The sequence below is a fragment of the Ruegeria sp. SAZD013 genome (assembly GCF_059612525.1).
This window is the reverse complement of sequence record NZ_JBXWQT010000020.1, coordinates 902,885-1,012,997: the sequence shown is the minus strand read 5'-3', so window position 1 is coordinate 1,012,997 and position 110,113 is coordinate 902,885. Positions and strand designations below refer to the sequence as shown.

General features: G+C 57.9%; 118 protein-coding genes, 1 tRNA gene, 1 pseudogene and 1 riboswitch (2 of these 121 cut by a window edge). Of the genes and pseudogenes, 57 read left to right on the top strand and 63 right to left on the bottom strand.

All coding sequences use genetic code 11. From position 1 onward, the window contains the following. Positions 1 to 2,854, bottom strand: the 5' portion of a protein-coding gene (locus AC2FLU_RS11290) for a monovalent cation/H+ antiporter subunit A (RefSeq protein ID WP_480473520.1). The gene continues 17 nt to the left of window position 1, outside the view; only the first 2,854 of its 2,871 coding nucleotides appear in the window; it begins with the start codon at positions 2,852 to 2,854; its stop codon lies off the left edge, out of view. Between the two features lie 222 nt (positions 2,855 to 3,076). Between AC2FLU_RS11290 and AC2FLU_RS11285 the strand changes: the two genes are divergently transcribed. Both AC2FLU_RS11285 and AC2FLU_RS11280 read left to right on the top strand, forming a co-directional pair. After that, positions 3,077 to 3,550: a rhodanese-like domain-containing protein gene (locus AC2FLU_RS11285; protein ID WP_496808641.1), complete on the top strand. Its 474-nt coding sequence runs from the start codon at positions 3,077 to 3,079 to the stop codon at positions 3,548 to 3,550. Continuing rightward, on the top strand, positions 3,547 to 4,371 hold the full coding sequence (locus tag AC2FLU_RS11280) for a CE1 family esterase (protein ID WP_496808642.1): 825 nt from the start codon (positions 3,547 to 3,549) through the stop codon (positions 4,369 to 4,371). Before AC2FLU_RS11285 ends, AC2FLU_RS11280 begins: the two co-directional genes overlap by 4 nt. On the opposite strand, the gene mdoH is transcribed toward AC2FLU_RS11280, so the two are convergent. From mdoH to cbiE, 13 genes are all read right to left on the bottom strand, one after another. Further along, positions 4,372 to 6,243, bottom strand: a complete 1,872-nt coding sequence (mdoH, locus tag AC2FLU_RS11275; RefSeq protein ID WP_496811986.1) for a glucans biosynthesis glucosyltransferase MdoH — start codon at positions 6,241 to 6,243, stop codon at positions 4,372 to 4,374. Beyond that, entirely contained in the window at positions 6,240 to 7,739 is a 1,500-nt protein-coding gene (locus tag AC2FLU_RS11270; protein WP_496808643.1) for an OpgD/OpgG family glucan biosynthesis protein, read from the bottom strand. Before AC2FLU_RS11270 ends, mdoH begins: the two co-directional genes overlap by 4 nt. Next, positions 7,736 to 8,953, bottom strand: a complete 1,218-nt coding sequence (locus tag AC2FLU_RS11265; protein WP_480517648.1) for an OpgC family protein — start codon at positions 8,951 to 8,953, stop codon at positions 7,736 to 7,738. The genes AC2FLU_RS11270 and AC2FLU_RS11265 overlap by 4 nt, the downstream gene beginning before the upstream one ends. 28 nt (positions 8,954 to 8,981) lie before the next feature. Then, entirely contained in the window at positions 8,982 to 10,352 is a 1,371-nt protein-coding gene (locus AC2FLU_RS11260; protein WP_480517646.1) for a tetratricopeptide repeat protein, read from the bottom strand. Between the two features lie 179 nt (positions 10,353 to 10,531). Then, positions 10,532 to 11,716 (bottom strand): CaiB/BaiF CoA transferase family protein, encoded by a 1,185-nt coding sequence (locus AC2FLU_RS11255; RefSeq protein ID WP_480517644.1) that lies wholly within the window; start codon positions 11,714 to 11,716, stop codon positions 10,532 to 10,534. Then, on the bottom strand, positions 11,703 to 13,322 hold the full coding sequence (locus AC2FLU_RS11250) for a thiamine pyrophosphate-binding protein (RefSeq protein ID WP_480603096.1): 1,620 nt from the start codon (positions 13,320 to 13,322) through the stop codon (positions 11,703 to 11,705). Before AC2FLU_RS11250 ends, AC2FLU_RS11255 begins: the two co-directional genes overlap by 14 nt. A gap of 79 nt (positions 13,323 to 13,401) precedes the next feature. Next, complete coding sequence (locus AC2FLU_RS11245; protein ID WP_480603098.1) at positions 13,402 to 13,860, bottom strand: DUF302 domain-containing protein; 459 nt, start codon at positions 13,858 to 13,860, stop codon at positions 13,402 to 13,404. A gap of 72 nt (positions 13,861 to 13,932) precedes the next feature. Then, positions 13,933 to 14,691 carry a precorrin-6A synthase (deacetylating) gene (gene cobF, locus AC2FLU_RS11240; protein WP_480517638.1) on the bottom strand — a complete coding sequence of 253 codons (759 nt, stop codon included), beginning with the start codon at positions 14,689 to 14,691 and terminating at the stop codon, positions 13,933 to 13,935. After that, positions 14,684 to 15,412: a uroporphyrinogen-III C-methyltransferase gene (gene cobA, locus AC2FLU_RS11235; RefSeq protein WP_267363673.1), complete on the bottom strand. Its 729-nt coding sequence runs from the start codon at positions 15,410 to 15,412 to the stop codon at positions 14,684 to 14,686. Before cobA ends, cobF begins: the two co-directional genes overlap by 8 nt. Beyond that, entirely contained in the window at positions 15,409 to 16,731 is a 1,323-nt protein-coding gene (locus AC2FLU_RS11230; RefSeq protein WP_496808644.1) for a cobyrinic acid a,c-diamide synthase CobB, read from the bottom strand. The genes cobA and AC2FLU_RS11230 overlap by 4 nt, the downstream gene beginning before the upstream one ends. Next, entirely contained in the window at positions 16,718 to 17,512 is a 795-nt protein-coding gene (gene cobM, locus AC2FLU_RS11225) for a precorrin-4 C(11)-methyltransferase (protein WP_480603102.1), read from the bottom strand. Before cobM ends, AC2FLU_RS11230 begins: the two co-directional genes overlap by 14 nt. Next, complete coding sequence (locus AC2FLU_RS11220; protein ID WP_480476793.1) at positions 17,509 to 17,877, bottom strand: cobalamin biosynthesis protein; 369 nt, start codon at positions 17,875 to 17,877, stop codon at positions 17,509 to 17,511. The genes cobM and AC2FLU_RS11220 overlap by 4 nt, the downstream gene beginning before the upstream one ends. Then, positions 17,874 to 19,073 carry a precorrin-6y C5,15-methyltransferase (decarboxylating) subunit CbiE gene (cbiE, locus tag AC2FLU_RS11215; RefSeq protein WP_496811978.1) on the bottom strand — a complete coding sequence of 400 codons (1,200 nt, stop codon included), beginning with the start codon at positions 19,071 to 19,073 and terminating at the stop codon, positions 17,874 to 17,876. The genes AC2FLU_RS11220 and cbiE overlap by 4 nt, the downstream gene beginning before the upstream one ends. On the opposite strand from cbiE, the gene AC2FLU_RS11210 reads away from it, so the two are divergent. After that, positions 19,072 to 19,803: a cobalt-precorrin-6A reductase gene (locus tag AC2FLU_RS11210; RefSeq protein WP_480625039.1), complete on the top strand. Its 732-nt coding sequence runs from the start codon at positions 19,072 to 19,074 to the stop codon at positions 19,801 to 19,803. The two genes, cbiE and AC2FLU_RS11210, sit on opposite strands and share 2 nt — an antisense overlap. Here the strand turns inward: AC2FLU_RS11210 and cobJ are convergent. The 7 genes from cobJ to AC2FLU_RS11175 are packed head-to-tail and all read right to left on the bottom strand — an operon-like array spanning position 19,794 to position 27,758. Next, positions 19,794 to 20,558: a precorrin-3B C(17)-methyltransferase gene (cobJ, locus tag AC2FLU_RS11205; RefSeq protein WP_496714830.1), complete on the bottom strand. Its 765-nt coding sequence runs from the start codon at positions 20,556 to 20,558 to the stop codon at positions 19,794 to 19,796. The two genes, AC2FLU_RS11210 and cobJ, sit on opposite strands and share 10 nt — an antisense overlap. Beyond that, positions 20,555 to 21,283 (bottom strand): precorrin-2 C(20)-methyltransferase, encoded by a 729-nt coding sequence (locus tag AC2FLU_RS11200; RefSeq protein WP_480473500.1) that lies wholly within the window; start codon positions 21,281 to 21,283, stop codon positions 20,555 to 20,557. The genes cobJ and AC2FLU_RS11200 overlap by 4 nt, the downstream gene beginning before the upstream one ends. Beyond that, a complete protein-coding gene (locus tag AC2FLU_RS11195) occupies positions 21,280 to 21,909 on the bottom strand; it encodes a precorrin-8X methylmutase (RefSeq protein WP_480473498.1) in 630 nt (209 codons plus the stop codon). The genes AC2FLU_RS11200 and AC2FLU_RS11195 overlap by 4 nt, the downstream gene beginning before the upstream one ends. After that, complete coding sequence (locus tag AC2FLU_RS11190) at positions 21,909 to 23,030, bottom strand: ferredoxin-like domain-containing protein (RefSeq protein WP_480473496.1); 1,122 nt, start codon at positions 23,028 to 23,030, stop codon at positions 21,909 to 21,911. Before AC2FLU_RS11190 ends, AC2FLU_RS11195 begins: the two co-directional genes overlap by 1 nt. Beyond that, positions 23,027 to 26,320 carry a cobaltochelatase subunit CobN gene (gene cobN / locus AC2FLU_RS11185; RefSeq protein WP_496808645.1) on the bottom strand — a complete coding sequence of 1,098 codons (3,294 nt, stop codon included), beginning with the start codon at positions 26,318 to 26,320 and terminating at the stop codon, positions 23,027 to 23,029. The genes AC2FLU_RS11190 and cobN overlap by 4 nt, the downstream gene beginning before the upstream one ends. Positions 26,321 to 26,323: 3 nt before the next feature. Then, positions 26,324 to 27,379 carry a cobalamin biosynthesis protein CobW gene (cobW, locus tag AC2FLU_RS11180; protein ID WP_496811977.1) on the bottom strand — a complete coding sequence of 352 codons (1,056 nt, stop codon included), beginning with the start codon at positions 27,377 to 27,379 and terminating at the stop codon, positions 26,324 to 26,326. Between the two features lie 4 nt (positions 27,380 to 27,383). Beyond that, positions 27,384 to 27,758 carry a DUF1636 family protein gene (locus AC2FLU_RS11175; protein WP_480504576.1) on the bottom strand — a complete coding sequence of 125 codons (375 nt, stop codon included), beginning with the start codon at positions 27,756 to 27,758 and terminating at the stop codon, positions 27,384 to 27,386. Between the two features lie 94 nt (positions 27,759 to 27,852). Beyond that, a riboswitch (cobalamin riboswitch) is annotated at positions 27,853 to 28,057 on the bottom strand. 102 nt (positions 28,058 to 28,159) lie between these two features. On the opposite strand from AC2FLU_RS11175, the gene AC2FLU_RS11170 reads away from it, so the two are divergent. From AC2FLU_RS11170 to AC2FLU_RS11155, 4 genes are all read left to right on the top strand, one after another. Beyond that, positions 28,160 to 29,155, top strand: coding sequence for an NAD(P)-dependent oxidoreductase (locus AC2FLU_RS11170; RefSeq protein ID WP_480517776.1), 996 nt, complete (start codon positions 28,160 to 28,162; stop codon positions 29,153 to 29,155). Positions 29,156 to 29,515: 360 nt separating this feature from the next. Further along, complete coding sequence (locus AC2FLU_RS11165; protein WP_157707899.1) at positions 29,516 to 30,382, top strand: hypothetical protein; 867 nt, start codon at positions 29,516 to 29,518, stop codon at positions 30,380 to 30,382. A 97-nt stretch (positions 30,383 to 30,479) separates the two neighbouring features. Next, positions 30,480 to 30,725 carry a helix-turn-helix domain-containing protein gene (locus AC2FLU_RS11160; RefSeq protein WP_025059995.1) on the top strand — a complete coding sequence of 82 codons (246 nt, stop codon included), beginning with the start codon at positions 30,480 to 30,482 and terminating at the stop codon, positions 30,723 to 30,725. After that, positions 30,725 to 32,017: a type II toxin-antitoxin system HipA family toxin gene (locus AC2FLU_RS11155; RefSeq protein ID WP_496743635.1), complete on the top strand. Its 1,293-nt coding sequence runs from the start codon at positions 30,725 to 30,727 to the stop codon at positions 32,015 to 32,017. Before AC2FLU_RS11160 ends, AC2FLU_RS11155 begins: the two co-directional genes overlap by 1 nt. 586 nt (positions 32,018 to 32,603) lie before the next feature. Here AC2FLU_RS11155 and AC2FLU_RS11150 read toward each other — a convergent pair. The 10 genes from AC2FLU_RS11150 to AC2FLU_RS11105 all read right to left on the bottom strand — a co-directional run bounded on the left by AC2FLU_RS11150 (position 32,604) and on the right by AC2FLU_RS11105 (position 41,307). Beyond that, on the bottom strand, positions 32,604 to 33,083 hold the full coding sequence (locus AC2FLU_RS11150) for a DUF411 domain-containing protein (RefSeq protein ID WP_157707897.1): 480 nt from the start codon (positions 33,081 to 33,083) through the stop codon (positions 32,604 to 32,606). A gap of 39 nt (positions 33,084 to 33,122) precedes the next feature. Beyond that, complete coding sequence (locus AC2FLU_RS11145; RefSeq protein ID WP_496808646.1) at positions 33,123 to 35,456, bottom strand: heavy metal translocating P-type ATPase; 2,334 nt, start codon at positions 35,454 to 35,456, stop codon at positions 33,123 to 33,125. Between the two features lie 64 nt (positions 35,457 to 35,520). Beyond that, positions 35,521 to 36,204: a TVP38/TMEM64 family protein gene (locus AC2FLU_RS11140; protein WP_496808647.1), complete on the bottom strand. Its 684-nt coding sequence runs from the start codon at positions 36,202 to 36,204 to the stop codon at positions 35,521 to 35,523. Between the two features lies 1 nt (position 36,205). Then, on the bottom strand, positions 36,206 to 36,592 hold the full coding sequence (locus AC2FLU_RS11135) for a DUF302 domain-containing protein (protein WP_496808648.1): 387 nt from the start codon (positions 36,590 to 36,592) through the stop codon (positions 36,206 to 36,208). 16 nt (positions 36,593 to 36,608) lie between these two features. Beyond that, entirely contained in the window at positions 36,609 to 36,734 is a 126-nt protein-coding gene (locus tag AC2FLU_RS11130) for a hypothetical protein (protein ID WP_268888901.1), read from the bottom strand. 395 nt (positions 36,735 to 37,129) lie between these two features. After that, the gene (gene nhaA / locus AC2FLU_RS11125; RefSeq protein ID WP_496808649.1) at positions 37,130 to 38,440 is read right to left on the bottom strand and encodes a Na+/H+ antiporter NhaA; all 1,311 of its coding nucleotides are present in this window, start codon (positions 38,438 to 38,440) and stop codon (positions 37,130 to 37,132) included. A gap of 287 nt (positions 38,441 to 38,727) precedes the next feature. Continuing rightward, positions 38,728 to 38,862 carry a hypothetical protein gene (locus tag AC2FLU_RS11120; protein ID WP_263720905.1) on the bottom strand — a complete coding sequence of 45 codons (135 nt, stop codon included), beginning with the start codon at positions 38,860 to 38,862 and terminating at the stop codon, positions 38,728 to 38,730. A 105-nt stretch (positions 38,863 to 38,967) separates the two neighbouring features. Next, positions 38,968 to 40,605 carry a chaperonin GroEL gene (groL, locus tag AC2FLU_RS11115; protein ID WP_496808650.1) on the bottom strand — a complete coding sequence of 546 codons (1,638 nt, stop codon included), beginning with the start codon at positions 40,603 to 40,605 and terminating at the stop codon, positions 38,968 to 38,970. Positions 40,606 to 40,649: 44 nt separating this feature from the next. Beyond that, on the bottom strand, positions 40,650 to 40,937 hold the full coding sequence (locus AC2FLU_RS11110; RefSeq protein WP_062563235.1) for a co-chaperone GroES: 288 nt from the start codon (positions 40,935 to 40,937) through the stop codon (positions 40,650 to 40,652). Positions 40,938 to 41,070: 133 nt separating this feature from the next. Next, on the bottom strand, positions 41,071 to 41,307 hold the full coding sequence (locus AC2FLU_RS11105) for a hypothetical protein (protein ID WP_157707891.1): 237 nt from the start codon (positions 41,305 to 41,307) through the stop codon (positions 41,071 to 41,073). Between the two features lie 150 nt (positions 41,308 to 41,457). On the opposite strand from AC2FLU_RS11105, the gene AC2FLU_RS11100 reads away from it, so the two are divergent. Continuing rightward, positions 41,458 to 42,192, top strand: coding sequence for a Crp/Fnr family transcriptional regulator (locus tag AC2FLU_RS11100; protein ID WP_496716883.1), 735 nt, complete (start codon positions 41,458 to 41,460; stop codon positions 42,190 to 42,192). Positions 42,193 to 42,248: 56 nt separating this feature from the next. On the opposite strand, the gene AC2FLU_RS11095 is transcribed toward AC2FLU_RS11100, so the two are convergent. From AC2FLU_RS11095 to AC2FLU_RS11085, 3 genes are all read right to left on the bottom strand, one after another. Further along, positions 42,249 to 42,437 (bottom strand): hypothetical protein, encoded by a 189-nt coding sequence (locus AC2FLU_RS11095; RefSeq protein WP_099275886.1) that lies wholly within the window; start codon positions 42,435 to 42,437, stop codon positions 42,249 to 42,251. A 214-nt stretch (positions 42,438 to 42,651) separates the two neighbouring features. Next, positions 42,652 to 43,065 carry a hypothetical protein gene (locus AC2FLU_RS11090; protein WP_235857928.1) on the bottom strand — a complete coding sequence of 138 codons (414 nt, stop codon included), beginning with the start codon at positions 43,063 to 43,065 and terminating at the stop codon, positions 42,652 to 42,654. Then, a complete protein-coding gene (locus AC2FLU_RS11085; RefSeq protein ID WP_496808651.1) occupies positions 43,062 to 43,487 on the bottom strand; it encodes a hypothetical protein in 426 nt (141 codons plus the stop codon). The genes AC2FLU_RS11090 and AC2FLU_RS11085 overlap by 4 nt, the downstream gene beginning before the upstream one ends. 274 nt (positions 43,488 to 43,761) lie before the next feature. Between AC2FLU_RS11085 and AC2FLU_RS11080 the strand changes: the two genes are divergently transcribed. The 8 genes from AC2FLU_RS11080 to AC2FLU_RS11045 all read left to right on the top strand — a co-directional run bounded on the left by AC2FLU_RS11080 (position 43,762) and on the right by AC2FLU_RS11045 (position 49,405). Further along, positions 43,762 to 44,076, top strand: coding sequence for a hypothetical protein (locus AC2FLU_RS11080; protein WP_246162179.1), 315 nt, complete (start codon positions 43,762 to 43,764; stop codon positions 44,074 to 44,076). Then, on the top strand, positions 44,073 to 44,417 hold the full coding sequence (locus AC2FLU_RS11075; RefSeq protein WP_496716885.1) for a hypothetical protein: 345 nt from the start codon (positions 44,073 to 44,075) through the stop codon (positions 44,415 to 44,417). The genes AC2FLU_RS11080 and AC2FLU_RS11075 overlap by 4 nt, the downstream gene beginning before the upstream one ends. A gap of 107 nt (positions 44,418 to 44,524) precedes the next feature. Next, entirely contained in the window at positions 44,525 to 45,592 is a 1,068-nt protein-coding gene (hflK, locus tag AC2FLU_RS11070; RefSeq protein WP_496808652.1) for an FtsH protease activity modulator HflK, read from the top strand. Next, positions 45,589 to 46,677, top strand: coding sequence for a protease modulator HflC (gene hflC, locus AC2FLU_RS11065; RefSeq protein ID WP_157707885.1), 1,089 nt, complete (start codon positions 45,589 to 45,591; stop codon positions 46,675 to 46,677). Before hflK ends, hflC begins: the two co-directional genes overlap by 4 nt. 219 nt (positions 46,678 to 46,896) lie before the next feature. Next, positions 46,897 to 47,376, top strand: a complete 480-nt coding sequence (locus AC2FLU_RS11060) for a hypothetical protein (RefSeq protein ID WP_496808653.1) — start codon at positions 46,897 to 46,899, stop codon at positions 47,374 to 47,376. A 367-nt stretch (positions 47,377 to 47,743) separates the two neighbouring features. Continuing rightward, positions 47,744 to 48,550, top strand: a complete 807-nt coding sequence (locus AC2FLU_RS11055; protein ID WP_217626486.1) for a transglutaminase-like domain-containing protein — start codon at positions 47,744 to 47,746, stop codon at positions 48,548 to 48,550. 128 nt (positions 48,551 to 48,678) lie between these two features. Then, positions 48,679 to 48,816, top strand: coding sequence for a hypothetical protein (locus AC2FLU_RS11050; RefSeq protein ID WP_198389299.1), 138 nt, complete (start codon positions 48,679 to 48,681; stop codon positions 48,814 to 48,816). Positions 48,817 to 48,892: 76 nt separating this feature from the next. Then, the gene (locus AC2FLU_RS11045; RefSeq protein WP_496808655.1) at positions 48,893 to 49,405 is read left to right on the top strand and encodes a hypothetical protein; all 513 of its coding nucleotides are present in this window, start codon (positions 48,893 to 48,895) and stop codon (positions 49,403 to 49,405) included. Between the two features lie 115 nt (positions 49,406 to 49,520). Here AC2FLU_RS11045 and AC2FLU_RS11040 read toward each other — a convergent pair whose 3' ends face one another. Continuing rightward, complete coding sequence (locus tag AC2FLU_RS11040) at positions 49,521 to 49,868, bottom strand: hypothetical protein (RefSeq protein ID WP_157707882.1); 348 nt, start codon at positions 49,866 to 49,868, stop codon at positions 49,521 to 49,523. A gap of 82 nt (positions 49,869 to 49,950) precedes the next feature. Next, the gene (locus tag AC2FLU_RS11035) at positions 49,951 to 50,268 is read right to left on the bottom strand and encodes an HPF/RaiA family ribosome-associated protein (protein WP_157707881.1); all 318 of its coding nucleotides are present in this window, start codon (positions 50,266 to 50,268) and stop codon (positions 49,951 to 49,953) included. A 673-nt stretch (positions 50,269 to 50,941) separates the two neighbouring features. Between AC2FLU_RS11035 and AC2FLU_RS11030 the strand changes: the two genes are divergently transcribed. After that, positions 50,942 to 51,274: a hypothetical protein gene (locus AC2FLU_RS11030; protein WP_496808656.1), complete on the top strand. Its 333-nt coding sequence runs from the start codon at positions 50,942 to 50,944 to the stop codon at positions 51,272 to 51,274. A 73-nt stretch (positions 51,275 to 51,347) separates the two neighbouring features. Then, the gene (locus AC2FLU_RS11025) at positions 51,348 to 51,734 is read left to right on the top strand and encodes a hypothetical protein (protein ID WP_496808657.1); all 387 of its coding nucleotides are present in this window, start codon (positions 51,348 to 51,350) and stop codon (positions 51,732 to 51,734) included. 74 nt (positions 51,735 to 51,808) lie between these two features. Here AC2FLU_RS11025 and AC2FLU_RS11020 read toward each other — a convergent pair whose 3' ends face one another. After that, positions 51,809 to 52,816 (bottom strand): nucleotidyl transferase AbiEii/AbiGii toxin family protein, encoded by a 1,008-nt coding sequence (locus AC2FLU_RS11020; protein WP_496808658.1) that lies wholly within the window; start codon positions 52,814 to 52,816, stop codon positions 51,809 to 51,811. A gap of 2 nt (positions 52,817 to 52,818) precedes the next feature. Continuing rightward, the gene (locus tag AC2FLU_RS11015) at positions 52,819 to 53,415 is read right to left on the bottom strand and encodes a DUF6088 family protein (RefSeq protein WP_260100805.1); all 597 of its coding nucleotides are present in this window, start codon (positions 53,413 to 53,415) and stop codon (positions 52,819 to 52,821) included. Positions 53,416 to 53,662: 247 nt separating this feature from the next. On the opposite strand from AC2FLU_RS11015, the gene AC2FLU_RS11010 reads away from it, so the two are divergent. From AC2FLU_RS11010 to AC2FLU_RS10995, 4 genes and pseudogenes are all read left to right on the top strand, one after another. After that, the gene (locus tag AC2FLU_RS11010) at positions 53,663 to 53,917 is read left to right on the top strand and encodes a helix-turn-helix domain-containing protein (RefSeq protein WP_496808659.1); all 255 of its coding nucleotides are present in this window, start codon (positions 53,663 to 53,665) and stop codon (positions 53,915 to 53,917) included. A gap of 299 nt (positions 53,918 to 54,216) precedes the next feature. After that, a complete protein-coding gene (locus AC2FLU_RS11005; protein ID WP_496808660.1) occupies positions 54,217 to 54,414 on the top strand; it encodes a hypothetical protein in 198 nt (65 codons plus the stop codon). 74 nt (positions 54,415 to 54,488) lie between these two features. After that, the gene (locus AC2FLU_RS11000) at positions 54,489 to 54,836 is read left to right on the top strand and encodes a hypothetical protein (RefSeq protein WP_496808661.1); all 348 of its coding nucleotides are present in this window, start codon (positions 54,489 to 54,491) and stop codon (positions 54,834 to 54,836) included. Positions 54,837 to 54,899: 63 nt separating this feature from the next. Beyond that, positions 54,900 to 55,154: pseudogene (locus AC2FLU_RS10995) on the top strand (BrxR family helix-turn-helix transcriptional regulator); the annotation flags it as partial. A 139-nt stretch (positions 55,155 to 55,293) separates the two neighbouring features. Here the strand turns inward: AC2FLU_RS10995 and AC2FLU_RS10990 are convergent. Then, positions 55,294 to 55,980 (bottom strand): FadR/GntR family transcriptional regulator, encoded by a 687-nt coding sequence (locus tag AC2FLU_RS10990; RefSeq protein ID WP_496747871.1) that lies wholly within the window; start codon positions 55,978 to 55,980, stop codon positions 55,294 to 55,296. Positions 55,981 to 56,181: 201 nt separating this feature from the next. Here AC2FLU_RS10990 and AC2FLU_RS10985 point away from each other — a divergent pair, with 201 nt between their 5' ends. From AC2FLU_RS10985 to AC2FLU_RS10935, 11 genes are all read left to right on the top strand, one after another. Further along, positions 56,182 to 57,549, top strand: coding sequence for an ABC transporter substrate-binding protein (locus tag AC2FLU_RS10985; RefSeq protein WP_496747868.1), 1,368 nt, complete (start codon positions 56,182 to 56,184; stop codon positions 57,547 to 57,549). An 86-nt stretch (positions 57,550 to 57,635) separates the two neighbouring features. Next, entirely contained in the window at positions 57,636 to 58,517 is an 882-nt protein-coding gene (locus AC2FLU_RS10980) for a carbohydrate ABC transporter permease (RefSeq protein WP_496747867.1), read from the top strand. Beyond that, entirely contained in the window at positions 58,514 to 59,371 is an 858-nt protein-coding gene (locus AC2FLU_RS10975) for a carbohydrate ABC transporter permease (RefSeq protein ID WP_496747866.1), read from the top strand. The genes AC2FLU_RS10980 and AC2FLU_RS10975 overlap by 4 nt, the downstream gene beginning before the upstream one ends. Before the next feature lie 4 nt (positions 59,372 to 59,375). Further along, the gene (locus AC2FLU_RS10970) at positions 59,376 to 60,419 is read left to right on the top strand and encodes an iron-containing alcohol dehydrogenase (protein ID WP_496747864.1); all 1,044 of its coding nucleotides are present in this window, start codon (positions 59,376 to 59,378) and stop codon (positions 60,417 to 60,419) included. Next, positions 60,416 to 60,931, top strand: a complete 516-nt coding sequence (locus AC2FLU_RS10965; protein ID WP_496747863.1) for a RidA family protein — start codon at positions 60,416 to 60,418, stop codon at positions 60,929 to 60,931. The genes AC2FLU_RS10970 and AC2FLU_RS10965 overlap by 4 nt, the downstream gene beginning before the upstream one ends. Continuing rightward, positions 60,928 to 61,977, top strand: a complete 1,050-nt coding sequence (locus AC2FLU_RS10960) for an ABC transporter ATP-binding protein (protein ID WP_496747861.1) — start codon at positions 60,928 to 60,930, stop codon at positions 61,975 to 61,977. Before AC2FLU_RS10965 ends, AC2FLU_RS10960 begins: the two co-directional genes overlap by 4 nt. Continuing rightward, positions 61,974 to 63,182: an aminotransferase class V-fold PLP-dependent enzyme gene (locus AC2FLU_RS10955; RefSeq protein ID WP_496747859.1), complete on the top strand. Its 1,209-nt coding sequence runs from the start codon at positions 61,974 to 61,976 to the stop codon at positions 63,180 to 63,182. Before AC2FLU_RS10960 ends, AC2FLU_RS10955 begins: the two co-directional genes overlap by 4 nt. Beyond that, complete coding sequence (locus AC2FLU_RS10950; protein ID WP_496811976.1) at positions 63,172 to 63,942, top strand: SDR family NAD(P)-dependent oxidoreductase; 771 nt, start codon at positions 63,172 to 63,174, stop codon at positions 63,940 to 63,942. Before AC2FLU_RS10955 ends, AC2FLU_RS10950 begins: the two co-directional genes overlap by 11 nt. Next, positions 63,942 to 64,817 (top strand): SMP-30/gluconolactonase/LRE family protein, encoded by an 876-nt coding sequence (locus AC2FLU_RS10945; protein WP_496747856.1) that lies wholly within the window; start codon positions 63,942 to 63,944, stop codon positions 64,815 to 64,817. Before AC2FLU_RS10950 ends, AC2FLU_RS10945 begins: the two co-directional genes overlap by 1 nt. Positions 64,818 to 65,371: 554 nt before the next feature. Next, positions 65,372 to 66,319 carry an iron-containing alcohol dehydrogenase gene (locus AC2FLU_RS10940; protein WP_496808664.1) on the top strand — a complete coding sequence of 316 codons (948 nt, stop codon included), beginning with the start codon at positions 65,372 to 65,374 and terminating at the stop codon, positions 66,317 to 66,319. Continuing rightward, complete coding sequence (locus AC2FLU_RS10935; RefSeq protein WP_496811975.1) at positions 66,267 to 67,280, top strand: sugar kinase; 1,014 nt, start codon at positions 66,267 to 66,269, stop codon at positions 67,278 to 67,280. The genes AC2FLU_RS10940 and AC2FLU_RS10935 overlap by 53 nt, the downstream gene beginning before the upstream one ends. 404 nt (positions 67,281 to 67,684) lie before the next feature. Here the strand turns inward: AC2FLU_RS10935 and AC2FLU_RS10930 are convergent, their stop codons facing one another. Beyond that, on the bottom strand, positions 67,685 to 68,938 hold the full coding sequence (locus AC2FLU_RS10930; RefSeq protein ID WP_496747853.1) for a M20 family metallo-hydrolase: 1,254 nt from the start codon (positions 68,936 to 68,938) through the stop codon (positions 67,685 to 67,687). Between the two features lie 88 nt (positions 68,939 to 69,026). Here AC2FLU_RS10930 and AC2FLU_RS10925 point away from each other — a divergent pair, with 88 nt between their 5' ends. Beyond that, positions 69,027 to 69,785, top strand: coding sequence for a FadR/GntR family transcriptional regulator (locus tag AC2FLU_RS10925; protein WP_496811974.1), 759 nt, complete (start codon positions 69,027 to 69,029; stop codon positions 69,783 to 69,785). Continuing rightward, positions 69,785 to 70,714: a glutaminase gene (locus AC2FLU_RS10920; RefSeq protein ID WP_496763391.1), complete on the top strand. Its 930-nt coding sequence runs from the start codon at positions 69,785 to 69,787 to the stop codon at positions 70,712 to 70,714. Before AC2FLU_RS10925 ends, AC2FLU_RS10920 begins: the two co-directional genes overlap by 1 nt. Here AC2FLU_RS10920 and AC2FLU_RS10915 read toward each other — a convergent pair. Continuing rightward, positions 70,684 to 71,373, bottom strand: a complete 690-nt coding sequence (locus AC2FLU_RS10915; RefSeq protein ID WP_496763385.1) for a DUF1028 domain-containing protein — start codon at positions 71,371 to 71,373, stop codon at positions 70,684 to 70,686. The two genes, AC2FLU_RS10920 and AC2FLU_RS10915, sit on opposite strands and share 31 nt — an antisense overlap. 104 nt (positions 71,374 to 71,477) lie before the next feature. On the opposite strand from AC2FLU_RS10915, the gene AC2FLU_RS10910 reads away from it, so the two are divergent. The 5 genes from AC2FLU_RS10910 (at position 71,478) to AC2FLU_RS10890 (ending at position 77,473) form a co-directional block, all read left to right on the top strand. Continuing rightward, a complete protein-coding gene (locus tag AC2FLU_RS10910) occupies positions 71,478 to 73,055 on the top strand; it encodes an ABC transporter substrate-binding protein (protein ID WP_496763387.1) in 1,578 nt (525 codons plus the stop codon). A 67-nt stretch (positions 73,056 to 73,122) separates the two neighbouring features. After that, positions 73,123 to 74,070, top strand: a complete 948-nt coding sequence (locus AC2FLU_RS10905; RefSeq protein ID WP_496747848.1) for an ABC transporter permease — start codon at positions 73,123 to 73,125, stop codon at positions 74,068 to 74,070. After that, positions 74,070 to 75,950 (top strand): dipeptide/oligopeptide/nickel ABC transporter permease/ATP-binding protein, encoded by a 1,881-nt coding sequence (locus tag AC2FLU_RS10900; RefSeq protein WP_496808796.1) that lies wholly within the window; start codon positions 74,070 to 74,072, stop codon positions 75,948 to 75,950. The genes AC2FLU_RS10905 and AC2FLU_RS10900 overlap by 1 nt, the downstream gene beginning before the upstream one ends. After that, on the top strand, positions 75,947 to 76,909 hold the full coding sequence (locus AC2FLU_RS10895) for an ABC transporter ATP-binding protein (protein WP_496747846.1): 963 nt from the start codon (positions 75,947 to 75,949) through the stop codon (positions 76,907 to 76,909). Before AC2FLU_RS10900 ends, AC2FLU_RS10895 begins: the two co-directional genes overlap by 4 nt. A gap of 249 nt (positions 76,910 to 77,158) precedes the next feature. Then, positions 77,159 to 77,473 carry a permease gene (locus AC2FLU_RS10890; protein ID WP_496747844.1) on the top strand — a complete coding sequence of 105 codons (315 nt, stop codon included), beginning with the start codon at positions 77,159 to 77,161 and terminating at the stop codon, positions 77,471 to 77,473. 1,074 nt (positions 77,474 to 78,547) lie between these two features. Here AC2FLU_RS10890 and AC2FLU_RS10885 read toward each other — a convergent pair. Further along, positions 78,548 to 79,171 (bottom strand): hypothetical protein, encoded by a 624-nt coding sequence (locus AC2FLU_RS10885; protein WP_496811973.1) that lies wholly within the window; start codon positions 79,169 to 79,171, stop codon positions 78,548 to 78,550. A gap of 180 nt (positions 79,172 to 79,351) precedes the next feature. After that, positions 79,352 to 80,035, bottom strand: coding sequence for an IS6 family transposase (locus AC2FLU_RS10880; protein WP_496808667.1), 684 nt, complete (start codon positions 80,033 to 80,035; stop codon positions 79,352 to 79,354). A 68-nt stretch (positions 80,036 to 80,103) separates the two neighbouring features. On the opposite strand from AC2FLU_RS10880, the gene AC2FLU_RS10875 reads away from it, so the two are divergent. After that, entirely contained in the window at positions 80,104 to 81,144 is a 1,041-nt protein-coding gene (locus AC2FLU_RS10875; RefSeq protein ID WP_496811972.1) for a site-specific integrase, read from the top strand. 68 nt (positions 81,145 to 81,212) lie between these two features. On the opposite strand, the gene AC2FLU_RS10870 is transcribed toward AC2FLU_RS10875, so the two are convergent. Beyond that, positions 81,213 to 81,286 (bottom strand) — tRNA-Cys (locus AC2FLU_RS10870). A 224-nt stretch (positions 81,287 to 81,510) separates the two neighbouring features. Between AC2FLU_RS10870 and AC2FLU_RS10865 the strand changes: the two genes are divergently transcribed. The 3 genes from AC2FLU_RS10865 (at position 81,511) to AC2FLU_RS10855 (ending at position 84,539) form a co-directional block, all read left to right on the top strand. After that, complete coding sequence (locus AC2FLU_RS10865; protein WP_480603117.1) at positions 81,511 to 82,164, top strand: protein-L-isoaspartate O-methyltransferase family protein; 654 nt, start codon at positions 81,511 to 81,513, stop codon at positions 82,162 to 82,164. 94 nt (positions 82,165 to 82,258) lie between these two features. Beyond that, a complete protein-coding gene (locus AC2FLU_RS10860) occupies positions 82,259 to 83,677 on the top strand; it encodes a TolC family outer membrane protein (RefSeq protein WP_480517616.1) in 1,419 nt (472 codons plus the stop codon). Positions 83,678 to 83,750: 73 nt separating this feature from the next. Continuing rightward, positions 83,751 to 84,539, top strand: a complete 789-nt coding sequence (locus AC2FLU_RS10855) for a hypothetical protein (protein ID WP_496808669.1) — start codon at positions 83,751 to 83,753, stop codon at positions 84,537 to 84,539. A 3-nt stretch (positions 84,540 to 84,542) separates the two neighbouring features. Here the strand turns inward: AC2FLU_RS10855 and AC2FLU_RS10850 are convergent, their stop codons facing one another. After that, positions 84,543 to 86,000 (bottom strand): cobyric acid synthase, encoded by a 1,458-nt coding sequence (locus AC2FLU_RS10850; RefSeq protein WP_496808670.1) that lies wholly within the window; start codon positions 85,998 to 86,000, stop codon positions 84,543 to 84,545. 162 nt (positions 86,001 to 86,162) lie between these two features. Continuing rightward, positions 86,163 to 86,483, bottom strand: coding sequence for a DUF6280 family protein (locus AC2FLU_RS10845; protein WP_037310273.1), 321 nt, complete (start codon positions 86,481 to 86,483; stop codon positions 86,163 to 86,165). Positions 86,484 to 86,702: 219 nt separating this feature from the next. Between AC2FLU_RS10845 and efp the strand changes: the two genes are divergently transcribed. Then, positions 86,703 to 87,266 (top strand): elongation factor P, encoded by a 564-nt coding sequence (gene efp, locus AC2FLU_RS10840; RefSeq protein WP_209503361.1) that lies wholly within the window; start codon positions 86,703 to 86,705, stop codon positions 87,264 to 87,266. Between the two features lie 53 nt (positions 87,267 to 87,319). Here the strand turns inward: efp and AC2FLU_RS10835 are convergent, their stop codons facing one another. Then, positions 87,320 to 88,261 carry an ABC transporter transmembrane domain-containing protein gene (locus AC2FLU_RS10835; RefSeq protein ID WP_496714842.1) on the bottom strand — a complete coding sequence of 314 codons (942 nt, stop codon included), beginning with the start codon at positions 88,259 to 88,261 and terminating at the stop codon, positions 87,320 to 87,322. 106 nt (positions 88,262 to 88,367) lie between these two features. Continuing rightward, positions 88,368 to 89,111, bottom strand: a complete 744-nt coding sequence (gene ygfZ / locus AC2FLU_RS10830) for a CAF17-like 4Fe-4S cluster assembly/insertion protein YgfZ (protein WP_496808671.1) — start codon at positions 89,109 to 89,111, stop codon at positions 88,368 to 88,370. Positions 89,112 to 89,184: 73 nt separating this feature from the next. On the opposite strand from ygfZ, the gene AC2FLU_RS10825 reads away from it, so the two are divergent. Together AC2FLU_RS10825 and AC2FLU_RS10820 are read left to right on the top strand one after the other, a co-directional pair. Then, positions 89,185 to 89,859: a TIGR04283 family arsenosugar biosynthesis glycosyltransferase gene (locus tag AC2FLU_RS10825; protein ID WP_480484216.1), complete on the top strand. Its 675-nt coding sequence runs from the start codon at positions 89,185 to 89,187 to the stop codon at positions 89,857 to 89,859. A gap of 1,003 nt (positions 89,860 to 90,862) precedes the next feature. Beyond that, positions 90,863 to 91,702 (top strand): EamA family transporter, encoded by an 840-nt coding sequence (locus tag AC2FLU_RS10820; RefSeq protein ID WP_480553837.1) that lies wholly within the window; start codon positions 90,863 to 90,865, stop codon positions 91,700 to 91,702. Between the two features lie 28 nt (positions 91,703 to 91,730). On the opposite strand, the gene AC2FLU_RS10815 is transcribed toward AC2FLU_RS10820, so the two are convergent. The 3 genes from AC2FLU_RS10815 to parE all read right to left on the bottom strand — a co-directional run bounded on the left by AC2FLU_RS10815 (position 91,731) and on the right by parE (position 95,670). Further along, positions 91,731 to 92,702: a UDP-glucuronic acid decarboxylase family protein gene (locus AC2FLU_RS10815; protein WP_480553836.1), complete on the bottom strand. Its 972-nt coding sequence runs from the start codon at positions 92,700 to 92,702 to the stop codon at positions 91,731 to 91,733. A 226-nt stretch (positions 92,703 to 92,928) separates the two neighbouring features. Beyond that, positions 92,929 to 93,600 carry an NYN domain-containing protein gene (locus AC2FLU_RS10810; protein WP_480625028.1) on the bottom strand — a complete coding sequence of 224 codons (672 nt, stop codon included), beginning with the start codon at positions 93,598 to 93,600 and terminating at the stop codon, positions 92,929 to 92,931. A 111-nt stretch (positions 93,601 to 93,711) separates the two neighbouring features. Next, positions 93,712 to 95,670, bottom strand: coding sequence for a DNA topoisomerase IV subunit B (parE, locus tag AC2FLU_RS10805; protein ID WP_480553834.1), 1,959 nt, complete (start codon positions 95,668 to 95,670; stop codon positions 93,712 to 93,714). 152 nt (positions 95,671 to 95,822) lie between these two features. Between parE and AC2FLU_RS10800 the strand changes: the two genes are divergently transcribed. Next, on the top strand, positions 95,823 to 96,431 hold the full coding sequence (locus tag AC2FLU_RS10800) for a carboxymuconolactone decarboxylase family protein (RefSeq protein WP_480517598.1): 609 nt from the start codon (positions 95,823 to 95,825) through the stop codon (positions 96,429 to 96,431). Between the two features lie 70 nt (positions 96,432 to 96,501). Here AC2FLU_RS10800 and AC2FLU_RS10795 read toward each other — a convergent pair whose 3' ends face one another. Next, positions 96,502 to 97,380: an alpha/beta fold hydrolase gene (locus AC2FLU_RS10795; protein WP_496808672.1), complete on the bottom strand. Its 879-nt coding sequence runs from the start codon at positions 97,378 to 97,380 to the stop codon at positions 96,502 to 96,504. 121 nt (positions 97,381 to 97,501) lie between these two features. Between AC2FLU_RS10795 and ppk2 the strand changes: the two genes are divergently transcribed. Continuing rightward, positions 97,502 to 98,425 carry a polyphosphate kinase 2 gene (gene ppk2, locus AC2FLU_RS10790; RefSeq protein ID WP_480473473.1) on the top strand — a complete coding sequence of 308 codons (924 nt, stop codon included), beginning with the start codon at positions 97,502 to 97,504 and terminating at the stop codon, positions 98,423 to 98,425. Between the two features lie 107 nt (positions 98,426 to 98,532). Continuing rightward, positions 98,533 to 99,903 (top strand): MATE family efflux transporter, encoded by a 1,371-nt coding sequence (locus AC2FLU_RS10785; protein ID WP_496808797.1) that lies wholly within the window; start codon positions 98,533 to 98,535, stop codon positions 99,901 to 99,903. On the opposite strand, the gene AC2FLU_RS10780 is transcribed toward AC2FLU_RS10785, so the two are convergent. Both AC2FLU_RS10780 and AC2FLU_RS10775 read right to left on the bottom strand, forming a co-directional pair. Then, on the bottom strand, positions 99,900 to 100,301 hold the full coding sequence (locus AC2FLU_RS10780; protein WP_480473472.1) for a hypothetical protein: 402 nt from the start codon (positions 100,299 to 100,301) through the stop codon (positions 99,900 to 99,902). The genes AC2FLU_RS10785 and AC2FLU_RS10780 overlap by 4 nt on opposite strands. A gap of 2 nt (positions 100,302 to 100,303) precedes the next feature. Next, positions 100,304 to 101,506, bottom strand: a complete 1,203-nt coding sequence (locus AC2FLU_RS10775; RefSeq protein WP_480473471.1) for a pyridoxal phosphate-dependent aminotransferase — start codon at positions 101,504 to 101,506, stop codon at positions 100,304 to 100,306. Positions 101,507 to 101,598: 92 nt separating this feature from the next. Between AC2FLU_RS10775 and AC2FLU_RS10770 the strand changes: the two genes are divergently transcribed. From AC2FLU_RS10770 to AC2FLU_RS10760, 3 genes are all read left to right on the top strand, one after another. Next, positions 101,599 to 101,991 carry a helix-turn-helix domain-containing protein gene (locus AC2FLU_RS10770; protein WP_480473470.1) on the top strand — a complete coding sequence of 131 codons (393 nt, stop codon included), beginning with the start codon at positions 101,599 to 101,601 and terminating at the stop codon, positions 101,989 to 101,991. 29 nt (positions 101,992 to 102,020) lie between these two features. Continuing rightward, positions 102,021 to 102,245 (top strand): succinate dehydrogenase assembly factor 2, encoded by a 225-nt coding sequence (locus AC2FLU_RS10765; protein WP_480476785.1) that lies wholly within the window; start codon positions 102,021 to 102,023, stop codon positions 102,243 to 102,245. 78 nt (positions 102,246 to 102,323) lie between these two features. After that, positions 102,324 to 102,821 carry a MarR family winged helix-turn-helix transcriptional regulator gene (locus tag AC2FLU_RS10760; RefSeq protein WP_480546524.1) on the top strand — a complete coding sequence of 166 codons (498 nt, stop codon included), beginning with the start codon at positions 102,324 to 102,326 and terminating at the stop codon, positions 102,819 to 102,821. Here the strand turns inward: AC2FLU_RS10760 and AC2FLU_RS10755 are convergent, their stop codons facing one another. From AC2FLU_RS10755 to AC2FLU_RS10745, 3 genes are read right to left on the bottom strand one after another with little or no spacing between them, the layout of a single operon-like run. Further along, positions 102,822 to 103,523 carry a DUF1194 domain-containing protein gene (locus tag AC2FLU_RS10755; protein ID WP_496811971.1) on the bottom strand — a complete coding sequence of 234 codons (702 nt, stop codon included), beginning with the start codon at positions 103,521 to 103,523 and terminating at the stop codon, positions 102,822 to 102,824. 8 nt (positions 103,524 to 103,531) lie between these two features. Then, positions 103,532 to 104,233 carry a DUF1194 domain-containing protein gene (locus AC2FLU_RS10750; protein ID WP_496808674.1) on the bottom strand — a complete coding sequence of 234 codons (702 nt, stop codon included), beginning with the start codon at positions 104,231 to 104,233 and terminating at the stop codon, positions 103,532 to 103,534. Beyond that, positions 104,230 to 104,658, bottom strand: coding sequence for a VOC family protein (locus AC2FLU_RS10745; protein ID WP_209503395.1), 429 nt, complete (start codon positions 104,656 to 104,658; stop codon positions 104,230 to 104,232). The genes AC2FLU_RS10750 and AC2FLU_RS10745 overlap by 4 nt, the downstream gene beginning before the upstream one ends. Before the next feature lie 176 nt (positions 104,659 to 104,834). Between AC2FLU_RS10745 and thyX the strand changes: the two genes are divergently transcribed. Continuing rightward, positions 104,835 to 105,743 carry an FAD-dependent thymidylate synthase gene (gene thyX / locus AC2FLU_RS10740; RefSeq protein ID WP_480517585.1) on the top strand — a complete coding sequence of 303 codons (909 nt, stop codon included), beginning with the start codon at positions 104,835 to 104,837 and terminating at the stop codon, positions 105,741 to 105,743. A 233-nt stretch (positions 105,744 to 105,976) separates the two neighbouring features. Further along, complete coding sequence (locus AC2FLU_RS10735) at positions 105,977 to 106,105, top strand: hypothetical protein (protein ID WP_480492915.1); 129 nt, start codon at positions 105,977 to 105,979, stop codon at positions 106,103 to 106,105. A gap of 84 nt (positions 106,106 to 106,189) precedes the next feature. On the opposite strand, the gene AC2FLU_RS10730 is transcribed toward AC2FLU_RS10735, so the two are convergent. Next, on the bottom strand, positions 106,190 to 106,396 hold the full coding sequence (locus AC2FLU_RS10730; protein ID WP_008758035.1) for a cold-shock protein: 207 nt from the start codon (positions 106,394 to 106,396) through the stop codon (positions 106,190 to 106,192). 215 nt (positions 106,397 to 106,611) lie between these two features. Between AC2FLU_RS10730 and AC2FLU_RS10725 the strand changes: the two genes are divergently transcribed. Together AC2FLU_RS10725 and AC2FLU_RS10720 are read left to right on the top strand one after the other, a co-directional pair. Then, on the top strand, positions 106,612 to 106,929 hold the full coding sequence (locus tag AC2FLU_RS10725; RefSeq protein WP_480473464.1) for an ArsC/Spx/MgsR family protein: 318 nt from the start codon (positions 106,612 to 106,614) through the stop codon (positions 106,927 to 106,929). Positions 106,930 to 106,970: 41 nt separating this feature from the next. Continuing rightward, positions 106,971 to 107,339, top strand: a complete 369-nt coding sequence (locus AC2FLU_RS10720; protein ID WP_480473463.1) for a hypothetical protein — start codon at positions 106,971 to 106,973, stop codon at positions 107,337 to 107,339. A 1-nt stretch (position 107,340) separates the two neighbouring features. Here AC2FLU_RS10720 and AC2FLU_RS10715 read toward each other — a convergent pair whose 3' ends face one another. From AC2FLU_RS10715 to thrS, 5 genes are all read right to left on the bottom strand, one after another. Then, a complete protein-coding gene (locus AC2FLU_RS10715) occupies positions 107,341 to 107,859 on the bottom strand; it encodes a DoxX family protein (protein WP_480473462.1) in 519 nt (172 codons plus the stop codon). Beyond that, on the bottom strand, positions 107,856 to 108,617 hold the full coding sequence (locus tag AC2FLU_RS10710) for an HvfC/BufC family peptide modification chaperone (RefSeq protein ID WP_480473461.1): 762 nt from the start codon (positions 108,615 to 108,617) through the stop codon (positions 107,856 to 107,858). Before AC2FLU_RS10710 ends, AC2FLU_RS10715 begins: the two co-directional genes overlap by 4 nt. Continuing rightward, the gene (gene bufB / locus AC2FLU_RS10705; RefSeq protein WP_480492916.1) at positions 108,614 to 109,471 is read right to left on the bottom strand and encodes an MNIO family bufferin maturase; all 858 of its coding nucleotides are present in this window, start codon (positions 109,469 to 109,471) and stop codon (positions 108,614 to 108,616) included. Before bufB ends, AC2FLU_RS10710 begins: the two co-directional genes overlap by 4 nt. Before the next feature lie 72 nt (positions 109,472 to 109,543). Next, on the bottom strand, positions 109,544 to 109,846 hold the full coding sequence (locus AC2FLU_RS10700) for a BufA1 family periplasmic bufferin-type metallophore (protein WP_267365389.1): 303 nt from the start codon (positions 109,844 to 109,846) through the stop codon (positions 109,544 to 109,546). Between the two features lie 221 nt (positions 109,847 to 110,067). Beyond that, a protein-coding gene (thrS, locus tag AC2FLU_RS10695; RefSeq protein WP_496811970.1) for a threonine--tRNA ligase crosses the window boundary here: on the bottom strand, positions 110,068 to 110,113 show its 3' end. 1,913 nt of this gene lie beyond the right edge of the window; 46 of the gene's 1,959 nt are visible here — the last part of the coding sequence; its start codon lies beyond the right edge, outside the window — the gene reads right to left on this strand; it ends in the stop codon at positions 110,068 to 110,070.

Genomic DNA, 110,113 nt, shown 5'->3' with positions numbered 1-110,113 from the left:
CTTGTTCTTGTTCCGGTGGAGAGTCCCGCAGAGGGTTGATATCCATCGGAAATTCCTGTGCCATTCCGGGTTGCCATGCAAAGCGGGACAGGCTGTCGAGCGCCAGCATTACCGCGCCCAGAACCGCAAGGAACACGCCCGTGTCAAACAGCATGGCGGTGGCCCATTCGAATTCCTCAAGTGGCGGCCAGTGGAGATAGCCGAAATCACTGGTCAAGAAGGGGCGTTCATTAAACCAGGCCCCCAGACCCGTGGCTGCGGCGATCAGGACGCCCCAGCCAATGGTGCCATGGTAATAAAACCGCTGCCGCTCAATCGCCCAGGTATAGCCGCTGGCCATGTATTGCATCAGATAGGCGATGGCGACGATCAGCCCGGCGATAAAACCGCCGCCTGGCTGGTTGTGCCCACGGAAGAAAATATAAGCCCCGACCATCAGCGCAATTGGCATCATCACGCGGGTCGCCACAACCATCATCAGCGGATGTGAATCACCGGATTGAGGCCAATGCGGTTTGCGATTCAGCAGGTAACTGCGGACATTGGTGCTTAGCACGGATTCCGTCAGCGCAAAGATAATCAGCGCGGCAATGCCCAGCACGATGATCTCGCCAAACGTATCAAAACCCCGGAAGTCGACCAGGATCACGTTGACAACATTGGTGCCGCCACCACCCTTATAGGAATTGGCCAGATGGAATTCTGAAATCGTTGGAAATGCAAAATCGCGCATCATCATCGCGTAGACCAGCGCGCCGGTGCCAAGACCGGCAACGACGGAAATCGCGGCATCCCGCCATCGCCGCGCCGCGCTGCTGTCCCACGGCGTCTCGGTCGGCAGGAAGTTCAGCGACAGCAGCAACAAGATCATCGTTACCACCTCGACCGAGATTTGCGTCAAGGCAAGGTCAGGAGCTGAAAGATAGTTGAACGCGATGGAAACGATCAGGCCCACGACACCGATCAAAACCAGCGACAACAGGCGGTTCCGGTGGAACCACATGATACCAAGCGTCGCGCCCACCAAACAGATCCAGCCGATGATCGGAATGATCTGCGCTGGCAGCGGAACGCGTGTTTCCACACCGATGGTGCCTGTCGAATAGGCGTAATAACCAAGGCCTACAGTGAAGGCGACGAAGATGACCGCATAGCGGCTGAGAACACCGTTATGCATTTCATCGGTTATCCAGCGGCTTAACCTGGTCAGCGCGTCGATGATTGCCTCAAAGATCACCTTGGCCTCGGGTCGGGGCAGGGCATTCCAGACCTGCTCGCCGCGTTTGTGCATTGCCAGCAGGAACAGGCCGCCCAACGTCGCAACAACCGACATGTAAAGTGCAGGCGTGAAGCCATGCCACAGTTTGAGCGAGTAATACGGCAGCTTCTCTCCGCCAATTACCGCGCTGGAAACCACGGCGATCAGGGGGCCAACGATTACTGCGGAATTCAGACCGATCAGGACGACCAGCACCACCAGCAATGCGGGTGCCAGCCACAGCCCGACAGGCGGGTCATGCGGATGGGCGGGATAATCGTCTCGCTGGGGTCCAAGGAAAACATGGCTGACGAATCGGAAAGAATAAGCGGCCGAAAACAGCGCTGCCAAAAGTGCCAGTCCCGGAACCAGATAATGTGAATGCAACCAGGTGGTATGGACGGTCTCTTCCAGCATCATCTCTTTCGACAAAAAGCCGTTCAGCGGCGGCAGACCCGCCATGGACAGGGCCGCGATGGTGCCGATGGTAAAGGTGATCGGCATCAGGTGGCGCAGACCGCCCAACCGTTTCAGGTTCCGCGTACCGGTCTCGTGATCCACGATCCCGGCGGTCATGAACAGGGCAGCCTTGAAGGTCGCATGGTTGATGATGTGGAAAATGGCGGCCACGGCGGCAATTTTGGTGCCAAAGCCCAGCAGCATGGTGATCAGGCCCAGATGGGATACGGTCGAAAAGGCCAGCAGCGCCTTTAGATCATCCTTGAACAGCGCGATGACCGCACCCAGCAGCATGGTGATCAGACCAGTCGTGGCCACGATGTAGAACCAGGCATCTGTTCCTGCCAGAACCGGCCACATCCGCGCCATCAGGAACAGACCGGCTTTCACCATGGTGGCCGAGTGCAAATAGGCGGAAACCGGTGTCGGTGCGGCCATCGCATGCGGCAGCCAGAAGTGAAACGGGAACTGTGCCGACTTGGTGAAAGCGCCCAACAGGATCAGGATCAACGCCGGCAGGTAGTAGGGGGACGCCTGAATCAGTTCCTTGCTCTGCAAAATGACACTCAGGTCATAGGACCCAACGATATTGCCGAGGATCAGCATCCCGGCGATCATCGCCAACCCACCCGAGCCGGTGACGGCCAAAGCCATGCGCGCGCCCTGTCGGCCATCGGGCAGATGTTTCCAATAGCCGATTAGCAGGAATGAGCTGAGCGATGTAAGTTCCCAGAAAACAATCAAAAGTAGGATATTGTCGGACAGGACAATACCAACCATCGCCCCCTGAAATAGCAGCAGGTAGGTATAGAACTGCCCCATCGGGTCTTCGCGCGACAGGTAAAACCGTGCGTAGAGAATGATGAGCAATCCAATGCCGAGGATCAGCAAGGCGAAAAGAAATCCCAGCCCGTCCAGCATGAAATTCGCGTTCAGGCCCAACCTCGGTATCCAGTCAAACCGGGCAGTCACGACGTCTCCGCGCATGACCGAAGGGATGTGGATCAGCAGCCCCATCAGGGCCAGAAATGTGGTCAACCCGGCTGCGGATGCGGCGGCATTTCGGCCCGCGCGGATCAGCAGTGCGGGAAATACAGCACCAAGGAAGGGAAGGGCCGCAATAAGGAATAGGGACAAGTGCGATACTCCGGTCTGGGCGGTCAGGGTGAGGTCAATTTTGTAAGGATATTTTGCCGACTGTCCAGAGATGGCAACTTTTTTGCCGGGCTCCAACGGATCACCAAGGCATTGGCGGCGCTGCGCATTAATGACGCGATCTTGATCTGCGAGCTGTGTTTCACCGCGCAACTTGCTGTGTGGTTGTGCTAGAACCAGCATCAGCGAACAGGAGGCTGAGGCGTGGCCGAAAAAACGAACCGATCCCGACGGTGGCTATTGATTGGTGGCGGTGCCGCGATTGCTGCCGGGTTTGCGATCAGGCAATACAGACTGATCCCTGAAGATCACAGCGGTGGCCGGATCAGTGTGGCCGACGCCCATGAGCAGGCCGCGGACGGGCGCGTTCTGCTGGTTGATATCCGCACACCGCGCGAGTGGCGCGCCTCGGGAATAGGCGAGGGCGCGGTACCGCTGGACATGCGCCGCGAGGATTTCGTCGACGTTCTGACACAAATGACAGGCGGTGATCAGGCTGCGCCCGTGGCGCTGATCTGCGCCCGAGGGGTGCGGTCCGCGCGCCTCAGCAATCGTTTGATTGAAGCCGGATTCACAAATATCATCGACGTATCCGAGGGTATGTTGGGCTCGGCGGCCGGGCCGGGATGGGTAAGGACCGGTTTACCGGTCCGTAAATACAGTGAGGATGCAGGATGATCAGGGAAATCAGCCTGGCAGCAGTATTTGCCTTCACCGCGCAGATGGCCTTGGCGGATTGTGCTGATCAGGGGGAAATTTGCGAAACCTCTTTGGGCGCGTATCATATCGAATTGCCCGATGCGGAAAACCCGCCATTGGTGGTGTTTCTGCACGGGTATGGCGGCAGTGGATCGGGCACGATGCGAAATCGCGGGATGGTCGAACCTCTGCTGGCGCGGGGGTATGCTGTGATGGCACCGGAAGGTTCGGAAAGGCCCAACCGGGGCGGCAGAAAAAGCTGGAACTTTATTCCTGGATTTGGCGAACGGGATGAAACCGCCTTTCTGTCCGAAGTGGTTCAGGACGCGGAAAACCGGTTTGGAATCAATGCGGACCGGGTCATGCTGGGCGGGTTTTCGGCTGGTGGCTTTATGGTCAACTATCTCGCCTGCAAGGCGCCCGAGACATTTTCGGCATATGTTCCGGTGTCCGGAGGATTCTGGCGGCCACACCCGGAAACCTGCAAGGGTCCGATCCGGATGTTTCATACCCATGGCTGGACGGACAACGTGGTACCGCTTGAGGGGCGCGTACTGGGCGGTGGCCGATTTCAGCAGGGCGATATCTATGCCGGGTTCGAAATCTGGCGCGAGGCAAATGGCTGCGTCGATCACAAACCAGCCGGCTTTAGCACAACGGGGAATTTCATGCGCCGCCGCTGGACCACCTGTGCCAAAGGCAGCGCGCTGGAGTTTGCCTTGTTCCCGGGCGGTCATACAGTTCCAGCCGGTTGGGCTGATATGGTCGTGGATTGGTACGAAGGGCTTCCCGGCAGCTGATCACTCTGCCGGGGTCATGTTGATCTTGCCTTCAACCAGTTGCTTCAGCTCGGCCCGGTAACGGCGGGCCGACCGGGTGATGGCAGGTTCGCGGAAATCCTCGCGCATTCCGACCATCCGGCGTGCGGCACCGGCCGAAACACCGCTGAGTGCCGATAGCGGAATGGCAAGTGCGAGACTGATGGCAATCGGAGCCAGCCAGATCGAGACCAGCCCGGACAGGATACCAACACTCAAGGCTATGCCACTGACGGTTTCCAATGCGTGACACAGGATCAGCGTGCGCAATCCGTAACTGCTACCGTCGCGTGCTTGCGGCGACCAGCCCCGCTGAATGCCAAGCGCTGTCCGGAAAACGGCGATCATCTGTTGCACCATCAGGATCGGTGCATACAGGATCGACAGAATGACCTCGGCCAGAAACGAGGTCAGGAACTTGAGGCCGCCTCCGAATTCGGAGTAGCGCACACCGCTTAGCGGCAAAGCCAGAACTCCCAGCACCTTGGGTGCCAGCAGCATTGCATACATCACGAGAATGATCAGAACGTGCCGGGTTTCCGACATTTCCGGCCATTGCGGGAACAGCGGATTATCGGGGCTGAAGTAATGCAGGACAGAGGCGTCTTTGCCCTGACCGATCAGTGCCCACATCAACAGCAGCGCAAACCACAGCGGTGACATCAGGTATCCTACGGCACCGTGGAACATGTGAAAACGCGAGACGGCCCGGAATCCAGTCGAGCCCAGAAGTTTCAGGTGTTGCAGGTTGCCCTGGCACCAACGCCGATCCCGCATCGCATGATCAATCAGTGTGGGGGGCGTTTCCTCGTAAGATCCCCGAATGCGCGGCAGGAACCGCACCGCCCATCCGGCACGGCGCAGCAATCCAGCCTCGACGAAATCATGGCTCATGATCAGCTTGTCCTGACCGTTGAACGCACGCAGCTTGGGCAGTCCGGCACTGGTGGCGAAAGCCTTGGTGCGGATTATGGCGTTGTGGCCCCAATAATTGCCCTCTTGCCCGCACCAGCGCGCCAACCCTTCGGCAAAGGCGATGCCATAGACCCCATTGGCGAATTGTTGCATCCGGGCAAATACCGATTGCGCGCCGATCAGTTGCGGATAGCTCTGGATCAGCCCGGCACCGGGATCACGCGCCAGCGCATCGGTTAGTCGATGTATGGCGCGACCGGTCATAAGGCTGTCCGCATCCAGAACCAGCATCGCGTCCCAGTCTGCGCCCCAACGACTGACCCAGTCGGCGATGTTACCCACCTTGCGGTCGGTGTTCTGCTCGCGGCGGCGGTAATACAACTCCAGCCCCGGGGCGAGCGTGGTGCGCAGGGCTTCGACGCTGGCTTGTTCCTGCGCCGCGATTTCAGGGTCGCGTGTGTCGGACAGGATGAACATGGCATAGTGATGCTGCCCTCCGCGTGCCTGCAAATCTTCAAGCATGGTGCGGGCGTTGCCCAGTACGTTCCATGGCACTTCGTTGTATACCGGTGTCAAAAGGGCCACGCGCAGGGGCTGTGCTGTGCGCTTGCGCTGCGGGCGATCCTGTCGCGACAGCGAAACCATACCCAGCAGAACGGTGCAGACCGTGAACGAAATCCAGAAGAAGTTGAACGAGATAAGCGCCAACAGGATGCCCTCGATCAGATTGATCCCCTGGGCGCTGAACCAGTCGCTCATGATCCACAGCAGGCCCAATGTCGCCACCATCGCCGGTGAAAACGCAAGCGCGCGCCAAAATCCAGTCGCGCCTGTGTCTGGGCCCGACGGGGCATCGGCATCGTGGAACCCCACGCTGAAATTCTGCGCGGGCATCGCCAGAGGTGCTTCAGGCGGCATGATATGCAGATCGCGGTTCATATGGTCCATCGGTAAAGCCACACCTCAGAGGCGGGCTGTTTGTCTTTCAGCAGTTGCGCGCGCAATTCGACATGATCGCGCCCATCAGGCTGGAACGAAAACGCCAGACGCAATCCACCCGTATCCGGGTTGCGTTGCAGAACACCGTCCGAGGTTTCGGCATGAGGGGAATCCACGAAGACACTGATCGCCTCGATATCATCGAACAAATCGCTGCCTTCGAAATCGATGACGGCCAAACGCCCCTCACCGAAGGTGTTTTCGCCCATGGCGGTGTTGGTCACCCGTAGCATCGGAGTGCGTTGAGGCTCCTCACCCCAGATCAGACGATAGGACAGGTCAACCCGACTGCCTGCCGCATAGGGTTCTGCCGGGCGCCAATAGGCGACGATGTTGTCGTAGATTTCCTGATCTGCCGGTATTTCGACCAAAGTAACGGTGCCTTTGCCCCAGTCATTCTGAGGCTCGACCCACAGGCCCGGGCGTTTGTGATAATTCGCCTCAAGGTCGGCATAGTCCGAAAACTCGCGCTTGCGCTGCATCAGCCCGAAGCCGCGTGGGTTCTCGTCAACGAAGGAAGATATTTGCAGGCGGGTCGGGTTGGCCAGCGGACGCCACAACACCTCGCCCGCGCCATTGCGGATCAACAGCCCGTCGCTGTCATGGACGGCAGGGCGGAAATCGTCAAACCGGCTGTGGTTGGTCTGGTCGAACAGGAACATCGAGGTGCCCGGCGCGATACCCACATGAGGCAGGTCTTCGCGGGGAAACAGCGTGGCCTCGACATCGATAACGCAATCTGCCCCCGCCGTGACATTGAAGCGATAGGCGCCAGTCACGCTGGGACTGTCCATCAACGCATGGACGACCATATTGCGATGGCCGGGTTTGGGGCGTTCCAGCCAGAAACGGATGAATTCAGGAAATTCCTCACCATCCGGTTCGCCTGTTTTCAGGGCCAGACCGCGTGCTGACAAACCGTAGACCTCGTCCAGACCGATAGCGCGGAAATAGCTGGCACCCTGCCAGACGCAGAATTCATCCGTCTTGCCGGGGCGGTGCATCTCGGTCCGAAGGCGCAGGCCTGAAAAGCCCAGAGTCTCGTCGATGGGCAATTGCGGCACATCTTCAGATTTCTCGAACATCCCCAGATCGAAAACGACCGGTGTGGTCATGCCATTTTCGACCGTTTCCACCTTGACGGTCCGGGGGAAATACAGGCCCGGTGTGAAGAAATCGACGTTGAATGGTGTTTCGGTCTCGTACCACAAAGCCCGGTCCAGTCGGAATCGGATCGAGCGATACTGTTCGTAAGTCAGATTCTGCCATTCCTGAGGAACCATTTCACGTTCCGCATAAGGGCGGTTGGCCAGGTCGCGGGCCAATTCGACCACGTGGTCGCGGTCAAAGGGGACTGCGCCCCCGGATGCATAGGCCGATGGGGCAAAGGCCAAGGCTGTCGTCGAGACGAGGAATGCGCGACGGGTTAAATTCATCTCTTCAATTTCCAGGGTTGAGACTTGAACCAAGATGCCAGATAAGCCACGCCAATGATCATGGCAAAGCCAATCATGTTGGCGACAAAGACGGTGGCAACATCCCGCCCAGTCTGATCAAGGGCAACGCCGATAAGTCGTGCTGCCGCCATGGAAAATACAAAGACTGCAAGGGATTGCTGACCGACTTTGGTGATGACTGTCAACAGGAACTGCCAGACGCGCGCGCCCATGCTGTGACCCGTCGCAATCAGGCGGTGACCATGTTCGCCTGCCGCAGCCCAACCCAGATAGGCCAATGACAGAAAATGGACATATCGCAGCGCGCCAAACTCGGTTTTGTCGCGCAATTCGTCAGTCAGTGGCCAGATCTTTCGGATCGCAGCGCCCAACTCAGGCGCAGCGGTATTGACCCAGAGGAAGACCTTCCAAGATCCAAACGGAGCTGACAGGATCAGGAACAAGGCAGCCGCCCAGACCAGAGATTTCGATACCGGTGGAGCGGGAATCCAGCCGCGCATCAAGGCAAATCCGGTGAAGAACAGCAATTGCCAGCCAAACGGGTTGAAAAACCATTGCCGATCCGACCACGGCTCGGCCGGAAGGGCCAGCGCGCCGGTCTGGGTGACACACCAGATCGCCACAGATGCAGCAGCCATCAGCCAGAAACTGATACGGTATAGCGCGATGTAGAGCGGCATCAGCGCCAGTACCACCAGATACATCGGCAAGATGTCAAAGTAGTTCGGTACATAAGTCAGCGTGAAGAGCCCCACCATCTGCGGGGCGGGATCATCGAAGAAATGCTGAAGGTTCAGCGACGAGACATAGGTTTTCTCGAACGCGCCGGTCAGGTCCAGCGCTGCCATTGTCATGGCAACAAAGAAGAACAGGGCAATATGGGCCCAATAAACCTGCCAGATGCGATAGGCCACACGGGCTGTGCCCATCCACCAGCCCTTGTACAGGAACGCCCCGCCAAAGGCGATGGCCGAGGCCATGCCCGAACAGAACACGAAGATCTCGGTTGCATCTGAGTACCCAAAGCGCGCCGGGATCCAATTCGCCCAGGGATCATTGGGAATGTGGGCAATCAGGATGATGAACATCGCGATGCCGCGATAGAAATCCAGTCGCGGGTCACGCGTGCGGGCGGGGGTCGCAGCCGAGGCCGCGACGGGTGCAAAATCAGCAGCGGGCGATATGGTCGCCATACGGTCTCTGTCCTTCTTGGTCGTCTTGTTACTCGGCGGGGACGCTTTGCATGTCTCCGCCGTCGCGCGCCGCATCAATCAGGGCGCGGCGCGCAATGGCATAATTGTCTTCACCGCCGGCGCGTTTAGCACGGCGGTCATCCAGAATACGTTCGACGGCATCCAGACGCCCGGCACGCAGACCCGAGTCGATGGTAATGCGTTCAAATACATCACGTTGTGCGTGGCTTCCACCGGCCAGTTGCATTGAACCGCGCGCCGCCAACAGGTGATCAAATGCCGTGCCATAATGGCCGTCACCAAAGGCTTCAAGGCCCATGGCGGCCGCGACACCGGGATCGGCCATACGGCGGGTGGTGTCGTCATTGGCACGCGCTGCATCCTTGTTCATGCGGGTCAGCATCTTGGCGGTGGCGTCGGCGCGGTTGTCACCGGTCAGCGCCAGTAGATAGTGCAGATCGGCGAAGATCAGGCAGCCGTCTTCGGTGCGCGCAGCACTCAGGTCAGCCAGTTCTTCCCAGCGATTTCCGACATTTACGCCTTCAAGTTCAAGCCGCATCAGCAGCGAAGTTCCGTTCGAGATGTCGCGGTAATCGTCGGTTTTGTCCTTGCGGACGTGGTTGTCATACAGATCCATCACCTGATCAATCTGACCCAGATCCAGATGCATCAGAGCCTTATGCCACCAGACGTGATAGCGGAAGTTGTTGCAATGGGCCCAGGCCGCCTCGCGTCCGGCCAGCCAGTCAAGGCCCAGCTGCGCGTTGCCGGTCATTTCATGGACATGGGCCACCGCGTGCAGACCCCAGGCATCGTCGGACACCATCCAAAGCGCCTGACGTCCTGCAATTTCGGCCTTTTCGTAGGCTCCGGTTTCTTCCAGCGCGAAGGAATGGCAGCCCAGCAGATAGCCGCGACCGGGGTGATCGGGTTCATATGCTGGCATTACCCGTTCGATCGAACGGCGCATTCCATCCGGATCCCCCAGAACGAAACGGGTCGCATGGCTGAGTTTCATCGCCAACGTATCCTGTGGGTGATCGCGCAGAACCGCTTCGAACTTTTGCACCGCCTGTGTCAGGTGTCCCGCCAGATACAGCCCCAATGCATCGACAAACAGCCGCTCGCGCGCCGAGACGGGCTGCCGGCTCATCGCAGCATTGGCAGCCGCCAAAGCCTCGACTGCAACCGCCATCATCTCACGCCGACCGAGAAGGGCCATGAACAGGCCTTTCACGGCATGACCCAAAGCAAAATCGGGCTCAAGCTCCAACACTTTGCCCAGATGTTGGGGTGTAGCCGCGGCATGCGCCATAAACCCAAGCAGAACACCATTCCAGGCTTCGACAGCTTCCGGCTGCGCCAAGGTGTTCATCTGTCCAAAAACGTCTTGTTTCATACTTGGGTCCAATCTGATTGCGGTATTTGACACTGTTTGATGTAACAGAGTGTGCGAGAGCGGCGTATCAGTATCGACCCCGCTCTCGAATTGGTGAAATGTCGTGTGTAAGAAAGTCGAAAAAATCCGCCGATTCAAAGGCATGTTTCAGCAACTTGCCGCCTAGTTGTGCAAGTGTTTCAATCGTCGAACGGGTTTTCAGCGCTTAACACCCAGTCAGTATCGGCCCCGCAGGTGGGTGGCGCGCTGCGATATGTTACAGGCGTGCGTGACAAGTTCAGGGGATTCCCGATCAGGTTCACGATACCGGGCTGGGCCTGCATCGAAATCTGCATTTTTCGTGCTGCCACCTGTTCCGTATCAAAAACCTGATCCAGCGTCTGGACCGGTCCTACGGGCACTTTCACGGCTTCAAGACCGGAAATTACTGATCGTGTATCCAGACCTTGGACAGCGGGCCGTAGAATGGCGTTTAGCGCATCACGGTGTTCCAGTCGCGCCGGGTTGGTCACGAATCTGGGGTTGTCGGCAAGTTCGGGTTGTCCCAGGAAACCGCACAGCTTTCTGAACTGGCCATCATTTCCAACCGCCAGAATGACATGCCCATCGGATGTCTCGTAAACGTCATAAGGCACGATGTTGGGGTGCCCGTTTCCACGGCGCTGCGGAACGTTGCCAGAAGTCAGGTAATTGACGCCCTCGTTGATCAGCCATGCGATCTGAGAATCAACAAGTGCCAGATCGACCTGCTGACCTTCACCGGTCAGGTCGCGGTGGCGCAGCGCGGCCAGAATGCCAACGCTTGCATACATTCCGCACATCACATCAGCGATGCCGACCCCTACTTTCATCGGCGCGCCTTCCGGGTCGCCGGTCAGGGACATGATCCCGCCATAGCCCTGTGCCATCAGGTCATAGCCGGGTTTGCTGGCATTTGGCCCGGTTTGGCCGTAGCCCGAGATCGAGCAGTAAACGAGGCTAGGGAATTCCTGCGACAGGGTGGCATAGTCCAGCCCGTATTTCGCGAGACCGCCGGGTTTGAAATTCTCAATCAGAATATCCGCGTGTGAGGCCAGCCGCCGTACTTCCGCCTGACCTTTCTCGGTTGCGATATCCAGGGCCACAGATTTCTTGTTTCGGTTCGCTGACATGAAATAGGCGCTCAGGTCCGAACGGTTGCCATCGGCATCGGTGACATAGGGCGGACCCCATTGCCGCGTGTCGTCGCCCCCGGTGGCAGGGTTCTCGATCTTGATGACACTTGCGCCCAGATCACCCAGCAACTGCGTGCAGGTTGGCCCGGCCAGAATACGGCTGAGGTCCAGAACTTTGACGCCCTTCAGCGGGCCCTCAGATGCGGCCATCGTATCCTCCACGGTCGATTTCAGCGGCGATGACGGTAAATGTCTCGGCCTTTACAGCAGCTTCAAGTGCTGCACGCAACTCTGCCCGGTTGCGGACAGTGTGGCCGTTCCCACCAAATGCACGGGCCATGGCGGCGAAGTCATGGTGGTCGAAATCCACACCATTATTGACCATCTGCCGCTGCCGTTGTTTCAACTCGATAAGGGCAAGGCTGGCATCTACGAAGACAAGAAAGATCGGATTGCCGCCCATTTGAGCCGCCGTAGACAATTCCCCGGCGACCATCAGAAACCCGGCATCACCCGAAAAGCTGATCACCGGGCGGTCGGGCTCGGCCAGTTTCAGACCAATGGCCATTGGGACAGCACAGCCCATGGTGCAGAGCGCCGAGGATTGGATCAGCCCACGTTCTTCGCTGCATTCCCACATCTGGCTCAGCAGAATGCGATGCGCGCCGCTGTCAGCGGTTGCGAGTGTTTCGGGGGGCAGGGTCGTGCGCGTTTCGGCGATGACAGCGGCGGGTCCCCAGTCCTCATCGGTGGGAAAGGCCAATGCCAGTGCGGTTTTGACCTGCGCGGGCTCACCACCCGGCCATGTCGTGCGGGCGGGGTTTCCCTTGGCAATGGCCTCAAGCGTCTCGCCCGTGTCGGCCACCAGATTAAGACCCGCCTGATGCATGTAGTGGTCATTGATCACCGCTGATATGTCGATGACGCGCTTTTCTTCGGGGTCCCAGATTTCGCGCCAGCCGGGGCGCATTTCGATCGGGTCATACCCCAGACACAGCACCAGATCGGCTTGTTCGACCAATGGGACAAGGTGCTTGTCTGCCAAAGGCGACAGGCCAGCGCCGCCCAAACACAATGGGTGATCTTCGGGAACAACACCCTTGGCCTTGTAGGTGGTCACAAATGGAATTCCGAAATGTTCCAAAAACGCCTGCACCACACTGCGCGAGTCGTCATAGAGGACATCGAGACCAATAATGGCGATTGGGCGCTCGGCCTCAGCCACCCAGCGCCGGGCTTTTTCAAGGCATTCACCATTGGGACTGACAGGCGCGACCTTGGCCAGACGGCGGCGTTTCACACCCGTCACTGGCGTATCGGCGACCGAGATCGGAACATCGATATGGACCGGGCCCGGTCGCGGCTGTGTGGCAAGCGACACAGCCTTGTCTGCGACGATATCCGCGCCCTTGGCCGTCAGTGTGAACGTGCCCTTGGTGATGGAACGGTAAACCTGGCTGTGATCCATGACCTGATGAGTATAGGTCAGCGCCTCGTCCGCATCGACGCAACCGGTCAGAACGATCATCGGAACACGGTCCTGCAACGCATTGGCCACCACATTGATGCCGTTCATCGCGCCCGGACCCAAAGTGGCGACCAGAATCGCAGGCGCGCCGTCGCGGTGATGCACGGCCTCGGCCATGAATCCGGCCGAGTTTTCATGTTTTGTCAGATGAAAGGTGATGCCCGCCTTTTCAAGCGCATCCACCAGTGTCAGGACCTCACCCCCCGGCATTCCAAAGGCGTGGCGGCACCCCGCTTCATACAGGCGTTGGGCCAGAAGATCGGCGGCGCGCGGCGTGGGGTCCTGCATCAGTCATGCTCCGAGATAACCGTTTCGAAGCAGATTGCGGAGGACGCCACCAGACGCAAGGCGGATCACGTCAGTGTGACTATTTGACTGCGTCTTCAGCGACAGATTGAAAGGTTTTATCAAGTTCTGCAGCAATGTCCTGCAAAGCTTGTCCGCCTTCCGCCATGTAAGGGTCAAACACGAAACTGGGGGTCTTGTAAGACAGGGTTGCGGTTCCGTCCTCGTTCTCGGTGACATAGAAACGGATCGGTGCTTCGATCATTGCATTGGTAGAGGTTTCCAGCACCCTTACCGCGTAATCGTTGTTGAACGCGCCAATAACCAGATTGCCCGGAATGGTGATTCCGCGCGCCGCAGCTGCCTTGGTGGGGCCGGCCTGCGTTACCACTATCAATCCGTTGTCCTTGATCGCAGCCTTGGTTGCATCGACCAGTTCCGAATAGGTTTTGTCCGCAGGAAACACGGCCCAACCGGCTGGGGCGTCTTGTGCCCAAACGGGTAAAGTGATCAGGCAGAGCAAGGGAATGAGGGCTTTCATTGTCACGTCTCCTGTATTGAGGTGCAACCTGTGTGCCAGACCTTACCGTCCCGCGACATCACAAACCCGTGTTCATGTGCCCGTGCGGTTTTTCCGGCGCGTCTTTAACAGGTAGATATCCATGATCCAGCCATGTTCGGCGCGGGCCTTCGCCCGGGTCTCAAGGATGTTCTGCGCGACTTCATCCAGCGGGCCACTGATCAGAACCTCTTCTTTCATACCCACATAGGCGCCCCACCAGATGTCATAATCTGCCAAATCAAGGGTTTGGAACGAGCATTCGCCATCCAGCATCACCGCGACGTTCGAGTCCGCATCGGGCCAGCCTTCGTCCCGGATACGACGACCGGTTGTGACAACGTAGGGCGCGCCCAGATCATTGATGGGAATCACATGGGCAGCGGTCAGCGCCTGCAACGCGGTGATGCCGGGGATAACCTTGGTATCGGGTTGCGGGTTCAACCGGGCAGCGATACGCAATGAGCTGTCATAGAGGGACGGATCCCCCCAGATCAGCAACGCGACATGCTGCGCCTCTGGATGAGCGGCAATGGCCGCTTGCCAGCGCAGGGCGATGGCGTCGTGCCATTCATCGACACCGCGCAGGTAGCCATCGTCGGCCCGGCGCTGGGGAATATCGAAATAGGCGATCTGTGGCGGCGTTTCGGCGACACGCTCAATGATCGCTTCACGTAGCCCGGCCAGATCAGCCTTGTTTTCCCCTTTGCGTGGAATCAGGATCAAATCCGCCGCCCGGATCGCCTGCGCGCCCTGAAACGTTACATGATCCGGATTGCCGGTGCCGATGCCGATCAGGCTCAGATCAATCATCGTCGAACTCCGCCAGCGGGCCGTAAAGAATCAGTGCCGGTGCTTTGCCGATCTCGGTTTTCAGCTGCTCTGCCAGCGCGCCAATCGTGGCGCGTTGCAGTTTTTGGTCGGGGGTTGAGACGGATTCGGCCATAAGCGCCGGAGTATCCAAAGGCAAACCTTGAGTGTGCAGGGCTTCGACGAGCAAGGGGAAGGTGCGTTTGCCCATGAAAACGACGGTGGTGGCCTGCGGATCGGCCAGCGCCTTGAGGTTCAGGTCGTCGGGCAACTCACCACTGACGTCATGGCCGGTCACGAACTGAACCCGCCGGGCCGTAAGCCGACGCGTCAATGGAATGCCTGCGGCCGCTGCCGCTGCCACTGCTGAGGGGACGCCGGGAATGATCTCATAGGCGATACCGGCTGCGCGCAGGGCGACAAGCTCTTCCTCAAGCCGTCCGAACATACCGCCGTCTCCGGATTTCAGGCGCACCACATGCTGACCGGATTGCGCGTAATCCACCAGCAACCGGCTGACATGGTCCTGCTTGGGTGACGGACGACCGGCCCGCTTTCCGACACCAACCAGATCCGCATCGTCGCGCGCATGGCTCAGGATCGGGCCGCTGCTGAGATCGTCGAACAAGATCGCGTCGGCCTTTTGCATCCGGTCCACCGCCTTGAGCGTCAGCAGTTCCGGATCTCCGGGGCCAGAGCCGATGAAAGAGACAAAGCCACTCATGCCGACGCCTCCGCAATCAGGTGAAAGAACGTGCCAGTGACATTGCCACGCAGTGATCCGGTTTGCGGGCCTTCTTCCCCTTCGGCGTCAAACACGCGTGCCAATGGGGCGTCCGGTTGGTCCACGATCGAGGAATAATGGAACTCGTGTCCGCGCAATGCCGATCCTTTGGCAAAGCCGGGCATAGGGGCCAGAAGGGCGGCCTTTCTGTAACCAAGGTTGAACTTGCGCTTCTGATAAGATGTGACAAGGCCCAGCAAACCAGCCATTTCATGGTGCACGCCGTCCTTGTCGATCAGCGCCTGACCAAGCGCCATGTAGCCGCCGCATTCTCCGTGCACCGGTTTTGTTTCCGCGTGTTTACGCAAACCACTCAGAAAGGTGGTGGCCGCTGCCAATGTTCCGGCGTGCAATTCGGGATACCCGCCGGGCAACCAGACCAGATCGGCATCCGCCGCCGGAGGTTCGTCTGCCAAGGGTGAAAAAGGCAAGATCTCGGCACCCGCATCGTGCCACCCTTGCAAAAGGTGGGGATAGGTAAAGGAAAAGGCGGCATCACGGGCCAGCGCGATCCGCTGGGCCGGGGGCCGCGGCAGTGCGGCTGACGAAGGTCCGCTGGGGCCTGAGGAAGCTGCCCGCTTGATTGCGTCAAGGTCCACATGTTCTCGTAAAAACGCAGCATAGCCTACAATGGCGCTTTCCAGATCGGGGTGTTCGACCGCCTGAATAAGTCCCAGATGCCGCTCTGGCAGGGTCAAATCACCACGGCGGGGCAGCACGCCCAGAACAGGCAGGCCCGCGCGCTCCATTCCCAGACGGGTCAGGCGTTCGTGGCGGGGGCTGGCGCATCGGTTCAGGATCACTCCGGCAAAGGGCAGATCGGGATTGTACATCCTGAACCCCAGCGCCGTTGCCGCCGCTGATTGTGCCTGCCCGCCCACATCCAGCACAAGCACAACGGGCCAGCCCATGCGCAGGGCGGTCTCGGCGCTCGATCCTTGCCCGACTTCGCCAGGCTTTGCGACACCGTCGAACAAACCCATCGAGCCCTCGGCCACCACAATGTCAGCGCCTTCGGCCTGAGCAGAAATTGCACTGAGCAGGGGATCTGCCATCGCCCAGCTGTCCAAATTGAACGAAGCCCGCCCGGCAGCTGCCCGGTGAAAGGCGGGATCGATATAATCCGGCCCGCTTTTAAAGGGTTGCACGGTCAGGCCATCTTCGGCCAGCGCGCGCAAAAGGCCCAGCATGACTGTCGTCTTGCCAGTACCCGAAGAGGGTGCTGAAATCAGAATACCCGGAGGGTTAGTCATCACCATGGCTCCAGCTTGACCAAGGGCTGTCGGCACTTTGCGGGCGATAGCGGCGGTCGTAATCTCTGGAATAAAGACAGCTTTCCTCAAAACCCTCACCGGCCAGCGCGGGGCCGACCATGATCAAAGCCGTGCGCGAGATGCTTTCATCCAGCGACCCTTTCAGGGTTTCCAGCGTTGCGCGGATGATCTGTTCATCCGGCCAGCTTGCGCGATACACAACGGCCACCGGGCAGTCCGGGCCATAAGCCGGGGTCAGGTCTGCAATAACCTTGTCCAGATTGCCGATTGACAGATGAATGGCCAGTGTCGCGCCGGTACGGGCAAAATTAACCAGGGTTTCACCTTCGGGCATGGATGACGCGCGCCCCGGAGTTCTGGTCAGAACCACCGACTGCGCTAGTCCCGGCAGGGTTAGTTCGGTGCCCAGGGCCGCTGCGGCGGCGGCAAAGGATGGCACGCCAGGGGTGACGCTGACCGGAATGCCCACTTCTTTCAGGCGTCGGATTTGTTCGCCCATCGCTGACCAGACTGACAAATCGCCCGAATGCAGCCGTGCCACATCCTGACCCGCTTTATGCGCGACTTCGATCTCGGCCATGATCTGGTCCAGATCCATGGGCGCAGTGTTGATGATTTTTGCGTCTTTGGGGCAGTGGCTCAGAATTTCCTCGGGCACCAGCGATCCGGCATAAAGGCACACGGGACACGAGGCGATGATGTCGCGCCCACGCAATGTCAACAGGTCTGCAGCGCCCGGTCCGGCGCCGATGAAATGAACGGTCATGTTTGTCCTCCGATGGCGATGGCGCAGGTTGCCAGCCGGTCGTCCGAAATATGTCTGGGTGAAAGCAGTCGCGCGCCGGACCCGGCGGCGGCAAGGGCCGATGCTTCGGCAACGCTGCCGGTGCCATAAGCGGCACGGCTGCGGTTCGAGCATGTCAGGGTGCGTTGTCCGGCCAAATCGGCAGCCGCCACGAAATGCAGCGGAAGAGCAAGGCTTTCCGCGAAGGCCACCAGCGCAGAGTGGCCGTTTTTGTCAGCGACCGTCGCCAGAGCTTGGACATCATGGCTGGCCGCTGCCGCGTCATAGGCGGCGCGCAAACTGTCTGCCGTCGCGTCGGATGAGAAGCCCAAGCCTGCCACGATCATAACGTCACGCTCCACTGGACGACCGGATAGGCAGATTTCCAGCCGCGCCGCGGTCCGAGCGGTGCAGAATGAGCCAGTTCGATCCGCAACAGGTCTCCGCCCAGGTCTTGGTGCCATCGCGCCAACAGGGCTTCGCTTTCCAGCGTTACCGCGTTGGCGACCATCCGGGTGCCAGCGGGCAGGGCGTCGCGAAGCCACGCCATCAGGCTGGCGCTTAGCCCACCGCCGATGAAAACCACATCCGGCAGTGGCAAACCGGCCAGCGCTTCGGGTGCTGTGCCGTGGACAACCTGTAACCGATCCTGCCCCAGCGCGTCGGCATTGCGGCGAATGCGTTCGGCCCTGTCGGCGCGGGGTTCGATACTGGCGGCGGTCAGGGTCGGGTCGCACATCAGCCATTCAATACTGATCGAGCCGGTGCCACCGCCAATGTCCCACAGATGTTCGCCCCGCTGCGGTGCCAGTGCGGACAGGGTCAGTGCCCGGATCGGGCGTTTGGTGATCTGGCCGTCGGTTTCAAATAGATCATCCGGCTTGCCCGAGGCCTTGGACAGTCCCTGCCCAGTGCCGGTCACTTCCAACCCGACGCAGACAGGATGATCGAAGGTTCCCAGCAGAGCTTCGGTCAGGCTCACTGTCTGGATGCTTTCCCGCGGGCCGCCGAGGGCCTGCATCACATGCAACGCGCTGTCGGCAAAACCGGTTTCGCTCAGATATGTCGCCAGTTCAGCAACCGCCTTGCCGTCACGCAAAAGCACAATGGCATGAAGATCCGGGGCCAGATGCGGCCGCAATCGGGTCAAAGGCGCAGCGTGCAGGCCGAACGTCGGCGTGCTTTCCAAAGGCCAGCCCAGCCGCGCGGCGGCCAGCGAAAACGTGGACTGGCCGGGCAGGGCGGTCCACTCTTTGGCATCGAAGTTACGCGCGATGACGGACCCTGCGCCAAACCAGAACGGATCACCTGACGCCAGAACCACCGTCTGCCGTCCGCGCAGGCCTTTCAGGATCGGCAATCCGTCCGAGAACGGCACCGGCCATTCGACCCGTTCAGCCTCGTTTTCCGGCAGCAGCGACAGGTGACGAGGCGGCCCCATGATCACTTCGGCCCGGTCCAGCACTTGACGGCTTGCAGGCGACAGGCCATCAAGCCCATCTTCGCCCAATCCCAAAACGGTCAGCCACGGAGACTCAGACATGCCCAACCTCCTGATTCTTGGCGGCACGACCGAGGCCAACGCTTTGGCCAAAGCTGTTGCGGAACAAGGGATTACGGCTGTGTATTCTTATGCGGGACGGGTGGAAACCCCGCGTCCGCAGCCGTTGCCGGTGCGAGTTGGCGGGTTTGGCGGCCCGGAAGGTCTGGCCCACTACATCCGTGAAAACGCGATCACCCATGTCGTGGATGCGACCCATCCATTTGCGGCGCAGATGAGCCGGAACGCGATTGAGGCGTGTCACACAACTCAGGTTCCACTGGCCGCCTTGACCCGCGCGGCGTGGAAGCCGCAACCCGGCGATGTCTGGCACCGCGTGCCCGATATCCCTGCCGCCGTCGATGCGCTTGCAGGTGATCCTCAGCGTGTGTTCCTGGCTGTCGGACGTATGCATCTTGAAGACTTTGCTGCCCAGCCCCAGCACCACTACCTGCTGCGTCTGGTGGACGAACCCGACAGCTTGCCCTTGCCTCTGGCGCAGATTGTCGTGGCCCGGGGTCCTTTTGCAGAAGCCGATGACCGCGCACTGATGCAGCAACATAGGACGCAACTTGTGGTGTCCAAGAACGCGGGCGGCTCGGGCGCGCGCGCCAAGCTGGACGCAGCGCGGGCGCTGGGCCTGCCAGTGCTTATGATCGACCGCCCGGTGCTTCCCAAGCGGACCGAGCTTTCGACTGTCGCACAGGTTCTGGACTGGCTGTCTCATCCCTGATCCTCGACAGGGGTGAAGCGTGGCGTATAGACGATCGGCGTGCCATTGCGTTCGATGACGCGAGTGCGCGAGGAGCCGACAATTACCACGGTCTGCATATCCGCCATCTCGGGCGTGGCCTCGGCCAGTGTGGAAATCCGGATCGCCTCATCCGCTCGTGACACGGCGCGCGCAAACAGGATCACCCGCTTGGGCTCGCATTCTTCGCGCAGGATTTCCAATGTCTTTACAAAACCTTCCGGGCGTGACTTCGAGCGGGGGTTGTAGAATGCCATCGAGAAATCGGCCTGCGCAGCCAAGCGCAGGCGTTTTTCGATCAGCGACCAGGGCTTTAGGTTGTCGCTAAGGTTGATGGCGCAGAAATCATGCCCCATCGGAGCGCCTGCGCGGGCAGATGCGGCCAGCATCGCGGTGATCCCCGGCAGCACATCTATCTGAATGTCACGCCATTCTGTTGGGCCATTCTCCAACGCTTCGAACACAGCTGCAGCCATAGCAAACACACCGGGATCGCCCGAGGACACAACAACCACCCGCCTGCCGTCGGCGGCCATTTGCAGCGCGTGTTGCGAGCGGTCGATTTCAACCCGGTTGTCACTGGCGTGCAGGGTCAGGCCGGGGCGGTCGGCCACGCGGGCCACATAAGGGATATAGCCCACCACATCAGTGGCGTCGGCCAAAGCCGCTGTAACTTCGGGGGTGACCTGCGCTTCGTTGCCCGGACCAAGGCCTGCGATCTTGACCCAGCCGCTCATGGTCGGCGCCCCTGACCATGAACAACGATTATCGAGAAATACGGGGTGATCTTCTCGCAGGCCTCAGACAGTTTTGTCACCGTCTGGTTCGGCATTTGCGCGTATTCGACAATCCATGCGCGGTCGTACAACCCGGAGGTTTTCAGTGCGCGTTTCACCTTGTCGATGTTCCGCCCGATCTTCATCACGACCAAAGCATCTGTCTTCGCCATGCGTTCAGCCAGAACCTCCTCGGGCAGGGTGCCGACCAGAACGGTCAGCACATCATCCCCCCAGGTGATCGGATCGCCGGTGGCCGTCCATGCACCGGACATACCGGTGATGGCTGGTACAACCTCGACCGGAGCTTCGTCACGCAACCGATTGTAAAGATGCATGAACGAGCCGTAGAAAAACGGATCGCCCTCACACAGTACCACCACATCCTCACCCTGTTCCGACAGCGTCTTCAGGTGTGCTGTGCACTCTTCATAGAACGCGGCCAGCAACTCGTTATAACGCGGATCAGTGACCGGGATTTCGGTGGTCACCGGGTATTCCATCGGGAATTCAATCGCGCCTTCGGGGATCATCCCGTTGACGATTTTGCGGGCCTGACCGCTGCGACCCGGTTTGCGAAAGAATGCCACGTGTTTGGCGTTGCGTAGAAGGCGATCGGCCCGGACACTCATCAGATCAGGGTCACCGGGGCCAAGGCCCACGCCGTATATGGTACCCATTTTCATTCCGCCCGGCTTGCGATGGCGTTGATGGCTGCAACGGTGATGGCGCTGCCACCCAGACGGCCTTTGACAATGCAGGAGGGGACGGGTTGCGCCTGCCACAACGCGTCTTTGGATTCCACCGCTCCGACAAATCCGACCGGGCAGCCGATGATCGCAGCAGGGCGCGGGCAATCCGGGTCTTCCAGCATGTTCAGCAAGTGAAACAGCGCGGTGGGCGCGTTTCCAATGGCGACCAGAGCACCTTCCAGATGCGGACGCCAGAATTCCAGCGCAGCGGCAGAACGGGTGTTGCTCATCTTGGTGGCCAGAGGGCGCACGCGTTCGTCATGGAGGGTGCAGATCACCTGGTTGTCGGCAGGCAGACGGAAGCGGGTCACACCTTCGCTGACCATGCGCGCGTCACACAGGATCGCCGCGCCGTTTTCCAGCGCCGTGCGTGCGGCCTGCACAAATCCGGGTGAGAAATGTACAAACTCCTCCAGCCCGACCATGCCGGCGGCGTGGATCATCCGAACGGCGACCTGCTCTTCATCGGTATCAAAGCGGGCCAGATCAGCCTCGGACCGGATGGTGGCAAAGCTTTCCTTGTAGATCGCCGCGCCATCAGTTTCGTAAGTGTAGGGCATCAGGTGAAGTCCATGGTCATGAGTGTTTCGGAGTCGAGGCCGCGTTGGCAGGGCTCATCCCCTGCGCAGCCCTGTTTGACAAGATCAAATCGCCCGTTGTTGCCGACCACTGTGATCTCGGCCGGGCCCATATGGGCGCACCCCTTGGCGCAGCCCGAGACATGCAGACGACCGTGAATGCGCCGAGCCAATGCACGGGCGATGTCGCGGGTTTCCACCTGCGCTTGCGGGCAGAACGGCGCGCCGGGGCAGGCGTCGGTTGTCATCATCGGATCGGCTCCGTCCATGACGAAATCCGGGGAGGGTATCGCCGCCCCGCCTTCCAGCAGGATCAGCCGCCACGGGGTGACACGCAGGGCAGAAGCGCCGCTGGCTTCAACCAGTTCACAAAGCTTGCGCGCAGGCAGCGAGCCGAATGCCGCGCCGTAGAGAGAACCCAGTTCACAGGGGCCGGGTTGCAGTTTTTCACCGATAGGACCGGGGGCAAATCCCTGCCAATCCTGTGGCAGCGCGTAGGCGACCCGCGCCATGCGGCGTGTCTCGGCCGTATAGGTCTGGGCAAACCAACGGGCCAGCGCGATCACGTGGTCGATGGCGTCGCCTTCGGCCACACACCGCCCGGTTTTGCAGCCGTCGGCGCGCAGGATCAGACCGTCAGCACCCAGTTCCAGACGAATATCTGCGGAATCCGAGGCCAACAGGCGCGTCGGGCCTGTATCTATGGCAAAACCGAACTTAGCGGGCAGAGCAGGCAGTTCCGCCAGTCGATCGATCAATTCCTGCGTCAGCCGCGCGGTCAAATCGCCCGCCTGATAGAGCGGAGTGACCAGAATATTGCGGCGTACTTCGATGCCGGGTTCCGCATCAAGCAAGTCCAGCGCCGCAAGCTCCACAAGCAACGGCTGGTGGTCGCGCTCATCCACGCCGCGCAGCTGCAGGTTGGCACGATTGGTCAGGTCAATGGTGCCGTTGCCGAACTGTTCAGCCAGTTCGCACAAGCCAATAGCCTGCCTGGCATTCAGTCGCGCCAGACGCGGACGGACCCGCACGACCAGCCCGTCGCCTGACATCATCGGGCGATGCGCGCCGGGACACCAGCCTTGAACGATAGGTGCACTCATCTCAAACCCTCCAAATCGGCCCGGATCGAATTCCGGCGCGTGTTCCAAAGCCCCGCTTCCAGCAATGCACGGAACCTGTCTTGCATGGCCTGATGGGCCTTCGGGTTGGTCTCTTGCAGAAAGGTATCAACGGCCTCATTACCCAATGTGGCTTCGTGATAGAGATCAAACAGATGCGGAGCGACAGTGCCGGACAGATGCGCGAAAGAGGCCATGTGATCCAGCGTCGCAGCAATCTCGGCGGCGCCGCGAAAACCATGGCGCTGCATCCCCGCAATCCAGCCGGGGTTGGCAGCGCGGGCATGAACGACGCGGCTGATTTCTTCCGGCAGAGTCCGGGCGCGCGGATTATCTGGGTTGGTGTTGTCCAGATGGTAAAGCTGAGCGGTGCCCCCAGCGACCTTTTTGGCGGCGGCAAAACCGGCTTCATGCGTGGCATAGTCGTTGGCCAGCAGCAGGTCAGTTTCCGTCAGATCCTGGAGGTGAACAAAACTGTCGGCATTGGCGACACGATCCGTGATTCCCGCTTTGTCCTGCGCGATGTGTTCACCTTCCAGCGCGTACGAGCTGGCCTCAAGCCATGCCTCCCCGGCTTGGGCGCGCGCCTCGTCCGTATAGGTCTCGGACAGATGGGTCATGTTCAGGCCGTAACTGCCGGGTGCCGGGCCAAACACCCGCGTAGCCGGGGCGTGACCGGCATAGGGGTTCCAGTCGGTCGCTTCATCACGCTCTGACAAAGCCCGAACCGCCTGACCATAAAGGGCTGACAATGTGGGGAACACATCGCGAAACAAGCCCGAAACCCGCAGGGTGACGTCCAGACGCGGGCGGCTCAGGTCGGTGATGGGTAAAACTTCGATACCCGAAACCCGCTCGGATCCCTTGTCCCAAACCGGCTTTACACCCAGCAGGTGCAGGGCCATGGCGAATTCTTCGCCCGCAGTGCGCATGGTGGCCGATCCCCACAGATCGACAATCAGCCCTTTCGGGTAATCACCTTCCTCCTGCAAGTGCCGCCGTACCAGTTCCTCGGCCAGTTTCACGCCTTGCGTGTAAGCTGCGCGGGTGGGCACAGATCGCGGATCGGTGGTGTAAAGGTTTCGCCCGGTCGGCAGCACGTCAAAGCGGCCCCGATAGGGCGAGCCGGACGGGCCAGCCTCGATCCTCTTGCCGGCCAGCGCATTGATCAGGGCCTTGCGTTCGGCATGGGCGGATGGGGCTGGGTCGAAACTGCCGGTCACGTCCGGTACACGCCCATAGACGTGCAGCCCGTCGCCGAACTGACTTTCTTTGATATCGCAGACAAAGCGGTCAATGCGCGTGATTGCTTCGGCGGTGCTGGTGGCCTGATCCAGACCCAGATCGTTCTCCAGTCCAATGGCCTGTGCTTCTTCCCGGATATCTTCCTGCAGCCGGTCGCGGCGTCTGGGGTCAAGACCGTCCGCGTTTGAAAATTCGTCCAGCAGGGCTTCCAGCCGCACCATCCGGTCAGGCGTTCCGCTTTCTTTCATGGGAGGCGGGATGTGGCCCAGGGTCACCGCGCCGATCCGGCGTTTGGCCTGCGCGGCCTCGCCCGGGTCGTTGACGATGAACGGGTAGATCACCGGCAGGTCACGGATCAGTGCCTCGGGCCAACAGTTTGCCGATAGGGCGACTGATTTGCCGGGCAGCCATTCCAGCGTGCCATGCGCACCGATATGGATCAGCGCATCCGCTCCAAGACCTTTGCGCAGCCACAAATAGAAGGCGACATAGCTATGGCGCGGGGTGCGCGAAAGGTCGTGATAGTCGTCATCGCGCAGCTCGGGTGTTCCGCGTTCTGGTTGCAGTGCGACCAGTGCCTTGCCGCGTCGCAAAGCCGTGAAGTGAAACGCGTCATGAGCGAAAATTGGGTCTTGCTCGGGATCGCCCCATACGGTGTGCAGATCGGTGCGCAGGGTCTCGGGCAATTCAGCGAGTGCACTCAGATAATCCTCAAGCGGCCACGATACCCGGGCGTCCAAGAGTGTGTCGGCAATCGGTTCGGCAGCCGTGATGTCGTAGCCTTCACCGTGAAGATCAGACAGCATCGCTTCGGCTGAGGCCAACGCGTCGAGACCGACCGCATGGGCCATCTGCCAGTCTTTGCCGGGATATGTGGACAGTACCAACGCGGGGATCTGGTCTGCCTTGGGTTTATCACTCAGAGCAAGCCAGCCCGATACCCGGTCGATGATCGCCTCGATCCGGTCCGGCTCGGCCCGATGCGCAAAACGCGAGTATTCCAGATGTGGATCGCGCTTGCCCGGCTCTTTGAAGGAGGCAATGCCTGCTGATATTCGCCCGTCCACTTCGGGTAATACCACATGCATGGCGAGGTCGGCGGGTGACAGGCCGCGTTCGGCCTCGGCCCAAGCCTTGCGTCGCGAGGTGGCGAGGGCGACCTGAAACACCGGCACGTCCGCCGCGTCCAGAGGCGACATGCCAGACGCGCCCTTGCCCGAGAATGAAGTGGCGTTGATGATGGCCGATGGTCTCAGGGCAACGACCTGTTCCCTGAGCCAGTCGGCAGCGGCCGGGGCCTTGAGCGACGGGGCGAACAAACCAACCGCCTGGAACCCGCGGGCGCGCAGGCTGCGGATCAGGGCCTCGACCGGGGCTGTGTCTGCTGATGTCAGATAAGCGCGGTAGAAGGTTACGAGAATCCGTTTCGCACCGTTCTCGAACGCGGAATCCACCGGGATGACACCCTGTTCCGGGCACCACGCACCGCATTCGGGCAGGGTTTTCGCGCCCATCACCGGGCCGGCATAAAGCCCTGCTGCTAACGCCATCTGGGCCAATGCGGCCTGCGCGGCGACTTCTCCGCCGGTATCACACAGATGTGCCAGCCGCCGCAGGGTCGAGAGGGGCAGGGTCGAATACTCATCCAACCGAGTGTCTTCGCGCCCATCCGCCGGTAAAACGGCCAGCGCGATGCCTTTGGCCTGTGCCAGTGCCAGAACCTGTTGCAACCCGTAAGACCAATAGGGCACGCCACCGATCAGACGGATCAGGATGCCCTTTGCGCCTTCAAGTGTCTGTTCAACATAGGTGTCGACGGACAGTGGGTGTTTCAATGCTGCAAGATTGGCCAGTCGCAAGGTTGGCATCCGCCCCTCAGGTCCGCCGCCGCGATGCCAGCCCGCCGCGAAAGCGCCCAGGTCACTGTCGGAAAAGGACAGCACAACCAGATCGGCCGGGCTTTGGCCCAGATCGGTTGGGGTCTCGGTTTCCTCGAGCCCGTGGCTTTCGCGAAAGACGACGTGCATGACTTACTCGGCAACCTCGGTCACACCCACTAGGATATCACGGATCTCAGCCTCTTTGATGTCGTCATGTTCGGCAATGACGACCAGGCGCGAGCGGCGCTCTTCACCGGGCTCCCACGGGCGGTCGTATTGGTGACGAACCCGTGCGCCGACAGCCTGAACCAGCAGGCGCATCGGTTTGCCTGTGACGGCGGCATAGCCTTTGACGCGCAGGATATTCAGCTCAGTTGCCAGACGTTCAATCCTGGCAACCAGTTCCGCCGGGTCGGTCTGTTCCGGCAACTCGACGATGATGCTTTCGAAATCGTCATGCTCATGATCGTGATGGCCATCGTGATGTGACGGGCGCGCGTCCATGTCATCTTCGGCGGCAGCCTCAAGGCCAAGCACGACGCGTACGTCGACGACACCCTCGGCAACCTCGACGACAGGAAGCGGGCGCGGCGCCTCAGCGGCGATGATCTGTTTAGCTTTCGCGACACCTTCGGGACCTGCCAGATCGGGCTTGGTCAGCAGGATGATATCCGCGCACGAGATCTGATCCTCGAACACCTCGGACAAGGGTGTTTCGTGGTCGATCGAGTCATCAGCCAGCCGTTGGGCATCCACCGCTTCAACGTTCGGAGCAAAGCGACCGGCGGCCACGGCCTCGGCATCGGCCAGCGCAATAACGCCATCAACGGTAATTTTCGAACGGATATCAGGCCAATCAAACGCTTTCAGCAGCGGTTTGGGCAGTGCAAGGCCGGATGTTTCGATCAAAATGTGATCCGGGCGCGGTTCCAGCGCCATCAGCGCCTCGATGGTCGGGATGAAATCGTCGGCCACGGTGCAGCAGATGCAGCCGTTTGCCAGTTCCATGATGTTTTCCGCAGGGCATTCCGGAATCACGCAGGACTTCAGGATGTCGCCATCAACACCCACATCGCCAAACTCGTTAACAACAATCGCAAGGCGCTTGCCCTGCGGGTTCTGCATCAGATGGCGCACCAGCGTGGTTTTGCCCGAGCCCAGAAAGCCGGTGATCACAGTGACGGGGAGTTTTTCAAGGTTCGACATGATCTCAGGCTCCAATCGGGGGAATGCGCGAGGCGCAGTTTTTGCGGAAATGTTCAGGACGGTCGCGCCATTTCACCAGACCATCGCCTGTGGCCAGATACTTAGTCGCGCCATCGATGATGACATCGACGTGATCGATTTCGTTCAGATTCTCGTAAACAAAGGTCCAGCGATCCGGCCCGCCCCGAAGCACGATGGAACAGCCCTGATCGCAGTTCGAAAGGCATTCGACCGGTTTCAGAATGATGCCATCCGGCAGGACAGCCTGTTCCAGGGCCTTGTGCAACAATGTGCCGGGTCGCTCAGCGTCATCCTCGACGGGCAGACCCCGGCGGCAAGTCGTGCAGACCAGTAGCTCTACCGGTGCGTTCTCGCTCATGTCTCTCATCCCCCCAAATCCTCTTCGCGGGGGACGGGGTTTCATGCGGGCACCACGTCTGCACATGGACCCGACACCGGAACACCCCGCCCGGTTTCAACTTCGGGTGTTGGCAGGTCTCCCGGCTTGCGGATGCCAGAGCGGTCGCTCTGTCGGATGTCCCGCCTTCCCGGCACAGGCCAGTGGCATTGGGCATCCTCTCCGGTCACGGTCGCGGGGGCGGCTGCGTTTGGCGGATGAACCGTTGACGCATTCCCTTTTCATCGGCTGTCGCCGACACCAACGACAGGGACATGCGGCACCGCTGACCCGCTTGTCAAGCGGTTCGCGCGCAACAAATAAGCCAAGGAGAAAAAAGCGACCTGTAGGCGTCGTTCGGCGGCATGAAGAATGTGTTCGGTATGTGGTCGCATGACGGGAAAACGACGAACTTGGAGATGCGTCATATGAAAGTGGGATTTATCGGTCTGGGTAACGTAGGCGGCAAGCTTTCGGGATCCCTTTTGCGCAACGGCATTGATCTGACTGTGCATGACCTGAACGCGGATCTGGTGGCCGAGTTTGTCGCCAAAGGTGCAAAGGCGGCTGAGGGGCCCGCCCAGTTGATGCGCGATTGCGATGCGGTGATCACCTGTCTGCCGTCTCCGGCAGCATCGGATGCAGTGATGCAGGAGATGTTGCCCGAAGTGGGCCCCGGCAAGATCTGGATGGAGATGTCGACCACGGACGAGGCCGAAGTCAAACGCCTGGGAGCCGAAGTCATATCGCGCGGCGGTGCGGCCGTCGATTGCCCGGTTTCTGGCGGGTGCCACCGTGCCGCGACGGGCAATATCTCGATCTTTGCGGGCTGTGACCGGGAAACGTTTGAACGAATTCTGCCGTTCCTGACGACAATGGGTCGTCGGGTTTTGCACACCGGCGAACTGGGCTCGGCCTCGGTGCTGAAAGTGATGACCAATTATCTTGCCACCGCCAACCTGATCACCTGCGCCGAAGCACTGGTTACGGCAAAGGCTGCGGGGATGGATCTGAACACGACCTATGAGGCGATCAAAATCTCGTCCGGCACGTCCTTCGTGCACGAAACCGAAAGTCAGGTCATCTTGAACGGGTCGCGCGATATTTCCTTCACCATGGATCTGGTGAAGAAGGATATCGGTCTGTTTCAGGAGGTCGCCGACCGCGCCGGGGTGCCGCTGGAAATAAACCCGGTGATGATCAACATCTTTAACGATGGTATCGCACGCTATGGCGAACGCGAGCTTTCACCAAATATTATCAAGCGGCTGGAAGAGGCAACCGGCCTGGATATCACCGCCCCGGGCTTCCCTGCCGAAATGACGGATGATGAGCCGGAGGAGCCGGGATACGAGGTTGTGCCACAAGGGCGCGCCTGAACGTAAAGCACATACCAGACAAAATCGCGCCCCTTGAACGAACAGGGGTAGGCAGGAGTTCCGAAAAACACGCCATATCTGGCCCGCAATTCGACAGAATCGCGGGCCTTGAACGTCTTGAAATACCGAGCGTCACACGCGTGTACTGCGGGGTTAAGTCAGCGATTTGGATGTTGTTGGAGGCGAGTACCGGAATCGAACCGGTGTACACGGATTTGCAATCCAGAAAGAGCGTAAGCAAAAACAACGGCTTATGGGTGCAAAACACCTCCTGACAAAAAGTGAACAAAAAGCGAAAGTTTCAACGCTGTTTGCGTGCCAGAATGCTCACAAAATCGTTTCTAACCTTGGGATAATTCGATGAGTTGGGCGGTTGCAAATGAATGCGCAGAGCGTCGCTTCGGCAGCGCCGCGCGCAAGCAGATCATCATGTTCCTGGCCGATAAGGCGAGCGATGATGGCTCAGGCATCTGGTGCTCCAAGGGGACCATCCAGCGCCACACTGAGCTCAGCGAGAGCACGGTGAAGCGCACCATCATCGACTTCCTCCGCGAAGGCATTTTGATCGAGACGGGGCGGCGGCAGTGCAAGAACGGCTACACCGTCATTTACCGCATCGTTCTGGAACGCGTGGCCGCGCTCGAGCCCACGGCTGAGCCCGACATCGAGACGGGGGTCACTGTGAACCCCGTCCAGCCTGAACCCGGCACGGGGTCCACGGTGAACGGGGTACGGGGTTCACGGTGGACCCCAAACCATCCTAAAACCATCCATAAACTACCTACGCGCAGGCGCGAGGCGGCGGAGGTGGAGGTTGAAGCTCTTGAAACTGAGAAGATCTTGGCGGCGTATCCCGAGGACAGGATCCGAGACCGGCGGACCAGTCTGCGCCTGATCGCTGCAGCATTGAAAGCCGGTGTGGAGCCCGATGACCTGAAACATGCGGTCAAAGCCTATGCGAAGGAAAGCGAAGGATACACGCGCAGCAAGGTCTGCTTCTCAGACAACTGGTTCAAGATGTGCCGATGGGAGAAGGGGCTTGCCCAGATACAGGCGGACCGGGAGAAGGCGCGAGAGGCCGAAGCCAAAGGTCGCGCTAGCCTCGCCGAGTGGATCCGTGAACGCCACCCTCTTTGCCGCCACATTACAAACCGGCAGATTGAGGGCTTGATCTCGTCAAAGCTGGTGACGCCCGAGCAGGTGCGCGCTGCGGGGCTGCAGGCATAAGTGCGGCTCGATTGTTACGCCATGGCGTAAAAAGTAGATATTTACGTTGCAGCGTAATTTGTTTTAATTTACGCTGTGCCGTAAAAGGAGCCACATCATGGACCTCACAGCACGAACGGCCGAGCAGATCGGCGAGGCACTTCGCCGGACGCGCAAAGCGCGCGGCTGGACCCAAAGCGACATCAGCGCGCGTACGAATTTGCGCGTCGCGACGATTTCGTCGCTCGAGAATGGCGACGCGGGAGCCAAGCTCGCCACAGTGCTCGCTGTTATGGCGGCACTTGGGCTTGAGTTCCGATTGGTGGAACGCGGTGGCTCGCTTGAGATTGAGGATATCTTCTGATGGCCAAACACGGGCGTAGCGGCACGATGCAAGTGCTTCTGAACGGACGGTTGGTGGGGGCTTTGCGTCTCGCTGGTTCAGGCGCGATCAGCTTTATCTATGATCCGGAATGGTTGGCATGGGAACATGCCATGCCCATCTCGCTTTCGCTGCCTTTGCGTGAAGTGGCACACCAGGGCGGCCCTGTTATCGCCTACTTGGAAAACCTGCTGCCGGACAATCAGGCGATACGCGAACGCGTAGCCGCTCGGGTGCGTGCAGGCGGTACGGACGCCTGGCACATGCTGGAGAAAATCGGGCGCGATTGCGTAGGGGCCTTGCAGTTCGTTTCGGGCGAGATCCCCGAGTTTGGCGCACTCGAGGGAGAGCCCGTTTCAGAGGCACAGGTTGCGGATATGTTACGCAACCTCGCAAACGCTCCGCTAGGCTTAGATGAGGAAGACGACTTCCGCATTTCTATCGCAGGGGCGCAGGAAAAAACGGCGCTGCTACGCCACGAGGGCGCGTGGATCCGTCCATCGGGGCTCACCCCAACAACCCATATCCTCAAGACGCAGCTTGGCGTTCTGCCCGCAGGGATCGATTTGTCTGACAGTGTTGAGAACGAGTTTTTCTGCATGAACCTCTGTCGGGCCATGGGCATGGATGTGGCTGAAGTCGAGATTGCCGACTTCGAGGACGTGCGGAGCCTTGTTGTGACCCGGTTCGATCGGCGCTGGACCAAAGATGGCCGGTTGATCCGCCTCCCGCAGGAAGACTTTTGCCAAGCGCTCTCAGTCCCACCCAGTCAAAAATACCAAATGGATGGCGGGCCAGGGATCACCGAAGGGATCGGGCTGCTGCAGGGCAGTGATGACCCTGACGAAGATCAACGCGCCTTTTTCCGCGCGCAGGTGCTGTTTTGGTTGTTGGGCGCGACGGACGGGCACGCCAAGAATTTCAGTATTGCATTGCGCCCTGGCGGTTTCCTTTTGACCCCGCTTTATGACGTGCTGAGCGCACAAAAAGCCGTGGATGACGGTCAAATTCGCCAAAACCGGATGCGTCTCGCGATGGCGGTCGACGGGCACTATCGGATCAATGAGGTGGTGCCGCGCCATTTCCCGCAGGCTGCGAAGGCGGCAGGTTTTGGTGTGGCGCTGGCGGAAGAGGTCTTGTCGGGCGTCGCGTCTGAGCTTGAACCCGCCTTGGACAAGACACTAGCAGACCTGCCGGATGGGTTTCCACAGCCTTTGGCAGATGCCATTGCTGCTGGCATACGACGTCGGGCGATTGCCTTTCATGCCGTATGATCCGCAGATCATATTTCCGTTTTATGGTCGGTAGATCATATCGAGTGGCAGGCCGAGTTCCTGCAACAACACGTATGTGGATCCAGGGAACGCCGCAATTGTTAGGTCGCAGAGGCCCCACTCTATTCGATGCAGCGGGTTTTCCATGTGATGGGCGGCAATGCGGACCTTAAGGTGGATTGCAGCGAAGGCTAAGTGAGAGCCCATACTACCGAATGCTGCGCTCTGCACCAAGGTCTGTAATCCGGTTCGAAGCGGTCGTTCGAAGACGTGCTATGCGCCTGTTCAGTGATGGATGGTGGCAATTCCGGTAGAATATCAGTGGCTTGCGCGGTGTCGTGTGCAGTGTGTGTTCATGTTTAGATCGCGTGATTTCGCACTCCTTAGCGGGTGTTTCGATGCGCTGGCACAGATTGGACTCTTCGGGGCCTCGTAGTGTTCATCGGGGACGAGCAATGGCCAAGGAGTTGGCTTTTCTGCCGGACGGATCCGCCAACGCCGAGATTCTGAGCGATTACGGCGTGATGCGGGAGCAGGCACGCCTGTGTTCTCGTCCCTGATCAGAAGCGGAATCGCAGCTTCAAGGTCACGCGGCAGCGTAGCAGGTGAACACCTCGGTCGATCCGTCGCGCTGGATCAGGAACACGTCATAGGCCTCGCGCTCGCTTTCCGGCCCCATCCCGGGCGAGCCGTAGGGCATGCCGGGCACTGCGAGGCCCACCGCGTCGGGGCGTTCCACCAGCAGACGGCGAATGTCGGCAACAGGGACGTGGCGCTCGATCATGTAGCCATTCACGCGCCCCGTATGGCAGGAGACCATCTCCTGCGTGATGCCGTTGTCCAGCTTGTAGCGCATCAGAAGCGTCCCGGCGCTCGCCTCGGTCGTTACGGCGAAACCATCGTTTTCGAGTATCTCGATCCAGGCCGAGCAGCAGCCGCAGTTCGGATCCTTCATCACGTGGATCGCCGGACCGGCGCCTAGCGCCAGGGTCCTGAAGGGCGATGCAGCCACCAGCGCGGCGCCGCCAATCAGAAGCGTGCGGCGGGAAAAAGCGTTCTGGGTCATCTGCGTTTCCTTTCGAGTTCGCATGTATGGACTGGCAGGTCAGAGATTGACCCGCCTGAGCCGTAGGGCGTTGGTGATCACCGAGACGGAGGACAGGCTCATGGCCGCCGCCGCGATCATCGGCGACAGGAGAAGGCCGGTGACGGGGTAGAGCAGTCCTGCTGCGATGGGGACACCAAGCGCGTTGTAAGCGAAGGCGAAGAACAGGTTTTGCTTGATGTTGCGCAAAGTGGCGCGTGCGAGCTTGCGCGCCCGGACGATGCCCATCAGGTCACCGCCCAGCAGGGTGATGCCGGCGCTTTCCATCGCCACATCCGCGCCCGTGCCCATCGCGATGCCGACATCCGCGGCGGCCAGCGCGGGCGCGTCGTTCACTCCGTCGCCCGCCATTGCGATCTTGTGGCCCTCTCGACGCAACTGGTCGATAAGGACCTTCTTGGCTTCGGGCAGCACGCCCGCCCGCACCTCGTCGATCCCGAGCTTGCCTGCCACTGCCTGCGCTGTGCGCTCGTTGTCGCCCGTCGCCATTATCACCCTCAGACCCTGGGCATGAAGTTCGCGGATCGCCTGTGCGGTCGAGTCCTTGATCGGGTCGGCGACCGCCACGATGCCGACGAGCGCGCCATCGAAAGCGACGAACATCGCCGTCTTGCCCTCGGCGCGCAGGGTGTCGGCGTGCGCCTCGGCCGCACCCGTATCCAGACCCATCTCCCGCATCATCGCCGCGTTGCCGAGCGCCACCGCACGCCCACCGACGCTGCCCTGTACGCCCTTGCCGGTGACGGCACCGAAGTCCGTGGCCTCCTGACGCGGGGCACTCTGCGTCTCGGCTCCCTCGACGATCGCTTCGGCCAGAGGGTGCTCCGAGCCGCGCTCCAGCGCTGCGGCCAGCGAAAGCAGGTCGGTCTCGGCGATGTCGCCAAGCGCCATAAGGTCCGTCAGCTTCGGCTTGCCCAAGGTCAGAGTGCCGGTCTTGTCCACGATGAGCGTATCGACGGCCGCCATGCGTTCCAGCGCCTCGGCGTCCTTGATCAGCACGCCCGCCTGCGCCCCGCGTCCTGCTGCCGTTGTGATCGAGATCGGCGTCGCAAGCCCAAGCGCGCAGGGACAGGCGATGATCAGGACGGACACCGCCGAAGCGATCGCGAAGACCAGCGCGGGCTCGGGGCCGACGGTCAGCCAGACGATGAAGGCGACGACGGCTATGGCGACCACGGTCGGCACGAATACCGCCGACACCCGGTCAGCCAGACCCTGGATCGGCGCGCGCGAGCGGCGCGCGTTCGACACCATCGCGACGATCTGCGCCAGCACGGTGTCGGATCCGACCTTTCCCGCCTCCATAACCAGAGAGCCATTCTTGTTGATCGTCGCTCCGGTCACCGCATCGCCCGGGCCTTTCTCGACGGGCATCGACTCACCCGTCAGCATACTCTCGTCAAGCGACGACCGGCCCTCGATCACCGTCCCATCGACCGGGACCGCATCACCGGGTCGCACGCGCAGCCGGTCTCCCTCCATGATGTTTTCCAGCGGCGCGTCATATTCGGTACCGTCTGGCAGGATACGCCGCGCCGTCTTTGGGGCGAGATCGAGGAGCGCGCGGATCGCATCCCCGGTGCGCTCGCGTGCGCGCAGTTCGAGAACCTGGCCCACGAAGACTAGCGTCACGATCACAACCGCCGCCTCGAAATACGTCCCCACGCCGTGCCCCATCCGGTACTGTTCCGGAAACACCCCCGGCAGGAACGTGGCGACGAGCGAGTAAAGGTATGCCGCCGCCACGCCGATGCTGATCAGCGTCCACATGTTCGGGCTTCGGTTCACGATCGAATCCCAGCCGCGCCGGAAAAATGGCAGCGCCGCCCAGAATATGATGGGCGTGGCCAGCAGAAACTCGAGATAGCTGGCCGTCTGATGCCCGATCCAGTCGCGCACCGGCAGCGCCACCAGTTCACCCATCGTCAGGATAATAAGCGGCACCGCGGCGGCAGCCGAGATCCACATCCGGCGTGTGAAGTCTGTCAGCTCCTCGCTGGGCTCGTCGGAGGGCACCATCGGTTCCAGCGCCATGCCGCAGATCGGGCATGACCCCGGCGCATCCCGAACAATCTCGGGGTGCATCGGACAGGTGTACTGGACGTTGGCCGGTGCGGCCTTCTTTTGTCCGGCGGCCCTTCCCGAGGCATAGAACCACGGATCCGCCGTGAACTTCGTCTGGCATTTCTCCGAACAAAAATGGAAGGGCTCGCCCTGGAACTCGGCGTGACGTCCATCGGGCCTGACTGCAACCGTCATCCCGCAGACCGGGTCCTTCGCCGTCTCGGCCACCGAAGGCACGTCGGGCGACGCGTGGTTGTGATCGTGTTCCATGGTTGTCGGCCTTTCGGTTTTTTCTCAGCTTGCGACCTCCAGCGGTTTGAAGGTCAAGCCCTTTTCAATCTTGGTCGGGAACGCACTCTTCAGGCTTACTCCGCATCGCCACCCAGAGCAGCGGTAAGCCCGTCACGAGGCCGAGACCGAGCACTGCCCAGGTCGCTCGCTCAAAGTCTCCGCTGACCGCCTCACCCCCGAAATGGGCGAGCAGGAAGCTTGCCGGAATGATGCCGGCCAGCGTCGCGAGGGCGAACCGCCAGGCGTGCAGGCGGCTGAGCCCCGCAGCGTAGCTGATCATGTCGAAGGACACGAAGGGCATCAGGCGGCTGGCGAAAACCGTCGCCGTCAACGCGGTCTGCGAGCCGAGCAGCCCGGCATCGACGCGGTCACCAAAGACCCGCCGCAGGATATCATGCCCCAGAATCCGTGCGAGGCCGAACGCGATCAGTGCTCCGAGTTCCGCGCCGATCACGACCAGAACCGTTCCCCAAACATGCCCGTAGGCCGCACCGGCGGCCAACGCGATCGGCGCGCTCGGGATCGGACTGGCTACAACCGCGAGGGTCATAAGCGTGACGATGAGGACCGGCCCCCAGATCCCGGCGCGCGCCACCAGCATTTCCAGACGCTCGCCGCCCATCAGGCCGCGTGCCTGGTCAAAAGCAGAAGGCGCGAAAAGCCAGGCACCGAGCACGGCGATCCCGAGGATCGCCATCACCACGAGGATGATTGCGCGCAACCCCACCTCAGATCGAGGCAACGGCCTTCGCGAGAAGGTCTCGGACCTGGCCCGCAACAGCCGTAAATTCGCTGTTCTCGATCGCCTGCATCGACGCAACCGGGTCGATGGCGCTGACCTCGACGGCATCCTCGACCTCGCGCAGGATGACGTTGCACGGCAGCATCGCACCCACACGCGGCTCGATCCCGATGGCGTGATGCGCCATCTTCGGATTGCAGGCTCCGAGGATGCGATAGGCCGGCATCTCGACATCCAGCTTCTTCTTCATCGTCGCCTTGACGTCGATTTCGGTCAGAACGCCGAAACCCTGATCCGCCAGCGCCTTGCGCGCACGAGAGTCAATGTCGTCGATACCTGCGCCGGAGATCACGCGATTGATCGTGTAGGTCATTGCGAAGTCCTTTTTCCTATTTCCGAAGATATTTGATCAGCGCCGCTATGGCCAAAACCACCAGCACAAGGATCAACAGGCCGAACAGCCAGCCAAACCCCATCCCGAAACCCATTCCGAAGCCCATGTCGTTCCAATTCATCTTCTCGTCCTCCTAGGTTGCACCCCTAAGGGTCGCCCAATAAACAGCCCTCACTACTGCATGCGCAGTATAACATAGGCTCGGTGTCTGGACGGCGGGGCGCCCTGTCCGGCTTGCGCCTATTGTCGAAGAAGTTTGATCGGTGCCTCTATGGCCACGACCACCAGTACGAGGATCAGCAGGGCGCAGAGCCAGCCAAGGCCCATACCGGTTCCCGTGTCGTTCCAATTCGTGTTCCCTTCCTTACGGGCAGTTGCTGCACGTTGCGCTGCGTCGTCGGCTGTTGCAGCAACATTGGGCAGAAAAGCATCTCAGAACTGATCGGCGTCGACATCGACGATGGATAGTAAGGGTACATGAACGAGGTCGCGCAGCGCATCGGCTGTGTGTTTTCGTCACCTCATTCGCAATGTGAGCCAAATCAGAAGCGAGATGCCGAGTATCGCCGAAAGCGCCGATCCGCCGAGAATACCCAACTTTGCCGCATTCAGGACGTAACTGTCGAATGCGAGGCCTGCGATGAACAATGACATCGTGAAACCGATCCCAGTCAGAAAAGAGCCAGCCAGAATGAAAGGCCACGACAAGCCCGGCGCGAGTGCCGCTAGGCCGGATCGTACGGCAATCCAGCCGAACACGAAGACGCCGATCGGTTTTCCCAACACCAGGCCGACAATGATCGCCAGCGAGACCGGTTGTACGAAATCGACACCCTCAACCTTGATGCCGGCATTTGCCAGTGCGAAGATCGGCATGATTGCAAAGCCGACCCAGGGGTGCAGCATCATCTCGAGCCGTTCGACTGGTGAGAGCGACTCAGTGACCGCTCTGCCGGCTTGACGCAGGTCGCGGTGGCTTGCGGCATCTCCATGTCGACGATCGCCGGCCGGAACGGCGAGTACCCGCCCAAGGATTGCACGCAGGCGGGCATCGCTCACCCATATGCGCGTTGGCGTCATCAGGCCCAGAATGACGCCTGCAATAGTCGCGTGGACGCCGGAAGCGTCGAAGCATAACCAGACTGCCGCTCCCAGAAGGAAATAGACCGGTACGCTTCTGATCCCGAGGCGCGACGCGCCTGCGACGATACCAATCCCCAGAAAGCCCAATCCGAGAGCCGACCAGTTCAACGCCTCACCGTAACCGAAGGCGACCACAAGGATTGCGCCGACGTCGTCAAAGATGGCCAGAGACAGCAGGAACAATCGCAAGGTGGGCGGGATCCGGCTTCCGAAGAGCGCCAGGCACCCGATCACGAAGGCCGTATCGGTTGCCATCACGGTTCCCCAGCCATGTATGCCGGGCTGGCCGGACATCAGCACAAGATACAGAGAGACCGGCACGACCATGCCACCCAGGGCGCCTGCGAACGGCAGGGCGGCCTGTCGAGGGTTTCGCAATTCGCCCAGCACCAACTCGCGCTTGAGTTCCAGAGAAAGCACGAAGAAGAAAAGGGTCATCAGACCGTCGTTGATCCAGTGCCGCAGAGAGCGGGTGAAATCCAACGAGCCGAATGTGAGACCGATGGGGGTCTCCCAGAAACGCAGAAAGCCTTCTTGCCACGGCGAGTTGGCCAGCCCCAAAGCCAGCAGAACAGCCAGGAGCAGGAGCCCACCAGCTGCCGCTTCGATCTTCAGGAAGCGTGCGAATGGTTTCGTTATGCTGTCGGCTGCCTCGTGGGGCAGGCCTTGATGAGTATCGATCACGGGAGAAGCATACCTTTTCGGGTCGACAGAGTCTTTGTCATCGCAACGCGGATGCGTTGACCACGAGACGCAGTTGCCGGCGCCTCAGCCGCGTCGCGTACGGCTCAGGCGGCAAGCGTCCGGGCCCCCGCGAATGAAAGAAATCTCCGGTGCTTCTCGTCTCATAGGTGCAGCCTTGCGCAGCGGAAGCTCTGCCAAAGTGTTATGCGCGTCGTCTCCCGCCGCCATCAGGCTCCGTATTCAGTGATAGCCAATATTCACTGATAGCCAATCACTTGGCCCTCTACCTATTTCTTCTTGTGCTCGCCTAGATTGGTCAAGGTTTTGCCCTTCGTGAAGTCGGCTGTTGCAACGACCTTTTCCTTCACCTTCTTAGGCTTTTTCGCTTCGCGGTTGCCGCGTTGCTTGTTGCCTTTGGTCATTTCCGTTTCTCCTATTGTGAATTATTGTGCTGACTAGATCGGTGTTCATGTCCATCGGGAATGTGATTTCTCGTCCCGAGGCTCCTGCGCACAGGCCCCGCCCATTCACATCATTCCGCCCATTCCACCCATATCGGCCATTTCGTTAACGGCGCCGCCCTTTTCGGGCTTTTGCGCGACCATCGCCTCGGTCGTGATCAATAGCCCGGCAATGGACGCGGCGTTTTCCAGTGCGATCCGAACGACTTTCGTCGGATCGATAACGCCGGCCTTCAGCATGTCGACGTACTCCTCGGCTTGCGCGTCGAAACCGAAGCTCCGGCTGTCGTTCTCGATGACCTTGCCAACAACGACCGATCCGTCGACCCCGGCATTTTCGGCAATCTGGCGCAATGGTGCCTGGATCGCGCGCCGGACGATCTTGATGCCGGCATTCTGATCGCCGTTCTCGCCCTTCAGCGTCGCCAGCACCTTGCCGGCATGAACCAGGGCCACGCCGCCGCCGGGCACGACACCTTCCTGAACCGCAGCGCGGGTGGCGTTCAGCGCGTCGTCGACGCGGTCCTTGCGCTCCTTCACCTCGATCTCAGTTGCCCCGCCGACCCGGATCACGGCAATGCCGCCGGCAAGCTTGGCGAGCCGTTCCTGCAGCTTCTCCTTGTCGTAGTCCGAAGTGGTCTCCTCGATCTGCGCCCGGATCTGGTTGACGCGCGCCGCGATCGCGTCCTTGGCTCCGGCACCGTCGATGATCGTCGTGTCATCCTTGGTGATTGTGACCTTTCTGGCGGACCCGAGCATGTCCATGGTGACATTCTCCAGCTTGGTGCCCATTTCCACGGAAATCACCTGACCGCCCGTCAGCACGGCTATGTCTTCCATCATCGCCTTGCGGCGGTCTCCGAAGCCGGGTGCCTTGACGGCCGCCACCTTCAATCCGCCGCGCAGTTTGTTGACGACCAGCGTCGCCAGCGCCTCGCCCTCGATATCCTCGGCCACGATCAGCAATTGCTTCTCGGCCTGAATCACAGCCTCCAGCAACGGCACCATGGATATGAGAGAGGTCAGCTTTTTTTCGTGAAGCAGTACGACGCAATCATCCAGCTCGACGACCATTTTCTGAGCATTCGTGACGAAATAGGGGCTCAGATAGCCGCGGTCGAACTGCATGCCTTCGACCACTTCGGTCTCGGTCTCCAACCCTTTGTTTTCCTCGACGGTGATCACGCCTTCCTTGCTGACCTTGGCCATCGCGTCGGCGATCTGCCGACCGATCTCGACTTCTCCGTTGGCCGAAATGGCGCCGACCTTGGCAATCTCGTCGCTGTCGCCGACCGGCCGGGACATGGTCTTGATCTCGGCCACAACTGCAGCGACGGCTTTGTCGATACCGCGCTTGAGATCCATCGGGTTCATGCCGGCCGCGACCGACTTCATGCCCTCCCGGACAATCGCATGGGCGAGCACGGTGGCGGTGGTGGTTCCGTCGCCAGCCTCATCATTGGTGCGCTGCGCGACCTCCTTGACCATCTGGGCGCCCATATTCTCGAAATGGTCCGAAAGCTCGATCTCCTTGGCGACGGTCACACCGTCCTTGGTGATGCGCGGCGCACCCCAGGATTTATCTAGAATGACGTTTCGGCCCTTGGGGCCGAGGGTGATCTTGACGGCATTTGCAAGCGTGTTGATGCCTTTCAGCATGCGATCGCGGGCGTCGGTACTGAATCGAACTTCCTTGGCGGACATGGTGTGAGTTCCTGAGACTGAGGTTGACGTGAAAGGTTTCGGACTCAGGCGATCACGCCGAGAATGTCGCTCTCCTTCATGATCAGAAGGTCTTCGCCATCGAGTTTGATCTCTGACCCGGACCATTTTCCAAACAGGATCCGGTCGCCGGCTTTGACATCCATCGGGATGCGCTCGCCGTCCTCGCGTCTTCCGCCCGCGCCAACGGAGACGACTTCGCCTTCTTGAGGTTTCTCCTTAGCGGTATCGGGAATGATGAGACCTCCCTTGGTCGTCTCATCGCCTTCAATGCGACGAACAAGAACCCGGTCGTGGAGTGGAGTGAATGACATCTAAGTGCTCCTTGTTGAGATTTCGTTGGCGAAACGGGCCGGGTCAAATGCTTAGCTGCGTTGCGCGCAAGTCCGCGGTATCCTATTCGGTCTCCACTCCGAGAATTCGGATCGACACCGCCGCCCGAGCGGTTCACGGGCGTCGAACAGAGTTCCCGCCAGCGATGATCGTGTTGATCATTTCGGCGACGGCCCGGTGCCTTTCCATTTCGAGTTCGGTACCGACCGCGTTCTCATGGGTCGCCGCGGCGTCGCGAAGAACCCCCACGATCTCGTGTTCCGGCAGCAACCCGCGATCGTTCATGGCAAGCAGGAGCGCCTCGCAGATCGATAGGGCGGCCTGGCCTGCATGTTCGCTTGCGGTGGACATCTGAGTTTCCTTCCTTGGCATCGTGAACCTGAGAGAAGGTGAGATTCAGATGCATCCGTACATCTCGCAGGAATTGCTCTATGCTGGACTGATCCAGAGCAGTGTCCGAGCCGATTTCTGCTCTTGGGTCACGACACGCCGGGAGGCCCCATGACATCAGCCGAACACAGCCCTTTGACCCGCAAGCTTTCGGCCTTTGTCGCTTTGTCAAAGGCAGAGTTGGACGTGCTCGAGCGCCTGCACCAGCGCCGTCGCTCCTTCGTCGCGGGGCGTGATATGGTGCATCAGGGGCAATCCGATCAAGCCGCGTATATCCTGTCGGAAGGCTGGGTCTGTTCCTACAAGCTTCAACCTGACGGAACGCGCCAGATCGTCGATTTCCAGGTGCCCGGGGATTTCCTCGGCCTGCGCAGCGTGCTGTTGCGCACCTCGGACCACAGCTTCGAACCCATCGTCGACATCGAGGCTGCCGAAGTGCTGACGAGCGACCTTCTTGATGCGTTCGCGCAGACGCCGCGCCTGGCGACAGCCATTCTCTGGGCGGCGTCGCGGGACGAGGCAATGGTGGTCGAACACCTTGTCGGGATCGGCCGGCGCGACGCGGACGCCCGGATGGCACATTTTCTGTTGGAACTGGGATCGCGGCTTGCGCTGGTGGGCATGGGGACTGAGGATGGGTATGATTGCCCGCTGACCCAGTATCACCTGGCAGATGCCTTGGGGCTTAGTGCGATTCACGTGAACCGCGTCCTGCGGCAGCTTCGCGAGAACGGATTGGTGACCTTTCGGGACGGCCGCGTGACGTTTCACGACTATGAGGGGCTGGCGGAACTTGCCGAGTTCGATCCGGCGTATCTGGATCAGAGCGGCCCGCTCCTGAAATGAGAGGGCCGCCCTCCGCAAAGCGAGGGGCGGCCAAGGTTTGCATCAGGTGTCGGATGTCACGAGAGCTTCTCGCTCGCCGCATCGAGTTCCTTGTTGGTCTCGGCCTCGTTCTTCGCCGTGTTCGCCTTCTCGGCTGCCTCGTAGTGCCTGAGCGCCGCGTCCTTCTTCGGACCAGCCGGCGCCTTGTCCCACGCGGCTTTCACGGAGGTCATCTTCTCGGCAGTCTTGTTCTGTTCGGGAGTCATTGGAATTGTCCTTTCCTGGACGTTCCGAGAATAAGAAGCGCGCCGACATGCCGACCCTTTGGGGATCGGCACGCCCACACGCTTCTCGGGTACTCGGAAAAAGATGCGCCACCAAATATTCGGCGGGCACGTCTCATCTAACCGTGCCAGGGCCTCGCCGCACTGACGCAGGTTAGTCCCGGCGCCCGCGGCAGGTCGATTGCCTCTGCGGTTCTTAAATCACCACAGTTTGCTGGTGGGAAATCCTCAGCCAGGTGTCCTCATCGTTGAGGTACGTTGAGGCGCAAAGCGCTTTGTAGATCGGCACGTCGGTTTTTTCAGCCGAGACCCGGTAAGTGAGGATCGCGATGTCACCGCATCGCGTCACGCGCCGTTCGGCCATGACGACGGAACGCCAGCCGGTCCTTTCGCGAAGATGGGGCCAGATCTGGTCGCCCTGGAGGATGCCGGGCGGATAGGGGAAGACCATAACGGCGTTGGTTGCTGTGGTCGCCTGCGCACTGTCGGCGCCGCTGGTCCAGAACTGTTCCTCCATGTCCCAGAGTTTGCCCTGTTCGTGTGGAGAAAGCGTACCGGACTTGTGTGCCGCATGGGCCGGTCTCCTCGCGGTCGCGGTTGATACGGTCATTCGCCTGACCCCGACCCGCCAACCATGAACATCTGAAATAGAAGGAAGATAATCGCGAGCACCGCCCAGATCGCTCCGCTTGTCCCCGGGCGGTCGCCGGTCACCGTCGAGGTAGCTCGCTTCAGGCTACCTGACGCCCGGCCTTCGGGAAGCAGCTGGCTCAAGTCTCGTGCGACCCTGCCATGATCGCTTGCGAGCGAGGGAACATCCTGAAACCGGGCAAGCAGCGTTCCCAACCGCGCGCGCGCGCCGTCGTGTCCTAGCGTGACCAGTTCAGCGGTTTCGTTCCATGGATCGAGACCGAGCCGCGCGAGCGTGGAGAGCACAGTCACGGCATAGCCGTTCCGGTCCTCGCCGACGGTAGCATGGAGAAACCGATCAAACTCGGGCGGGTGCGGGTTGAGAACATTGAGGTCGGCCATCGCCAATCCTTTCAAGGGTTGCAGGAACGCAGATCGCCCCTGTTTCCCAAAGGATACGCGCAGGTCGGTCTCGCCGCCCTTACACAGGTCAGTGTGGGCGACTGACCAAAGGACGGGGTCGCAGCCGGTTCGGTGCCCGGGACTAACATGCGTCAGCACCAGTCGGACGATCCCGAGGTACAAGATACTAAATCGTTCGACTGGTCCGTCCCGGACTCCAAGGGGCCGTCAACAGTGGTGAGCGACGGATCTGCCAACATCGCGGAGACCAGAGATGAACATGCGGTCGACCAGATCGACGGTGACGTTTTCAAACCCGTTCACCTTGCCGGGATACCCGGGCGATTTGCCCGCGGGCGACTACGAGGTTCTCGTCGAAGAAGAGCTTCTCCAGGGGCTAAGCTTCGAGGCCTATAGACGGACGGCGACCTACCTGACGGTGCGCGGAAGGGGCGGTCATGCGGGACGTACCGAGTTACGGGCGATTTCCGACAGCGACGTGAAAGAGGCGCTGAGCCGGGATCGGGCCGCGACTGAGAAGAACAATCACGGCGAGGCGGCGCCTTCTCCGCAGGAGGACTTGAAATGAATACTCCCGAATGGCTCAAACCCGGCATCTATGGTGCCGTGATCGGTGCTGTCTTTGTCGGCGTCGTCGGATTTACATGGGGTGGCTGGGTGACCGGCGGCACTTCGAATGACCGGGCGGTGGCGATGTCCCGTAATGATGTCGTCGCCTCAATGGTACCGGTCTGCCTCGACATGGCGCGGTCAGACCCGGCTAGGGCGGACAAGCTTGCAACGATCCGGGCAGCCTCAACCTACCAGAGGCGCGACGCTCTCATGACCGCCGGCTGGGCGACGATGCCAGGAACCGATGCCCCGGACCGAGACATTGCGCAAGCCTGCCTGAAGGAACTGGACCTCTGAGGTCATGCTGTTCAGAGCCGACGATGTGATGGCGCAAAACGGGTCGCACCGCCAAACGCGCGAGTCAGGCATCGCCCCGAGTGCCAAAACCGAGATAGGAGCTTGCGATGCCTTCTGATGACAATGGACCGGAAGATCGCGGACCTTGGAAAAACAAGCAGACCCGCGTTCCCCCTGAGGTTGATGCAATTCTCAGGCGGGGCCGGGATCGGCTGCAAGGCATCCTGCCGGACGGTCTGCCACCGGTGAAGCGTCTTGCAATCGGGGCCGCCATTGCGCTCGCGGTTTTTGGGGCGTGGTCCTCATTTTACACGGTGCCGAGCGACTCCGTCGCGATTGTCCAACGGTTCGGGAAGTACGCGGCCGAAGTTCCTCCGGGGCTGCACTTCAAGATCCCGTTCGGAATCGACGTAACCACGTTGGTCCCGGTCAAGCGCCAGCTGAAACAGGAGTTCGGGTTCACGACTCCGGGTGCCTCCGATCCCTATCAGAGCCCGACGGACGGTCGCCGCGAGACCGAGATGGTGACTGGCGATCTCAACGCCGCGCTCGTGGAGTGGGTGGTGCAGTATCGGATTTCCGAACCCCGGAAATTTCTGTTCGAGGTGCGTGAGCCGAGCGCGACCCTGCGTTACGTCTCGGAGTCCGTCATGCGCGAAGTCGTGGGAGACCGCACAGTCGACGAGGTGATCACCGTCGGGCGACAGGAAATCGAAAGCGAAGCCCTGCTGAAGATGCAGGCGCTCGCGACCAAATACGCGATGGGCATCAGCATCGACCAGGTGCAGTTGAAGAACATCAATCCGCCCCAGCCGGTTCAGGCCTCGTTCAACGAGGTCAACCAGGCACAACAAGAGAAGGAGCGGATCATCAACGAGGCCCGCCGCGAATACAACCGCGTCATACCTCTGGCCGAAGGCGAAAAGGACCAGCGCATCCGCGAAGCCGATGGCTATCGCTTGAGGAGGATCAATGAAGCCGAGGGCGATGCGGCACGCTTCACGGCGCTCCTGACGGAATACCGTCTGGCGCCCGAAGTTACCCGGCGCCGGATCTACATCGAAACCCTGCAGGATGTTCTGCCGGGAATTGGCTCCAAGATCATTGTCGACGGGTCCACGGCAAGCATCCTGCCGCTTTTGAACCTGGATCGACAGACAGGAGAGCAACCATGAAGACTATTTCGACCATTACCGCCGGGATCGCCGTCGCCGGTCTCGCCGCTGCATCATCCGCGATCTACACGGTCGGGGAGGTGGAGCAAGCCATCATCACCCAGTTCGGCAAACCGGTCGGCGCGCCGATCACCGAGGCCGGTCTTAAGATAAAACTCCCCTTCGTTCAGGAGGTTAACCGGATCGACAGCCGGGTTCTGGAGTGGGACGGCTCGCCATCGGACATGCCCACCAAAGACAAGCTCTATATCTCGGTCGATCTCTTCGCGCGCTGGAAGATCACCGATCCTCTGCAGTACTTTCTGCGCCTGCGCGACGAGCGCAGCGCCCAGTCGCGCCTCGATGATATCCTCGGTAGCGAGACGCGGAACGCCGTCGCCAAGCACGAACTCATCGAGATTGTGCGCACGACCAGGGGCCGGACGCCGCTTCGGGACACGCTTCTGACTGATCAGGAGCTTGCGCAGGACATTGGCGCACTGGTTCCCATCACGAAGGGGCGGGCGCTGGTCGAGCAGCAGATCTTCGAGGCGGCGGCGGAGAAGGTGCGCGTCTTCGGGATTGAGCTTCTCGACATTCGTTTCAAGCGCATAAACTACAATGAGAGCGTGCGACCCAAGATCTATGACCGCATGATCTCGGAACGCCGGCAGATCGCCGAAAGATTCCTGTCCGAAGGCAACGGTGAAGCGGCCCGTATTCAAGGCAACAGGGTGCGGGATCTGAACAAGATCCAGTCCGAAGCCTATCGCGCTGTCGAGGAAATCCGCGGTGCCGCCGATGCCGCAGCAGCAGCAATCTATGCGGGCGCCTACAATGTCGATGCCGTTTCGGTCGAATTCTACGATTTCACCCGAACCATGCAGGCCTACGGCGACATGATCTCGGATGACACGACGCTTGTCCTGACGACGGACAGCGATCTGTTCCAGTTCCTGCGCGGCATGCAGGGCGAGGCAGACCCCGTCCGCGATCCGGGCAGCGTCCCGGACGACGGTGGCGTGGCATCAACCGGCAGGGCCCGACCAGCGCAAGACCCCTCGACGCCAATCGTGACACGCACAGATGTCGAGCTGGGGCAATAGTTTCTTGGTCATGGCACGTGGATTGCCCAGGCTTTTTTCCGCTTCCAAGCGAGACACACCCACTTAATTTCCGTGCCCCTAATCTGCGTCAGCACACGATTTGCGCTTGGCTGGTAGGTGTATGGCAAGAGTTGGATCGCGACGAGGCGAAGGACTGCCTGCCTCGCTCGAACACACGACATCCAGCGTCGAACCGCGCAGCGAGGAGGACAATACGCTATGACATCAGTGAAACATCTAACCAGGACGGCAGCAGAGACGACCGATCTTGAACGGCGCGTGTTGGCCCATGAACGGATTCTGCAGGCCCTGATCGCTTACATGGCACGTACCGAGCCGCGTTTCGTCGACCACCTCCGAGAACGGTTCGTAGAACCGATGAGATTGACCCGGCACGAGCATGACCACCGCGAAACCGACGACTACGCGGAAGAATTCATTCGCGCCGTGATGCTTCTCGGAGAGGAGCGCGCGCCCATCGCGAAGGAGTCGAAATTGACCGACAAGAAACCCGTGTCGGCGAAAGGCAGAGGAGAAAAGGGGGCTTCCATGAACTGGCCACCGCACCGCGGTGGAGTTCAGGTGCGCGAAAGGAACGGCATCTGGGAGGTGGAGGTCGATGGCAAGTTCCGCGGCGACTACCACCAGAAGGAACATGCTCTTGCCGCTGCGGCCCTGCACAAGTTGTCGCCCCGATGACCGGTCGTACTCATCGGACAGTTCCGCCGGACTTCGCGATCCAGGTGGCCGAGAACGAAGGAATGCCATCCAGATCGAATTCCAGGGGCTCCCCGCCGCCGCCCGCGCCCACGCGACGGCTGACTGGAACGCTCACGCTTGGGCTATCGAAGACTCGCGCTGCAACCGGCGGACTCTGGTCCGCCAAGGAGCAAGCGGCGATGAGACACCCGCTGGCAAGGTTGATCTCGAGGCTGGCCATCGTGGCTGGAGTGATAGCGTCCCTGGCCTTCCCCGTCCTTGCGCAGGATGGCACCGGCCCGATGCCTCGGAACGCTCATCCTTGCAAGATACTCATGACATGACCAGGCGCGGCCGTGTGTCTGGCATGCGGGTCAGCATCGGGTGTCGTCTGCGATACAGCTTCCCGCAGCCGACGCCGCTGATTGCGATGCTGAACGTCCACTACTCGCGCTTTGGCGATCTGGAGCGTGCCGATTACCTCGTGACGTCGCCAAGCGTGCCGCTCGAAAGCTACCGCGACGGCTTCGGCAACTGGTGTACGCGCCTCCTGGCTCCGGCGGGCGACTTCGCGCTGTCAACGGATGGCATCTTCCGCGACTATGGCCGACCCGATCCCGCGTCCCCTGGCGCGCAGCAGCACGCGGTCCAGGATCTGCCTTTCGAGACCCTCGTGTTTCTTCGGGGCAGCCGGTATTGCGATACCGATCTTCTTTCGGAGGAGGCGTGGCGTCTTTTCGAGACCACGGACCCGGGATGGTCACGCGTTCAGGCGATCTGCGATTTCGTGCATGGGCATGTCCGCTTCGACTACATGCAGGCGAAAGCGACGCGCACCGCATCGCAGTCAATGGCCGAGCGACAGGGCGTCTGCCGTGATTTTGCTCACCTCGCCATCGCCTTGTGCCGCTGCATGAATATTCCGGCACGCTACTGCACCGGATATCTGAGCGACATCGGTGAACCTCTGCCTCATCCGCCCGGGGACTTTGCGGCGTGGATGGAGGTCTTTCTCGCTGGTGAATGGCACATGTTCGACCCGCGGAACAACAAGCCTAAGTTTGCGAGAATTCTGATCGCGCGGGGCCGCGATGCCGCTGACGTCCCTCTGACCCAGACATTTGGTCAGAACACGCTGACGGAGTTCAAGGTTTGGACTGACGATCTGGTGTGATCTTTGTCTTCTTGGCGGCGCGCCATCGTAAATCGGGTCGTCAGCCCCCATATAGGTAGTACCGATGCCAGGCATCCCGGTCCGACATGGACGAGGAGTTGGCGTCGGCCAATCAAAGGATCGATGATATGTCCTTCAAGGACCTGACCGCCAGGGCTGCGGCCGCAATGAAGCCGAAGCCCGCGGAGACCGCGAAGACCCCAGCCAAGGAGAACGAGTCGAAGGCCGCCGGCGAGGATGCGCTAGCGAAATCCAAGACATCTTGAGACGTTCACAGGCCACGCGCCCCATTCTTAACTGGGGCGCGGACCACCCGCAGCAACAAGGGAGAGGATCACGCCAATGGAAGAACTGACGAGCAAGACCGTTGCGGTTTTTTCCCGACCGTTCACCGTTCCAGGCTTTGACGAGACGCTCCCGGCGGGAGAGTACGAGATCGAAACGGAGTTGGTTTCACCCCCGGATCAACAGAATCCTGCAGCCTGGAAAGCCTCAGTCCTGATGAAACTTCATCCCCGGACATCGCATCCGGGGCTTGCGCGGTCTCTGACCCTTTCCCTTGCCGATCTGGACTATGCCCGCGCCAGGGACAAGCTGACGGGCAGAGCGTTGTCCGACTTCTTCCTTGAGGAAATGCTGGCTGATCCGATGGTGCGCCTCGTGATGGAGGCCGACGGGGTCTCTGCAGCACATATGCGACATCTCTATTCGGGGCGCCGGACGCCCCAGTCTGACAGGGATGTCCTGGACCGGAACCCGGCGCGTCTAGGTGCACGTGACATGGCGTCAATCCATGCTGCTGAAAACGAGGGCATGCCTCCACGACCGACAGGGACGTCGGCTATGGGAGAGTGAAGACCACGTGGAAGTACTCAACCGGCAGCAAGTCTTCGTCCTGTGCCCTAATCGGACGTTGACCGTTCGGAACGTCGCAGTCGCACAGCAAGCCTGTACAGCGGCCGTGGAACAGTTATGCTATGGGGCTTTGTTGGTGCAAAACTCGAAGCCATTTGCCTTCATCCCGCAGGTAGGTGGAAGTGCAAAGGGCTTCGTAGATCGGTGTGTCCCCGCGTTCTGCTGAGACACGGTAGGCCAAAACGGTAACATTCTTTTCTTGTTTATAGTAGCGCTCCGAAAATACGACGGACCGCCACCTCTGCGCGACTAAGCTCTCGCGCCACACAGTGTCGCCTTGAAGTATTCCCGGCGGATAAGGGAGAACAAATACGGCGCCCTTTGTCGTCATCTTCCGCGCATTGTCAGCGCCTTCCGTCCAAAACCGCTCTTCAAGTGCCCAAAGCTTGTCTTCGTCTGTCATAATCTAACTCCATCATTGTCAGATGCCTTATTGCCCGAGGGTGTAGATCGATCGGTGAAATGAAAGATTGATGCCGAATATGTTAGCGACGGTCCGTTAGTTTCCCGAGAGTGCTTTCTAGTGCGCTTTTCATCTTGCCGGCTGCGCCCCTCGTTGCCTGTTCTAAACTTGAGGCCGAATCCGTGACGGCCATAGGCTGCTGGCCTTTGAGCCGTGCTTCCAGAACACATTTTATATCATCTGGGCCGGACTTGTCGGCGTTGGCATCACTGAGATGGACCTCGATTCTGGTTATATGTTCTGCAAGGTAGGCCAGGTCGTTCTGTACCAATCCCGTAATTTGGGCCGTGATGGCTTCACTCCCCTTGATGCTGTTATCTGTACTGACTTCGATATGCATTTTGGCGTCCTTCGAAAAATCCCAAAAAAAGAAAGGGATAACGTTGTGGAGCTTACAACTCTATCACGACAGGCAGCGCCGTGCGTTGCTTTGAATCAAATGTCGGGCCAATGGAGCTTCCCTGATGGCAGGTTTGTCCTGCACCGGACATTCGTTTGTTTCTCGATCAACGGCAGGGATGCTGAGATATTGCTTAAGAAGTCTGTGTGTTGGTCCTTTGTTTGCCCGTCAAGAGAAGGCAATAGCCTCGATTTTTCACACATGCGCTTTCGTTGCGAGTTAGAGCGGCAGGGGCGGCTCGGCGCTATAATTTCAAATATCCGTGTTTGAAATTCACGTATAGCTACAAGAATTCGGCTAAGTGATTGTTTTTAAATGGAGGCGAGTACCGGAATCGAACCGGTGTACACGGATTTGCAATCCAGAAAGAGCGTAAGCGAAAACAACGACTTAAGGATGCAAAACACCCCCTGACAAAAAGTGAACAAAAAGCGAAAGTTTCAAAGCCAAATTCGCCGGTTCAAAACGAAAAAGGCCCCGTCACAGCGGCAACTGTGAACCGGGGCCAAACAGAAAAAGCGTGTCAGCTTTCACAATACGTTAGCATGAGCCAGTGCCGTACCGCAAACGCTCAGTCGGCCTCTTCGTGGCCTCTGACTGATGAGGTGGTCCAATGAGCTGGCGCATCGCAAACGAATGCGCCGAGCGTCGCTTTGGCAGCGCCGCGCGCAAGCAGATCATCATGTTCCTGGCCGACAAGGCGAGCGATGACGGCTCGGGCATCTGGTGCTCCAAGGGGACGATCCAGCGTCACACAGAGCTCAGTGAGAGCACGGTCAAGCGCACCATCATCGACTTCCTGCGCGAAGGCATTCTGATCGAGACTGGACGGCGGCACTGCAAGAACGGCTACACCGTCATTTACCGGATTGTGTTGGAGCGCGTGGCCGCGCTCGAACCCACGGCCGAGCCCGACATCGACACGGTGGACCCCAAACCATCCTAAAACCATCCATAAACCACCTACGCGCAGACGCGAGGCGGCGGAGGAGGTTGAAGATCTTGAAGCTGAGAAGATCTTGGCGGCCTATCCCGAAGACAGGATCCGAGACCGGCGGACCAGTCTGCGCCTGATCGCAGCAGCTGTGAAGGCCGGAGTGAAGCCCAATGATCTGAAGCAGGCGGTCAAAGCGTATGCCAAGGAAAGCGAGGGCTACACGCGCAGCAAGGTCTGTTTCTCGGACAACTGGTTCCAGATGCGCCGGTGGGAGAAGGGACTGGCCCAGATCCAGGCCGACCGTGAGAAGGCTCGAGAGGCCGAGGCCAAGGGGCGCGCCAGCCTCGCCGAGTGGATCCACGAGCGTCATCCTCTGTGCCGCCACATCACCAACCGGCAGATCGAGGATTTGATTGCGTCAAAGCTGGTGACACCCGAACAGGTTCGAGCTGCGGGGCTGCAGGTGTGAAAAGGATCGACGTGAACAGCGCGTTTCGTGCGCTTGAATTCAGGGCAACGCTGTTGAGATTTTGCACTCCCTGGTCAGCTGTTGATCTCGGTCTCGAAGGTCTCGATCGTAGCGATGATTTCATCGAAGGTTGGTGCGTCACCGATGATCATTTCCCGCATCCCGGCATAGTCTTTTCGAAGAGCGACAGTGAGATCGGCGTTTGGGGTCAAGCGCAAAGAACCGGGCTTGGCTTCGTCGTAGTTTGCCCAGGCGGATTTGAAAAATACCGATTTGTGATGAGCGACTTGGGTCAGCAAATCAAGTTTTTCGAGGGCAAGTTTCTTGGCTTCATGCCCAATCAGCTGCGCCATATCGTAGTAATGGCGGGACATGCGATCGGCGAGGGGTTTGGTTGCATCTTGATGAAAAAGCATATGCAAAATGGTGGCTTTTTCCCAGAATGTGCGCTCGACCCCCAACACTTTCACGCCGACCAGACCGTCTGCCAGAAGATCGGGAAAAGCCTGATGGAGGTATGGTGCAATGTCGATTTGCTCGGCAGGCAGTTGGACGCCACGGGCACCGAACTCAAAGCGTACAACCGGTTTGACATAGCCCGCATCGCTTTTTGCCAACGTAGGGTAGGCAAAGAGAATGGTCTGCGGGTCGGTTGGATCGACCGATAAGGTGAAGCTTTGTTCCAGACTGGAGCCAAACGCTGTTTGAATCTCGGCCAGCAGTTGGCCTCCGACTGCTTCTTTCGCCGCTTCCTCCAGTTCCTGAAGCAACCTTTTCTGCTTCTTGCCTGATAGGTCCGGGTCTTCTGGGTCACGGTCGCCTACAAACCCGAGTTGTTCGCGGTCTAACGAGAGGTCCACATCCTCGGAGAAGCGGTGGATCACGCCATAGGCTTTGGACAGGGATGTTCCGCCCTTGAAGATCATTTGCTCGCCAAAAGATGGTAGTGCAAAGAGTTGCTTTAGGGACCAGCAAACCCAGAAATCTTTTTCGATGATTGCCTTCGACATTCCAAGCTGCGCTGCAGTTTCTTGAAGGGCTTCATCTCTGAGTTCAGGCGCGTCGTTCGCGAAATTTTCCATGCTTAAGCGTGTGCAACAATCTGTTGCACGACGGGGTGCATCCATGCAGGGACGTGCCTGCTTTGCTTTGCCAAGAGCTTCCGATCATTGTCGTCCAGTGCGTGTGCAAGGCGGTCGACGATTTGACTGTCTACACGGTCCTTGCCGACATAACGCAACGCCTGGAAGACAACCCCAGTCTTATGTCCTGCGCCGACCAATGTTTTGGGGGATGCCTTGCGGAACTGGATGACTTGCCGCCCAACTTTCTTAGTGCGGGTTGGGCCGTCGGTCATATAAGTCGGCTTGGATGGTACCTGAGTGGAAAGGCCCAACTGATTGGCAGCCATCGAAGGAGAAGGTTGCAAGATCTGACCGTCCTTTCGAGCAACAGCTTTTGCGATGTCATCGGCGGAAGGCGACAGAAACCCGAAGCGCGGGCTCTTCTTCGGGTAGTCATACAGCCCCCGCGTCAGTCGCCGGATCACACCCTGATCAGCAAGGCGTGACAGGGCCTGATCTACGCTTGCGCGGGATCCGATGTCGAGAAAATCGGTCGGCGCAAAGATTGCGCCGCGACCTTTTCCGATGATGCGTTGCTTGATGTTTGACGTAATCATATTCGAACTCCTTGTCAGAAAATAGGGTATGTTTTTCTGAAAGTCAACGGGCCATGGAGCAACCCCTCGGTAGGTGCAACTGGCATAGGGCAAAAAGGAGAACTGATGCGAAATTTACGCTACAGCGTAAAAATAGGAAAATTACGCTGCAGCGTAAGTTGTCGTGAGCTAGACTGCTGCGTCCATGATCTCTAGATCATACAGAGGATTTATGATCTAAGCATCATAGGCGGCGCTGGAGGCTGGCTTGCAGAACTTCGTTCGAATTCCTCGAGATCTTGGACATGCGATCCGTCAGGCTCGTCGAGGGAAAAACTTGACGCAGGCCGATCTCGCCACGCGCAGCGGTGTTTGGCAGGAAACGATATCGAAAGTTGAGGCCGGGCGGGGTGGCACAAAGCTCGACACGATCCTGGCGCTGCTGGCAGCCCTCGACCTAGAGCTATTGGTCAGAACACGCAGCAAGGGCTCTGCATCTGATTTTGACATCATATTCGAATGAAATTCTGCAGTGACGGAGTGACAGCCGTTAAGCCGCAGCGGTTACTTTAAGTTCCTCAGCTCTTGCGACGCAGCATGACGAGACCGTTCAGTTTGTGAGTGCCAAACTCAGATCCTCAACGCCGTGTTCCTGATTGCTGAACATAAGCGGGCAGCCGTGTCAGACGCGGGGCAGGCCCCGCTTCAACGAAAAAATTCCCCTGCGCCAGCGCATTCCTCGCGAGGCAAGTTTCTCGCTGACAGTCCCTTGGTGCCAGCTTTGGTCATGTTCATCGAAACACTCCAAGTGAGGATCAAAAAATGGCTACTCAAACTCTGAAACTGAACGTCAAATCCGGTGAAAAAGACGGCAAGAACTTCTGGGACCGCTGCGGCGTCCTCTTCGTCAACACCGACGACAGCGGCAAAATCACGTCGATCAACGTCAAACACAGCATGTTTCCCGATGTGGAAATGGTCGCCTTCCCGCCCCGCGATGAAGATCCGGTCACCGAGTAACCTTAGCGCCAGGGCGGCTCTCCCGCTCTGGCCTTCATCGATGAAAACTGTGGTGTCAGTTGGGTTGCTTCATCTTGCGTTCGAAACTGAAGGTTCGGTCTCGGAAACGTTTTGCTGAAGGCAGCTCCCAGTTTTTAGATATTAACCGCAAGCTGGCCAATTGTCTCGGGCCATGCCTATCCCGCGAAGTCGTGCAGGGCCTTTTCGAAGAGCTGCAGGAGAACTCGCACTCGATTGTTAAGGCTGCGTTCGGCCAGCTTCCTGCAGGTTTACGAGAAACGTTGCTCGCTTTGATCGATTTCGATCTTCGGCTGACGGCAACCCTTGCCTGCGATCGCAGTATTCCATTCATGATCTTGTTTTTCAGTAAAATCCTGAAATCACGCCGAATTTCGATTGAACGCGACATGGCTCCCGGCTAGCGTGTGGACAGCACAAAAAATGGACGCGCATATTAATCAAACGCGCCGAGTCAGGAGTGCGAAGTGGATAGTGACAAATCGGAGCTTCGTTGGGGAGTTGCGCAGCGCCTCGAGTTCATCGAGTTTCGATTGTTTTGGGAGGGGCATGTGAACCGTAGCGATTTGATGGAGCAGTTCGGGCTATCGGTAAACCAGGCTTCCGCCGATCTAAACCGCTACATCGGCCTCGCGCCGGACAACATGGTCTATGACAAGAGCGCGAGGACGTATGTCCGTGGCCCAGAGTATGCCGCACACTTCCTTCATACGTCAATCGACTACCACTAGGTGAAGTTTCCGGCTCTCGAAGTATGGGCCGCTACGACCTACTCATTTAACTGGCTTGTCAGTTGGTAATAGTTTTTGTCGGGCGTTCACCCCGTCAAAATGTTCTTGGAAACCTTTAAACCTGTTATGTTTATAGAGCCGATGATGCGGCCATGCCGACTAAAAAACTCTCTACTTCTGAGCGAGCCATTTCGGGTTCTTCTGACCTTATCGCATCTGCGATCTTTGAAAGACGGTCATGAAAATGCTTGCGTACAAGATTTGCAACGGGCGCCTGATCTGTGCCGCCGTCAAACTTGTTAGCGCGGCGCGCAGAGACAATCTGGTCAAAAGTCCAACACAGAAATCCGTTGCCAGCTTCGACGTAGTAGAGCCTAGCGAAACCGTAGATTTCCTCTTTGAACTGCAGCCATGTAGGGGCAACGAGGATCCGTTCCAGAGCATCATCCAGATCATTCAAGAAGCTGGCAGTTGGAGCTTCTGCCGCCCGAGCTGCGACCGATGGCTCGATCAACAGTCGGGCTTCAAGCGTTTCGTGGAAGTCATGTGACCGCTCGAGCGACATATCAACGGACGCTTCGTCCAATTCAATGATCTGCGCTGCTCGTTCAGACAAATAGGTACCACTGCCTATCTTGCGTTCCACCAGACCATCACGTTGAAGAACCAAAAGCGCATCCCTTATCTGAGTGCGTGAGGCGTTCATAGATTCGGCAAGCTTGCGTTCGTTCGGAATTCGGTGCCCCGGCTGGATTTCACCTGACCGAAGCAGATCTCGGATCTCCTGATAAACACGGTCAGTGGCTCGGTTTTTCATATCGGCGTCCAAGTTGCTCAAGTGGTCAACCATTCGCATAGTCGGGACGAAATGCCAAGTTCTCATGACTGAAATGCCAAAATTCACTGAATTAAGTTGACAATTGGTCGCGTTATTAGCCTAATTGGTTGACCGCTTCCAAAAAAATAGAGATTCGGTTGACCAATGCCCCTTAGGGGCAGCTATCAACAGGAGGAAACGATGACCATTCAGCGCCGCGAAAATTACTTTCGCGCTACCCTTCTGACCGCCGGCTCAATTCTGGCGTTCGGCCTATCTGCTTCAGATGCCCTTGCGGAATTTTCTTGGGACCAACTCTCGGGCCAATCCGTCACTGTAATGATGCCTGAACATCCGGTGACCGATGGGGTGCGCGCAGTTATGGATCAGTTCGAAGCCGACACCGGTATCGAAGTAAATCTGCAGACAATGGCTGAAGACCTGTATTTCGACCGGATGGAGGTTGCCCTTAGGGGAACGGGTGGTAATTCGCAGATGGACGTCTATTTTCTGCCGATGGATTCCACAGCATATACGCAGCATACAAACGGATTAGTTCATTCGCTCCAGGGTTTCATCGACAATCCCGACTTAACTGCGCCCGACTACAACTTGGCAGACATTCCTGCAGGTTTCATGGATTCCACCAAATACGACATTGACGGATCATGGGAGTATCACGGTATCCCGGCATCGTTTGAGACTTACATCCTGTTCGCAAACATGGACCATGTCGATCAATACCTGGGTGGCCAAATGCCGGCCACAATGGAAGAGCTGATCGCAGCTGCGCAGAAAGTCAAAGAAGATAGCGACGGTGCAGTTGCTGGTGCGGTGTTGCGAGGAATTCGGTCAGATACGTTGATCGACACAATCACTGGCTTCGTAAACAACTCGGTCGGGCCGGCCGATCGATCTGCTCCATACAACGTCTGGTTCGAGGGGGGATGGGACAACCCGAAAATGGATAATCCCGATATCGTGCGTGGCCTGGCCAATTATGCTGAGTTGATGAAGGCTGGCCCTGTCAACATTCAGGCGATGGACTGGCCCGACGCCTCGCAATTCTTCCAGGCTGGAGGTGCTGCATTCTTTATTGATGCCAGTTTGTTTGCCCCAGGCTTCGAGAACGCGGATGAAAGCCCGATTGCGGGCAAGATCGGCTATTCCGTGATCCCCGTCGATAATGCTGGGGGCGATCCTTATACAGCGCATTGGCAATGGGGCTATGGCATTCCGCAGAACGCTACCAATCCCGAGGCTGGCTGGCTGTTCATTCAATACATGTCGAACGCGGACAACGCGACAACTATTGGTAAATTCCATGGCGGAGCACCACGACTGTCAACTTGGGAAGATGCCGACTATGCAGCGAGCTTCCCGCAGGGATATGTCGATGCAGTGGCCGCAGCCATGCCAAACTCGCAAACTTCGGTGGTCCAGCGCGCGGGTTGGAGCGAATTCGCGCTTCGCATCGTCGATGTCATTCAGGAGATCTATGGCGGTGCCGACCCAACTGAGTCTGGCGCCGCGGCGCAGGCCGACTTCAAGAAGCTGGCTGCCAACTGAGCCATATACAACTCTGGGCCACAATCCTTTGCGGCCCAGAGCAACGCCTCACAACATCAAAACAACTTTTCTGATAGCAAGGTGACATGACCTCTTTGCTCAAACCCTTAGGCAGTGCATCCGCATTCTGGTTCATCCTGCCGTGTGTTTTGGTGCTTGCGATGACCTCGCTTTACCCGATTGGATTCGGGATGGTGGTGTCGCTGACCAACTGGAATTGGGGCAACCAGTTTGACTATGTCGGCATGTCTAATTTCACCGCTCTTCTTTCTGACAGCGAGTTCTGGACGGTTATGCGAAACACTGTGGTTTTCGCGACATTTGCAACAACGGTCGAAGTCGCTCTGGGTTTGTATCTGGCGGTTCAGGTGGATAAATTATCCATAAGAACTGATCTGATCCGTGCGTTAATTATGTTGCCGCTTATGGTCTCGGGCATTGTTGTGGCCCTGATGTCGAAGGTGATGTTCGACCCGTTTCTTGGAATCGTGAACCATCTTATTGGTGCTGTCGGTCTTGGGCCTTCTGCGTTTTACGGCTCTGCTGCAACGGCCATGCCGTCAATAATCGCGGTGGACGTCTGGTGGCAAACCGCTTTTGTTTTCATCATCTTGCTTGCTGGCCTTCGCGGGTTGCCCGTTGACCCGATTGAAGCTGCGCGCGTTGAAGGCGCAAATGAGTTCACAATCTTCTGGCGGATCAAGCTACCAATGCTTCGGTCACTTTTGATAACCGTGGTCATCATTCGCGCGATAGATACGCTGAAGATCTTTGACATCGTCTTCGGTACAACCGGCGGCGGCCCGGGAATGGCGACCGAGGTTGTGCAGACATTTGTCTACCGAACAGCCTTTAGCTATCAGCAAATTGGCAAAGCGATGGCGACGATCATATTGTTCTCGTTGCTAATCCTCTTCATTGCACTGGCTCTTCAGATGCTGCAACAGCGCATGGAGGAAAGGGGATGAGCGTTACCACACACCTGCCGCAAAAGTCCCGTCTTACGGAGCGTTTGTCGACATGGTGGGCATACGTCTTCACCGGCGCGATGGTATTGTTCAGCCTATTCCCAGTGTATTGGGTACTTGCGACTTCTCTCAAATCCAAAAAGGACGGGTTGGCCAACCCGCCCCTTTGGATATTTGATCCGACGACCGCGAACTATCTGAAACTTTGGACGCACGATACGTTCAAGTACACCTTCCTAAATTCCGTGATCGTGACAATCATTGGTGTCGCGCTGTCACTGGCGATTGCAATCCCGACTGCCTACGCACTTGTTCGGATGAAAATTCGGGGTCGGAACATCGTCGGCGTTTGGTTGATCCTCGCCTATATGCTGCCCGAGTTCCTATTCGTGCTTCCGATGTTCTCGCTTTATCAGTGGACGGGTCTTTATGACACGCATATCGGCCTGGCGTTGATGTATCAGGTACATGTGCTGCCATTGTCCATTTGGCTGCTGAGTTCCTTCTTTCGGGAAATCAATCCCGCGATTGATGAAGCTGCCCGAATAGAAGGGGCGAGCAATTTTCAAATCCTGACAAAAATCTACATTCCTTGCACTTTGCCGGGGATGGTAGCGACAGCGATCCTGAATGCCATCTGGATCTGGAACGAGCTCGCAATTGCTTTGGGTCTCACATTTTCGAAGGCACAAACGGTCACGTTGGGCGTGACCAGTTTTCGCGGTTATGCCGCGCTGGATTGGGGGGCAATGACGGCGGCGTCGATCATCGCGATTATCCCCATGCTGATCTTTGCCATCGTCGCTCAAAAACACATCGTCAAAGGGTTGACCCTTGGCGCAGTCAAGGGTTGAGAATATGCCATTCAAAGAAGCCGATATTGATCAGTTTCCTACAGTTTTCGGACGTAACCTGTTGGCAGAGATTCCAAATTTTGTGCGTCCGAAAATGTTGATCGTAACGATGGAGGATCTGTGGCCCATCTTCGGTCCGGCCTTGCCACAGGATGCCCAAGTCTACTTTGTCGAGTCTATGGAACGCTCGCGGCTTGAGAGCGATCTCGCCATGTTCTCGGATGTTGCATCGATCGTCGGGCTCGGCGGGGGACAGGCTATAGATGCCGCCAAATACTTTGCCTGGCGCCTAAACCTACCGCTGTTCCAGTTTCCCACGTCCCTGTCTGTTGACGCCGTATTCGGCCACCGCGCTGGCGTGCGAGAGAACAGCGTCGTCAAATATGTAGGTTGGGCTGTGCCGGAAACAGTCTACATCGATCTGGATATTATTAAGGATGCACCCCGCGCATTGAATATCGGCGGTGTGGGCGACGTGTTCTGTTTCATAACCGGGGTCATGGACTGGCGCTTCGCTCATGCCCATGGGAAGTGCGAGAAGCGTTGGCCGTATGACGAAAGCTTAGCACAGATTTCATTGTCCAAGGCCGAAGCTGCGTTGGCCGAGTTAAATGAGATTAAGGAGCTCAGCCCGCGTGGAATTGAGATCATGGTCGATGCCCTGAAATGGGGTGGTGCATCGTATCATGGGGCCGGCTGGAATCCACGTCACATCGAAGGTGTTGAACATTATATCTTTTATGCGCTCGAAGCTGGGACTGGTAAAAAGTTTCTGCATGGACAGGCGGTATGTCTGGGCCTTGCGATTGGCGCAATGATGCACGCAAACCGCGCTGACGAGCTGTTGAAAGCGGTTGTTTCACTCGGGGTCGATATCCGACCTTCAGCGTTAGGTGTCACTTGGGATGATGTTTTTGATGCGATGCGGGGTCTTATGGGTTTCGTGGACCGTGAAAACCTCGCCTTCGGCATCGCAAACGAGTTCGTCGTCACGGACAGTTTTTTGACAGAGGCGCGGGAAAAGATTGAGGAGGCGTATTCAATATGAGCTCCGAACCAAGAACCAAATCACTTTACTCACCACCACCCGAGACCCAACTGGAGGCGCTGGGATTGAAGCTTCCGCAAGTTCCTGATGCCGTTGGAAATTTCGATCTTGGATCGGTCGACGGAACAACGCTTTATCTTTCCGGTCAAGGTCCACTTTTGGAGAATGGGCAATTGGCCCAAGGCAAAGTTGGTCTCGACGTGAGTGTTGTAGAAGCTCGTCATCACGCGATGCGGACCGGCTTGGTCCTGATCAGCGCGATGAAAGAGATACTGGGTTCGCTCGAGCATGTCGCGCAAATCCGTAAAGTGTTTGGAATGGTTAACAGCGTCCCTGAATTTGCAGACCACCCCGAAGTGATCAACGGATGCTCCGACCTTTTCTGTGACGTTTTCGGGTCGCGTGGGCGGCATTCGCGTGCGGCTGTTGGTATGGGATCGCTGCCGGGGAATATTACCGTTGAGATCGATGCCATAATTTCGATTTCTCCTGATTGGATATCACAGAGATGAGTGAAGTTAGATTTGTGGACGCGTCAAAACGCTATGGCGATGTCGAGGTGATCAAGGGCCTCAACCTGCATGTGCACGAGGGCGAGTTCATGGTGCTTGTCGGCCCATCGGGATGTGCAAAGTCCACCACTCTTAGAATGATCGCTGGGCTAGAGAGTATTTCCTCGGGTGACTTGATGATCGGGAACCAACGCGCGAACAATCTGACACCGGCCGAACGAAACATCTCGATGGTGTTTCAATCCTACGCCCTGTTTCCAAACATGTCGGTTAGGGAAAACCTGTCATTTGGACTGAAGCTTCGCAAAACTGATCAGGCCACCGTAGATTCGGAGGTGGATCGCGTAGCTCAGATGTTGGGCCTTGGCGAGTTGCTTGATCGCAAGCCTCGCCAGCTGTCGGGCGGACAGGCTCAACGGGTCGCCCTTGGACGCGCAATGATCCGCGAACCGTCTGCGTTTCTTTTTGACGAACCATTGTCCAATCTGGATGCTGAATTGCGGGTGCAGATGCGCGGAGAGATTTCTCAGATGCAAAAGGAGCTTGGAACAACAACGGTTTACGTCACGCACGATCAAGTCGAGGCGATGACCATGGGACATCGGATCGCAGTTATGAACAGAGGGCGGGTCATGCAGGTTGGCACTCCGATCGAGCTATATGAAAGCCCGTCAAACACCTTTGTAGCGGGGTTCATTGGCAGCCCCCGAATGAACCTTGTCACTGCTGACACGCTTCTTGCAGGGGCGGAAACAGTGGATAGTCGAATTGCGCCGCGTTCAGGATCACTGCTGGGAATCCGCCCAGAGCACGTAACAATCGATGAGAGTGAAGGGTTTGGGATCGGGTCGGCATGTGTGGATCGCATGGAGGATCTGGGCCACGAGGCACTTATACATCTGACTACAGCACACGGCACCGTTCTGACTGCGCGCGCCGGGGGCGAGATACGCGGTCGTGTAGCACCGGGCCAGGGCGTAACATTGGGAATTCGCCCGGAGCACCTGCACGTTTTTAACGCTGACGGTGGGGAGCGGTTGCAATGACTAACGACCCTTTTGAACGATGGGGTTTGACGCCGGTGATCAATGCGGCGGGGACCATGACAAGCATCGGCGCGTCCCGCGTTGCACCATCCACCCGTGCACTTGTAGACAAGGTTTTGGCGTCCTTTGTAGATATGGACGAGCTGCAAGCGCGCGCATGCTCGGTCATTTCCCGCCTCACCGGCGCTGAGGCCGGCTGTGTCACGGCCTGCTCGGCTGCGGCTCTGACCCAAACTGTCGCCGCTTGTTTGACCGGAATCGATCTAGCGCGCATTGAAATGCTGCCGCAGACGGACTGCGAGCGCCGTGTTCTGCTGCCGATGGGGCATATGATCAACTACGGCGCGCCAGTGGATCAGGCTATTCGCTTGGCCGGCGCTGATGTTGTTCCGATTGGAACTGCAGCCGCATGTGAAGAATGGCATCTGCGCGCTGCGCTTCAGGTGGGCGCAACTGCGGCTATGTATGTGGTGTCACACCACACGGTGCAAGAGAACGAACTGCCAATGGACCTATTCATTGCCTGCTGCCGAGAATTCGACGTTCCGGTCATTGTCGACATGGCATCGGAATACGATCTTAGGGGGCCCATTGAGATGGGGGCATCCGCAGTCATCTACTCCGGCCATAAGTTTTTGGGTGGCGTCACAAGCGGGATTGTTGCCGGAGATTCTAATCTAATACGGGCCACGTACCTGCAACACTATGGTATTGGGCGCACGATGAAAGCTGGGAAAGAAAGCGTGGTCGGCGCAATGGCGGCTTTGGAGCTGTGGCAAAAACGCGATCACGACACGGCGAAATCCTATGAAGAAGCAATCGTTGACGGTTGGATCAGGGACTTGTCGGGTGTTCCCGGGTTTTCCTTGGATCGGCACGCGGACTGGACCGGAAACCCGATCACACGCCTGCAAATAACCGTTAACCCCAAAGTGGCAGGCTTTAATGCGTGGGAACTGGCGGATCGGCTCTCGGCCAGAACCCCACGTATTATCGTTCGCGATGATCTTATTGAGTGGCAGGAAATTTATTTGGATCCCTGCAACCTGACGCCGGAGGAGGCAGAATTGGTTTCCGATGCCATCACAGAGGAAGCGGCGCGATATCGATCCGAATGCAATGGGCTGCAACAGAGCTGGAGTGATGTCAAACGCGCAAGAGCAACTTCGGCGTTGAGCTGGACGGGAGAAGGCAATGCTTCTTGAGGGGCGCCGTATTCTTGTGACCGGCGCAGCGCGGGGCATTGGTCTTGCGGTCGCACGGGCCTGCCTAAAGCAAGGTGGCGAAGTGCTGATGACGGATAAGGACTGCACCGCCCTAGATCAGGCGGCAATGGGCTTAAAAGAGTACTCCGACCGATTGCGCCATTGTGCATTGGACGTTAGCGATCCAGTGAGCATTGAGACCGCGCTGTCCGATATCAGCGATTGGCCCGCACTGGATGGTCTGATCAATAATGCCGCTGTGCTCGATATTGGTGATGCAGGGGCGGTCACCGACGACCGCTTTGCCCAAGTTCTGGACACGAACTTGACTGGGGCACTGCGCGTTACCCGAGCGGCCTTGCCCAAGCTCGGCAATTCCGCCACCCCGGCAATTGTCAACACATTGTCCACTCAAGCATTCTTTGGGGTGCCCAGATCGGCGGCATATGCGACCGCAAAAGGTGGCTTATTAATGTTAACTCGATCCATGGCAGTGGATTTTGGCTCACAGGGAATTCGGGTCAACGCTGTGGCTCCTGGTTTCATCAACACTCGCATGGCTTTGACCGAGGAAGGTCTGCATGAACACGAGGCAGATGACTTCAAGAGCCACTATATCGCGGAAGGTCGAATACCACTACGACGTCCGGGTACGCCCGAAGATTGCACGGGTGCTTATGTCTATCTCTTGTCTGACCTTTCCAGATACGTCACCGGTCAGGTGATCTGCGTCGACGGTGGTCTGAGTGCGACTTACTGATGGCTTCTAACCCGGATATCCGTCAGCCCAGCAAGGTAAATACCGTCCTAGGCGAAGGCGTGCGTTACGACAAGGCCAGCGACTCGATACTGTGGCTGGATATTCCAGAAAGCCAAGCGTGGCGCTTATTTTCAGACGGTTACGAAGAAGAGTTGAATTTGGGTCAAAACGCTGCCTTTGCCTGCCTAACGCAAAGTGGAAGTATCCTGGCGGGGGGAGCAGACGGTTTGTTCGTAGACAGTGTTCCACTGGTCCAGAACTGGCTTGGGGTCGACGAAGTTCTGAATGACGGAGCAGTGCATCCCTCGGGCAAGTTTTTGATTTTCGGAAGCCGCGACCGCGACGAAGAAAAACCAAATGGCCGCATGTGGGTTTTGGGCCGTGAATTGGTCGAACTCTCCTGGTCATTTACGGTGTTTAACGGCCCAGCGTTCAGCCCCTGTGGAAAATTCATCTACTTTGCGGATTCCCCTGAACGTATTATCTATTCCGCCCCGTTTGATCCGATTTCGGGAGAAGTGGGTGAGCGCAGAGTTTTCGCCGAATTGCCCGAGGCTCAGGGTTATCCAGATGGCATGATCTGCGACGACGAAGGCGGGCTTTGGTCCGCGCATTGGGACGGCGGTTGTATCACCCGGTATCTGACAGACGGTTCCGTTGATCGCCGTATTTTGATGCCTGCACAAAGGATAACCTCTGTTGCGTTTCGTGGCAGTACGGTTTTTGCAGCGAGTGCGCGTTTGGACGCCTCCGATGACTTGCCTGAGGATCAAGGAGGTAACCTGTTCGTTTTCGATGCAGGACACAGCGGCCCTTCTGCGCCTCGTTTGAAGCAGCACGATTTTCTCAGCTTTTCCGAAATTTTGAAACGATGAATCAGCTTACAAATCATACATTGCTCTGTCGGCAGGAGGCGCCTGATCCCCTAAACCCGGTGGTCGCCAACACGAAAGGCACGAGGGTCAAAGCGAGAGCGGAGAATGTGATCACGTTGACTGAGGATAAACCGAACCTGGTGATCAGTTTGCCAACCGGCAGTGCTCCAGAACTGTTTTTTTCTTGCTTGAGTGTTTCACGGATTTTGGGAAAGGCCGGTTTCTCCGAGACCCACATTGTTGCGGTCGATGAATGTCTTGGTGCTTCGCCAAACGTGTCTAGGTCGGAAAAGTACGATGGCCTAGGGGCATCGATACATTGTTCTGACCCGACGCTTTGGCCGGTTGCGGCATTTCGAGACCTCGCTCCAGTCACCATCGAATTGTTGGTCCCGAATATCTCATCACACAAACCAAGGATGAAGTAGTAAATGGCAAATCTACAGTGTTCTCACGCTCACAGCGCATTGAACTATGGCTTTCCCACCGTTTTTGGAAGGGGTTTGTTGGGTGAATTTCGGAATTTCGTTAATCCTCCTTTCCTGGTCGTCACGATGCAAGACCTTTGGCCGATCTTTGGTCATCACTTCGAAGGAGCGGATTGCAAGACCTATTTCTGTGGCTCAATAGAACGCAGCGACCTTGAGCAGGATGTAACTAAACTCGGTGAAATTCGAGCCATCGTTGGCCTCGGGGGCGGGCAGGCGTTGGATGTCGCAAAATACTTCTCCTGGCGCTTGAATCTTCCCTTGTTCCAGGCGCCGACGGCGCTCTCGGTCAATGCAGTTTACGGCCAACGGTCTGGGATCAGGATTGATGGTAAAGTGGTTTATCAGGGGTGGGCCGTACCCGAAGCCATCTACATCGACTACGATGTTCTCGCAGCCTGCCCACCAGCGCTTAACTGGTCCGGGATCGGGGATATACTATGTTTTCACACAGGTGTTCTTGATTGGCGCTATGCCGAAAGGGAAGGGCAGATCGAGGACAAGTGGCGCTTTGACGAAGGATTGGCTCAGCAGTCGCTTTCGAAAGTAAGGACAATCGTCGAGAACATCGACAATATTCGCGACATGAATGACCGCGGGATTGAGGCTCTGGTCGACGGTCTGAAATGGGGAACCACTTACCATGGCGCAGGTTGGTGTCCAAGACACATTGAAGGAACGGATCACTTCCTGTTCTACACCTTGGAAAAAATGACTGGCAAAAAATTCCTACACGGCCAGCCTGTTGGGTTGGGCGTATTGGTCGGATCGATGCTTCACGAAGATGGTGCGGATGAGATGCTGGACACCATTTCGAGCATCGGGCTGGATATCAGGCCAGAAGCGATGGGGCTTAGTTGGGATCAATTCGAAGAGGGGCTTCGGTCGATGCGCGCTTATGTGAATGAAGTCGGCCTTTGGCATTCGATCGCCCACGACGCGCCGATATCGGATGGCTTTATTGCAGACCTTAGAAAGCGCCTGGATACTGCTTACAAATACAAGTCGATCTAATGCGATGGCAACTTTGGATGAAATCAGAGGTCGCAAAAATGTTCGCGTTGCCTCGATTGGTGAATGCATGGTCGAGTTTTCAAGTATTAATTTGTCTAAAAACTCAGCTTCCATCGCCGTTGCCGGCGACACCCTTAACACTGCTATCTATCTCGCTCGTTCAGTCTGCCGAGGTGACATAGCCGTGAGTTTTTTGACATGTCTAGGATGTGATCCGCTTTCGCAAAAGATGATTGAAGCAATTGCGAGCGAAGGCATCGACTGTAGCCTAATTGGAAGTATCAAGAGTCGATATCCTGGGCTTTACGCTGTCAATACAGACGATCATGGCGAACGCTCTTTCGCTTATTGGCGATCCGAATCCGCTGCGCGACAGCTGTTTCAACAAGATCGACCAAATCTGCGTGATCTCGAGCGCTTTGACGTTGTCTATCTCAGCGGCATTACTCTTGCCATTCTTGAAAAAAATCAGAGAGAACGACTTATCGAGACATGTGAGGAGTTGCGAGGCAGAGGCACGGTCATTGCGTTCGACACCAACTACAGATCAGTGCTTTGGGGCACAGTAGCTGAGGCGCAAAGCCACTATGACGCTATGTTTTCGACTACGGATGTGGCCTTTCCTTCGGTGGATGACATCAATGATATCTATGGAAAGGTTTCAAAATCCCAAGCCTTGGACAGCCTTCATTCCAGAGGCATTCAGGAAATTGTTCTGCGAGATGGCGCGAACGGAACCACTGTTCGCAGCGACGGAGAGGGAGATACCTCGCTTGAGCCTGATCCTGTCGATGTTGTCGACACTACCGCAGCTGGGGACGCATTTAACGGAGCATACCTCGCTGCTCGACTTCTGGGCAGTGAAATAACTGCCGCGCTAAAGGATGCTCAAGATCTTGTGTATCAAGTCCTTAGTTTTAAAGGCGCGGTTGTTCCTAAATCCAAATTTGATGATTGGTGATTCTAGTGTCCTATAGATGTGGTCTTATCGCATTTTCGGCATAAACGCCTTTCGTCTTGAGCAATTCTGACTTGGCGAGAATTACAGTGCTACCTTGAAGTGTCCGAAATGGTTTAAGTTTGGTGACCTATCGCTGCATAAATGAATGCTCGCTTTGCTCGAATTGTAGAGAACAGTAGTGCCCAGTCTTTTGCGCTCTGAGTGAATTCCTTTTGCAGTTAACTTTACAGGTGTAGGGAATGGAAGCTTCAATGGGCAGCAATGCGGCGGCTGGATGTGGTAAGCAACTGCGGGTAATGGGTAAATTTTGCTTAGTTTCCGAATAATCGTTTGCAACTTTGGCGAACCAAGACTGCCGATTAGAATTCCCCTCCGAGAGTTTGGGATCGCCGAGAAAGCCGTCATCAAGATTTTTTGGTGGGCCGTTCGAGTCTATCTGCGTATCTGGTCGCAAGTCGTTTGACGGTTTGTTCGAGAACATCCACGGCAGCGTTCATGCTGTAGGCATCGGCGTATTCATCAGGGCGATGGCTTACACCCGCGCGGCAGGGAATGAAGAGCATTGCAATCGGACAGATATCGGCCATCGCGGACGCATCGTGGGTAGCACCTGACATCAAACGCAGGGCAGCGTGGCCCGTGTCCTCGGCCGCTTCCGAAAGCGTCGTCACGAGCTCGTCGTCGCTTGGGACAGCGCGCTGTTCGTAAGTGCGCGTGATCGAAAACTGGAGACCTGTTGTGCTGCACCAGTCATCTGCGAACGTTTCCACTTCATCTGCGAAATGATCGCGACACGTGTCTTCTTCGGCGCGCACTTCAAGGGTGAACTCGACAATTCCCGGCACTGCGTTCACTGCACCGGGACTAATCGATAGCGTGCCGACGGTTGCCCTGAGATTTTTCAGCACCGTCGCGCGTGTGTTGATTTTGCTAATCAGGTGGGCAGCACCGACAAGCGCGTCACGGCGGCCCGCCATTGGGACAGTTCCCGCGTGACCGGTTTTTCCAGTGACCGTAACGTTATAGCGGGCAATGCCGCATATGGCCGTGACAATCCCGATTGGGACATTTGCGTCTTCAAGAACCGGGCCCTGCTCGATATGTGCTTCGAGATACCCCACAATTGACTTGGGATTGCGCTTAATCGTCAACGCCTGCTTCGGGTCGGCCCCGAAAGCGCGCATGGCTTCACCCATCATGATGCCTTGCCGATCGGCCAATTCGAATACAGTTGAGTCCAGTGTACCGGCCAGCGCTCGCGGACCGATCAGAGCAGTCGGAAATCGAACACCTTCTTCGTCAGCAAAGGCAAGGACTTCGATTCCGACGGGAAGCGCGTCCCATAGGCCCTCGAAGCGTTTTGCCACAAGACAGCCGAGGGCGATCCCCATGATCCCGTCAAACTGACCGCCATTGGGAACACTGTCTTGATGCGAGCCCATTAGGATGACCGGCTTGCCTGTCGCATTTGGTGACCGCCCAACGAGTGTACCTGCGGCATCCAGTTCGGTGGACAGCCCGGCATCCTTCATCCAACCCTTTATCTCGTCCAGCGCGGCCTTATGCTCGGGCGTCCAGGGCAGGCGCGTAACGCCTTCCTCAGTTGAGCTATGTTTGGAAATGGCCGAGAGACGCTGGGCGGCGATGTCACCATCCATGATATTTTCCTTGAATTTATCATGATAAATTGATTCCATGGTTTAACGGCGATCACGCCGTTACGCTACTAAAAACGTGAGGAGCGCCTTGGCTTCGCAGAAAACACAGACGAAACGGAAGAGATCGCGCCCCATTCAGGTCGCCGAAGAAATCAAGTCGTGGGTGGTTGAGCAGGGACTTCAGCCGGGAGATCGCTTGCCCAGCGAGCCTGAACTCATCGAACGGTTTCAGATGTCCAAAGGGACAATCCGCGAGGCCATGCGACTGTTGCAAGCGCAAGGTCTTGTCGCCACGAAGACGGGCCCTGGCGGCGGCAGTTTTGTCGGCGAAGTGACTACAGAACGCGCGCACGCGCTGCTTGCTAACTTCTTCTATTTCAAGAACGTCTCCATTGACGACATCTATCAAGTGCGCGTGGCTCTTGAACCGGAGAACGCTGCGTCGCTCGCTGGGCGGTTGTCAGAGCATCAGCTTCAGGAGCTTCGCGCAATCACGATGCGCTACGATACCCCTGCGGAATCAGCCGAAGAAGAGCGCGCTCAGCATGTCGACTCACTTCTTTTTCATGCCAAGCTGGCGGAATATGCCGAGAACCCGATCCTTGGGTTCATGATTGGGTTTCTTGCAGAGATTCTAACCCAGTTGACGGTCTACAAGCGCCTTTATTCCAAGCCGAACCACAAGCTTTGGCGCGAAGGCCGAGACCACCAGATCGCGCTGATCGAGGCGTTGCGAAAAGACGACCCTGACCGCGCGAGGGACATCATGCTGGAGCACATGAAACTCGCCCGCCGCCTAATGGAAGATCAGGAGGCCGTCGTTATGAAGCGGTTCATCGCGGAGTGATTTCCACCACGTTTGCCGGTTTACAGCAGATTGCCGAGCAAGGGGTCGCAGAAGCAATTGAAAAGGCCGATTGGGGGCGGGTTGCGACCTACATCCCCGAGTTGGCCTCGATCGCGCCTGATCAGGTTGGGGTCGCGATCGCTCTGCCTGACGGTGCGGTAGTGCGGGCCGGGCAAGCCGAAACGCCTTTCTCTATCCAGAGTGTCTCAAAGGTATTTGCACTGGCTGCGGTTCTGGGCCGGGTCGGCGATGATCTTTGGTTGCGCGTAGGGCGCGAGCCCTCTGGCACAGCTTTTGACAGCGTGGTGTTGCTGGAACGAGAGGAGGGGCGTCCACGCAACCCGTTCATCAACGCGGGAGCGCTTGTCACTACGGACGCTATGATTGGTGGGCGAGAGCCTAAAGATGCCCTCGCCGAGCTTGTTCGTTTTGTGCGCGCAGCGGCGCACGACGATGACATACACATCAACAAGCGTGTGGCGGAGTCGGAAAAGGCCTCAGGGCATCGGAACCTAGCGCTCGCTCATTTCTTGAAATCGCATGGAAATCTGTCGAATACGCCTGAGCGGGTTTTTGGCACCTACTGTCACCAATGTGCGATCGAGATGAGCTGCGTGCAACTCGCCCGTGCGGGCTCGATTTTGGCGCAGTTCCCCGATGCCGCGGGGCTTATTTCAGAAAAGCGTGCGCGCCGGATTTGTGCGCTCATGATGACGTGCGGCCATTACGATGGTTCGGGGGAATTTGCGTTTCGTGTCAGTCTGCCGGGCAAAAGCGGCGTAGGTGGTGGAATCCTGATTGTCGCGCCTGGGCGGGCGTCGATTGCCGTCTGGTCGCCCGGTTTGGATCGTTACGGCAATTCGAAGGTCGGTACGCGGCTGGCCGAGTATCTTGCGGATCAGACGGGCTGGTCCGCCTTTTCAAGGTAAGGCTCTGCGCGTTCGGGGTCGTCAAGCGTTGGGACGAGCATAGCCCAGTCCGCGTATATGCCGGACGTTGCGGCCTGGTGAAGGGCGCGCAGGTCAGATAGCGGTGTGGCGGACTTGTCGACACGTAGTGTCAGCGGTGCTGCGCTGCGGTTGACGATCAGCAAAGCGGCGGACAGCAACCCCCGACTGTCACCGCCTTCTAGTGAAGCGGCGTCGAGCGCGGCCAACAGTCGTTCGGCAAAAGAGCCCTTGGAGGCAAGAAAACCGTCGAAACAAGCGTCGATCACGTCATCACTTTTCAGAAGATTTCCCGCAACAATAACGTTCGATCCAGAACGGCTTCTCGCCGCAGGGATGCTGTCTTCGCCGGTGAAGGCGAAAACTTCACCATTCAGATCGAGCGCCGCGAGTTGCCTCTGCGCTCGCCCCGCGTCGGCGTTTACGACGCCCAAGACCGCATCCTTGGCGCTCTTCCCGGCCCGCATGGCGGCGAGAGTGTCTGTCCCCCACATCGTCGAAGGCAATGATCCCTGCGATGCTGAGAGGCCTGATTCGGCGTCTCCGCGGAGCACCCACCCCCCTACGCAGAGGCTTCCCGTAGTTGCTGCACCCCCGTAACTGCCTGTTTCTTTGTCAAAAGCCAGGATTGAGATCGTCACTTGGGCACCTCCTTGCGAGTGGGCTTGAATTTATCATGAAAATTTGGCCTGATGCAATTTATCATGAAAAATAATCTAAGAACATCACAACGGAGGTAAAGCCAATGTCGCTCTTTTCTTTCACAAGGCGGACACTGCTGGCTTCGGGTGCGGCGATAGCGCTGGCCCTCGGAGCGGTCAGTGGCGCCACAGCCCAAACGCCGCCCGGCGTCCTTATTGTCGGGCAGATCGCGGAACCAAAAGCGCTCGATCCGGCGGCGGTCACCGCGGTCAATGATTTCCGGATACTGATGAATGTCTACGACGGACTTGTCCGCTACAAGGATGGCACGCTTGAAGTTGAGCCCGCGCTTGCGACGGATTGGGCGATTTCCGAAGACGGCACGGAGTACACCTTCAACCTGCGCGAGGGCGTGACCTTTCATGACGGTAGCCCTTTCAACGCTGAAGCGGTGAAGTTCAACTTCGACCGTATGCTGGACGAAAGCCATCCGTATCACGACACCGGCCCGTTCCCGCTGGCGTTCTTCTTCTCGGCTGTCGAAAACGTCGAGGTGGTCGACGACCTCACGGTGAAATTCAAACTGAACGCTCCATATGCGCCATTCCTGTCAAACCTGGCCTACCCGACCGGTTTGATCGTTTCGCCCGCTGCCGTGGAACAGCACGGCGCCGATTTTGGGCGCAATCCCTCGGGAACGGGTCCGTTCACCTTCGCCGAATGGCGCGCCAATGAGGCGGTGGTGATTGAAGGGAACCCCGATTATTGGGACGGCGCACCCTCGCTTCAAGCGGTCGTCTTCCGCCCGATCACGGATGCCAACACGCGGACAGCAGAGATGCTGGCAGGCGGCATTGACCTGATGGTCGAGGTTCCGCCAGTCGCGCTGAGCCAGTTCGAAGGCGCTCAATACACCGTTCATGAACAGGCTGGACCGCACGTCTGGTTCCTGATCCTGAACGCGAAAGAAGGACCGTTTGCCGACGTCCGCGCGCGTCAGGCCGCGAATTACGCGATAAACAAGGAAGCCATCGTCAACGACGTTCTGGAAGGCACGGCTGATGTTGCGGCCGGTCCTACACCGCCGGCGTTCGCGTGGGCTTACAACCCCGATCTGGAGCCGTACCCATATGACCCCGACAAGGCGCGCGAACTTATCGCCGAAGCCGGTGTCGAAGGCGCTGAGCTAACTTTCTACGTAACCGAAGGCGGCTCGGGTATGCTTGATCCGGTGGCCATGGGAACCGCGATGCAGGCCGACCTGGAAGCCGTGGGATTCGATGTAAAGATCGAGACCTACGAGTGGAATACCTTCCTCGGGAACGTGAACCCTGGCCTCGAAGGCAAAGCTGACATGGCGCAGATGGCTTGGATGACGAACGACCCGGATACGCTGCCATTCCTGGCACTTCGCACCTCGGCCTGGCCAGAAGAAGGCGGGTTCAACTCGGGCTACTATTCCAACCCGAAGGTCGACGAATTGCTCGAAGCGGCCCGCGCTGCTACTGATCAGGACAAACGCGCAGCTCTCTACAAAGAGATGCAAACCATCGTTCAGGAAGATGCGCCTTGGGTCTTTGTTGCGAACTGGAAACAGAACGCTGTCACAAGCGATCGAGTCGAAGACTTTGCGCTTCAGCCATCGTTCTTCCTACTTCTCGACGACGTGACAAAAGACTGATCCTCCCTGGGGGGCAAACATGCGAGTTTGCCCCTCCACATTTCTCCTAAAGCACTCGGGGTGATTGATGGCGGGCTACATTCTGAAACGACTGATTTCAGCGATCCCTGTGCTGTTTGGTATAACGATTATCGTTTTTCTCATCATGGCGTTGATCCCAGGTGATCCGGCGACGGCTATCCTGGGAAGCTATGCCACGCCCGACAACGTCGAAAAACTGAACCGCGATCTCGGCCTTGATAAGCCTCTGGTGCAACAGTATTTCATCTGGCTCGGTAACATGGTGACCGGCGACTTTGGCACCTCGTTCGCGCTCAACCGGCCGGTCATCGACGAGGTGCTGGAGCGGTTTAACGCAACGTTGGTCCTAGCCGGAACCGCATTTGTGCTTTGCTCGATTTTCGGGGTCGCCGCGGGTGTCATTTCGGCGGCCAACCAGTATGGCTGGGCGGACAAAGGCATTACCTTCGTGGTGCTTTTGGGCATTTCGATCCCGTCGTTTTTCCTTGGGATGATGATGATCCTGTTCTTCGCCGTGAACCTCAGGTGGTTCCCTGTGTCGGGCATGTGGCCAATATATGGTGAGCGAAACTTTGCAGCCCTCATTTCGCACCTTACGCTTCCCGCCATCGCGCTCGCAGTCGTTGCCACCGGCGTTATAGCCCGTCTGGCCAGGTCAGCAATGTTGGAGGTCTTGCGACAGGACTTCATCCGTACCGCTCGGGCCAAGGGCGTGGCCGAAGGCGGCGTAATCTGGCGTCATGCGCTCAAGGCCGCGATGGTCTCGATCATCCCGGTGCTGGGCATTCAAGCAGGCTTTGTCCTATCCGGCGCAGTCTACATAGAAATCGTTTTCCAGTGGCCCGGCGTGGGTCGCATGCTGGTCGATGCCATCCTCAAACGTGACATCCTGTTAGTTCAGGGCGGGGTAGTCTTCGTGGCAGCCTGCTACGTGCTTTTTAACATCGCCGTCGATGTCGCCCAAAGCCTGCTTGATCCGAGGATCAAGACATGATGGCGTTCCTCGGCCTGCTCGCGCGGAACCGGCTTGCCATGTCGGGTGGGATCGTTCTGTCGCTGGTGGTCCTACTGGTTCTGCTGACACCTCTACTGCCGCTGGCCGACCCGGATGTGACGGACACCGGCAACCGTTTCAAGCCGCCGTTCTCCGACGGCGCGCTCCTTGGCACCGATCACCTCGGGCGCGATCTCCTGTCGCGGCTCCTCTGGGGCACGCAGCTTTCACTCGCTGTTGGTTTCGCCGCGGCAATCATCGCTGCGACCGTTGGGGCCGCCATCGGAATCGTCGCAGGATTCTATGGTGGCCGAACGGACAACATCATCATGCGCGGCGTCGATATGCTGATGGCGTTTCCCTATATCCTGCTCGCGCTCGCCATCGTCGCAGCCCTCGGACCGGGCCTGTTCAACGCGCTGATTGCCGTGGCTGCGGTGAACGTGCCGTTCTTTGCCCGCAACATTCGCGGTATCACCGTCGGCATCGCACATAAAGAATTCGTCGACGCCGCGCGGCTTTCGGGTATGTCGAACGCCCGGATCATCCTGACCGAAGTTCTTCCCAACGTCATTCCGGTCATCATCATCGCGATGTCGACAACCATCGGCTGGATGATCCTGGAGACGGCGGGCCTGTCATTTCTCGGCCTCGGGTCGCAGCCACCGCAGGCTGATCTCGGCTCAATGCTTGGCGAAGCGCGCTCGGCGCTGATTGCGAACCCGCACACGTCGATTGTGCCGGGGATCATGATCCTGATCATCGTGATGTCGATCAACCTGCTTGGCGACGGCGTCCGCGACGCGCTCGATCCGCGCCTGAAATCTGGCGCGCTGTCGCGGCCTATGGCAGCGACGATGGTAAAGCGCGATGCACCCGCCCCTGCATCCGAAGATAAGGGGCTGCTCGAAGTGCAGGAGTTGCAAACGCAGTTCCACGTAAAGCACCGCGTCTATCGTGCTGTCGGCGGCGTCTCGCTGCATGTCGAAGAGGGCGAATGCCTCGGCATCATCGGCGAGTCTGGGTCCGGCAAGTCCGTCACCGCCCTTTCCGTCATGGGCCTCGTCGCTTCGCCGCCAGGGGTTATCATCGGCGGCGCGGTCCGGTATGAGGGCAATGATCTTATCGGCGTGCCCTACAAACAACTCCGCGATATGCGCGGGCGCAACGTCGCCTACATCTTCCAAGACCCGTTGGCCACACTTCACCCGCTTTACCGTGTCGGAGAACAGCTTGTCGAAGCGATCCGTTCGCATCGGCAGATCGGCAAAGAGGAAGGCCGCGCGAAGGCAATTGAATTGCTCGAAGCGGTGCGTATTCCAAACGCCGAGAAGCGGATCAGCGATTACCCGCATGAAATGTCCGGTGGCATGAGGCAGCGTGTCGGGATCGCCATGGCGCTGGCCAATGATCCCGATGTCATCATCGCCGACGAGCCGACAACCGCACTCGATGTGACTGTACAGGCGCAAATCCTTGCTCTTCTCGATGACCTCAGAAAATCTCGCGGGCTTGCCATCGTCTTTATCACCCATGACTTTGGAGTCGTAGCGCAACTCTGCGACCGTGTCGCCGTCATGTACGCAGGCCGCATCGTCGAGGAAGGCCAAACCACCGATATCCTCGACAATCCCCGCCATCCCTACACCGCGCGCCTGATGGCTTGCGTTCCCGAACTCGGCGAAGGGAAACGACGGCTCGAAGCCATTCCGGGCCTACCGCCTGTGGTCGACAATTTACCTGCCGGCTGTGCCTTTGCTGACCGCTGCCACAACGCAAAGGATGCGTGTCGCCAAGGCGACGTGCCGTTAGAGCGCGACGGCACACGTGCCGTACGATGCCTCTTCCCCGAAACGCCGTTTAAGGAGGCCGCGGAATGAGCGATGCACTGACGCTCGACAACCTGTCAAAAACGTTCCCCGTAGGTCGGAGCCTTTTTGGTGCAGCGTCCGGCTGGGTGAAGGCGGTGCACCCCATCACACTTTCGGTCACGAAAAACGAAACCCTCGGCATTGTTGGCGAGTCGGGCTGTGGAAAGTCTACGCTTGCGCGAATGCTCGTCGGCCTCCTGCCGCCGACCACTGGCACGATCCAGATTGAAGGCGCAGCACTCAACAATGCGGACCCGGCGGATTTCGGTAAACGTATACAGTACGTGTTCCAGGATCCGATTTCCTCGCTCAATCCAAGAAAAACGATCCGCCAGATCATGGAAGCGCCGCTTAAGCTGCTTCATGGCATGGCGAAACCCGAGCGTGACAAGCGGATCGCCGAGATCTTCGCGAGCGTGAACCTGCGAAAGGAGTTCCTCGAACGTTACCCACACGAGTTCTCAGGCGGACAGGCTCAGCGGATCGGGATCGCGCGTGCCCTGGCGGCAAATGCTCGGATTCTTATCCTCGATGAACCGGTTTCGGCGCTTGATGTTTCGGTGCAGGCACAGGTTTTGAACCTACTCGCCGATCTGAAGAAAGAGTTCGATCTTACCTACCTGTTCATCAGCCATGACCTAGCGGTTGTCGAAGCGGTAAGCGACCGGATCGCGGTGCTATACTTCGGATCGGTTGTGGAACTTGGCCCCGCCGAGGTGGTCTTTGCCAACCCGCGCCATCCTTACACCAAACTTCTCGCCGACAGCGCGCCGGTGGTCGGTCGCGCATTGACTGCGCCGGAGGCGAAAGGGACAGAACTCCCGAACCCGCTAGACCCACCACCCGGATGCGCCTTCGCGGCGCGGTGCCCATACGCAACCGATCGCTGCCGATCTCAGGTGCCTACCTTGGAAGACGCCGAAGGCGGAGCCAAAGTTGCTTGTTTTCATCCGCTTGCTGATGTTTGAACACTAGTTTTCGATAACCAAGCCATGATCGTCGCCTGGCATCTTGCAAAATAAGCTGCGTAAGCGGCGAATGGCGGCTTCGGGACAATGGCCTGGCGCGCCAGCTATGTGCTGCACGATGCGGTGAAGATCAGCCCTTTGATCCGTGGGTATGGCGGTCTGAGGCGCGACGTCATTCTTTCGGCAAGCAGGCTAGGGCAACCGCGCGGCTTATCCTGATTTGCCTGATCCCGGCATTTGCGGCGGAGTATGCCGGCGCTTACACCGGGTGCACTGGCAGCATATGTTGGCGAAGACAAATGGTGGGCCATCCCCGCCGCTGTCTTCGTCGGTGCCCCGGCCTATATCGACGGATACGCTGCGCTTCCGCTGACACGGGGGTTGATCGACAACGTCATGTCCGAAGGGGCAGCGATGGCGTTTCTTGTTTCGGGCGGCGCGGTCAGCATCTGGGGAGCTATGGCCATCGCACCGGTGCTCAAATTGCAACCATTCATGCTCTATCTGCTGCTTGCTGTTCTGGTGTCGCTCGGGGCGGGGTATGTCTTTGGGTGGATCGTCTGAGATTCAGCGTTAACGGGATGCAGACGTTCAGAGAACTGCAACAAAGTCTAGTTCGGCTCTACTGGCGGGCGCAATGAAAAGGCGCGGGACTTCTTTGCCAGGTCAATCATGCAACACTAAAATAGAACAATGAAATACTTGCTCCAAACCCCAACTGCCAGAGCAATCCTCATGGCACTCTTCGTAATCACTGTTGTGAGGGTATGCAGTTATGACAGCGATGAAGGGGGCTGGATATCAGGAGCATGATAAGGAGTATTGGGCCGTTGGGGGCAAGCCCTAACCCGACTATCTTCAAACTATTGAGCGAGTGAATGCTTTTGGTTTTCAAATGACAAAACTAGCGTCAGGAGATCGACCGACTAATCTAAGTCAGATTTGTCCTGCGGATTGCTAGTTCGACGACCTTCGGATTTCGCACCTGCAGCGAACGGCGGCTCGGACGGGCCGCACTGCAGCGACGCGATCAACGATTGGAGGTCGGCTTTGGGCCGTTCTCGCCGGTGGAAGTTGTTTCTATTGCCCTGATGCTGCGTTGCGCCCGAGGCCAGCTATGAGCCCATCTTGACCAATGCTGCGCGACGCACGAACGGGAGCGAACCACCTGATACCGCCATTGGTTACGGTTAGTACGGTCCGAAAGAGCCATTTGGCACCCGCCCACAATGTTGCAGCGGCCCGCATTGCGGACATTCACCGCGCATGCAGAAAAGGGCCGCTGTATTTGTGCCTGCCATTTTTCTGACTGAGGGAAAATGGCAGGTCCAGAGTCAGAACCAGTTTGAAACCGAAACTCAGAGACCGGTAGACGGTTCAAAGCTGTGCAGCTCGAAAGTTCTCTTTCCATCGGCGCTGAACTTCTGGATTGAGTCCCCGAGGCTGTCAAAGATGCGCTTGAGATCAACCCGAAACTGTCAATTTCCGCGATGCGCAGGCAATTCGCAGGATCAAAAACCATCCCGAAAACCGGCGGATCTGGCTGGCAAGCCTACAAAGGGCGGGAGTGCCCGAGTAAGGCTGAGTTCTTTGTGAGCAATCTTATCCGCACCATCTCCATACCGATGGCTACGTACGTTAACCCCCGCTCTCCACATCAAAAGGGGCATACTGTCCTTCCGGCATTCCTACAGTTCGATAAGCTTCAACAAAAGGAAGAATAAGCTCATCGGGTCGCGCAAAGCGCCGATACACCCATACAATGTCTGCAATTTTTATGCCTGGCCGGATTCTGTAGAGCCGGTCTCTCGCCGCAACAGCGGCACTGTGCGGACCAAGCTCGGCCATAATCGCGACCTCGATGGAAACCGACCACCACAGGTCAGGCTGCGCCCCTTTGCGGTAGATTTCCAACGCCGTCTCGTAATTTCCATTCAAGAAATGATACTCGGCAAGCGCCTGATACCAGTTTGGGTCGGCTGCGTTGGGATCAAGTGCAATGGCGTTTTCAACAAGTGCGGCACCCAAATCCAAACGCCCTGACCAAATGAATTCATAGCCGATCTGCCCCTGCAGATACCGGTCCGTCCCCAGTGAAAGCGCGGTCTCGGCTGATGAGAAAAACCCGTCGAGATTGCGTTGAAGCTGCAGGGCAAGCGCCAACAGAAAATGACTGCGCGCAGAATAGGGATTGAGTGAAACGGCCTTACGAGCGGCGTCCTCGGCCCGGGCAATTTTTTCTTCCTGCGTTCCTTCGTACAAGCCGGTGAAAAACTTGACGTCAGTCTGAAGCGCCTCGGACAACTGCGCCCAACCGCGCCAGTAATTGGGTTCCTCTTCCACGACCCGCTCGATACAGGCGCGAACACGCTCTTGCATGTCACGCCGGTGGTTCTGTCGCAAATTCCTTTGAAGACTGAGGAGATGGCGCAGGCGGGTTGATTATCCTGCTAGTTGAAAAAACTGCTGAAACGGACGGAGTCCGGGTGTGAATTGACCTTTGCGGATCATGTTAACCAGTTCGATACCGGCTAGGGCAGATGCAGCTGAAGAGAAAGACTTGAAACCCAACATGGGCCTGATCCGACGTTTGATGAAGCGATGGTCTTGTTCAATAATGTTATTGAGGTATTTCCGTCTGACCATCTCGATCGGTATCGGACAACCAAAGCCTTTCAGCATCTTGTTTATAGCTTTGATGCCAGCAGTGTTGGCGCCGCTTTTGTCGATGACAATCTTCCGCGGCAAACCGTTCACCTCAAGAGCACGAGCGAAGAACTTCGTTGCAGCAGCTTTATTCCGGCGTTTGGATAGCATGAAGTCCAGGGTCTTGCCGTGTTTGTCGATGGCGCGATAAAGATAAACCCATTCACCCTTCACTTTAACATAGGTCTCATCCATACGCCATGAACGGTCGGTAGGACGCTTCTTGTGCCGCGAAGCATCAGCTACCAGACCGGCGTATCGGCTCACCCAGCGGTTCAGCGTCGCGTGATCCAGTTCAACGCCTCTTTCCGCCATGATTTCCTCCAAATCCCGATATGACACGCTGTATCGGAGGTAGAAGAAAACAGCGTACAAGATCACGTCTTTCGGAAAGTGCGCACCTTTGAATGAGATGGTCACGGTCTGCTCCTATCTTATCTGAGCATGCGCTATCAAAACGACACTCAGTCTGACAGGTGGAACAAAGTTTGCGACAGAACCCCCGCAAGAGCCTGCCAAAATACGTCTATAATGACAGGGGTTACCTGCGGTTTATCCGGCGTTCACGCGGTATCTCGGTCATGATGCACGAGGAAGCGGGTACGCCGGAATTTTGGGATCATTACAATCGCCTGCTGAAGGGAAAGCCAGCGCCTGCACCGGTGAAGCGCAATTTTGAGGCGTTGATCCTTAGCTACTACGAGAGCGACGCCTACAAGAAACTGAAGCCCCGGACGAGATCCGACTATCGGCGGTATATCAGCCACATTCGCGAGATCTGGGCCGAGAAAGACCCGGCCAGGATCGAAACACACCACATTTACGAATTGCATCGCGCCAATGCGGATCATTGGCGGCAGGCAAATTATCTTGTCCAGGTCATGGTCGTATTGATGAACCACGCCCGATTGATTGGCTTTATCAAGAAGGAGCACGGCAATCCGGCGAAGGGCATTCCGCTCTTCAAACAGCAGAGCGATGGCTGGGAACCTTGGCCAGATGATGTTCGTGCCGAGTTCGAAGCGCTGGCTTCAAAACGCGCTCGGCTGGTCTATGAGCTTTGCGTTGGTACAGGTCAGCGCATTGGTGATGTCGTGAAGATGAAGTGGGAGCACTTCTCCGATGAAGGATTCGATTTCACGCAGGGCAAAACCGACAAGCCGTTGTGGATCCCGCTTACCGACCGCCTGAAAGCTCATCTCGAAGGGCTCGCACGAACGGGCGGCACTGTTGCGACCGACGCCAAGGGGCGACCAGTGAGCTACCGGATCGTTGCGGAGGAAATGCGCGCCATCAAAAAGCAGATGAAGCACGAGAAGGCCAGCTACTACAAAACGCACGGGCTCAGGAAAAATGCGACGATCGAGCTCTATCTGGCTGGATGTGACGACGAGATGGTCAAAGCCGTCACCGGTCACTCAGGCGTTGAGATGCTCAAAAAGTATGGTGGGCCGATCCGGCAGAGAGAGCTGGCGAAGCGCGCTCAAGAGGCAAGAAATCAAATGGAACGAAGCAAGACCGAAACGTGAAAGTTTCAACGTTTGTTTCAAAAATGGCAGTGAAGGAGAGGGCGTATGACGCAAGTCATTGATTTTATTGGAGGCGAGTACCGGAATCGAACCGGTGTACACGGATTTGCAATCCGCTGCGTCACCACTCCGCCAACTCGCCTTTTCAAGTAAAATCAAATACTTGCTGTGGTGTAACTGGGTTTTTAACAGCTTTCCTCGGGGGCGTCCAGTGGATTGCGTGCGAATTTGCCGGCAAGACTGAAATTTGCCGAAGTCCATGCCCAAGAAGGTGATCACGATTCAGGTTGCGGCAACAGGGGCGTTGCTGGAAGGTTCAGGATATGGCACAAGCCCGACATCTTTGGGAATGAGACGAGATATCCAATGACTGACTTCGCAGCCCGGCGCCGCACAATGGTTGATACACAGATCCGCCCCTCTGACGTCACCAAGTTCCCGATCATTGAGGCTATGCTGAGTGTTCCGCGGGAGAGCTTCGTACCCGATTCTCAACGTGAAGCGGCCTATGTGGACGGCCTGATTGATCTGGGTGGCGGGCGCAGCATGCTGGAGCCGCGGACCCTGGCTAAAATGCTGGACGTGCTGAACATATCCAAGGATGAGATGGTCCTCGATATCGCTCCGGCAATGGGATATTCCACGGCTGTCACCGCACGGATGGCTGAGTTGGTTGTGGGTGTTGAATGCGACGAAACCCTTGCAGCCGAGGCGCAAAACCTCTTGGCCGAAGCTGACGTGCACAACGCCATCATCCACGTTGGCGCGCTGGAACAGGGTGTGGCGGAACACGGCCCCTATGATGCGATCATGGTGCAGGGCGGTGTCGAGCAGGTGCCCGATGCCCTGTTGGATCAACTCAAGGACCACGGTCGGATCGTGTGTCTGTTTGTCAACGGCAACCTGGGTACCGTGCGGATCGGTCGAAAAACCGGTGGTCGCGTCAGTTGGCGTGATGTGTTCAATGCCAATGCGCCGGTTCTGGAAGGTTTTTCGGCAGAGTGTGCATTTTCGCTATAGTCCGCCGATAGATTTTTCTATCGCCTTGATTAGTTGAAAAGAAGGCCGCAAACTGCCTGTAGGGCAGTGTAATTTCGTTTGAGAGGATTTTGGTATGCGTGGTTCGGCGACAGGTAAGCTGGTCAGGGCGTTTGCTGTGACCGCAGGACTTGCCATGAGCGTGATGCCAGGGCGTGCAGCGTGGGCAGACAACATAACGGATGCGTTCATCGGCGCGTATAACACCAGTGGTTTGCTTGAGCAGAACCGGGCGTTGCTGCGCGCGGCGGATGAAGATGTGGCCATTGCGCTTTCTGCGTTGCGGCCAATCATCAACTGGACCGTGCAGGTCAGCCAGGATTACACCCGTTCGCGGGTCAATAACGTCGTGACGACAAACGAGCCGTCGCGGTTCTTTTCGGGCCTGACGTTGAGCCAGCTTTTGTATGATGGCGGCGCGTCGGTGCTGGGCAAGCAGTCGGCGCAGGAAACGGTGCTATCGACCCGGCAAACCCTGATCGATATCGAACAACAGGTTCTTATCCGCGCAGCAAATGCCTATCTGGGCGTCCTGTTGCAGGAAGAGACCGTGGCGATCCGCCAGAACAACGTGGATGTGTCGGCAGAGGAACTTAGGGCGTCGAATGACCGCTTCGAAGTGGGCGAAGTAACCCGGACGGACGTCGCATTGTCCGAAGCGCAGCTGGCAAGCTCTCAGGCGGATCTGGCTGTGGCACGCGGTGAATTGAGCATTGCCCAGGCCGAATACGTGAACGCGGTCGGAAAGGCACCGGGGCGAACGGCTGGCCAGCCGAGCCTGCCCAATCTGCCGCGTTCCGAAGCTGAAGCTGTGAACCTGGCGCAACGCAACCACCCGGCCATTCTGTCGGCACAGCATCAGGTCAGGGCGTTCGATCTGGTCGTGCAGCAACAGCGGGCCAACCTTGGGCCGAATGTCAGCCTGAATGCCGATGCTGGCGTGTCCGAGCGCTATGACAATAATGACTATGTGAACGACGCGACCGTGTCGCTGAACTTCAGTCAACCCATCTACGCAGGTGGCCGGTTGGCGGCAAATGTGCGCCGCGCGATGGCCAGCCGCGATGCCTCGCGTGCGAATCTTCTGAACGTTCAAAAGAACATCACGCAGGGTGTGACCGACCGGTATGCGGCGTTTCAGGCGGCCAGCGCCAGTTTGAGGGCGTCAACCGAGCGCGTTAACGCCTCGCAGGTGGCATTTGATGGCATCCGGGAAGAGGCGACTCTGGGCGCGCGAACAACTCTGGATGTATTGAATGCACAGCAGGATTTGCTGGATGCACAGCTGGCGGAAGTTGCTTCGCGCACCGAACGGTCGCGGGCTGCCTATCAGTTATTGCAGGCGCAGGGCCTTCTGACAGCCGAGCGTCTTGGGCTGGCGGTGCAAATCTATGATCCGACTTTGTATTACAACCTGGTCAAGAATGCACCTGCACAGGTCAGCAAGCAAAGCAAGGATCTGGATCGTGTTCTCAAAGCGTTGCGCCGGGACTGATCGCCAATACTATTTGTTGTGAGGCACGGATTGTTTGGCTACACTTGATCCAAGGATAGAGCGGTAGAGAACAATGTCTGATAATGTCGTGAAAGCAGGGATCGAAGACGTTCTGTCTTCGGTCAAACGTCTGGTCAGTGAAGACAGTCGTGATAAATCCGTCTCGGATCAAACGACTAAGGCACGCAAGCCGGGGCGGCTGGTGCTTACCGATGCTTTGCGGATCAGCACACCAGATCAGTTAGGAGTGATTCCCGCTAAAGCTGTATCCAAAGCTGAAGTTACAGATGCCGCCAAGCCGATGTTGCTGCGAACCTGTGACATCGTTCAGACGGGTCAACCCGCGAACGCCGACGAGGACAAGCCAGAAGCAGCCGAGACGAAACACGCCCCGTCGGATGATGCTGCAATCAGCCTGAGTGCAAAGATCGAAGCGTTGGAAGCGGCCATTGCACAAACAGAAGACCAGTGGGAACCGGACGGTGACAGCCAGGATGCATATTCGGGCACACCGTCTCATGCGCTGCCATGGGATGTCGAAGAAGAATTTGCCGCTGCGATGTCGATTGATGCTTCTGGAGGCGACGAACCAGAGGCGGCTCAGCAGGACGAAGGTGCACCTTATCAGGCGGAATTCATCCGGTCGTCTCAGGCTGTTGTGTCTGATGTCGATGCCGAAGAACCTGATTCCGACGAAAACGTCAGGACGATCGACATGGACGAGGACGCTCTGCGCACCCTGATCGCAGAGGTTGTCCGCACCGAGCTGCAAGGAACGATGGGCGAGCGAATTACAAGAAATGTGCGCAAGATGGTCAGACGAGAGATCGCCCGCGCCCTTGCGGCTCAGGATCTGGAGTAACGATCAGCTGCGGTGCGGGGGCTGCGCGAGGCTGAGCAGCAGATCAAGGTCCATGTGGCGCTCCAGATGATCGGCCAGATCGTCCAGCGCCTGCTCGACGCCATCTTCATAGGACAGGTCCGAGGTCACGCCTAACGCTGACAAATACCGCGCCCGGAATGCGTCGGACGAAAAGATACCGTGCAGATAGCTTCCCTTGATCCGTCCGTTTGCGCTGGCCGCGCCCTCGGGGCGGCCTTCGACCTCAAGCCATGCATTGGCGCAATCCGGCCCGTCTGTATGGCCCATGTGGATTTCGTATCCGGTGACCGGCTCGCGGTCCGGCAAGGCATGGGCCTTACGCAGGACAACTTGCTTTTGTCCTCCCATGACCGTGTCTACATCCAGAAACCCCAACCCTTCGACCTTACCCGGTCGACCGTCCACGCCATCGGGGTCGGAGATGGTCTTGCCCAGCATTTGAAAGCCGCCACAGAGACCCAGAACATGCCCGCCGCGCCGGACATGGCCAAACAGGTCGATGTCCCAGCCTTGTGCGCGGAAATAGGCCAGATCTCCGATGGTGGACTTGCTGCCCGGTAGCAAAACCAGATCGGCATCGCCCGGCAATGGGCGTCCGGCCGGAATGATCTCGACGCTCACTCCGGGTTCGGCAGACAAGGGGTCAAGGTCGTCGAAATTCGCCATCCGTTCAAGCTGTGGCACAACAACCTTGCATGTGCCGCCTGTGTGAGAGCGGATGTCCATCATATCTTCGGCCGGAAGCTTCCAGGCGTCGTGAAACCATGGCACAACTCCCAGACAAGGCCACCCTGTACGAGAGGCGATATCCTCGCGCCCTTCGTCAAAAAGGGACACATCCCCCTTGAACCGATTGACGGCGAAGCCCCGAATTCGCGCAAGATCACCCTCATCCAGAACCGCCTGAGTGCCAACGATCTGTGCGATCACACCGCCGCGGTGAATGTCGCCGACAAGTATAACAGGTATATTCGCAGCGCAGGCAAAGCCCATATTGGCGATGTCACCCTTGCGCAGGTTGGTTTCGGCCGGGCTGCCCGCACCTTCGATCAGAACCAGATCCGCATCGCTGCACAGTCGGTCAAAGCTTTCCAGTGCGGCGCTTAGCAGCCTGGATTTATCCTTGCGATAATCACCGGCTTTCATGGTGCCCGCACGCTGCCCCTGAACGATGATCTGTGCGCCGGTATCTGTTTCAGGTTTCAGCAATACAGGGTTCATATCCGTATGCGTCGCCCGCCTTGCCGCCCGTGCCTGAAGGGCCTGTGCGCGACCGATTTCCCCACCGTTTTCCGTAACAGCAGCATTGTTCGACATGTTCTGCGGCTTGAAGGGCGCAACCCGAAGACCTCTCCGTGTAAAAGCCCGCGCAAGCCCCGCCACCAGAACGGATTTTCCGACATTGCTGCCGGTGCCTTGAATCATGATGGCGCGAACCATGGATTGTCTCCTACCTGTCAAAGCGCAGATGACCTGATTTGGGCGGGCAGGGGAAGCCCCGAACTCACCTTGACGCCCGGGATCGGGATTGTGGCGTTATACGCATAGAAAAACGCGCTCTGATGGCAGAGCGCGTTTTTTCTGAATTGAAACAACCTTGGATCAGGCAGCTTCAGCCTGCTGAGCGGCATTGCGACGCTCGCTTTCTTCACGCGACAGCGCGACCGAGGTCCGCACGCCACGGCCAACGAACTCCATCAGTCCGCTGACAACCCGTTCGTTCGGGTCGATTCCCGCGCAAGACAGCACTTCGCGTCCATCGCGCGAGCGCGCCCAACGGGCGATTTGTTCCGGGCCATTGCCATATTTCTTGTCATCGGCAATAGCGTCATCGAGTGCAGCCAACACAACGGCCGCGAAAAGTTTGCGAGCACGATTGCCTTGTTCGTTGTTAAAGGCAGTGCCGTCAACGAAATCTCTCATCTCGTCTTCCTTGTTTTTCTTGCTCTTGCAATTTTCGGCGTGACGGTCCTTATGACCGATAAAGTGCGATTCGGATACAGCTAATATGCATAGTTGCGTTGCGTCACTTGCATATCTCGCTGCACCTGCAGCACTAGGTTTGGTTGTCTTGTCAGGTATGTTCCCGCCAGATATAGGAGGCGCAACTGACGCATCAACCGTTTGTGAAGGATTTATGTAATGCCCAAGATAAATGGGAACGAAATTCGCCCCGGCAATGTGCTTGAGCATAACGACGGCCTTTGGGCCGCGGTCAAGGTTGACCATGTGAAGCCCGGCAAGGGCGGCGCTTTCGCGCAGGTCGAACTGCGCAACCTGCGCAATGGTTCAAAACTGAACGAACGGTTCCGCTCAGCTGACAAGGTTGAGCGTGTGCGCCTTGAGCAGAAGGATCAGCAGTTCCTGTATGAAACCGATGGCATGCTGGTCTTCATGGATGCCGAAACATACGAACAGATTGAATTGCCAGCGGATTTGCTGGGCGAGCGTCGTCCGTTCCTTCAAGATGGCATGACGATTGTTGTCGAATTCTACGAAAGTGAAGCGCTGAACGCGACGCTGCCGCAGAAAGTGACCTGCAAGATCGTCGAAACTGAGCCGGTCGTAAAAGGTCAGACCGCCGCGAACTCGTTCAAGCCTGCAATTCTGGACAATGGCGTGAAAGTCATGGTGCCGCCGTTCATCGGTCAGGATGAAATGATCATCGTGAACACCGAAACCATGGAATATTCCGAACGCGCGTGACGTTTCGTCGCTTTTAATATCAGACCGCGCAGACAGCCGCTGCGCGGTCTTTTTTATGCACTGTTGCGGTACCGGTAATGCGCGGGGTCCGGGCCGAATAGTTCCAACATAAGTTCGTATTTGATGCGGTTGGCACTGACTTGTCTGTAAAAGGCGATCAGGAACGCGGTCGGGCCCTGTATCCGACCAAGCCCGCTGGTCGCGGCCACCACTGTGCCGACATCGGATTTGCCGTGCAGCACCAGATAACCGCCCAACATCAGAATACCGACGGTTCCGGCGCCATTGATCACGCTCAACAGGAACTTGGCCGAAAGCTTCCAAAGAAACATGCGCCGTCGTGTGTCATAGATGTCGTCGAACAGGGCATTGATATCCCGCTCGACGGCATCGATATCCTCGGTGGTCAGCCTATCAGTGGCGCTGCGCAAAAGGCGGACGCGTTCGGCGACGAACGTGTTCACTTTGCGTTGCGACACCAGAACGATAATGATCTGCGGAACAATCATGGAAAACGCGATAAGGCCAAGGCCTGGCTGCGTTGAGGATATGTACCCGATCACGCTGATCAGCGTTCCGACCTGAACCACCGGGTCCGAGAATGCGCCCCCGGCAAACTTGCCCAACTCCTCGGCTTCGGCCGAGATGGCGGTCGTCATGGTGCCCTTGCGCAGGTTTTCACCCGTTTCTTTCAGGTCAGTAGCGCGCCAGAGCAAGCGTTGCCGGATCAGCCGGATCATGTCTTCGCCCAATATCCCTGCGCGAAAACCCAGAACCCATTTCAGGGCGAGGCTCAGCAGGATGACAATCATCATGCCGATGCCCAGCAGAACCAGCTTTTCGACGTGAAGATCATTGGACGTAAGGTGGTTGACGATATCGCGCTGAAATTCAAGCGGAACAGCGGCAAGCGCCGCAATGGCAATGGATAACAGGATGAGGATAATCTGCCGCCCGGCGCTGGCGCGCCAAATCGCGGAATAAAGCTGAAACATGCGGGTATCCGTGTTGCCCCTGTGACGACACATTGGCAGGGCTGGGTAACGGGTTCAAACTTTATGAAACATACGGCGGATAAGGCCGTGCCGATTTGGCAACAAGTTACGCTTGGTCCGTCAGGCGAACCACGACGTCTCCGGCCATCATGTCTGCATTTGCACGGTCAAAGCGCAGATACGCGATTCCTTGGCCGCCTGATTGCGTGAACAGGGTGCCGACGGGTTTGCCGTTTGCGGTAATCTCAGTCCCCGCCGGAACCGATCCTTCGACAAAGACCCGCCGCAAGCCTTTGCGCAACTCGGTCTTGTGTTTCATGCGCGCAGTCACTTCCTGACCGACATAGCAACCCTTTTTGAAATCCACACCATTCAGCGCCTCGAACCCGGATTCGAGGATATAGCTGTCTGGCGTAAGTTCGACCCCAGCCTCGGGGATGCAGTGTCGAACGCGCAGCGCGTCCCAGTCGGTTCCGTCATCGCCATCTGGGGCTGTCGAATAGTCACGCCAACCCATATCCGCGTGACGGGGGTCGGGCAGGGCGGTGTCCGGTGCTGGACCTGTGCCGCGCTGCAGATGCAGATCCGTGCCTTCGATCACCAAATCCGCACGGAGTTTGTACATGTTCAGGCGCTTGATCAGGTCATCTGCAAGTGGCTCGGCCACGTCCAGCAGCACCCCAACGTCATCGCGTTTCAGAAAGAAATCTGCCAGATACTTGCCCTGTGGTGTAAGCAGTGCGGCATAGACCAACCCATTGCCCAATCCCTGAACGTCATTGGTTACAAGATCCTGCAAAAAGTTTTCGGTGTCCGAGCCAGTCAGGCGCAGGATGCGGCGGGTGGGCATGGCTTGGTCCTCGTCATTGCCTTTGGCCTCGTGATATAGGAAGTCTCGCAGCCAAGACCAGAGGTTATCGGACGTGCCCGCACCCGTCACTGTAGTGATTCCAACCTTGAATGCCGCCGATTCCTTGCCTGCGTGCCTTGAAGCCCTGATGGAAGGAGTGCATTCCGGGCTGATCCGGGACCTGATCGTCAGCGATGCAGGCTCAACTGACCAGACGTTGAGAATAGCAGAAGATGTTGGCGCGCATGTCATTAGAGGTGAGCCATCGCGCGGCGGTCAATTGCGCCGGGGGTGCGCGCATGCTGATGGAGACTGGCTTCTGATCCTTCATGCAGATACCGTGTTGCAAGAGGGATGGGCCAAGAGCGTAAGCGCCCATCTGCCATCCAACGCACCAGCGGCGTTTCGGTTGGCTTTTCGCGCGCGTGGGCTTGCGCCAGCCTGGGTGGCCGGATGGGCCAATTTGCGCAGCAGGCTGTTCGGTTTACCGTACGGAGATCAGGGGTTGCTGGTTCAGCGTAATGTCTATCTGGCGGCTGGCGGGTATCCGGACCAACCCTTGATGGAAGATGTGGCGCTGGTGCGCGTATTGCCACGGATCGCAATACTCGAGTCGCGCGCCTTTACGAGCGCGGAGCGCTACGAACAGGCAGGTTGGTTTCGGCGGGGCACGCGGAACTTGTGGACACTTCTGCGCTATTTTCTGGGAGTTGATCCACAGGTGTTGGCGCGGGGCTATCGGCGTTGAGCTTCGTACGTAACTCGACCAAAGATTTTCCCAATCGAAATGGGGCCGCAAAGCTAACAAGACAAAGCGCCACGATTTGCAGCACCAGAATATGGGCGTTGGCCTGCAGGTATTCCCATTCGTTTTTCAACTTGCCGACCTGCTCGATCAGGTCGTCATAGCTTTGTGCCAGGATCTGATAATCTCCGGCAATCGCGGGCACCTTACGGCGCATGTTGTCGATGGCTACCTGAGTTTTGTCGTCCAGGGACGTGAATACGAGGAACTGGTCGATATCGAAAGCATCGGCTTTGGCCGTCATATCCCGTAGCTCGTCCATATCATCCTTGGCCTGACTTCCGAACAGGAAGTGCAGGCCCTGCAGGGGGGCTACTTCGTTGGTAACGGCGATGAACAGGGGCAATTCCGAGTTGCTGGCAGTTGAAGCCGACAGAAATTCAACCTTGTCGCACAGCACTGCCGTGTCAGGATCGTAAGCAGGGTCGCAGAAACGCAGACGAAACCGTGCGGCATCCCTGTCGAACGCCAATGTTGCCGCGTAGGCCACATCAATCTGACGATCCAGTCGCGAACTGTCCGACGTATAAAGCCCTGCCAGAACAGCCACCAATGCGCCGATACCACCCAGCACGACCCAGACCAGATCGGCCAGTTTCCACGCCCGGTGCCCCGCTGGTTTGCGGAACAAAAAGGCGGTGCCGATCGATCCTGACAGAAAAAACAGGATAAGCAGGGGCAATTGGTTGTCTGTCACAAAACTCATGTGCCCGATCTTAGAACCTGATGCGCGTCCTGCAACCGGGATCACGTGCAGTTGTAACTTCTTACCGGGCACAAAGGCGCAGGACGAGACCGGAAACGGCTTGCGGACACATTCCCAACGGTGGCGGTATTTTGACCACTGGAATCCGGCTTGACAAAAATCCCGGTTTTGGCAGACACCACGCCCAAGTGAATAGGGCCCAAGACCCTTGTTGCGCGTATTCTGCGGGAAAGGTCGGGCATGACCCTGTTCGTCACTCTGATTATTCTGTCGGCGGCGTTGCTGCATGCCGTATGGAACGCCATCGTGAAAACGGCGACGGACCGCACCACGATGCTGGGTCTGGTCGCGTTGGGTCAGGTCTTGCCAGCGGCGGTAATGGTGATGGTCCTGCCCCTGCCGAACACGCAGAGCTTTGTCTATATCCTGCTCTCGACCGTCGTGCATTTCGGCTATTACTTCATGCTGAGCAAGGCCTACCAGCATGGCGACCTGAGTGTGGTTTACCCGATTGCACGCGGGATTGTTCCGGCACTGGCCTCGCTTTGGGCGATGGTGCTGGTGGGCGAAGTTCTGCCCTGGCAGGCCTGGGGCGGGATCGCCCTGATCGCGGTTGGCATTCAGCTGAGCAGCTGGGCCGCGCTGCGTTCGGGCGTCGGGCGCAGCGCGCTGGGATTTGCGCTGGGCACCGGGTTCTGCATTTCGATCTATTCGGTTGTTGACGGGGTCGGGGTGCGGCTGTCCGGCAATACGCTCAGCTATTGGGCGTGGGGGGCCTTTCTGCACCTGTTCATTGCAGGGTTTATCGGGGTCAGGAAACGCGCCACCCTGAAAGACCTGCCCGTCAGAATATGGATGACGGGCCTTTTGGGCGGGCTGGTTTCGATGACGGCGTATGGTCTGGTGCTTTACGCCAAGAACTTTGCGCCGCTGGGGGCGGTTTCGGCTCTGCGGGAAACCTCGGTCATCTTTGCGGCGCTTATCGGGTTCATTTTCCTGAAGGAAGGCAACTGGATGCGACGCCTGGGTGCCGCTGTCCTCATGGCCATTGGCGTCGCGCTGATCGGCACGGCGGTTTGATCCGGTCCCCGAGCCATAGCGAGACGCGTTATCCGGCTGCGCCTTCTGACTGAAGCGTCCGGAAATACCGGATCGTTGCGTCCAACCCTTCCTTCAGCTGCACCGTAGGCTCCCAGTTCAGCAGGGTCCGCGCCAGCGTGATATCGGGCTGACGTTGTTTCGGGTCGTCCTCAGGTAACTCCCTGAAACTTATAGGGGTTTCCGCGCCAACAAGCGCCTGCACTTCGCTGGCCAGCTCGTTCATCGAGAACTCGTTGGGATTGCCCAGATTGACCGGGCCGGTGACCTCCTTGCCGGTATCCATCAGGCGGATGAAGCCTTCGATCAGATCATCCACGTAACAGAATGACCGGGTCTGCGTGCCGTCGCCAAAGATCGTGATCGCCTCGCCGGTCAGGGCCTGCATGATGAAATTCGACACGACGCGCCCGTCGGCGGGGTGCATTCGGGGCCCGTAAGTGTTGAAGATGCGGGCGACCTTGATCTCCAACCCCATCTGACGGTGGTAATCAAAGAACAATGTCTCGGCACAGCGCTTGCCTTCGTCGTAACAGGAGCGCGGCCCAACCGGGTTGACGTTGCCCCAATAGTCTTCGGTCTGCGGATGGATCGTCGGGTCGCCGTAAACCTCAGACGTTGAGGCCTGAAAGATCTTGCATTTCAGACGTTTCGCCAGACCCAGCATGTTGATCGCGCCATGCACGCTGGTCTTGGTCGTCTGCACCGGGTCGTGCTGGTAATGCACGGGCGAGGCGGGGCAGGCGAGGTTATAGATCTCGTCCACTTCCACGAACAGAGGGAAGGTCACATCGTGGCGCATGAACTCGAACCGCGGGTTGCTGTGCAGATGGTCGATATTGCGCTTGGTGCCGGTGAACAGGTTGTCGACGCACAAAACCTCATGCCCCTGATCCAGAAGCCGGTCGCACAGATGCGAGCCCAGAAATCCGGCCCCACCGGTTACGAGAACACGTTTTCGACTGTCATAAAGGCGGGCCATTGCAAATCCTTAATCGTTAAATCCAAGCCAGCTTGTCACGGGGAAGCCGGTTCTTGATCTGATTAGTAAACCGAAGATGTTTGAATTGCAGTAGATTTTGGTTTTTTGAGGGCGCGTATGGTGTGGGTGTCCTCCGCCCCGTCAATGCTTGATGCAAGGCAGGTTGAACGCGCACCTCTCGGACTTAGTTCGAAGACCAAGTTAAGAGCAATGAAGTTGAAGTACACTAAATTGGTAGTTTTTCTGTATGCATCTTGAGCCATAAGATGAGCTGATCACGATCAGAACAAGCAAAAACAGAAGGCGCGTGTCGCTCATTGATTAACGCGAGAAACCTGCCATTTCGTTCCTGTATAATCACAGGTTCTCCATGAATATCGATGGTTTCGCCACCCATTTGCCCATGTATTATTTGTCCTGATTGCGCAACTGGCAAACTAAACCCACCTGTAGTGTAGAGCCACGGGCCATCTATCCGCGTATAGCTGTCTGCTTCAGCTTGCAATCTTGGTGCAACTCTACCTTGTGAGGGGTCGTTAAACGAAACTATGTTAACAATACATCCTGCATCGCTTAGCGCTTCAACTAATGGAATGAAATCTCCGTCAGCACCATATAGTGTGCACGTTTTCATTGTCGAAGTGAAAGCTAACCTTGTGGCATCTATCGCCAACTTTACATCCACCCCTTCTTGTTTCTTGGATCTTCCTTTTTGGGTAAGTACGCCAAGCTTAAGAACAAAACCTCGCTGCGCTTGTATCTCTTTCAACCAATCAGGTAGTTTCTCCGGATCTTCTGTCGCGGAGTAAAAGTAGACCCTGTCATGAGATAATAGCTGGAAAAGTTTCACAAAGCTAAACTTTGGAATCTGTTCGCAGGCTGCGTCAAACTCTGTCAACTTCTTCTCAAAGCTTTTTTTCCATATTGTCAGCATCGACAAATGCAAAATGTGGCAGACGGTGTTGATCAATTTCCAACGTTGGAGTGGGAATTTTTTTCAATTGCAAAATCAAACATCCAACTCCTCCACAAACCGCGCGTTCTCCTGAATGTACTGGAACCGCAGTTCGGGCTTCTTGCCCATCAGACGCTCGACCAGATCGCCGGTCTCGCCGGGTTCGTCCTCGTCAATGGTGACCCGGATCAATTTCCGGGATTTGGGGTCCATCGTGGTCTCTTTCAGGTCCTTGGCGTCCATCTCGCCCAGACCCTTAAAGCGGGACACGTCGATCTTGCCCTTGCCGCCCAGACCTTTTTTCAGCCATTCGTCGCGCTCGGCTTCGTCCAGACAATAGACGCGTTTGGCACCCTGCGTCAGGCGGTACAAAGGCGGGCAGGCCAGGTACAGGTGGCCCGCGTCAATCATCGGGCGCATCTGAGTAAAGAAGAACGTCATCAGCAGCGCGGCGATATGCGCCCCGTCCACATCCGCGTCGGTCATGATAATGATTTTGTCATAGCGCAGGTCGTCGACGTTGAACTTGGTGCCAAGGCCGACACCCAGCGCCTGTGTCAGATCGCTGATCTCGGCATTGGTGCCCAGTTTCGAGCTGGCCGCGCCCAACACGTTCAGGATCTTGCCGCGCAGGGGCAACAGGGCTTGCGTTTTGCGGTCGCGGCCCATCTTGGCGGAGCCGCCCGCAGAATCGCCCTCGACGATGAATAATTCCGTGCCGTCGCGTGTTGAACTGGAACAGTCCACCAGCTTGCCGGGAAGACGAAGTTTCTTAGTGGCGGACTTGCGTTGTGTTTCCTTCTCGGCCCGACGGCGCAGGCGTTCCTCAGACCGCAGGATGAGGAAGTCGAGGATCGCGCCGGCGGATTTCGTACCAGCCGCCAGCCAATTGTCGAAATGGTCGCGGACCGCGTTTTCGACCAGCCGCTGCGCCTCGACCGTAGCCAGACGGTCTTTGGTCTGGCCCACGAATTCCGGCTCAGAAATAAAGCACGACACCAGCGCGCAGCCACCGGTCAGCAGGTCGTCGCGGGTGATCTGCGCGGCTTTCTTGTTGTTGATCAACTCGCCATAGGCCTTGATCCCCTTGAGGATCGCAGCCCAGAAACCGGCCACATGGGTGCCACCTTCGGGGGTGGGAACGGTGTTACAATAGGACTGGATGAACCCGTCACGCGACGGTGTCCAGTTGATGGCCCATTCGACTTTGCCGGGGGTGCCGAATTTCTCGTTGAAATCGACGGTGCCCGCAAAGGGTTGCTCGGCATAGGTGGACGAGCCGTTCATTGTCTCTTTCAGGTAATCCGACAGGCCGCCGGGAAAGTGGAACGAGGCCTCAAGCGGGGTTTCGCCGTCATCGATGGCGGTTTTCCAGCGGATTTCGACGCCCGAGAACAGATAGGCCTTGGAGCGGATGGATTTGAACAGTCGCGCGGGTTTGAACTTGTGATGGCCAAAGATGTCCGGGTCGGCGTGGAAGGTCACCGTTGTGCCGCGCCGGTTCGGGGCCGCGCCAACCTTTTCGACCGGGCCAAGCGGGATACCGCGCGAGAAACGTTGTTCATAGAGAGTTTTGTCCCGCGCCACCTGCACGACCATCGAATCAGACAGCGCGTTCACCACCGACGCACCAACCCCGTGCAAGCCGCCCGAGGTCTGATAGGCCTTGCCCGAGAACTTGCCACCCGCGTGCAGGGTACACAGGATCACCTCCAACGCGGACTTGCCCGGAAATTTCGGATGCGGGTCGATCGGGATACCGCGCCCGTTGTCACGGACGGTCAGGGCGTAGTCGGAATGCAGCTCGACCTCGATCCGGTTGGCATAGCCTGCCACAGCCTCGTCCATCGAGTTGTCAAGGATCTCGGCCAACATATGGTGCAGCGCACGCTCATCCGTGCCGCCAATATACATGCCGGGGCGTTTGCGAACCGGTTCCAGCCCTTCGAGCACCTCGATCGAGGAGGCGTCATAGGTAGAGGTGGCGCTGGGCGTCAACAGATCTTCAGGCATGGGTGCTGCTCTTGTTTTTGGGTTTCCGTCATTATGGCAGGTGATGTGGTCCGGGGGAAGAGGGACGCGAGGTGTTGTGGATTTTCTGTCAAGCCGCTTGCAATCCGTGCAGATAACCCGTCCTTTGATCCCGGTAAAGCGGAGGTGAATAAATGAGCTGGATCAGAACTGTTCCTTTCGAAGAAGCGACTGGAAAGTTGAAGAAACTCTACGAGCGCGTGACCGGGCCGAACAATAACGTAGACAACATCATGATGGCACACAGCCTTCGCCCGCATTCGATGGAAGGCCATATGGCCATGTACAAGGCGGTGCTGCATCATTCGGGCAACAAGATACCGAAATGGTTTCTGGAAGTGCTGGGGGTTTGGGTCAGCTCGCTGAACCGGTGCAGCTATTGCGTCGAGCATCACTTTGCGGGTCTTCAACGCTTGCTGGGTGACGCGGCGCGCGGCAACGCGATCAGGGCAGCGATTGAGGCGCGCGATCCCTTGGCTGCACCGCTGGATGCGGCGCAAATGGCTGCGATGGATTATGCCCGCAAGCTGACCGAAGCGCCGGGCGATCTGGTCGAGGCGGATGTCAGCGCCCTGCGCGACGCAGGTTGGGATGATGGAGAAATCCTCGAGATCAATCAGGTCTGCTCCTATTTTTCATATGCAAACCGGACGGTTCTGGGGCTTGGGTGCTCAACCGATGGTGATGAGTTGGGGTTGTCGCCGAACAACTCTGACAACCCTGACGACTGGGGGCACCGGTAAGGTGCTAAAGATGTCGTTGGCGCTGCGACAAAGGCCGCCCGGCTGGCCGTTGCACACGGGCAGGGCCTGGTTACGTCTGGCCTGTCCATTCCAGAACGGCCTGCGCCACGGCCTGCGGGTTTTGATGATGCAGCCAATGATCGGTGCCGGGGATCGTGACACGGGTGAGGTTGGTGGCAAACGCCTCGAGCCTCTCAGTGGCTTCGGGTAAAAGGGCTTTGTCATCCGGCCCCCAAAGCAACAGGTGCGGACACCTGACACGCAACCGGTCGAGCGGCAGGTCGGGCAGGTCTGTCGCGGGGACACCGGGTTTGGCGACAACGAGCGGAGAAGCACGATACCAATTCAGCATCGCCTGCAGCCGACCAAGTCGAGCCCATTCAGTGCGGTAGTCGGCCATGCGAGCTTCGGTCAACCAGTCCAGTCCCATACCATGGCGAAAGAACTGTTCCAGCATCGCAAAGTTGTTTTCGGACAGTTTTTGTGCGGCATCAGGTGCCCGCAGCAGATTGATATATTGCGAGGCTATGGATTGTGCGCCACCCAAGGCCATGGCGCGTTGAAACGGCACCGGATGTACGCCGTTTGCAATGATTAGCCGATCTACGAGTTCCGGGCGGAACATGGCGACGCCGTAACCTACCGATGCGCCCCAGTCGTGACCCAGCAGCGCAACAGGCGCACCGCAGGATTCTATCAGCGCCACTATGTCCGTGACCAGTTGCGACAGGGTATAGTTCTGCACCCCTTCGGGACACCAGCTTTGGCCATAACCGCGCTGGTCCGGAGCAATACAATAAAAGCGTTCGGCCAGATGAGGCGCAAGATCGGCCCAGGCGCCGCTGTATTCGGGGAAACCATGCAGCATCACTAACGGTGGCGCGGCTTTGTCGCCCCATGTCCTGACGTGGAAAGAATGGCCGTTCAGCTTGAAAAAAGACGTTTGCATTGGAACAAGTGATCCGCGCTGGAAACTATGGGTTTTTGAGGCATCTATTTGATACCAATCAAAGCGCATTTCCGAGCTTTCTGCTAGCCACCGTTCGGGACAGTAGAAAAGGACAGGATGTATGGACGCCATTGCCACGACCAACGCAGAACCCACCCAGATCAAGACCACGCTCGCCAAAGACACCGACCCCTCAGCGCCCAGCCCCGAGAAAATCCGGCAGGCATTTGAAAGTGGGAAATACCCCTATGGCCGCAAAATGGCCCGGTCGGTGTATGAGACGCAAAAAGCCAATCTGCAGGCCGAGCTTTTGAAGGTTCAACTGTGGGCGCAGGAAACGGGGCAGCGGTTTGTGTTGTTGTTCGAAGGGCGCGATGCCGCAGGCAAAGGGGGTACGATCAAGCGGTTCATGGAGCACCTGAACCCGCGTCAGGCCCGTGTCGTTGCATTGAACAAACCCACCTGGGAAGAGAAAGGCCAGTGGTACTACCAGCGCTACATTCAGGAGATGCCGACCGTAGGCGAAATGGTGTTCTATGACCGGTCCTGGTACAACCGCGCGGGTGTGGAGCGGGTCATGGGGTTCTGCACGCCCAACGAATATCTTGAGTTCATGCGGCAAACGCCCGAGTTGGAACGGATGCTGGTGCGCTCGGGCATTCAGCTATACAAATACTGGTTCTCGGTTACACAGCAAGAGCAGCAGCGCCGTTTCAAAAGCCGCGAAACCGACCCCCTGAAGCAATGGAAACTGTCACCGATCGACAAGGCGAGCCTCAGCAAGTGGGATGACTATACCGAGGCGAAAGAGGCCATGTTCTTTTACACGGATACGGCTGATGCACCCTGGACGATTATCAAGTCGAATGACAAGAAACGCGCGCGCCTGAACTGTATGCGTCACTTCCTGTCCTCGCTGGATTACCCTGGCAAGGATCACGATATCGTGTGCGAGCCTGATCCGCTGATCGTAGGGCAGGCGCATCACGTTATTCACCGATCCGAGCATATTCTGGGCACCGCGTTGCATCCCGACGCCCGCTGAGCATCAAAATGCCCGGCCACAGGGAAAGGACGGGCACCAAAGTCTCAATCTGAAATTTTGCCGATCCGCTCTTGTCCCGCGCCAAAGCCGCGCATATGGCTGGAGCGATGACAAAGGTGATGACATACCCGGCCCATTTTCGGGCTATTGCCGTTCTTGGCCTGCCACTGGTTGGCGGTCATCTGGCGCAATACGCGATCGGTTTGACCGACACCATCATGCTGGGTTGGTACGGGGTCGAGGCGCTGGCGGCCGTTACCTTGGCCAACAGTTATTACTTCGTGTTGTTTTTGTTTGGCGCGGGATTTGGCTGGGCAGTCATGCCCATGGTGGCCACAGCAGCGGCGGAAGGGGACGAAACCAGCATTCGCCGCTCGACCCGGATGGGTCTGTGGTTGTCGTTGCTGTATGCCGTGGTTGTCATGCCCTTGCTGTGGTGGTCCTATCCGATCCTGATCGCCATGAAGCAGGAACCGCAAGTCGCTGCAACCGCAGCCGAATACCTGAGAGTCGCCGGTTGGGGATTGTTTCCGGCCCTCATTGTGATGGTGTTGAAAAGCTATCTTGCGGCATTGGAGCGAACGCAGATCGTTTTATGGATCACAATTGCGGCGGCGGCTGTGAACGGGCTGACCAATTATGCGTTGATCTTTGGCAACTGGGGCGCCCCCGAACTGGGCGTGACAGGGGCGGCAATCGCCTCGATTACGACACAAGTTGTTTCGCTGATTGCGGTCGTTATCTACGTGGTCCGGACGTTGCCGGAGCACAGCCTCTTCCAACGGTTCTGGCGACCGGAATGGGAAATGTTTGCCAGCGTATGGAAGCTGGGTGTGCCTATCGGCTTGACCACATTGGCCGAAGTTTCACTGTTCGCGACTTCTGCGGTGATGATGGGCTGGCTGGGTCTGGTCCCGCTGGCTGCGCATGGGATCGCCTTGAACCTGGCTTCGGCCACCTTCATGGTTCACCTGGGCTTATCAAATGCAGCGACCATCCGGGCTGGCAATGCGCTGGGTCGTCGGGATAGGGCGCATTTGGAAAAGGGCGCAATCTCCGTGACTGGTATGTCGCTGGTCATGTCGGTGGCAACCATCATCCTGTTCCTGACTTGTGCCGAGCCTTTGATTTCCCTGTTCATGGAAGCAGATGATCCGCAGCGGGGACAAATCCTGACCATCGGTACCGGTTTGCTTGCCATGGCGGCTTTGTTCCAGCTGGTCGACGGCGCGCAGGTGATTGCGCTGGGCCTGCTGCGCGGGTTGCAGGATGCCAAGATCCCAATGGTCATGGCGGCGCTCAGCTATTGGGTCGTAGGGATTCCCGCGTCGTATTATTTCGGCTTTGTCCGTCATATGGACGGCATCGGCGTCTGGCTGGGCCTGGTGCTTGGTCTCGCCTTCGCGGCCGTGCTTCTCATGACCCGGTTCTGGATGTATTCGGTACAGCAGATACAGATATCGGCCGAGCCCGCTTAGTCTTTGTCCAGCCGATCTGCCTTTTTTCGCACCAGTACCGTACGCAGGTCGTGCATGGCCATCAATAACCTGTCGGTCACATCCTCCAGCTGCGTGTCGCTTGCCTTGGACTGAGCCCATTGCGTGGTCAGATTCAGATAGTCGACCGCGCGATGAATGTCGTCGATGTCGCGCTGGGCCAGCAGGGCCCGGCGCTCTTCCATCCATTGGGCAATCTCGGCCTGATCCCGGTCTGACAGCGTCCGCTGCCCGTGCGGCTTGACCTCACCATTGCGGATATTGATGACGGCAATCTGATCCATTTCGATCCGACGCTGACGGTTTTCAGTATCGATCCGAAACACCGCAGCACCGTTTTCACGTATGCGAAAGTAATACTCAGGCAGTTCAGCGGACATGGTCACCTCAGAGAAGCACAAAAACGCTGGATGCGGCTGCAAGCTTCGGTCAGTGCCGCGTCGGACGTAGCATAGCTGACGCGGAAATTCGGCGACAGGCCAAAGGCGGCACCAAACACAACGGCCACGTCGGCTTCTTCCAGCAGGGCGGTTGCAAAGGCTTCATCGTCTACAAGGACCGTCCCTGCCGGCGTCGTTTTCCCGATCAATCCGGCGATAGACGGATAGACATAGAAGGCCCCTTCAGGCGTTGGGCAGGTGACGCCGTCGATCTCGTTCAGCATCCGAACCACCAGATCGCGTCGGCGCCTGAATGTCTCGTTATTCGGGGCCAGAAAATCCTGGGTTCCGTTCAGGGCCTCAACAGCAGCCCATTGGCTGACCGAACAGGGGTTCGACGTTGATTGCGACTGGATCTTGCGCATGGCCGCGATGATCTCGACCGGGCCGGCGGCATAACCGATGCGCCAACCTGTCATGGCATAGGCTTTTGAAACCCCGTTGCAGGTGAGGGTCCGGTCAAATAGACCGGGTTCAACTTCGGCCGGGGTGCAGAACTCGAACCCGTCATAGGCCAGATGTTCGTACATGTCGTCCGACATGATCCAGACATGCGGATGACGCATCAGTACATCGGTCAGCGCCTTCAGTTCATCCCGACTATACCCTGCACCCGTCGGGTTCGAGGGCGAGTTAAAGATGAACCACTTTGTTTTGGGCGTAATGGCGGCTTCCAGTTGTTCTGCGGTCAGTTTGAAGCTGTTTTCCAGCGTCGTTTCGACCACAACAGGGGTGCCCCCCGCCAAAAGCACCATATCGGGATAACTGACCCAGTACGGCGCAGGGATGATTACCTCGTCACCGTCATTCATCGTCGCCATCAGGGCATTGTACAGCGTTTGCTTGCCACCGGTCCCGACCGAGATCTGGGCCGGCGAATAGTCCAGCCCATGATCGCGTTTCATCTTGGCACATGCCGCTTGTTTCAGTTCGGGGATGCCGTCCGGCGCGGTGTATTTGGTTTTGCCTGCTGCGATGGCCGCAACAGCGGCGTCTTTGATGTTCTGTGGCGTGTCAAAATCCGGCTCACCGGCGCTCAGGCCGATGACATCACGCCCGGCGGCCTTCAGCTCGGCTGCCTTGGCTGTCATAGCGATGGTGGGTGAAGGTTTGACGCGTGACAGTGTCGCAGACAGAAAACTCATGCTCGGCCTCGGTTTGTATGTTCAGCCCGACTGTCATAGGGTGCGTCAGAGTGACGATCAAGCCGTATAGATAAAGTGAATTGGAGACCCGAATGAATGATGAAAACGACTGGTATGGTCCGGATTCTGCGACATTCGGAGACCGTCTGGCCGGTGCACGCGAAGCCGCGGGAATGACACAGGCGCAACTGGCACGGCGTCTTGGGGTCAAGAAGGCGACAATTTCAGATTGGGAAAACGATCTGTCCGAACCCCGGGCCAACAGGCTGTCGATGATGGCGGGCATGGTCAATGTCTCGATCATGTGGTTGTTGACCGGCGAGGGCGACGGCATGGATGCACCTGTGGGTGAGGGCGAAGGTGGAACGGAACTGTCCTCGGCCGTGGCCGAACTGCGCGCCATCCGCGCTGAGATGCGCGCATGTTCCGAACGCGCGGCACGTCTGGAAAAGAAAATGCGTCAGATGCTGGAGCAGAAGAATTGAGCGAACCCCGGGATGTGCGCATCAAGCGCATGCAAATGCGGTCGATGCGACGCGGCATCAAAGAGATGGACATTATCCTGTCAGCCTATGCTGGGCGCAATCTGGCCGACATGGATGCCGACGGTCTGGATATCTACGATGCGCTGTTGCACGAAAACGATCAGGACCTTTATCAATGGGTTACGGGGCAGGTGCAGCCTCCGGCGCGATTTGCCAGCCTGGTTGCAGACATAGCGCAAACCTTTCAGAAATAAGGCAAAGTTCCGCTTAACCGATTTTTCGGATTTTCGGTTCATCGTGTGTCAAACAGCGCGACGGAATCGGAGGGTCGGATGAGTATGGAAATGCAGGTCTCCACACCAGAGACTAAGGGCTTCATAACCAGCTATCTTGAGGCACTGGTCCTGGTGGAGCGTCTGCACCGGTTGTTGCTGGATGTCATCAAGGACGAGTTTGAGCGCGTCGGCGTATTGGAAATCAATGCGGTTCAGGCGTTATTGCTGTTCAATATCGGTGATCACGAAGTTACGGCAGGCGAACTGAAAAGCCGTGGATACTATCAGGGCAGCAATGTCAGCTATAACCTCAAGAAACTGGTTGAGATGGGCTATATGCACCACCAAAGATGCGAGATTGATCGCCGTTCAGTTCGCGTACGCCTGACGCCGCAGGGCAGAGAAATCCGCAATATCGTGTCCAAGCTGTTTGCACGTCACGCCGAAGGCCTGCAAGGCAGGGGGGTGCTTGGGCTTGAAGGCATTGAGGATATCACAAGTTCGCTGCGTCGCGTTGAACGGTACTGGACGGATCAGATACGGTATATCTATTGATCAGTGGCGGGCGTCAGACAGGACAAGGCTGTCCAGCTCACGAAGGAGTTTGCGGGTCATGGTCTCTTCATATGCCTCAAAGCCCAGCGCCACTTCTACGAACGCGTTTGGCCCCAAAATGACCCAGGCTGAATAATAGGCTGAAAGTTCACCGACCTGAACATATCTCCGATCACCTTCTTTCGGATCGTCGGCACCGATCACCAGCCCGTTAATTGTGATCCCATCATGTCGCAAACTGGCTTTCACATCCCGTGGATGTGGTCCGAGATTATGTTTGCCATCGCCGGACAGATCCAGCGTACGGCGCCAGCATCCCCTTTGCTGATCAAGCAGGGAAGAGCCAAATAACATGGCCGACCCTAACGCCGTTCCTTGCGGCGCTGCGCTGCGCGAGGTTCGGATTAAACGATCACTGATTGCGATCAGGTCGGCGGGGGACCGTACTTCTGTCCACTTCAGCAGCATCCGTTCATGTCCCCGCTCGCTCCATTCGAAGATCGCCAGACGCAAGGCGGTTGCGCCGTCCGACAACATAAGTTGGCCAACTTCGGGGCGGCTCAGGGCCGCCGCCAGCCCGTCCAGTTGCAGCCTGTATTCCCGGCTGTCGACCGAACCCGACACATCCAGCCCCAGCGCAAGGGCCTGACGGCATTCGCCAAAGGCAGGTCCTGATATCAGGCAAGCCAGTAAGACGATCACGCGACGTATCATGGGCCTTCAATCCGCAATGCACCGATCTGCAAGCCGCTCAGTTCCCGTTTCAGTTTCTTTCGCATGGCGCGCTCGAAATCTTCAAACCCGGTGGCAATTTCCAAAAAGGCGCCGGGCCCGTGCAGGACGTTATTTTCGAAGAAAGGGATCAGGAACAGCTCTCCCTCGAAATCGGCTGCGTTGATCACAAGCCCATTCACGACAGTGTTTTGAAAGGGAAAGTGCCGATAGGCGATCTGCGGCCCATAACCATCGTTGTTCGTGCCGTCGCCGGACAGGTCAATGGTTTGAAACAAGCATTGCGGCGCTTGCTCCATAAGGGTTGCACCGTATGCCAACGCATAGCCCATAGCTGTTGCTGATCCGCTGTCAGATCGGACGGATTGGCTGACCTGGCTGGATGCGAACAGCAGATCACCAACATCATCGATCATTGTCCAGTTCAGGACGACATTTTGGGTTGAGCGGCCACTCCACTCATATACCGCCAGGGCAACCGGCATAGGTGAAGAAAAGAAGGCCTCTTGCACTTCGGGCGCAATCAATGCGGCGGCTAACCCCTGCCGCTGTAACACATCTTCGGCCTCATCGACTGAAACGGAAATATCCATCGCCAAGGCCAGCGCCAAGCGGCATTGCTCGGCCTTGACAGGGCTGGCCTGAACGACCAGCCCAAACGCTATCAGCCAACGGATCACCAGTGACCACTGCTCTCCATGCTGGCCCAGGGTTCGGCTGGTTCCAGTGCTTCGCCATTCTGCAAAAGCTCAACCGAGATATTGTCGGGCGATCGAACAAAAGCCATGCGACCATCCCTTGGCGGGCGATTGATCGTAACACCGTTGTTCTGAAGATGTTGGCAAACCTCGTAGATATTGTCGACACCGTAGGCCAGATGGCCGAAGTGACGGCTGTCGGCGGGCAACTCGTCATCACCGTCCCAATTGTACGTCAGCTCGATCGGGGCGTCTTCCTGTCCCGGAGGGGCCATGAAGATCAGAGAAAATCGCCCGGCTTCACTGTCGTACCGACGTGTTTCTTTCAGACCCAGAAGCTCGTAAAATGCCATGGATTTTTCAAGATCCTTCACGCGGACCATGGTGTGAAGATATTTCAACGCCATTTCGGCCATCCTTTTTCGACTCACATTGCCAAGAGCTTAGCGCTCCTCCTCGACGTGTCGATAGAGCCCTCGGCAGCAATTTGTTTTTTGCGTCCGCTGCGGCATATATCGCGGTTCCTGTGCCGGGATCGGCGATATATAGTGGCAGGCGACTCATAGCCAGAAAGGAAGATTCGATGCCGCTGTCCCCTGATCAACAGGCCGAGATCGACGCGCAACGCGCGCAATCGCATCCCACGCGTCGAGTTGTCTCGGCGGGAATGGAAGATCACCTGTACACAGCGCATCAGGTTCTGGATCATGGCTTTGTCCGCGTGATCGACTATATGGGGGACGATGCCGCCATCTGTCAGGCTGCGCGCGTTTCATACGGCAAAGGCACCAAATCTGTTCAGAATGATGAAGGGTTGATCCGGTATCTGATGCGGCACTGGCATTCGACGCCTTTCGAAATGTGCGAAGTCAAATTGCATGTGAAATTGCCGGTGTTTGTGGCGCGGCAGTGGATCCGGCACCGGACCGCCAACGTGAATGAATACTCGGCACGGTATTCAATTCTGGATCGCGAGTTCTATATCCCTGCCCCTGAACATGTGGCGGCACAGTCCGAAGTAAACAATCAGGGCCGCGGGGCAACGTTGGAAGGTGAAGAGGCCGCGCGTGTATTGGAAACCCTCAAGGCGGACAGCACGCGGTGCTATGACAACTACGAGTCCATGATCAGCCAGGACGGGCAACAGGGGCTTGCCCGTGAACTGGCCCGCATGAACCTACCCGCAAACGTTTATACGCAGTGGTATTGGAAGGTGGACCTGCATAATCTGTTCCACTTCCTGCGCCTGCGTGCCGACCCACATGCTCAGTATGAAATCCGCGTTTATGCCGAGGCGATGTGCAAGATCGTCGCTGATTGGGTGCCGTTTGCGTATAAGGCGTTCGAGGATTATCGGCTGGGTGCGGTAAACCTGTCTGCCCAGATGGTCGAAAGCCTGCAACGAATGCTGGCAGGAGAGGCGGTCACGCAGGAAAACTCGGGGATGACGGCGCGCGAATGGCGTGAGTTCGAGGCGATCATTCGCAGATAGAACCGACAAGCTGCATAGCTTTTGTCTATACGTGTCGTCATGGAATTGTTACATTGGTTCCATGGCCCGCTTTTTGAACCTTGCTCTGTTATGTCTGGTTTTTGGTTTTGCCCTACCTGTGCGAACCAAATCCCCATAGCTGAGGTTCTGTGCGAACTGGCGCCCCGGCTGCACCAGAAACTGGAAAGTCAGTTCGGCGCGTGGCATCGGGTGTTCGCGGGCCGGAACAGGTTATGGAAGTCTGGGCAAGTCAGCGCGGGGACTGGACAATGGTTGTCACCTACGCGACAGGCACATCTTGCATCGTGGCTACGGGCGAAAACTGGAATAACCACGCCGACGCCAAGCCCGCGCGAGGGTAATGGAACGAAACCGGTGGGGGATGGATAACGGCCGGAAATTGGCCGTCATCCTTAATGATCTACCGCGTGTTTAGCGGGAAGTCGTTACAGTGGTTTCAAATCAGCTGCCATTTGGCGGCCGTCGCGTCCGTCCTGCAACTCGTACGAAACTTTTTGGTTGTCTGCGAGTCCGGTGAGGCCGGACCGTTCTACGGCCGAGATATGTACAAACACATCTTTGCCCCCTTCGTCAGGGGCAATAAATCCATAGCCTTTGGTGGTATTGAACCATTTCACGGTGCCGGTTGGCATGTCCCGTGTCTCCTTCTACTTACGCATTGTCCCACAAATTGGTGGGGGCTGTGGTCAGCGTCACCACACAAAAAAACTGCGTAGCGTATGCTGAACAGTCCAATTCGTGCGTTTCGCCTTTTTCAACATTGCACGGTGAAGTAAAAAATCAAGAATAACCGCAAGAAACGGGCAAGATTGCCTAAAAAGGAAGCAAGGGCAGGAGCGTCAAAGACATGCAGCTTTATGGATTGAAAAACTGTGACACCTGTCGCAAGGCATTGAAATCACTTCCAGACGCCAAGTTTTTTGACGTACGCAGCGACGGTGTGCCGGATTCGGTGCTGTCACGGGCCTTTGCTGAGTTCGGCAATGACTTGCTTAATACCAGATCGACGACATGGCGCGGATTGGACGAAACCCAGCGTGCCAAGGCCCCTTTGGAGCTTTTGAGAGAGCATCCGGCCCTGATGAAACGCCCACTGATCGAAGCGGATGGCAGGCTGTTGTTGGGCTGGACGGCTGAAACCCGTGCTCAGCTTGGCATTTCTTGAACGAGTGCCTATCTGCCTGAAAGCAACAATGAGGATTTTCAATGCGTAATGCCGCAATGTTATTGGGTGTAATCGCCGGGTTGATCGGCATGATCGTCGGGTTCTTCGGCTATGCGAAGGTGGTCGTGGTTGACCATGTCGGTGAAATTGAAGGCATGCTAAGCCAGGTCGACAATCCTGATCTGGTGCAAGCCATTTCGATTATCGCGCCCCTCTTGGCAATCGCGGGCGGGGCCATGGCGCCAGCGCGCGCGTTGATTGCCGGGGTCTTGTTGCTGGTGTCGGCGGCCGCGATGTACTACGCGTTCGGCTTTGGTGTTTTCACCATGTTCCCGATCACATTTGCTGCTGTCGCCGGAGTACTTGGGCTGGCCGCAGGAAAACCGGACCAGCCCAAGGCGCATTTCTAAGTTACTTAAGGCGCAGGATCCGGTCGAGTGAGATCGGGCCTGCGCCGTTGACGACGATCACCAGCATCAGGAAGGTCCACATCGTGCGCTGATCCATCAGGGACGGGGCCGCGTCGAACAGGCTGCCCAGTTTCACGCCATGTCCGGTGACGTCGACAAGGGTCTGCACCCAGATAAAACCGATCATGCCCAAAGCCGCCAGACGCGAGAACAGTCCAACCAGAAGAAGCGTCGGAAGCACAAATTCTGCAACCGTTCCCATGAAGATGACGATGCGTTGGAAGAACGTCATTTGGGACACGTCATACAGAACAGCTTCTGCCGCTTTGGGGAAAATCTGACCAAAGGCACCTGCCGAAGGCGAAAAGATCGATCCGTCGATCTTCAGCATGGCCGAGTTCCAGTAATAGACCAGAAGAACCGCAACAAAGACCAGCCGTGCCAGCGTAGGGGTCAACCAGCCAGACGCAAAGTCCAGTTTTCCCATGGTGTTATTGTAGGTTGAGATCAGAGCAGTCATGTCTTGGGCCTTTCGATAGTCACAGAGGTTATTGCACCACCCTTCAGAAGCAGTGCCAGAGTGGTTCCAAGATCAAATTCAGGCAGTTCAGCAGTCGTTTTTTCAAATGCCCCGCCGATTGTGTCGCCGTTCTGCATATAGGCGATCCAGTCTGCACCACCCGCTGGAAGCGGATTGGGTGTCGGGTCGAACTCGGCGCGCGTGATCAACACATCCTCGGCCCGTGCATCTGGTTTCGGGGCATCGGCTTCCATGTTGAAGCGCCAGATAGCGTGAATGGGCCAGTCCGAGCGGATCACCTGCATGGCCGGTGCAAACTGCAACCGGGCCTGCATGACCTGCTCGGGCTCGACCGCTAAAACGTCTGCCGGCGCAGGTTCGCTGTCGGCGGCGTGGTAGGACTTGCGCAAGGCAATCTCTAACCGGGCCACGTCGGGCAGGTATCCGAGATGGGCAAGTTGGGGCATTCCGGCCAGAAAATCAGGAAACGCCTCGCCATAAAACATCATCAGAGGAGAGGAGGGCGGGTGTTGACGCAGGAAAATCCCGGCCAGCCCATCCATGTTCTGCGCCCCTAGCAATTTGGCAATCACGGGAAACGCCTGATGCATCGCCTCGGTCAGCGACACCGCAACATTGTTGCGGTACACGCTGAACCGGCGACCGGCGGGGCGCGCGCCACCGTCCAGCAATCCGCCGGGAACGGGCGCTGACGCATCCATCATGGCCGCGCGGAATTCAGATTGCGAAACACTCATACCGGTATCCGGTCCAGTGCGGATTGCGCGCGAACGGCCTCATCTCGCAGAACGGGCCAATCCGGCACATCAGTGTCCCATTCGATCAGAATGGGTTTTGGCCCCGAACGCTCCAGCACATAATCCAGCAGGGTCCACACCGGGTCGACCACTTCTCGTCCGTGACTGTCGATCAGCAGCGGATGACCGTGATCGTCTTCATCCTCATCATGGCCGCCAAGGTGGATTTCCGACACTTTTTCAAGCGGATAGGCGTCAATATAACTTTGCGGCGAGAATTCCAGATTGGTGGCCGAGACAAAGACATTGTTTACGTCCAGCAACAAGCCGCAACCGGTGCGCCTGGCAATCTCCCTCAGGAAATCAGGTTCGGACCAGGTGCTTTCCTCGAAGGCCAGATAGCTGGACGGGTTTTCCAGCAGCATCTGGCGCCCGACCGTGTGCTGGACCTGGTCGATATGTTCACAAACCCGCGCAAGAGTTTCGTCGGTATAGGGAAGGGGCAGCAGGTCGTTGTAAAAATGGCTGTCATGGGTGGACCAGGCCAAATGTTCGGAAAAGCTTGCAGGGTTCAGCCAGCCTACCAGGTGTTTTAGCCGGGCCAGATGATCAGGGTCCAGCGCGCCTTCACCGCCAATGGAAAGGCCAACGCCATGGACCGAGATTGGGAACTTTTCGGAGAGGTGGCGCAGCTGCGCCAAGGGCCGCCCGCCGTCGCCCATATAGTTCTCGGCATGGATTTCCAGCCATGCAACAGGCTGTGCGTGTTCAAGTATCTGAGCAAAATGTTGCGGTTTGTAACCTACGCCCGGCGCTGCAGGCAGGCGGTTTGACCGGTGGGTGTCATCCAACATGGGCCAGTTCCTCGATCACGAAAGGGAAAGGGCGGGCGATGGAGCCCGCCCCTTGAAATCGTCAGGCCAATCTTATGCCGGCAGGTCGCGTTCCAGCGCTTCCAGCGAACCTTTGCGCGGTGTGCCGTTTGCTTCTGCTGGCAGTTCGATGTCGGCGCAAGTGCCTGCGTCAACCAGGGTCCATGCGTTGCCCTGATAATCAACGGTCGAGGTGCCCGCGCATGTGGTTCCGGGACCTGCGGCGCAGTCGTTCTGGCCGGCCAGCGATACACCGTAGCACTTTTCTTTTGCCTGTGCGCTTGCTGTGGTTGCGGCACCAGACACGGCGGCTGCGACTGCGGTTGCGATAACCAGGGATTTAGCTGTTTTCGACATCTCGGTAATCCTCTTGATGACTGGGTATGTCTGCTTGTGACAATGACAAAGGTAGTGGCTTGATGGGCAGAGTTGAATTCACGAGCCCGTGTCTCACAAGCGCGTCATGGGGCGGCCTGCCCCCTTGCAGCGTAATACACTGTTTTTGATGAAGAAAGGGTGAAATGTTACAATCCGACCCCATAGGAGGGGTCGGATTTTTTTGGATATGGTGCTGTTTGTTACAGCAGATCTGGCGGGGTGGCGGCGCGTGCCAGCTCTTTTGTT

Excerpts from the sequence above, each read along its gene's own strand:
- AC2FLU_RS11035 (WP_157707881.1), bottom strand. The coding sequence starts at position 50,268 with ATGCATATCGAAGTCAGTACAGATAACAGCATCAAGGGGAGTGAAGCC.
- AC2FLU_RS10865 (WP_480603117.1), top strand. The coding sequence starts at position 81,511 with ATGACTGACTTCGCAGCCCGGCGCCGCACAATGGTTGATACACAGATC.
- AC2FLU_RS11280 (WP_496808642.1), top strand. The coding sequence starts at position 3,547 with ATGATCAGGGAAATCAGCCTGGCAGCAGTATTTGCCTTCACCGCGCAG.
- AC2FLU_RS11020 (WP_496808658.1), bottom strand. The coding sequence starts at position 52,816 with ATGGAAAATTTCGCGAACGACGCGCCTGAACTCAGAGATGAAGCCCTT.
- AC2FLU_RS11190 (WP_480473496.1), bottom strand. The coding sequence starts at position 23,030 with ATGAGTGCACCTATCGTTCAAGGCTGGTGTCCCGGCGCGCATCGCCCG.
- AC2FLU_RS10975 (WP_496747866.1), top strand. The coding sequence starts at position 58,514 with ATGAGCGTTACCACACACCTGCCGCAAAAGTCCCGTCTTACGGAGCGT.
- AC2FLU_RS11210 (WP_480625039.1), top strand. The coding sequence starts at position 19,072 with ATGCCCAACCTCCTGATTCTTGGCGGCACGACCGAGGCCAACGCTTTG.
- AC2FLU_RS10765 (WP_480476785.1), top strand. The coding sequence starts at position 102,021 with ATGCAAATGCGGTCGATGCGACGCGGCATCAAAGAGATGGACATTATC.
- AC2FLU_RS10815 (WP_480553836.1), bottom strand. The coding sequence starts at position 92,702 with ATGGCCCGCCTTTATGACAGTCGAAAACGTGTTCTCGTAACCGGTGGG.
- AC2FLU_RS10965 (WP_496747863.1), top strand. The coding sequence starts at position 60,416 with ATGAGCTCCGAACCAAGAACCAAATCACTTTACTCACCACCACCCGAG.
- cobF (WP_480517638.1), bottom strand. The coding sequence starts at position 14,691 with ATGATTGATCTGAGCCTGATCGGCATCGGCACCGGCAATCCGGATCAT.
- AC2FLU_RS11060 (WP_496808653.1), top strand. The coding sequence starts at position 46,897 with ATGACATCAGTGAAACATCTAACCAGGACGGCAGCAGAGACGACCGAT.
- ygfZ (WP_496808671.1), bottom strand. The coding sequence starts at position 89,111 with ATGCCCACCCGCCGCATCCTGCGCCTGACTGGCTCGGACACCGAAAAC.
- AC2FLU_RS11135 (WP_496808648.1), bottom strand. The coding sequence starts at position 36,592 with ATGACCTACACGATCAATCGCGTGATCTCCGGCGCAGGTATCGACGAC.
- AC2FLU_RS10760 (WP_480546524.1), top strand. The coding sequence starts at position 102,324 with ATGAGTATGGAAATGCAGGTCTCCACACCAGAGACTAAGGGCTTCATA.
- AC2FLU_RS10845 (WP_037310273.1), bottom strand. The coding sequence starts at position 86,483 with ATGAGAGATTTCGTTGACGGCACTGCCTTTAACAACGAACAAGGCAAT.
- AC2FLU_RS11195 (WP_480473498.1), bottom strand. The coding sequence starts at position 21,909 with ATGCCCTACACTTACGAAACTGATGGCGCGGCGATCTACAAGGAAAGC.
- AC2FLU_RS10955 (WP_496747859.1), top strand. The coding sequence starts at position 61,974 with ATGACTAACGACCCTTTTGAACGATGGGGTTTGACGCCGGTGATCAAT.
- hflK (WP_496808652.1), top strand. The coding sequence starts at position 44,525 with ATGCCTTCTGATGACAATGGACCGGAAGATCGCGGACCTTGGAAAAAC.
- cobN (WP_496808645.1), bottom strand. The coding sequence starts at position 26,320 with ATGCACGTCGTCTTTCGCGAAAGCCACGGGCTCGAGGAAACCGAGACC.
- AC2FLU_RS11230 (WP_496808644.1), bottom strand. The coding sequence starts at position 16,731 with ATGGTGATGACTAACCCTCCGGGTATTCTGATTTCAGCACCCTCTTCG.
- hflC (WP_157707885.1), top strand. The coding sequence starts at position 45,589 with ATGAAGACTATTTCGACCATTACCGCCGGGATCGCCGTCGCCGGTCTC.
- AC2FLU_RS11045 (WP_496808655.1), top strand. The coding sequence starts at position 48,893 with ATGGAAGAACTGACGAGCAAGACCGTTGCGGTTTTTTCCCGACCGTTC.
- cobM (WP_480603102.1), bottom strand. The coding sequence starts at position 17,512 with ATGACCGTTCATTTCATCGGCGCCGGACCGGGCGCTGCAGACCTGTTG.
- AC2FLU_RS11090 (WP_235857928.1), bottom strand. The coding sequence starts at position 43,065 with ATGACCGTATCAACCGCGACCGCGAGGAGACCGGCCCATGCGGCACAC.
- mdoH (WP_496811986.1), bottom strand. The coding sequence starts at position 6,243 with ATGAACCGCGATCTGCATATCATGCCGCCTGAAGCACCTCTGGCGATG.
- AC2FLU_RS11100 (WP_496716883.1), top strand. The coding sequence starts at position 41,458 with ATGACATCAGCCGAACACAGCCCTTTGACCCGCAAGCTTTCGGCCTTT.
- AC2FLU_RS11075 (WP_496716885.1), top strand. The coding sequence starts at position 44,073 with ATGAATACTCCCGAATGGCTCAAACCCGGCATCTATGGTGCCGTGATC.
- AC2FLU_RS10720 (WP_480473463.1), top strand. The coding sequence starts at position 106,971 with ATGCGTAATGCCGCAATGTTATTGGGTGTAATCGCCGGGTTGATCGGC.
- AC2FLU_RS11250 (WP_480603096.1), bottom strand. The coding sequence starts at position 13,322 with ATGCAGGACCCCACGCCGCGCGCCGCCGATCTTCTGGCCCAACGCCTG.
- AC2FLU_RS10775 (WP_480473471.1), bottom strand. The coding sequence starts at position 101,506 with ATGAGTTTTCTGTCTGCGACACTGTCACGCGTCAAACCTTCACCCACC.
- AC2FLU_RS11050 (WP_198389299.1), top strand. The coding sequence starts at position 48,679 with ATGTCCTTCAAGGACCTGACCGCCAGGGCTGCGGCCGCAATGAAGCCG.
- AC2FLU_RS10985 (WP_496747868.1), top strand. The coding sequence starts at position 56,182 with ATGACCATTCAGCGCCGCGAAAATTACTTTCGCGCTACCCTTCTGACC.
- AC2FLU_RS11095 (WP_099275886.1), bottom strand. The coding sequence starts at position 42,437 with ATGACTCCCGAACAGAACAAGACTGCCGAGAAGATGACCTCCGTGAAA.
- AC2FLU_RS10725 (WP_480473464.1), top strand. The coding sequence starts at position 106,612 with ATGCAGCTTTATGGATTGAAAAACTGTGACACCTGTCGCAAGGCATTG.
- AC2FLU_RS11245 (WP_480603098.1), bottom strand. The coding sequence starts at position 13,860 with ATGAAAGCCCTCATTCCCTTGCTCTGCCTGATCACTTTACCCGTTTGG.
- AC2FLU_RS10800 (WP_480517598.1), top strand. The coding sequence starts at position 95,823 with ATGAGCTGGATCAGAACTGTTCCTTTCGAAGAAGCGACTGGAAAGTTG.
- AC2FLU_RS10855 (WP_496808669.1), top strand. The coding sequence starts at position 83,751 with ATGTCTGATAATGTCGTGAAAGCAGGGATCGAAGACGTTCTGTCTTCG.
- AC2FLU_RS11160 (WP_025059995.1), top strand. The coding sequence starts at position 30,480 with ATGGACCTCACAGCACGAACGGCCGAGCAGATCGGCGAGGCACTTCGC.
- AC2FLU_RS10835 (WP_496714842.1), bottom strand. The coding sequence starts at position 88,261 with ATGTTTCAGCTTTATTCCGCGATTTGGCGCGCCAGCGCCGGGCGGCAG.
- AC2FLU_RS11030 (WP_496808656.1), top strand. The coding sequence starts at position 50,942 with ATGAGCTGGCGCATCGCAAACGAATGCGCCGAGCGTCGCTTTGGCAGC.
- AC2FLU_RS11200 (WP_480473500.1), bottom strand. The coding sequence starts at position 21,283 with ATGAAAATGGGTACCATATACGGCGTGGGCCTTGGCCCCGGTGACCCT.
- AC2FLU_RS11150 (WP_157707897.1), bottom strand. The coding sequence starts at position 33,083 with ATGACCCAGAACGCTTTTTCCCGCCGCACGCTTCTGATTGGCGGCGCC.
- AC2FLU_RS10785 (WP_496808797.1), top strand. The coding sequence starts at position 98,533 with ATGACAAAGGTGATGACATACCCGGCCCATTTTCGGGCTATTGCCGTT.
- AC2FLU_RS11165 (WP_157707899.1), top strand. The coding sequence starts at position 29,516 with ATGAGTTGGGCGGTTGCAAATGAATGCGCAGAGCGTCGCTTCGGCAGC.
- ppk2 (WP_480473473.1), top strand. The coding sequence starts at position 97,502 with ATGGACGCCATTGCCACGACCAACGCAGAACCCACCCAGATCAAGACC.
- AC2FLU_RS10980 (WP_496747867.1), top strand. The coding sequence starts at position 57,636 with ATGACCTCTTTGCTCAAACCCTTAGGCAGTGCATCCGCATTCTGGTTC.
- AC2FLU_RS11055 (WP_217626486.1), top strand. The coding sequence starts at position 47,744 with ATGCGGGTCAGCATCGGGTGTCGTCTGCGATACAGCTTCCCGCAGCCG.
- AC2FLU_RS10715 (WP_480473462.1), bottom strand. The coding sequence starts at position 107,859 with ATGACTGCTCTGATCTCAACCTACAATAACACCATGGGAAAACTGGAC.
- AC2FLU_RS10780 (WP_480473472.1), bottom strand. The coding sequence starts at position 100,301 with ATGTCCGCTGAACTGCCTGAGTATTACTTTCGCATACGTGAAAACGGT.
- thyX (WP_480517585.1), top strand. The coding sequence starts at position 104,835 with ATGCCGCTGTCCCCTGATCAACAGGCCGAGATCGACGCGCAACGCGCG.
- AC2FLU_RS10950 (WP_496811976.1), top strand. The coding sequence starts at position 63,172 with ATGCTTCTTGAGGGGCGCCGTATTCTTGTGACCGGCGCAGCGCGGGGC.
- AC2FLU_RS10745 (WP_209503395.1), bottom strand. The coding sequence starts at position 104,658 with ATGGCGTTGAAATATCTTCACACCATGGTCCGCGTGAAGGATCTTGAA.
- AC2FLU_RS10945 (WP_496747856.1), top strand. The coding sequence starts at position 63,942 with ATGGCTTCTAACCCGGATATCCGTCAGCCCAGCAAGGTAAATACCGTC.
- AC2FLU_RS10970 (WP_496747864.1), top strand. The coding sequence starts at position 59,376 with ATGCCATTCAAAGAAGCCGATATTGATCAGTTTCCTACAGTTTTCGGA.
- AC2FLU_RS11265 (WP_480517648.1), bottom strand. The coding sequence starts at position 8,953 with ATGGCGACCATATCGCCCGCTGCTGATTTTGCACCCGTCGCGGCCTCG.
- AC2FLU_RS10735 (WP_480492915.1), top strand. The coding sequence starts at position 105,977 with ATGGAAGTCTGGGCAAGTCAGCGCGGGGACTGGACAATGGTTGTCACC.
- AC2FLU_RS10890 (WP_496747844.1), top strand. The coding sequence starts at position 77,159 with ATGCCGGCGCTTACACCGGGTGCACTGGCAGCATATGTTGGCGAAGAC.
- AC2FLU_RS11120 (WP_263720905.1), bottom strand. The coding sequence starts at position 38,862 with ATGACCAAAGGCAACAAGCAACGCGGCAACCGCGAAGCGAAAAAGCCT.
- AC2FLU_RS11105 (WP_157707891.1), bottom strand. The coding sequence starts at position 41,307 with ATGTCCACCGCAAGCGAACATGCAGGCCAGGCCGCCCTATCGATCTGC.
- cobA (WP_267363673.1), bottom strand. The coding sequence starts at position 15,412 with ATGAGTGGCTTTGTCTCTTTCATCGGCTCTGGCCCCGGAGATCCGGAA.
- AC2FLU_RS11085 (WP_496808651.1), bottom strand. The coding sequence starts at position 43,487 with ATGGCCGACCTCAATGTTCTCAACCCGCACCCGCCCGAGTTTGATCGG.
- cobJ (WP_496714830.1), bottom strand. The coding sequence starts at position 20,558 with ATGAGCGGCTGGGTCAAGATCGCAGGCCTTGGTCCGGGCAACGAAGCG.
- AC2FLU_RS10930 (WP_496747853.1), bottom strand. The coding sequence starts at position 68,938 with ATGGATGGTGACATCGCCGCCCAGCGTCTCTCGGCCATTTCCAAACAT.
- bufB (WP_480492916.1), bottom strand. The coding sequence starts at position 109,471 with ATGTTGGATGACACCCACCGGTCAAACCGCCTGCCTGCAGCGCCGGGC.
- AC2FLU_RS10820 (WP_480553837.1), top strand. The coding sequence starts at position 90,863 with ATGACCCTGTTCGTCACTCTGATTATTCTGTCGGCGGCGTTGCTGCAT.
- AC2FLU_RS11005 (WP_496808660.1), top strand. The coding sequence starts at position 54,217 with ATGGCTACTCAAACTCTGAAACTGAACGTCAAATCCGGTGAAAAAGAC.
- cbiE (WP_496811978.1), bottom strand. The coding sequence starts at position 19,073 with ATGTCTGAGTCTCCGTGGCTGACCGTTTTGGGATTGGGCGAAGATGGG.
- AC2FLU_RS10710 (WP_480473461.1), bottom strand. The coding sequence starts at position 108,617 with ATGAGTGTTTCGCAATCTGAATTCCGCGCGGCCATGATGGATGCGTCA.
- efp (WP_209503361.1), top strand. The coding sequence starts at position 86,703 with ATGCCCAAGATAAATGGGAACGAAATTCGCCCCGGCAATGTGCTTGAG.
- AC2FLU_RS10910 (WP_496763387.1), top strand. The coding sequence starts at position 71,478 with ATGTCGCTCTTTTCTTTCACAAGGCGGACACTGCTGGCTTCGGGTGCG.
- AC2FLU_RS10795 (WP_496808672.1), bottom strand. The coding sequence starts at position 97,380 with ATGCAAACGTCTTTTTTCAAGCTGAACGGCCATTCTTTCCACGTCAGG.
- AC2FLU_RS10905 (WP_496747848.1), top strand. The coding sequence starts at position 73,123 with ATGGCGGGCTACATTCTGAAACGACTGATTTCAGCGATCCCTGTGCTG.
- AC2FLU_RS11260 (WP_480517646.1), bottom strand. The coding sequence starts at position 10,352 with ATGAAACAAGACGTTTTTGGACAGATGAACACCTTGGCGCAGCCGGAA.
- AC2FLU_RS11130 (WP_268888901.1), bottom strand. The coding sequence starts at position 36,734 with ATGAATTGGAACGACATGGGCTTCGGAATGGGTTTCGGGATGGGGTTT.
- AC2FLU_RS10850 (WP_496808670.1), bottom strand. The coding sequence starts at position 86,000 with ATGGTTCGCGCCATCATGATTCAAGGCACCGGCAGCAATGTCGGAAAA.
- AC2FLU_RS11015 (WP_260100805.1), bottom strand. The coding sequence starts at position 53,415 with ATGATTACGTCAAACATCAAGCAACGCATCATCGGAAAAGGTCGCGGC.
- AC2FLU_RS11255 (WP_480517644.1), bottom strand. The coding sequence starts at position 11,716 with ATGGCCGCATCTGAGGGCCCGCTGAAGGGCGTCAAAGTTCTGGACCTC.
- AC2FLU_RS10730 (WP_008758035.1), bottom strand. The coding sequence starts at position 106,396 with ATGCCAACCGGCACCGTGAAATGGTTCAATACCACCAAAGGCTATGGA.
- AC2FLU_RS10860 (WP_480517616.1), top strand. The coding sequence starts at position 82,259 with ATGCGTGGTTCGGCGACAGGTAAGCTGGTCAGGGCGTTTGCTGTGACC.
- AC2FLU_RS11155 (WP_496743635.1), top strand. The coding sequence starts at position 30,725 with ATGGCCAAACACGGGCGTAGCGGCACGATGCAAGTGCTTCTGAACGGA.
- AC2FLU_RS10900 (WP_496808796.1), top strand. The coding sequence starts at position 74,070 with ATGGCGTTCCTCGGCCTGCTCGCGCGGAACCGGCTTGCCATGTCGGGT.
- AC2FLU_RS11040 (WP_157707882.1), bottom strand. The coding sequence starts at position 49,868 with ATGACAGACGAAGACAAGCTTTGGGCACTTGAAGAGCGGTTTTGGACG.
- AC2FLU_RS11220 (WP_480476793.1), bottom strand. The coding sequence starts at position 17,877 with ATGATCGTGGCAGGCTTGGGCTTCTCATCCGACGCGACGGCAGACAGT.
- AC2FLU_RS11175 (WP_480504576.1), bottom strand. The coding sequence starts at position 27,758 with ATGAGCGAGAACGCACCGGTAGAGCTACTGGTCTGCACGACTTGCCGC.
- AC2FLU_RS10940 (WP_496808664.1), top strand. The coding sequence starts at position 65,372 with ATGCAAGACCTTTGGCCGATCTTTGGTCATCACTTCGAAGGAGCGGAT.
- AC2FLU_RS10895 (WP_496747846.1), top strand. The coding sequence starts at position 75,947 with ATGAGCGATGCACTGACGCTCGACAACCTGTCAAAAACGTTCCCCGTA.
- AC2FLU_RS11170 (WP_480517776.1), top strand. The coding sequence starts at position 28,160 with ATGTGGTCGCATGACGGGAAAACGACGAACTTGGAGATGCGTCATATG.
- AC2FLU_RS11080 (WP_246162179.1), top strand. The coding sequence starts at position 43,762 with ATGAACATGCGGTCGACCAGATCGACGGTGACGTTTTCAAACCCGTTC.
- AC2FLU_RS11145 (WP_496808646.1), bottom strand. The coding sequence starts at position 35,456 with ATGGAACACGATCACAACCACGCGTCGCCCGACGTGCCTTCGGTGGCC.
- AC2FLU_RS10960 (WP_496747861.1), top strand. The coding sequence starts at position 60,928 with ATGAGTGAAGTTAGATTTGTGGACGCGTCAAAACGCTATGGCGATGTC.
- AC2FLU_RS11110 (WP_062563235.1), bottom strand. The coding sequence starts at position 40,937 with ATGTCATTCACTCCACTCCACGACCGGGTTCTTGTTCGTCGCATTGAA.
- AC2FLU_RS11270 (WP_496808643.1), bottom strand. The coding sequence starts at position 7,739 with ATGAATTTAACCCGTCGCGCATTCCTCGTCTCGACGACAGCCTTGGCC.
- AC2FLU_RS10700 (WP_267365389.1), bottom strand. The coding sequence starts at position 109,846 with ATGTCGAAAACAGCTAAATCCCTGGTTATCGCAACCGCAGTCGCAGCC.
- cobW (WP_496811977.1), bottom strand. The coding sequence starts at position 27,379 with ATGTCGAACCTTGAAAAACTCCCCGTCACTGTGATCACCGGCTTTCTG.
- groL (WP_496808650.1), bottom strand. The coding sequence starts at position 40,605 with ATGTCCGCCAAGGAAGTTCGATTCAGTACCGACGCCCGCGATCGCATG.
- parE (WP_480553834.1), bottom strand. The coding sequence starts at position 95,670 with ATGCCTGAAGATCTGTTGACGCCCAGCGCCACCTCTACCTATGACGCC.
- AC2FLU_RS10770 (WP_480473470.1), top strand. The coding sequence starts at position 101,599 with ATGAATGATGAAAACGACTGGTATGGTCCGGATTCTGCGACATTCGGA.
- AC2FLU_RS10990 (WP_496747871.1), bottom strand. The coding sequence starts at position 55,980 with ATGAAAAACCGAGCCACTGACCGTGTTTATCAGGAGATCCGAGATCTG.